Origin of the sequence: Pseudomonas sp. RW3S2 (genome assembly GCF_014268955.1) — a bacterium.
In the GTDB taxonomy this organism is placed as follows: domain Bacteria; phylum Pseudomonadota; class Gammaproteobacteria; order Pseudomonadales; family Pseudomonadaceae; genus Aquipseudomonas; species Aquipseudomonas wayambapalatensis.
Genome location: NZ_JABWRM010000008.1, coordinates 1 through 114872, shown reverse-complemented (window position 1 = coordinate 114872; position 114872 = coordinate 1). Strand labels below are relative to the sequence as shown.

Below are 114872 nucleotides of genomic sequence, written 5' to 3'. Positions count from 1 at the left end.
GCGCCGCCAGCAGCTTGGCGGACCCGGCATCCCACGGGTTGGGAATGACGAAGGCGCCATCACGCTCGTGCAACTTCTTGAAGGCTTCGGCTCGCAGGGTTTGCACATCCATGATCAGGTCTCCGGCAGGGTCTGGGGATCAGAGTAGTCCCAGCTGTTCGACCTCAGGTGCACGCGGCAATTCCGGCAAGGCCGCCAGGCCCGGCAACCGCACCATGAGGCGTTGGTGAAAATGCTGGGCCAGCGCAGCAGCCAGGCGGTTGTCGGAGGTATGCAGGAAAATGTACGGGCAACGCCCCTCTTCGATCCAGCCAGCAATCTTGTCCACCCAGGGTGTGAGAAAACTTTCGTTGGCGGCCAACTCCGGATGACCGATGAAGCGCACCTGCGGGTGCTGGCTGAAGGCGGCCGGACGCGGTGGCACCTTGGGCTTCTTGGCCTGCGCGTGTAGCACCGCTGGGTCGCGCGACGTGCAACTGAACAGCGCCCGCGGATCCAGGCAGATTCGCTCCACACCGCGCTCATGCAACAGCCGGTTGAGCAGACGCTCCTCATCGCCACGGGCGAAGAAGGCATCGTTGCGCACCTCGACGGCCACCGGCACACCGATCTCGTCGAGGAAGTGACTCAGTTCCGCCAATCGCGCCGGGCCGAACAGCGCCGGTAGCTGCAGCCAATAGGGAGATACTCGCTCGCCCAGCGGCGCCAGCAGGCGGGTGAAGTCCAGCGCGGATTCGAGCTGATCACGCAGGTCGCCAGCATGGCTGACGTCACCGGGAAACTTCGCAGTGAAGCGAAACTGCCGGGGCATGACCTGGGCCCAGCGCTCCACCGTGGCAGGCGCAGGACGGGCGTAGAAGGTGGTGTTGCCCTCGACCGCATTGAACACCTGGCTGTACAGGCCAAGGTACTCAGCAGGGCGAGCGTCGGCGGGATAGAGGTAGTCGCGCCAGGCGTTCTCGCTCCAGGACGGACAACCGAGGTGATAAGGCAGAGGCGATGGATTCATCCATCAAATGTACAGGTCCAACCCCAGCACTTCCATCTCCCAGTCGGTGAAACCCGCGGTGCTGAGGTAGCTGGCCAACGCGGTGGCGGTGCGTCTGTCGCGGGCGCGGGGGAACACCATGTCCTGCTGGCGCGCTGGCAGGCCAGCGCTGCGGCGGTTGGCGCGGGCGATCTGCTCGGCTTCGTGGTCTTCGACGTCCTCGATGACCTGCGCATCGTCGATGCTCTCGTCGCGCACCGATGCTTTGCGCGGTGCGCGCTTGACCGGGTAGGACTGTGAGGAGAAACCGTCGATGCGCATGAGGGGTGCACTCGGGAGCAATGATGGCAATCTAGCAGCATCAGGCGTCCATCACCAATGCGCGTGTGATAACTGGACCACAGATCGCGCAAAAGGTTTTATCTCGAACGGCAATAGCCGACGAACTGCACTCAGCGCGCCTTGGGCGTGGCGACATTATCGCGCAGATAGACCGGTTGCGCCTGTTCGGCGACGACCGCCTCGCCCCGCGCCCAGGCATGACCGGCCAGGCTGAGGATATCCAGGGCATGCGGCAGGGCCTGGGCATCGCAGCGCTCGACCTGAACGCCCAGACGCTCGCCATAGCCCCAGCCGGTGCCCGCACCGAACCACTGGCCACCCTCGGGCAGTACGACCCGCTCAGGGGCGATCACCCGCTCCTGGTCGAGCAGGCGCATTTCGCCATCGTGCGCCTGGTAGCAGCCCCAGTACACTTCATCCATGCGTGCATCGATGGCCGCGGCCACCTGCTGCACACCATGCTGGCGCAGCGCCCCCTGGGCCAGGGCGGCGAGGTTCGACACCGGCAGCACCGGCCGTTCGAGGGCGAATGCCAGCCCCTGGACCACACCGATGGCGATGCGCACACCGGTGAAGGCCCCAGGCCCACGGCCAAAGGCGATGGCATCCACTGCGCTCAGGGCGACACCGGAGTCGGCGAGCAACTGCTTGATCATCGGCAGCAGCTTCTGCGCGTGCTGGCGCGGGATCACCTCGTAATGGCTGGTCACCTTGCCGTCATGCAGCAGGGCGACGGAACAGGCTTCGGTGGCGGTATCCAGGGCCAGCAGGGTGGTCATCGAACGTGTATCCAGGCGAAAGGGAAAAGAGCGGCAGTATAAACGACAACGGCCCGCAAGCGGGCCGTTGTAAAACGCAGAGGGCGATCAGCTCAGGGCTGCCAGCACCTTGGCGGTGATCGACTCGACCGAGCCGACGCCTTCGATGTGGGCGTACTTGGGCTTGCCGGCGTTGGCGGCCGACAGCTTCTGGTAGAAGTCCACCAGCGGCTTGGTCTGGCTGTGGTAGACCGACAGGCGGTGACGCACGGTTTCTTCCTTGTCGTCGTCGCGCTGGATCAGGTCTTCGCCGGTGACATCGTCCTTGCCTGCCACTTTCGGCGGGTTGTACTGGATGTGGTAGGTGCGGCCCGAGGCCAGGTGCACGCGGCGACCGGCCATGCGACCGACGATCTCTTCGTCGTCCACGGCGATTTCGACCACGGCATCAATGTCGACACCGGCAGCGACCATGGCTTCGGCCTGCGGGATGGTGCGTGGGAAACCGTCGAACAGGCAGCCCTTGGCGCAGTCTGGCTGAGCGATGCGCTCCTTCACCAGGCTGATGATCAGATCGTCGGAAACCAGCTGGCCGGCGTCCATGACTTTCTTCAGTTCCAGCCCGAGCGGGGTGCCGGCCTTGACAGCGGCACGCAGCATGTCGCCGGTGGAGATCTGTGGAATACCGAACTTCTCGGTGATGAACTTTGCCTGAGTACCTTTACCGGCCCCGGGAGCTCCCAGCAGAATTACGCGCATCTTGTGCTCCTCATATTTTTTATTGCAAATCAATGGATTCGGCGTTCAGGGCCAAGTCCGGAAAATCGGATCAGACCGGAAAATCGGTCAAAAGGCTGCTCAAGATACACAGCGCCCGGCAGCCAGACAAGCGTTCCAAAATTGCACGAACGCCCATCTGGCGCCCTTCTGCCGAGCAGGTTGCACCCATCGCAACCTACCCCGATGCATCCCCCGGCTGCACCACCGCACAACCCGGTGCGGCGCTGCCCGACGGCCTCAGCCGGTGTTGCGTAAACCGGCGGCAATACCGGCCACGGTCACCAGCAGGGCCTGCTCCAGCGGGCTGTCCAGAGCGGCTTCGCGCACCCGCGAACGCGCCAGCAGTTCCGCCTGCAGGCGGTGCAGCGGGTCCAGATAGGTGTTGCGCAGGCTGATGAATTCCAGGGTCTCCGGGCTGTGCGCCAGTAGCACCGGCTGGCCGGTCAGGCCCAACACCACCTGGCACGACTGCGACAATAGGTCGCGCAGATGTGCCCCCAAAGGCAGCAGCGCCGGTTGCACTAGACGTTCGTCGTAGGCCTTGGCAATTTCCGCATCGGCCTTGGCCAGCACCATCTCCAGCATGTCGATGCGAGTGCGGAAGAACGGCCATTGCTCACGCATCTGCCCCAGCAGCTCACCCTGGCCACGCGCCAGGGCATTGCCCAGCGCGGTTTCCCATCCCAGCCAGGCAGGGAGCATCAGGCGCGTCTGGGTCCAGCCGAAGATCCACGGGATGGCCCGCAGGCTTTCGATGCCGCCCGCCCGGCGCTTGGCTGGCCGACTGCCCAACGGCAGGCGCCCAAGTTCCTGCTCCGGGGTGGACTGACGGAAGTACTCGACGAAATCAGGGTTCTCGCGAACCACCGCGCGATAAGCCTTCACCCCATCGGCGGCGAGCTGGTCCATCAGTTCGCGCCAGGCAGGCTCGGGCGGTGGCGGCGGCAGCAAGGTTGCCTCGAGCACCGCCGCCAGATAGAGATTGAGGTTCTGTTCGGCGATCCCCGGCAGGCCGAACTTGAAGCGGATCATCTCGCCCTGTTCGGTCGTGCGGAAACGCCCCGCCACCGACCCTGGCGGCTGGGAAAGGATCGCCGCATGGGCCGGGCCACCGCCACGGCCGACGGTGCCACCGCGGCCGTGGAACAGCAGCAGCTCGACCTGGTGTTCACGGCAGATGCGTACCAGGTTTTCCTGCGCCCGGTACTGCGCCCAGGCTGCCGCCGTGGTACCGGCATCCTTGGCCGAGTCCGAGTAACCGATCATCACTTCCTGCGGCCCGTGCAGCCCGGAGCGATAGCCGGGCAAACCGAGCAGGCGCGCCATCACCGGGCCCGCGTTGTCCAGGTCAGCAAGGGTCTCGAACAGCGGCACCACGCGCATCGGCCGAGTCAGCCCGGCCTCCTTGAGCAGCAATTGCACCGCCAGCACATCGGAGGCGGCGCCCGCCATGGAGATGACATAGGAGCCCAGAGAAGCCGCGGGCGCCGCCGCGATCTCGCGACAGGTGGCGAGCACCTCGGCGGTCTCGGCCTGGGGCTGGAAGTGGGCGGGCAGCAGCGGCCGGCGGTTTTTCAGCTCGGCCTGGAGGAAGGCGATACGTTGTTCTTCATCCCACTCGGCATAACGCCCGAGCCCCAGGTACTCGGTGATCTCCGACAGCGCGTCGCGGTGCCGGGCCGCATCCTGGCGCACGTCCAGGCGCACCAGGAACAGGCCGAAGGTCACCGCCCGGCGCAGGCAGTCGAGCAACGGACCATCGGCGATCACCCCCATGCCACAGGCATGCAGGGACTGATAGCACAGCTGCAAGGGCTCGATCAGTTGGCGATTGTCGACAAGCACTTCGGCACTTGCAGGCTGCGGGCCGGCCAATGCGGCATGGGCCCAGGCCCGGGTGGCACGCAGACGATCACGCAGTTGCTTGAGGAAGGCGCGGTAGGGCTCGGCGCTGTCACCCACCTTGGCGCGCAGGGCGTCGCTGGCCTGTTGCATGGACAGTTCGGCGGCGAGGTAGTCGATATCGCGCAGGAACAGGTCGGCCGCCATCCAGCGTGCCAACAACAGCACCTCGCGGGTGACCGAGGCGGTGACGTTGGGGTTGCCATCGCGGTCGCCGCCCATCCACGAGGCGAAACGCACTGGCGCCGCCTCCAGCGGCAGGTGCAGGCCCGTGGCCTCGAACAACGCCTTGTCGACCTTGCGCAAGTGGCTGGGAATCGCCTGCCACAGCGAATGCTCGATAACCGCAAAGCCCCATTTGGCCTCATCGACCGGCGTTGGACGGGTGCGGCGAATCTCCTCGGTGTGCCAGGCTTCGGCGATCAACCGACGCAGGCGTTCGCGCACCTGCTGGCGTTCGGCCGGCGTGAGGTCGCGATGGTCCTGGGCGGCAAGCTGCGCGGCGATGGCGTCGTACTTCTGGATCAGCGTACGCCGCGCCACCTCGGTGGGGTGGGCGGTGAGTACCAGCTGGATGTCCAGCTTGGCCAGTTGCCGGGCCAAGGCATCGTCGGCGTGCCCGGCCTGCTTGAGCCGCGCCAGCAACTCGGGCAATGCGCGGTCCTCGAATGGTGCCGGCTGGTCGGCGCCACGGCGATGGATCAACTGGTACTGCTCGGCAATGTTGGCCAGGTTGAGGAACTGGTTGAAGGCTCGGGCGACCGGCAACAGGTCATCGTCTGCAAGATCGCCAAGCGTGGAGCTCAACTGCTCGGCCGCGCCACGGCGATCGGCCTTCGCGCTGTGACGAATATCCTCGATCTTCTGCAGGAATGCCTCGCCATGCTGCTGGCGGATGGTCTCGCCCAGCAGTTCACCCAACAGATGGACATCCTCACGCAAGCGCACATCGATATCGGTCATTGGCTCTCCTTATCGCGCGGTCCACCCGCGCTGCCGCCCAGGTCATTGCTCCAAGAGTGCCCACAGGCGCCCCCGCAAGGCAAGCCGGGATCGGCCAATGCAACTAAAGTGAAGAGACGGCCCTCACAGCTCATGTCACGGTTCTACAGAGGTCATCATGAAAATCCGCGAGCTCGCACAACACTGGGAACAGAACGCCGCTGGCACCCTCAGCCCCACCGGGCACCACCTGCACCTTGACCTGGAATCCGAGGCGCGCCTGGCCGCGTTGGTCGAGATGTACCCCAAGCGCACCACCGAAGAACTGCTCGGCGAGCTGGTCGCCGCCGCGCTCGAAGAACTCGAAGCCAGCTTCCCCTACGTGAAGGGCCAGCAGGTGATCGCCACCGATGAAGAAGGTGATCCGCTGTATGAAGATATCGGCCCCACGCCACGCTTCCTAAGCCTGTCGCGGCGGCATCTGCAGGACCTGAGCCAGCCACTCCCCAAGCGCGACGCCTGAGCCGGAAGGCCAACGAATACTGCCCCGCGCGGCAATAGTTCCGTAGGAAAAGTACTGACCGACCAGTCAGAAATAATTACGAAGCCTACGCAACTTTTTCTGAACTATTCTGAAAACGCTCAAGTCGGAGCCAATAGCCATCACGCAAAAACCCTGCACGCATGGTGTTTGGCCTTGGACTCGAGCACATGTGTATGTCAGGGAGCGATGGACTGCTACGGACATCGTTATCAGGAGTGATCCAATGGAGTTGACCACCATGAAGACCCGCACCGAAAAATTCCCGTCCAACTCTCTGCGCGGGCTCAAGCTGGCCGCGCTGGCGCTTGGCAGCAGCCTGGTACTGGCTGGCTGTGCTGGCAACCCGCCGACCGAGCAGTACGCGGTGACCCAGTCTGCCGTGAACTCTGCCGTCAGCGCAGGCGGCACCGAGTTTGCCGCCGTGGAGATGAAAGCGGCGCAAGACAAGTTCAAGCAGGCGGAAATCGCCATGCATGACAAGAAGTACGACGAAGCCAAGCGACTGGCCGAACAGGCCGAATGGGACGCCCGCGTCGCCGAGCGCAAGGCACAGGCAGCCAAGGCCCAGAAAGCCGTGCAGGATGCCCGCCAAGGCGTTCAGGACGTACGTGAGGAAGGCCTGCGCAGCGCCCAGTGAGGCCTGCCCGGTATTCCCCTGCCTTCGTTATCGATCAAAGGATGAACACTATGCGCAATTACGTAATGATCCCTGCCCTGTTGGCCCTGAGCGTCGGTCTGGCTGCGTGCTCGCACGACCCGAACGCCAACCTCGAATCGGCCCGCACCAACTTCTCGGCGCTGCAGAGCGATCCGCAGTCGAGCAAGCTGGCAGCCCTCGAGACCAAGGACGCCCAGGACTGGCTGAACAAGGCCGACAAGGCCTACATGGATCGCGAAGATGAGAAGAAGGTCGATCAACTGGCCTACCTGACCAACCAGCGTGTCGAAGTCGCCAAGCAGACCATCGCCCTGCGCACCGCAGAAGCCGATATCAAAAACGCTGCGGCGCAACGCGCCCAGGCCAAGCTGGAGGCCCGCGACGCGCAGATCAAGAAACTGCAGGACAGCCTCAACGCCAAGCAGACCGACCGCGGTACGCTGGTGACCTTCGGCGATGTGCTGTTCGACTTCAACAAGGCCGACCTCAAGAGCAGCGCCCTGCCGAACATCACCACCCTGGCCAACTTCCTTCAGGAAAACCCTGAGCGCAAGGTGATTGTCGAGGGCTACACCGACAGCGTCGGTTCGGCGAACTACAACCAAGGCCTGTCGGAGCGTCGCGCCGAAAGCGTACGCCGTGCGCTGGTGCGTGCCGGCATCGACCCATCCCGCGTAGTCGCCCAGGGTTATGGCAAGGAGTATCCGGTCGCGGACAACTCCAGCGCCTCGGGCCGTGCGCAGAACCGTCGTGTGGAGGTGACCATCTCCAACGATAACCAACCGGTCCAGCCACGTGCTGCGATTCGCTGATACGCGCTGTGAGCGATATGAAAAACCCGCCTTGATGGCGGGTTTTTCATGTGCGCAAGATCAGATTCACTGTACCTGCTGCGGCGTGTCCTGGCCCATGCAGCGGATCGCCCGCTTGCGGTTATCGACCAGCACGCCCGTCAGGCCCTTCTGCTGAGTGTCGAACAACACCAGCACACCCTCGACGCACTGTGCCACCTGCGGCGATGGATCGAGGGAAACCCGGTAGTCCTCACCCGGAATCGTCTTGAGCATGGTGTAGTCCTGCAGCAGCAGGGCATCCTCGGGCTTGGCGAAATGCAGGTAGCCGTAGTACCACAAGGCACCCACCGTCACGATGATGCTGCCGACACCGGTCAGGATCAGCGGGATGGCGTTGCGTTCTTCACTCATTGCGCATTCTTCTCGTCAGGGTAGTTCGGGACCTCCGCCAATCGGCGCAGGCCGTTGAAGTGGCTGGGGTCGTCGAGGAAGCGCAGCATCACCTGACGCCAGGTCGGGTCGGCGAAGGTCTGCACATGGTCGCCACGGGTCAACTGCAACACGCGCGGCGGCGGGGCATGCTGGTACAGGCGGATACCGTTGGCCATGGGCACCAGGTTGTCATCGATGCTGTGGAAGAACAGCTTGGGCGGGCTGTCCAGGCGTTCGATGGAGTGGATCGCGCTGTCAGCGTCGGGCACCAGCCACGACAGCGGCACCTGAAGCGGCCAGGTCATCCACGACGTACTCAGGGCGAAGCGCCCGACGTCGCGGTAACTCGCCGGCACCCCATCGAAGACCAGCGCACTGAAACGCTGGCGCTGCTCGGGATGGCCGGCCAGGTAATGGATGGCCATCGCACCGCCCAGGCTCTGGCCCAGCAGCACCAGCGGCTTGCCCTGCACTTCGGGCGCCTTGCCCAACCAGCCCAGCGCAGCATCGATATCCTGGTACACCGCCGGCAGCGTCGGCGTGCCCTGGGACAAACCATAGCCACGGTAGTCGATCATCAGCACCTGATAACCCTGCTCGGGCAGCCAGTAACTGCCGCCCAGGTGCCAGGCCAGGTTGCCACCATTACCGTGCAGATGCAGCACCGTGCCCTTGACCTCGACGCCCGCCTTGGCCGGCAGCCACCAACCATGCAGGCGGGTGCCATCCTCGGTGGTCAGCGTGACATCGCGGTACTGCAGGTGCGCGCGCTCGGGGGTGAACGGCTGGCCCGGCTCTGGATAGAACAGCAGGCTGCTGCAACCGGCCAGGCAAGACAACCCGAGCCCGAGCAACAGGGTGCGGCAGCGCTCAGAGAATGTTCGCGTAGTCGGCTTCAATGCGATCCAGGCTCAGGTGATTGAGGAAGTTGGAGAAACACATCCAGGCCGACAGCGCGTTGAGGTCACGGAACTGTTCGGGCAAGTACTTCGGCGGCGCCACCAGGCCCTCCTCGACCAGTTGGCGCAAGGTGCGCATGTCTTCCAGCGTGGTCTTGCCGCAGAACAGCAGCGGAATCTGCTCCAGCTTGCCTTTCCTCACGGCCAACTGAATGTAGTTGTAAACCATGATGAAACCCTTGAGGTAGGACAAGTCCTTGGTGAACGGCAGACCATTGGGCACCGAGCCGCGGAATACTCGGCTGGCATTGCCATAGCTTTCGGCCATTTCGAAACCCTGGCCCCGGAAGAACTCGTATACCTGCAGGAAGTCCGCGCCCTGCTCCACCATGTGAATGGCGCGGGTGCGGTTGGTCAGCTTGCGCAAGCGGCTGGGATAGGAGGCGAAGGCGATCACCTCCATGAGGATGGCCAGGCCCTCCTGGGTCACGGTCGACGAGGGCGGGCCCTTGGCCAGGAAGGTGCAGATCGGCTGGTTGAGGCCATTGAGCGTGGTGCCCACATGCACCAGCCCTTCGTGAACCTCCAGCGCGCGGACGTCGCGGCTGTTGAACATGGCGTCGGCACGCACCTTGATGTAGTCGGCACCGGCCGCCGCATCGGCGACGATGCCATCGGACTCGAACACGCGGATGGTTTCTTCCGCCTCGCCGAAGACCTTGTTCAGGCGGCGCTGGAGGATCTCCACCGCTTCCTTGGCAGTAAGGTTTTTCGGCTCGTCCTTCAGATCGCCACGCCCATCGATGTTGTTCAGGTAGTCCGAGAGCATCAGCCCCAGGTCGGCCAGGGTCGGGTCACCGGCGTGGAAGGCGTCGGAGGCGGCGCCATACAGCTCCTGGGAGATCAGCCCGAAATCCTCGGTGCCGCGCGCCTCGAGCATGCGCACCACCATGCGGTACTCGCGGCACATGCGCTTCATGATCTGCCCGACCGGGTTGAACTGGCCGAGCTGGCGGATGATGTCGCGCTCGATGGCCTGGAACTCGGCCTTCACCGCGCTGGAGTCGAACGACAGAGGGCGGCTGTGGTAATACGCATGGTCTACCGCTGGCGGCTCCTTGCCCTTGGCCTTGAGAAAACCCTGGCGAATGCCGTCGTCCCATTTCACCGCGTCCAGCACCCGGATCGGGGTCTGGGCCGCGACGATACGGTCGGACAATGTGCGGATGGTTTGCTGGTATTCGTCCAACGGAGACTCCTTGCAAGGGCCTATTCGCGGGCAAGCCCGCTCCTACAGGTAAGCGGTATCCGCTATTTGCCGGCCCGCTGGAACCGCGCCACCTCGACGAACAGGTCGGAGTTGGCGGGGTCGTCCAGATAGGCCAGCACCCGCTCGGCGGGGCTGTCGATCAGTACGCCCGGGCCATTGTCTTCGGGCACCTCGGTACTGCGACCGCTCAATTCCTTGTTGTCCACGGCCTGTTGGACTTGCTCGACATCAAGGTTGTAGAGCACCAACTGCTTGCCATCGACGACTTCGAAACCGCCAATCAGGAACTTGCCGCCCAGGCGCTTGGGCACGCCTGCCGACAGGTACCAGCGATTGCCATGGCGCGAAACGCTGAAGGTGTAATCCTCGGGCGCCTTGCCCTGGGCGCGGGCCACGGCCTTGTAGGTGTTGCCGCCGACGCGGCTGATGGTCAGCTTCAGTGGCTGGCCCCAGGCGTCCTTGCTGCTCCATTGGCCCAGCAAGGCCTTGGGGGCTGGTTCGTTACTGGCCAGCGGTTCGTCGAAGGTCACCAGACACCCGCCCAGCAGCAGGAACGACAAGGTCAACAACAGCACACGCCAGGCTTTCATCAGGTTCTCCTTGAAAAGGTCGGCTGCGCCTTAGACCGCGGCCAGCACCAGGTGCAGGTAACGGGTAAGGATAGCGAGCATCTGCCCATCGGCCTGGGCATTCGCTTCTTTGAGCAGCCCTTGATATTCCATCTGCTCGATGATGGCCGTCAACACCAGGGCGTCCTGCTCGGGCTGGCGCGAGCCGACCACCTGAAGCATCTGCCGCGCGCCATGCAACAGGATCTGCTCGTGGGCCCGCACCAGCTCGGCCAGGCGCGGGCACAGCAGCGCCTCCTGGCGGAAGGCCTGTTCGGCCATGAGGAAGTCGCGCCGGTTGCACAGCTGGCGGGTGACGTAGTCGGCGGTCATGCGCGCCACTTCGTCGGCAAGACGTGCACGGGACTGCGGGCTGCCGTCGCCCTGGGCCAGCAGCTGGCGCAGCACAACCTCGGTGTTGGCCCACAGCTTGGCCATGTAGGCGGCGCTGCGCTCGACGTACTGGGCGAAGGTATCGGTGAGCAGGTCTTCGATATCCTTGAAGTAATAGGTGGTGGCCGACAGCGGCACCTCGGCCTCTGCCGCCACTGCACGGTGGCGCACACCGCGCACACCGTCGCGCACGACGATGCGCATGGCGGCGTCGAGAATCTGCTGGCGGCGTTGCTCGCTGCCCTGGCGACTGGTCTTGCGACCTTGGTACTGCACGCTCTCGGCGACGGCGTTGGCTACGCCGGCGGCGCCTTGCTGGGCGTTTGCGGGGGGCACGGTGGGGACCTCGGTGTCTGTCTGGGGGATGTTCATTGTCTGTCCCGCGATAGGGCCGGTACAGACACTACACAGCCAAGCAAGAAAAAGCCGCCCCTGGAGGCGGCTTTTTCAATTCACTCAAGCCTGCGGACGCATGTGCGGGAACAGGATCACATCGCGAATCGACGGCGAGTTGGTCAACAGCATCACCAGGCGGTCGATACCGATGCCTTCACCGGCGGTCGGCGGCATGCCGTATTCCAGGGCACGCACGAAGTCGGCATCGTAGTGCATGGCTTCGTCGTCACCGGCGTCCTTCTCGGCAACCTGCGCCAGGAAGCGCTCGGCCTGGTCTTCGGCATCGTTGAGCTCGGAGTAGGCGTTGGCGATCTCGCGGCCACCGATGAACAGCTCGAAGCGATCGGTCACGGCCGGATTGTCGTCGTTGCGACGGGCCAGCGGCGACACTTCGAACGGATACTCGGTAATGAAGTGCGGCTGCTCCAGCTTGTGCTCGACCAGCTCTTCGAAAATCATCACCTGCAGCTTGCCCAGACCTTCGTGCCCCAGCACCTTGGCACCGGCTTTCTTGGCGATGGCGCGGGCCTTGTCGACGTCCTGCAGGTCGGCGGCAGTCAGCTCGGGGTTGTACTTGAGGATCGAATCGAACACCGACAGGCGCGCGAACGGTTCGCCGAAGTGGAATACCTTGTCGCCGTATGGCACGTCGGTAGTCCCCAGGACCAACTGCGCCAGCTCGCGGAACAGCTCCTCGGTGAGGTCCATGTTGTCGCGGTAGTCGGCGTAGGCCTGGTAGAACTCGAGCATGGTGAACTCGGGGTTGTGCCGGGTCGAAACGCCTTCGTTACGGAAGTTGCGGTTGATCTCGAAGACCTTCTCGAAACCACCGACAACAAGCCGCTTGAGGTACAGCTCCGGCGCGATGCGCAGGAACATGGCCATGTCCAGGGCGTTGTGGTGGGTTTCGAACGGCTTGGCCGCAGCGCCGCCAGGGATGGTCTGCAGCATCGGCGTCTCGACTTCGAGGAAGTCGCGCTCGATCAGGAATTTGCGGATATGCGAGATCACCTGAGAACGCACACGGAAGGTGTGGCGGGTTTCCTCGTTGACCATCAGGTCGACGTAACGCTGGCGATAGCGCTGCTCGGTGTCGGTCAGGCCGTGGTGCTTGTCAGGCAGCGGACGCAGCGACTTGGTCAGCAGGCGCACGTCGGTCATCTCGACGTACAGGTCGCCCTTGCCCGAGCGAGCCAGGGTGCCTTCGGCGCTGATGATGTCGCCCAGGTCCCAGGTCTTGACCGCGGCGAGGGTTTCTTCGGGCAGGGTCTTGCGGTTGACGTAGACCTGGATGCGACCGGTCATGTCCTGGATCACCATGAACGAGCCACGGTTGAGCATGATGCGACCGGCAACCTTGACCGGGATCGCGGCTGCTTCCAGCTCTTCCTTGGTCTTGTCCGCGTACTGTTTCTGCAGGTCGTTGCAGTAGCTGTCGCGACGGAAGTCGTTGGGGAAGGCGTTGCCCTTGGCACGCTCGGCGGCAAGTTTTTCCTTGCGCAGGGCGATCAGGGTGTTTTCTTCCTGTTGCAGGTCTTGCGATTCGGTCTTGAGGTCGCTCATGTCGTCATTGTTTCCATCAGGTATTCGGTGCCCCTGTCGGGCAGGGCACGCGATACGGGCCCATGGCCTCGTATCGCGGCGGTGGTGTGCGGTTTACAGCCCCTGCTTGAGGCTGGCTTCCAGGTACTGGTCGAGGTCGCCGTCGAGGACCTTCTGGCAGTCACTGCGCTCGACACCGGTACGCAGGTCCTTGATACGCGAGTCATCGAGTACATAGGAGCGGATCTGGTGACCCCAGCCGATATCCGACTTGCTGTCTTCCAGCGCCTGCGAGGCGGCGTTGCGCTTCTGCATTTCCAGCTCGTACAACTTGGCCCGCAGCATTTTCATGGCGGTATCCTTGTTGGCGTGCTGGGAGCGTTCGTTCTGGCACGCCACCACGGTATTGGTCGGCACGTGGGTGATACGCACCGCCGAGTCGGTGGTGTTGACGTGCTGACCACCCGCGCCGGAGGAACGGTAGGTGTCGATGCGCAGGTCGGACGGGTTGATCTCGATCTCGACCTTGTCGTCGATCTCGGGCGAGACGAACACCGCCGAGAAAGAAGTGTGGCGACGGGCACCGGAGTCGAACGGGCTCTTGCGCACCAGGCGGTGCACGCCGATTTCGGTACGCAACCAGCCGAAGGCGTACTCGCCCTTGATGTGCACGGTGGCGCCCTTGATACCGGCGACTTCACCTTCGGACAGCTCGATGATGGTGGCGTCGAAACCGCGCTTGTCGGCCCAGCGCAGGTACATGCGCAGCAGGATGTTGGCCCAGTCCTGCGCCTCGGTGCCACCGGAGCCGGCCTGGATGTCCAGGTAGGCGTTGTTCATGTCCATCTCGCCGCTGAACATGCGACGGAACTCGAGCTGGGCAAGGTTTTCTTCCAGGCCTTCCAGTTCGGTCACAACGTCGCCGACGGCAGCTTCGTCACCTTCCTCGACCGCCATGTCGAGCAGGTCCTGGCAGTCGCCCAGGCCGTTGGACAGCTTGTCGAGGGTCTCGACCACTTGCGCCAGCATGGCACGTTCGCGGCCCAGGGCCTGCGCGTACTCCGGCTTGTTCCAGACGTTGGGGTCTTCCAGCTCGCGGTTGACTTCGATCAGACGATCAGCTTTGTGATCGTAGTCAAAGATACCCCCGAATGGACTGGGAACGTTCGGTGAGGTCCTTGATGGTGTTCAGGATCGGTTGGATTTCCATGGCTTCTGGCTACTCGCACGAATTCGGTGAAAAGCCCGCGAGTATAACCCAGTCCGAGCCACGGCGGCAGACCCGTCGGGCGCCGCACTTCGGCAAAAGCGATCAGCACCGAACGCTGGCAGGGGTAACGAGCGAGCGCGGGAACGTCGATTGCAAACCTCTTCGACCTAGTATTTTTGTCAGTAGATAAGTACCACAGCCTATGCACTAATGAGCTTGCAGGCACCACCAACATTTAAGGTCAGGCGCAGTTGCGCAAGGAGACATACAATGAACAGTGTAACTAAACCAGCGAATGAAGAAGATGTATACAACCCCCCTGAGGTTCCGGACTTCAAGGATAACAAGATCTATTTGGATAAGTTGGGAGAAGAACTCAAGGTCACCTTCGAGTATGACGACATTGCGGAAGGCCACACAGTAGGCATGCGCTGGCGTGGGAATGCGACGTACGACCTGCCTCTGCAGAAAGTGAAAGATGAGAAAGTCATGACGTTCGTCATTCCTTATGGTGTGGTCAAAACAGACCTCGGCAACAAATGGACATCAAAACTGACGGCCAGCGTAGGTATTCCTGGGAAGCCGCTCTCGATCAGCAAAACACTCGAAGTCCGGGTTTTTGAATCAGAAGATAAAAAATCTTAATACCCGGAGGGCACAACAAAGTCATTAGCCTGCTCACCCTCAACTTTATTGCGCCCTTCTGATTTCGTGGAGCGCTGGCGTACACGCCAAACTAACGTCAGCGTCACCATGACCGCTTCTATCTCACGAACAAGGAAGTCATGATGATAATGCCAGTAAAGCCATGTACTTACCGCATAGGCCCAAGCGCTCTGTTGTTGGCGCTGCTGGCGATGACCGCTTGCCAGACTCACCAGGCAGAAACACCTGCGGTGGCGGCGATCCAGTCATCGACTCAGGCGGCGACCCAACTGGAACTGTACCGCCCGCGCTTCCCCAACTCCGGTTCCAGCACGGTGGATGTCGATGCCATTGGCGATTCGGTCACCGTCAGCTTTCTCTACAAGCCCATGACGCTGAACGATACGGTGGGCATGCGCTGGAAAGGTCGCAGCGAATGGCTTGCAAAAACTCAGGTCGTCAAGACCCCCAATGTACCGCTGATGTTCCAGATTCCCAGAAGCGAAATCGCCAAGGATATTGGAAGTACCGCCGTGGTCACGGGCAGTGTCGGTGTCGGCGGTAATCCGCTGCTCATCTCGCCGCCGTTCAACGTTCGGGTGACACAAACCGGTACCGACCCCGGTTCAAGAATTGCCGCTAATCTGAATGCTCGTTACAACGCCAGGGAAAATACTTGCCCGGGAAATCTGCCTGCCTACTACTGTAATGGCATCATCATTCGCTCAGTGGACGACGGCCCCTTCAACCCGTGGGACCCGAGCCCATCCGCAATTAAACTGGGTGCCGTGTCCTTCTCTTACTTTCGCGTCGATTCCGTTGTGAGCAATTTCTACCGGGATGCAGGCTTCATCTTCCTTCCGCAAGCCGAGGCTGCCGCAAAAGGCAAGGGGATGGAGTACCTGTGCATCTACGCCTATGATGCAGCGACGGCAGTCGGCGTTCGCTCTGGCAAGGGCTGTGGCCTGAAACCGCGAAGCGTGGCAGCGGCAGACCTCAGCACCTGCGCCAGTGTAAACGTGACAACGGAGGCCACCTGGTATGCGTACTCCAGCAAACTGCCCGACCGAAACTATCAATGCTCACTGAGTACCCAGAATGCCGCACAGTTCGCGATCAGCTACAAGGTACGCAGCAATCCACCGCCGAACATCAAAGCGGCCTGGAATGAGTTGATGGTGAATCTTTGGCCGCAGAACTATGGTGCCCAGCTGCCAATCGAGGCGTTCTTCTACAAGGTCGGCAACAGCGCTTCGCTCAACAATGCTAAGTCATTCCAGACCAAGTTCAAGGCCAACACCGGGATATGGGTACCGGTAGTGGCGCTGAACCTGAAACAGCTCACCCACTCACCGTTCAGCTACAACAAAGCCGATCAGGCCGTTCAGCCTTGAGGGCGGGCAAGTGCAGATTCATTTCATGCAGAACCGCGTCATGCAATGCCAACCTGGTTACGCCCACTATTCTTGGCCAGGTAAAGCCCCTTGTCTGCGGCAGAGATCAACTGCCGACAGTGGCTGCCCACCACCGGTGTCTGGGTGGCCAATCCGATGCTTACCGTCAGGCGCGCATCGGATTGCGGGGCATTGTGCGGAATATTCAGGGCGAGCACAGTCTGACGCAGTTTTTCCGCAATCAGCCGTGCACCACCCGGCGAGGTGTTGGGCAGCACCAGAGCGAACTCCTCGCCGCCATAGCGCGCCGGCAGGTCGCTTGGGCGCGAGCAGGAGCCGCGGATTGCCTCGGCCACCTGGCGCAGCGCTTCGTCACCGGCCAGATGACCGAAGCCATCGTTGTAGGCCTTGAAGTAGTCGACATCGATCATCAGCAGCGACAGCTGCTGCTGCTCGCGCATGGCGCGGCGCCACTCCAGTTCCAGGTATTCGTCGAAATGGCGGCGGTTGGACAGCCCCGTCAGGCCATCGGAGTTCATCAACCGCTGCAGCATCAGGTTGGTGTCGAGCAACTGCTGCTGGCTGACGCGCAGGGCGCGGTAGGCCTCGTCACGCTGTAGCAGGGTGAGGTAGGAGCGCGAGTGATAGCGGATACGCGCCACCAGCTCGATGGTGTCCGGCAGCTTGACCAGGTAGTCGTTGGCCCCGGCGGCGAAGGCCGCACTCTTGACCAGCGGGTCTTCCTTGGTCGACAGGACGATGATCGGGATATCCTGGGTCGCCGGGTTGTTGCGGTACTCGCGCACCAGCGTCAGGCCGTCCAGACCCGGCATGATCAGGTCCTGGAGGATCACCGTCGGCTTGATGCGCATGGCCTGGGCCACTGCCTGGTGTGGATCGGCACAGAAGTGGAAGTCGATGTTCTCCTCGTGGGACAGCCCACGACGCACCGCCTCGCCGATCATCGCCTGGTCGTCGACCAGCAGGACCATCGCGGCGCTTTCGTTGATCGTCGTGAAACCATCGATCGGTAGGTCATTCATCCCTATTCACCAGGTCACTACCGGCCAGGCGGCGTGACTCAATACATATCGTCATTTCGGAAAGATTTCCATAAGTCGGCCGGCAATTCGCTCCAGCGGTCGTATCTCGACCGCCGCCTGGATCGCTGCGGCGGCCTTGGGCATGCCATACACCGCACTGCTTTGCTGGTCCTGGGCGATGGTCAGGAAACCCTGCTCGCGCATCAACTTCAGGCCCTGCGCGCCATCGCGGCCCATACCGGTGAGCAGCACGCCCACCGCATCGCTGCGCCAGAAGCGCGCCACGCTCTCGAAGAACACGTCGATCGAGGGGCGGTAGATTTCGTTGACCGGCTCGGCGGTATACGCCAGTTGGCCATTCTGCAACAGCCGGATGTGGTGGTTGGTGCCTGCCAGCAACACCTGCCCCGGCTGCGGTGGTTCACCCTCACGGGCCAGGCGTACCGGTAGCCCGGACACACCACTCAGCCATTCGGCCATGCCGGCGGCGAACACCTGATCGACATGCTGGACCAGCACGATGGCCGCCGGAAAATCCTGCGGAAGCCCCTTGAGCAGTACCTCAAGCGCGGCTGGCCCGCCTGCGGACGAGCCAATGGCCACCAGGCCACAACGACGCGCTAGATTGCGGACCGGCGCCGCCACGGAGCGGACTGCGCTGGAGCGCTGCTGGCCGATCAACCAAGCGATGTTGAGGATCTTGCGCAGCAAAGGCGCCGCCGCCTCCCGGGCATCGCCCGCACCCAGTGCCGGCGTATCGACCACATCGAGGGCGCCGTGGCCCATGGCCTCGAACACCCGGTGCACATTCTGCTTGCGATCCACCGTGACGATGACGATGGCGCAAGGGGTTTCGGCCATGATCCGGCGAGTCGCCTCTACGCCATCCATCACCGGCATGATCAGGTCCATGAGGATCAGGTCCGGCGTCTGCTCGGCACACTTGTGCACGGCTTCGACGCCATTGTTGGCCACCCAGATCACTTCGTGCGCGGGCTCGAAGGCCAGCGCACGGCGCAGGGCCTCGACAGCCATGGGCATGTCATTGACGATGGCGATCCTCATCCCTGGGCTCCTCCGATCAACTCCACCACCGCATCCAGCAACGCATCGTCATGGAAGCTGGCCTTGGCCAAATAATAGTCGGCGCCAGCATCCAGTCCACGTCGGCGGTCCTCTTCCCGGTCCTTGTACGACACCACCATCACCGGCAGCGATTGCAGGCGACTGTCGCGACGCACCAGGGTGACCAGTTCGATACCGTCCATGCGCGGCATGTCGATGTCGGTGATCAGCAGGTCGAAGTCTTCGCTGCGCAGGGCGTTCCAGCCATCCATGCCATCGACCGCCACCGCTACGTCGTATCCGCGCGTACCCAGCAGCTTGCGCTGGAGCTCGCGTACCGTCAGCGAATCGTCGACCACCAGGATGCGCTTGCGCACCACACCCCGGCCCGCCCGTGCACCGCGATCGATACGCTCCAGGCGCCCGGTGCTCAACAGCTTGTCCACCGAGCGCAAGAGGTCTTCGACATCGATGATCAGCACCACCGAACCATCGTCGAGCAAGGCGCCGGAGGAAATGTCCTGGACCTTGCCCAGACGCGGGTCGAGCGGCATCACCACCAGCACCCGCTCGCCGATCAGGCGCTCCACGGCCACGCCGTACAGTTGCTCGCGCTCACGAATGACCACCACGCGCAGGCTGTCCGCCTCGTCCTGCGCGGCCGGACGGTTGAGCAACTGGCTCGCGGCGACCAGGCCGATGTGGCGGTCCTCGTGCCAGAAGTGCTGGCGGCCTTCGATCTGCACGATGGCCTCGGCCGGTACGTCGAGGGTGCGTTCGATATGCGCCAGCGGGAAGGCATAGGCTTCGCCACCGACCTCGACCACCAGGCTGCGCACCACCGACAGGGTCAGCGGCACCTCCAGGTGGAAGCAGCAGCCCTGCCCTGCCACCTGAGTGAGCTCGATCGACCCGCGCAGTTCGCGCACCATGTGCTGCACCGCGTCCAGGCCGACCCCACGGCCAGACACCTCGGTGACCTGGTCACGCAGGCTGAAACCGGGCAGGAACAGGAAGGTGAGCAACTCGGCCTCGCTCATCTGCGCCACGGTCTCGGCGGGCGACAGTGCCCGCTCGACGATGCTGCGGCGCAGGCGCTCAAGGTCGATACCCGCACCGTCGTCGCTCAGTTCGAGAATCAGCAACCCGGCCTGATGCGACGCGCGCAGGCGCAGCGTGCCGTCACCGGGCTTGCCCGCCAGCAGGCGTCGCTCGGGCTGCTCGATGCCATGATCGACAGCATTGCGCAGCAAGTGCGTGAGCGGCGCCTCGAGTTTTTCCAGCACATCACGGTCGACCTGAGTCTTCTCACCCTCGATCAGCAGCCGCACCTGCTTGCCCAGGGAGCGCCCGAGGTCGCGCACCATGCGGCTCTGCCCGGTCAGCACATCGGCGAAGGGGCGCATCCGGCAGGCCAACGCAGTGTCGTACAGCAACTGCGCGCGCTGGCTCGCCTGCCAGCCGAATTCGTCGAGGTCGGCAGCCTGCTGCTGGAGGATCTGTTGGGTTTCGGCGAGCAGGCGCTGGGTCTGGGCCAGGGCGTCGAGCACTTCGGCGCTCTGGCCGCTGCCTTCGAGCTGGGTCTTGAGCCCGTCGAGGGCGCGCATACCCTGGCCATGCATGCGCTTGAGGCGCTGCAGGCTGGCGAGATAGGGCTTGAGCCGCTGGGTTTCCACCAACGACTTGCTCGACAGGTCGAGCAGACTGTTCAGGCGATCGGCGGTGACCCGCAGCACGCGCTCACCGCCTTCGCCTGTGCGCTTGCCGCTCCTGGGTGCGGGAGCAGGCTCCACTTCCGGCTCAGGCTCCACAGGCATCGCGGGCACTTCGGGCGGCATCGCGAGAGGCAAAGGTTCAGCCGATGCGCCGGCAGCGTCCAGCGCAGGCGCCGAAGGGTCGAGCAACATGGCCATCTGTACCAGGAACGCCGGCACCGCCGCCTCGCCCTGGGTGTCCCCGGGCGTTGCGATGCGCATCAGCAGGTCAGTGCCCTGCAACAAGGCATCGATGTGTTCGGGGCGCAGCAACAGGCGCCGCTCCTGGGCCGCGACCAGGCAATCCTCCATGACATGGGCGACGCTGACACCGGCATCGATGCCGACGATACGCGCCGCGCCCTTGAGGGAGTGCGCCGCACGCATGCAGGCTTCCAGCTGATCGCCCTGGGCCGGATTGCGCTCGAGGGCCAGCAGCCCGGCACTGAGCACTTGGGTCTGGGCCTCGGCCTCGAGACTGAACAGCTCGAGCAACGATGCGTCGCGCATTTGCTCCGGGGTCATGACAGGCTCCGCTTCACGGCAGACAGGAGGTGTTGGTCATCGAGTACGCGCACACTGCGGCCACGCCACTGCATCACCGCCAGTGTGAAATGGGCCGTGTCGTGCTCCTCGTGCAAGCGCGAAAGGTCCAGGCGATGGATGCCGTCGATCTCGTCGACCGGCAATACCACCGGCCCACCTTCGGCAGCCAGGATCAACATCCGCGGCATCACCCGCCCACTGCGCTCCTGTGCTGGCGCCAGCTCCATGCCCAGCAGGTCAGCGAACGACAGGCACGGCACCAGCGCACCCCGCACGTTGGCGACCCCCTGCAGCATCCGCGAGCGCTGGTGCGGCAGCGAGTGAACGGCTTGCAGCGGCGCGATCTCCGCCAGGCAGGCAGTGGCCAGGGCCAGCCATTCCTCGCCCAGCCTGAACAGCAGCATGGAGCGACCGGCAGTGCCCTGCTCCACCTGCTCCATCTCGACATGCTCGTCCTGCAGCAAGGTGTAGCGGTCGAGCAGGCGGGTAGCCGCAGCGGCATACACTTCGCAATTGCGGCAGTGGATATGCCGGTCCAGCAGGGGGCATTGCTTGTCGCCATGGACACCGATGCGATTCCAGCAATCGTCGATATCGTCATGGTCCTGGGCGATCAGGTCCATCGAGTAGGCACCGCTCATCGTTCAGACTCCCTGCCCGCCCGCGCCGCCCTTTCCTGCAGACGCCGTGCCCCTGTGACATCCCCCTGGGATGCCAGCAGCGTGGCCAGGTGCAGCAGTGCCTCGGTGTGCTGGGGCTCCAGGTACAGGGCCTTGCGGTAATGCTTGAGTGCTTCGCCGGCATCGCCCTGGGTATCGCTGAGCAGCCCCAGCCAGTAGTAGACCTGCGCCTTGGGCTCGAACAGACGCAAGTAGCGCTCGCAACTGGCGCGGGCCTGCTCGCTGGCCCCGGCATTGGCCTGACGGGCGATGGCTGCCAGCAGTTCGGTTTCGTTCTCGTTCACGGTCGGCAACGCAACCGGCCTGGCGGGCGGGCGAGCAGCACGGGCCAGGGATGGCGCCAGCACGGGCATGGCGACAGGACGCGGCGCAGCTACCGGCGGGACGCTGGGTCGTGCCGGCGGCACCGGGCTGACCGGCGGCTGCACGCCGACCTGGTCCTGACGCACATAGGCGAACGACTGCGCGATGCCGATCGGCCGCATGCCCAGACGCGCCAGCAAGCTGCCCTCGGCCGGGCCGATGAACAGCACGCCATCGTCGTGGAGCAGTTGCTTGAGCACCTCGAAGACCCGCTGCTGGGTGGGTACGTCGAAATAGATCAGCAGGTTGCGGCAAAAGACAAAATCGTAGACCCCCTTGCGGCTGCGCAGGGCAGGATCGAGCACATTGCCAGGCTGCAGGCTGACCTGCTGACGCACGCGCTCATGCAAGCGGTAACTGTCATCGGCGCAGTCGAAATGCCGCTCACGGAACGCCAGTTCACTGCCGCGGAACGAGTTGCGGCCATACACGGCCTGCTCGGCACGGGCGAGGGAACTGGGGCTGATGTCCATCCCATCGATGCGCACGGCCGATGGCGGCAGACCCGCATCGAGCAGCGCCATGGAAATCGAATAGGGCTCCTCGCCGGTCGAGCACGGCAAGCTGAGGATACGCAGCGGCCGTGATCCGGCCAGCTCGACCAGGCGTTTCCGAGCCAGCCCGACCAATGCCGTGAACGACTCGGGGTAACGGAAGAACCAGGTCTCGGGAACGATCACCGCCTCGATCAACGCCTGTTGCTCACCGGACGATTGCTGCAAGCGCAGCCAGTAATCGTCGAGGTCACGCGCGGCGAGTGCCACACATCGCTGGCGCAAGGCCCGCTCGACCATCGGCGCGCCCACCGACTCCACATCCAGGCCGATGCGCTCCTGCAGAAAGCGGAAGAAGCGTTGTTCGATCATCCTGCCACCTGCGTGGATTGATCAGGGAACAAGAGCAGGCGCACGGCATCGCTCAACAGGTCGTCGACCTGGATGCGCTGCAACAGCCCCTGTGCATCCTGTCGCACAGGCCCCAGGTAACGCGCCTCGCCGTTGTCCACCCCGTAGGGCTGGAACTCGTCGGGTTGGCAACGCAAGGTGTTGGTCGCCTGCTCGAGCACCAGCCCCAGTTGCAGGTCAGCGCCATAACGCACCAGTACCAGGCGCGTACTGGTGCGCTGCGGCGCAGGCTCACCGAAGCTCAGGGACGACAGGTCGATGACCGGCACCAGCGCGCCACGATGCCCCAGAATCCCGGCGACCCAGGCGGGTGCCTGGGCGATGGGCTTGAGCGGACGCAACGGCAGCACCTCTATCACCTCGCGCACATCCAGGGCAAAGCGCTGTCCGCCGATATGGAACAGCAGGTACAACACGCCCTTGGCTTCGGCCTGACGCTGATCACGCGGTTGCAGATCGCTCATCACCGTCAGACTTTGAAGCGCGACACACCGCCACGCAGCCCGGCAGCCACCTGGCTCAGTTCGTCGATGGCGAAACTGGCCTGGCGCAACGACTCGACCGTCTGCGTGCTGGCATCACTGAGCTGAGCCAGCGCCTGGTTGATCTGCTCGGCGCCGGTGGCCTGTGCCTGCATGCCCTCATTGACCATCAGCACCCGTGGCGCCAGCGCTTGCACCTGATGAATGATCTGGCTGAGCTGCTCGCCGACCTGCTGCACCTCGAACATGCCACGGCGCACCTCCTCGGAGAACTTGTCCATGCCCATGACCCCAGCCGACACTGCGGACTGGATCTCGCGCACCATCTGCTCGATGTCGTAGGTGGCCACTGCGGTCTGGTCGGCCAGGCGACGCACTTCGGTGGCCACCACGGCAAAACCACGACCGTACTCGCCGGCTTTTTCCGCCTCGATGGCGGCGTTGAGCGACAGCAGGTTGGTCTGGTCGGCGACCTTGACGATGGTCACCACCACCTGGTTGATGTTGCTGGCCTTCTCGTTGAGGATGCCCAGCTTGGCGTTGACCAGGTCGGCGGCGCCCATCACCTGGTGCATGGTTTCCTCCATGCGCGCCAGGCCTTGCTGGCCGGAGCCGGCAAGGCTCGAAGCCTGGTCGGCGGCACTGGTCACCTCGGTCATGGTGCGCACCAGGTCGCGCGAGGTCGCGGCGATCTCGCGCGAGGTGGCGCCGATTTCCGTGGTGGTTGCCGCGGTTTCGGTGGCGGTGGCCTGCTGCTGCTTGGAGGTGGCGGCGATCTCGGTGACGGAGGTGGTCACCTGCACCGATGAGCGCTGGGCCTGGGCCACCAGGTTGGCAAGTGCCTCGCCCATTTCATTGAAGCCGTTCTCGATGGCGCCGAACTCATCCTTGCGGTCCAGGTTCAGGCGCGCACTGAGGTCACCCGAGCGCAGCTTGTCGAGGGCGTGCACGATGCGCTGCATGGGTGCGCTGATGGCGCGCATCAGCAGCAGGCCGCAGATGCCGGCGGCGACGATCGCCATGATCAGCGAAACGATCATGCTGCCCTTGGCGGTGGCCACGGCGCTGACGATCTCGCGAATGGCGGCATTGGCGGATTCGGTATTGCGGTCGATCACCGTGTTCAGGTGCTTGCGCCCGGCGGTCCAGGCCGGTGTAAGCACTTCGGCGATCAGGCGCTCGGCTTCGGGGTAGTTCTTCTCGCGGTAGGCTGCCAGCACCTGGTCGACCACCTTGACGTAGTCTTCCTCGAGGCGCACGAAGGTGTCGAAGGATGCCTGGTCCTGCGCATCCTGAATCGTGCCCTGGTAGTTGGTCATCTGCGCCCTGAGCCGGTCGTGGAAACCCTTGAACAGTTCGATATCGGCAGAGGTCAGTTCGCGATGGTCGGACAACCCGACCAACTGCTGGCTGGCGACGTAGCTGTCGACCCAGGCGCTGCGGATCATCGAGCTGTAGTAGATCCCCGGAATGCTGTCCGTAGCCACTGCCTGCTCACTGGCTTCGATGGTCACCAGGCGTGAATACGCCGCGACGATCATCAACAGCATGATGGCGATGATCACGGCGAAACTTGCCAGGATCCGTTGGCGCAAGGTCCAGTTCTTCACAATCAGCCCTCAGGAATTCTTCACGAGCGGGAAAATCGTCGAAGTATAGCCTAGCCGCCAGGCGCTTTATCGGTTGAATTGCGGAGTATTCAGGCATCCCTGCCGATTAAATGGCCAATCGCCACTTCACTGCGCTGCAGCGTCCCGCACCTGGCGCTCCAGTTCCTCGCGCAAGTTCGGGTCCAGGCGCAACTGGCGGGCCAGTTCGTCAAGGTAGGCGCGCTCCATGAAGTGTTCCTGATCGACCATCATCACACTGGCCAGGTACATCTCCGCGGCCATTTCAGGCGTCTGCGCGGCACGGGCCACTTCGGCGGGGTCGAGCGGCTTGTTCAGCTCGGCATGCAGCCAGGCCTGTAGCTCGCGATCGTTGTCCAGGCGCACGAATTCGCCTTCGATCAGTTCACGCTCGCGCTCGTCGATATGGCCATCGGACTTGGCCGCCGCCACCAGCGCCTTGAGCACCGCCTGGCTGTGTTGCTCGGCCTGGGCCGGCGGCAGGCGATCGAGGGTCTGTGGCTCCTGCGCCGCAGCCTGGCCCTGGCGTGCCTGCCAGTTGCCATAGGCTTTGTAGGCAAGCACGCCAAGCGCAGCGAGGCCACCATAGGTAAGTGCCTTGCCACCGTACTTGCGCGCCTTCTTGCTGCCCAGCAGCAGGCCCATGGCCCCGGCCGCCAGCGCCCCGCCTCCGGCACCGGAAAGCAGGCCGCCAAGGCCTGCCCCCTTGCCCTGGCCACCCCCGAGCAGGTCGCCAATACCGGGCACCTTGCCCGCCCCGCCCTTGCCCTGCTGGTTCTGCAGCAGCGACTGGCCGGACTTGAGCAATTGATCGAGCAGACCACGGGTGTTCATCTGGATGACTCCTGGACGGATAGGGAAGCTCCAGATTAGGCCCGCAGCCTGAATTCTCGCTTAATGCATTTGCTTCGGGATGTTGCATTAGTCTAGTCGAGCGTTTCCACCGTGCGGATCTGTCAATCCCGCAAGTCCGACTCATGAATCGGGTTGGCCCGGCTGGTCGCACGCTGGTACTGCGCAGGCCAGGTTGCCTTGTTGCCACCCAGGTCATCATCGGCATGCAGCGGCCAGTAGGGGTCGCGCAGCAGTTCGCGGGCGAGGAAGATCACGTCGGCCTGACCGGTACGCAGGATGTGCTCGGCCTGGGCGGGTTCGGTGATCATGCCCACGGTGCCGGTGGCAATTTCCGACTCTTTGCGTACGCGCTCGGCGAAGCGAGTCTGGTAACCCGGGCCGGTGGGGATTTCGGCATTGACCGAGGTACCGCCCGAGGACACGTCGATCAGGTCGACCCCCAGCGCCCTCAGACGACGCGCCAGCTCGACCGTTTCGTCGGGGTTCCAGCCATCTTCGACCCAGTCGGTTGCCGAGACCCGCACGAACAGCGGCAACTCCTGCGGCCACACCTTACGTACGGCCTCGGTCACCTGAAGCGTCAGACGAATACGGTTCTCGAAGCAGCTGCCGTACTCGTCACGCCGCTGGTTGCTCAGAGGTGAGAGGAACTGATGCAGCAGGTAGCCGTGGGCCGCATGGATTTCGACGACCTTGAACCCGGCCGTCTTCGCACGCTCGGCGGCCTGGACGAAGGCCTGGACGACGCCCTGGATTTCATCGTGGCTCAGCTCGCGCGGCGGCGTATGCTCCGGGTCGAAGGCGATCTTCGAAGGCCCGACCGGCTGCCAGCCGCCGTCCTCGATCTTGACGCTACCGTGTTTGCCCAGCCAGGGACGATGGGTGCTGGCCTTGCGCCCGGCATGCGCCAGCTGGATGCCCGGGACGGCGCCCTGGGAGGTGATGAAGCGGGTGATACGTTGCAGCGGGGCGATCTGGTCGTCGTTCCACAACCCGAGATCTTCGGCAGTGATTCTTCCATCGGCAGTGACAGCCACCGCTTCGGTGATCACCAGCCCGGCGCCACCGACGGCGCGACTGCCCAGGTGGACCAGATGCCAGTCGTTGGCCAGGCCATCGACGCTCGAGTACTGGCACATTGGTGATACCGCAATGCGATTGGGCAGGGTCAGCTGACGCAGGGTATACGGCTCAAGCAGCAGGCTCATGAGGGGACCTCCCAAGGACTCCAATGGTCATCCGACCCGGACACTCGTGTGCGGCCGTGGCCCGGTACCGGTCTTTGTTGAGACTAGACCAGATTACCTTGGGGGAAAGTTCCGCCGGATGGACGCCGCGCGCTGACACCTGCCCCGTGTCAGCGCGGCTCCATGTGCGCGATCATCAACTGCACGCTTTCATTGCCGCGAAACTCGTTCACATCGAGCTTGTAGGCCACCTCCACCCAACGCACTGTCGGATTGGGCCAGATTTCGCGGTCGATGCCGAAGGCGATCCCATCAAGTTTCACCGAGCCGCACTCGCTCTTGAGCACCACTTTCAAATGCCGCTCCCCTACCACGCGCTGTTCGACCAACTGGAACACGCCATGGAACAGCGGCTCGGGAAAATGCTGCCCCCAAGGGCCGGCATTGCGCAGGGCACGAGCCAGGTCCAGATGGAATTCCTCGACCGCCAGGGTGCCATCGGACAGCAGGCGCCCGGTCAGGTCGTCCTCGCACAACTGGCGCCGCACCTCTTCGTCGAACGCATCGGCAAAGGCCTGGAAGTTGGCCTCCGGTAGCGACAAGCCTGCGGCCATGGCATGGCCGCCGAACTTGCTGATCAGGTGCGGGTGGCGCGCGGCCACGGCATCCAGCGCATCACGGATATGGAAGCCCGGCACCGAACGCGCAGACCCCTTGAGCATACCCTCGCCCGCATCGGCAAATGCAATGGTCGGCCGGTGGTAGCGCTCCTTCAGGCGCGAGGCGAGGATGCCGATCACACCTTGGTGCCAGTCGGCGTCGAACAGGCACAGGCCATAGGGCATGGACTCGACCGGCAAGTCCTTGAGCTGGGCCAGGGCTTCACGCTGCATGCCCTGCTCGATGGACTTGCGATCCTGGTTGAGCCCGTCCAGTTGCCCGGCCATGTCCAGCGCCACGGCGGCGTCTTCGCACAGCAGGCATTCGATGCCCAGGCTCATGTCGTCCAGCCGACCGGCGGCATTGAGCCGTGGTCCGAGGATGAAACCCAGGTCGGTCGAGGTGATGCGCCGGTGATCGCGGCGCGCCACTTCGAGGATTGCCTTCAGCCCGGGGCGAGCGCGCCCGGCACGAATGCGCTCGAGGCCCTGGTGCACGAGGATACGGTTGTTGGCATCCAGCGGCACCACGTCGGCGACACTGCCCAGCGCCACCAGGTCGAGCAGTTCGCCGATGTTCGGCTGGGCTTGCGTCTCATAGCGGCCAAGGCTGCGCAGGCGGGCACGCAGGGCCATCAGCACGTAGAAGATCACCCCCACGCCAGCCAGCGACTTGCTGGGGAAGGTACAGCCTGGCTGGTTCGGGTTGACGATCGCATCGGCGTCGGGCAACTGCTCGCCAGGCAGGTGGTGGTCGGTGACCAGGACCTTGAGCCCGGCCGCCTTGGCCGCCGCCACGCCATCGACGCTGGAGATACCGTTATCGACAGTGATCAGCAGCTGTGGCTGACGCTGCAATGCCACCTGCACGATCTCGGGGGTCAGGCCATAGCCGTACTCGAAGCGATTGGGCACCAGGTAATCCACATGGGCCGCACCCAGCAGTCGCAGCCCCAGCACACCCACGGTGCTGGCGGTGGCGCCATCGGCGTCGAAGTCGCCAACGATCAGGATGCGCTGACGCAGGTCCAGGGCCTCGACCAACAGGTCGACGGCCGCCTCGATTCCTTTAAGTTGCTGGTACGGCAACAGGCGCGCCAGGCTCTTGTCCAGCTCGGACTCGCTCTGCACGCCGCGCGCGGCATACAGGCGGGTCAACAGGGGCGGCAGGTTACCGAGGAAGGGCAATGCCGATGGCAGGGGGCGGGGTTCGATACGCATGGGGTCTTCGGCGGTCAGATCGGATCAGGTCAGCCGCGCTCGCCGAGCAGCCACTGCAGTTGGACTTCGTGCTGGCCACGGTCGTCGGTGACGAATACCGTGCCTTCACTGATCATCACATCCCATTTGATGGTACGCGGCATGTCGGTGGCCAGAACCTCCAGGACTTCCTGCGGAACAGCAGCGATACTCAGGTTTTTCAGGCCCTTGACCGCGCCGACCACCTTGTTCTCCCACACCCGCAAGCTGCCGTAGGCCAGCAGGCTGGTGCGCTCGGTGCGACGCGAGCACCAGGTCAGGCGCTCGGCGTCGGGCTGGCCGACTTCGATCCAGTGCAGGATGCGATCATCCAGGCTTTTTTCCCACAGGGCAGCTTCATCGACATCCGACAGACCGCGGCCGAACGACAGGTTCTCGTTGTACCAAAGGGCGTAGGCCAGCAGACGGACGGCCATGCGCTCCTCAGTCTCCGACGGGTGACGAGCGATCGTCTGACGGACGTTTTCGTACACGCCGCGGTCGAGGTCGGTCAGATTCAGTTCGAACTTGTAGGTGGTGGAAGGCTGGGCCATGGGAAAGGGGCTTCTTTGGAGAAAGTCGCAGAGTTTAACCGATCCGAGTTTGTTGGGGTGGGTGGTTGCGCATCTGCGTGCACTAGACTCTGCCTTGCAACAGTATCTGCCATTGACCAGCTGTGATAAAACCAAGCCTCTTTTCTGTCGCCACGGACGCACCATGCCCACCCCCGCCAAACCCCTCGCCGGTCTGAAGGTCATCGAGCTCGGCACCTTGATCGCCGGTCCCTTCGCTTCGCGTATCTGCGCCGAATTCGGCGCCGAGGTGATCAAGGTCGAATCACCTGATGGCGGCGATCCGCTGCGCAAGTGGCGCAAACTGTATGAAGGGACTTCGCTGTGGTGGTTCGTCCAGGCACGCAACAAGCAATCGCTTACCCTCAACCTCAAGCACCCCGAAGGGCGCGAGATCCTCAAGCAATTGCTGGCCGGCGCTGACATCCTGATCGAGAACTTCCGCCCTGGCGTGCTGGAGAAACTGGGCCTTGGCTGGGACGTGCTGCATGCCCTCAACCCACGCCTGGTGATGGTGCGCCTGTCAGGCTTCGGCCAGACCGGGCCGATGAAGGACCAGCCGGGCTTCGGTGCAGTCGGCGAGTCCATGGGGGGCCTGCGCTACATCACAGGTTTCGAGGATCGCCCGCCCGTGCGCACGGGCATTTCCATCGGCGACTCGATTGCCTCCCTCTGGGGCGTGATCGGCGCGCTGATGGCCCTGCGACATCGCGAGGTCAATGGCGGTGAAGGGCAGGTGGTGGATGTGGCGTTGTACGAGGCAATCTTTGCGATGATGGAAAGCATGGTGCCGGAGTTCGACGTGTTCGGCTTCATTCGCGAGCGCACCGGCAACATCATGCCGGGCATCACCCCCTCCTCCATCCACACCAGTGCCGACGGCCGGCACGTGCAGATCGGCGCCAACGGCGATGCGATCTTCAAACGCTTCATGCAGGCCATCGGCCGCGACGACCTGGCCGAGGACGCGACCCTGGCCAGCAACGATGGTCGTGACCTGCGTCGCGACGAGCTGTACGGGGTGATCGACCGCTGGGTCAACAGCCTGCCGCTGGAACAGGTGATGCAGTCACTGAACGATGCCGGCGTGCCTGCCAGCCGCATCTATTCGGCCGAGGACATGTTCAGCGACCCGCAATTCCTCGCCCGGGAAATGTTCCTCCAGGCGAAACTCCCGGACGGCAAGCCCTTCAAGATGCCAGGTATCGTGCCCAAGCTGTCGCAGACACCAGGCTCCACGGAGTGGGTCGGGCCTGCGCTGGGGGAGCACACGGCGACGCTGCTCGCCGGGCTGGGCTACAGCGATGCCCAGGTGGCACGCCTGCGCGAGCAGGGGGCGGTCTGATCGGGCGCCGAACCAGCATGATGCGCTTGTGTGTGCTGCTCTGCGCCCTGCTGCTGCCCTGGCAGCAGGGCCAGGCCCGTGAGCGCCTGACCTGGCTGGTGCGCGACCTGCCGCCGTTCACCATTCTCGAAGGCCAGGAAAAGGGCCAGGGCGTGGTCGACCGCATGCTGCCTCTGCTCATCGAGCAGATGCCAGAATACGATCACACAGTCCTTCGGGTGAATCGCGCCCGTGGCATCCAGATGCTCCAAGAGCACAGCTTCACCTGCGACCCGACCCTGCTATGGACGCCGGAACGCGCCCGTTTCGTGCACTTTTCCCAACCCTCGCTGCCCATCCTCAGTGGCGGGCTAGTCATCCGCAAGGCTGACCAGAGGCTGCTGGACGATCCCGGGGAAGGCTCGCCTGTGGACCTGAAGCAGTTGCTGGAGCGTCCAGGGCTGAAACTGGGAATCGTGGCCCAGCGCAGCTACGGGGCAGTGGTCGACGATATCCTGCGGCTGTTGCCAGAAGCCACGTTGAGCCGCCACTACGGCAACGATGCCACCGCCAACCTCTTGCAGATGCAGCAGCTGGGGCGCCTGCAACTGGTGCTTGGCTACTGGCCAGAGGTGCGCTACCTGGTCCAGCAGCAGGGCGGCTCGCTGGACAGCTACCAGTTCCACCCGATCAAAGGGGCGAATCGCTACCAGTTTCTGCATGTGGGCTGCTCCGACACCCCACTAGGACGCGAGGCCATCGCCCATATCGACAAGCTGTTGCCACACCTGCGCCAGGAAGTCCTCCCTGAGTTCTACGCCAACTGGCTTGACCCCGAACTGCGCACAGAGTACCTGGAACAGACCCGACGCCTGGTCGAGGAGGCTCCCGCTCCGACCAGCATCAAGCCATGACGCAGGCAAAAGAAACCCCGGATGCTGGGGAAGACATCCGGGGTCAACGCAAAGCCCTTGAATGGACTCTGTACGGCGATCCAACGCTACCGGAGCAAAGCAGCGTTCGAGCACCCTATAAAATCTGACGAGACACTCAGGCAAAGGTTCCCTGAGGTTGATGCCGGTGTTGCAATGCCGCGATCACACAGGGCTGCAGACGCCCTTCGACGATCTGCAGGTCGCGGTGCAGACCGTCGACCAGATCGACCAGCAAGCGCTGCTCCTGTAGCTGGCGCACGCTCACGGCGCGGCGCAATACCTCGTTGCCCTGCGCATCGAGCACGGTGAGTTGGCGATTGCCGCGCGCATCCGCATCGTCGAGTCGGGTGTGATAAGGGGACAGGGCATCGTTGAGCAGGGAGCAGATTCTTTCCATCCGGCGTACTCGCTTTGTCGGGGACCTATCGGAACTGACCGTCAGGCACTTGGGAAAGTTCGCTCGCGCCTGTATCAGCCAGCATGCGTGGGCAACATGACAGTTTCGATATCCCGCCCGGAGTGCCTGCGCGGCGGTCGACGCAGCCGCTGCAATGCCGCCTGCAACCCCCTCATCGACAACGGCCAGGGCAATTGGGCAACGACCCACTGCCCCTGACGCTGGGCCTCGGAAGCGAGATCAGGGCCGCGCACAGGGGGCTGTCCGACGAACAGCAGCGCACGCGCATGGCCCTGCCGGGTCACGTGCTTCAACAGTGCCTGGGCGCTCAGCGCCGGCATGCCATGGTCGATGATGAGCATGTCCAAGGCTCGCATTTGCGCCATGCTTGCCTTGGCGCTGGCCAGATCGCAGGCGATGCGCACGTTGAAAACTCCCAGGGCATTGCAGGCCTGGTGCAAAGCGATCTGCTGGGCGGGATGAGACTGGACGATAAGAATGTTGAGCCGGTGCATGAGCCGCTCCTGAGGGCTGCGAGCCCTGATGGACAGGGCGCCCACTCTAGAAAAGCAGCATAGGGACTCAAATAGGAAAAGCCTGAAAAGACGAAGGATGATTCTGTAATTAAAGAACCGCTCAAACGCAAACGGGGCAAGCCGATGTTCCGACTTGCCCCGCCAATGCCCTCGAGTACCGCGTTTTACAGTGGCTTGCCGCGGTTGCCGTGCTGGCTGACGAAGGCCTGGACCGTCTTCAGGTCATTGGCCAGGACCGTGCAACGCTCCTCGCGGCTGAACAGGTCGCTCAGGTGCGCAGGCAGCTCGAGGGCCTTGCCGACACCGGCCTTCTCCACTGCCTCGGGGAATTTGACCGGATGCGCGGTGCCCAGCACCACCATTGGCGTATCCAGGCTGCGACGGCACTCACGAGCGGCTTTGACGCCGATGGCGGTGTGCGGATCAAGCACTTCGCCGGTGGCCTTGAACACCTCGGCGATGGTCTCGCAGGTCTGCTCGTCGCTCACTGCCAGGGAGTCGAACAGCTTGCGCGCCTCGGTCCAGCGATCCTGCTCCACGCTGAAGCCACCACCCTGCTTGAAGTTGGCCATCAACTCGGCGATCGCCGCGCCGTTGCGACCGTGCAGGTCGAACAGCAGGCGCTCGAAGTTGGACGAGACCATGATGTCCATCGACGGCGAGAGCGTTGGGTGCAGCGCGTCCTTGACGTACTGGTTGCCGCTCATGAAGCGGTGCAGGATGTCGTTGCGGTTGGTGGCCACCACCAGCTGGCTGATCGGCAGGCCCATGTTGCGCGCCAGGTAACCGGCGAAGATATCGCCGAAGTTGCCGGTCGGGACCGAGAACGCGACCGAGCGCGCCGGGCCGCCCAACTGCAGTGCCGCATGGAAGTAGTAGACGATCTGGGCCATGATCCGCGCCCAGTTGATCGAGTTGACCGCGACCAGGCGAGTGCCCTTGAGGAAGGACTGGTCGGCGAAGCTGGCCTTGACCATCTCCTGGCAGTCGTCGAAGTTGCCTTCGATGGCGATGTTGTGGATGTTGTCACCGAGGATGGTGGTCATCTGCCGACGCTGAACTTCCGACACGCGCTGGTGCGGGTGCAGGATGAAGATGTCGACGTTGTCGCAACGGCGGCAGCCTTCGATGGCGGCGGAACCGGTATCACCGCTGGTGGCACCGACGATCACCACGCGCTCGCCACGCTTGACCAGCACGTGGTCGAGCAGACGGCCGAGCAGTTGCAGGGCGAAGTCCTTGAACGCCAGCGTCGGGCCGTGGAACAGCTCCATCACCCACTCGTTGCCGTTCAGCTGGCGCAGCGGTGCCACCGCGGCGTGGGCGAAGGCACCGTAGGTTTCCTCGAGGATCTTCTTGAAGTCGGCATCGGCGATGCTGCCGGTGACGAAGGGGCGCATCACTCGGAACGCCAGTTCGTGATACGGCAAGCCGGCCCAGGAAGCGATTTCTTCCTGGGTGAAGCGCGGCAGGTTTTCCGGCACGTACAGGCCGCCGTCGCTGGCAAGACCTGCCAGCAGGACGTCTTCGAAATTCAGGGCCGGAGCCTGGCCGCGAGTACTGATATAGCGCATTGTGCAAACCTTCGGTTCTGGGCGCGGGCCGCCGTCGCGGCCCGCCGCTGAATTAATTGAGCTGTTCGACGCGGATACGCACGACGTTGCCAACCACATCCTGCAGGGCTTCAAGGGCGACGATGGCATCGTTGATACGCTGCTCGACCACGCCGTGGGTCAGCAGAATCATCGGCACCAGGCCGTCCTGCTCTTCGGCTTCCTTCTGCATGATCGACTCTATGTTGATGCCACGCTCGGACAGGATGCTGGCGACCTGGGCCAGCACGCCTGGGTGATCCTTGGCCTGGATCCGCAGGTAATAGGCGCTTTCGCACGCCTCGATCGGCAGGATCGGGTGCGCCGACAGCGAATCCGGCTGGAAGGCCAGGTGCGGAACGCGGTTTTCCGGGTCGGAGGTCATGGCACGCACCACATCGACCAGGTCGGCGACCACCGACGAAGCGGTCGGCTCCATGCCGGCACCGGCGCCGTAGTAGAGCGTCGAGCCAGCAGCGTCGCCGTTGACCATCACCGCGTTCATCACGCCGTTGACGTTGGCGATCAGGCGGTCGCTCGGGATCAGCGTCGGGTGCACGCGCAGCTCGATGCCGTCGGCAGTGCGGCGGGCCACACCCAGGTGCTTGATGCGATAGCCCAGGGCTTCGGCGTAGTTGACGTCAGCAGTGGTCAGGCGGGTGATGCCCTCGGTGTAGGCCTTGTCGAACTGCAGCGGAATACCGAAGGCGATGGAGGCCAGGATGGTCAGCTTGTGCGCAGCATCGATGCCCTCGACGTCGAAGGTCGGGTCGGCCTCGGCATAGCCCAGCGCCTGGGCTTCGGCCAGCACGTCAGGGAAAGCACGGCCCTTTTCACGCATTTCGGTGAGGATGAAGTTACCGGTGCCGTTGATGATCCCGGCCAACCAGTTGATGCGGTTGGCCGACAGGCCTTCGCGGATCGCCTTGATCACCGGGATGCCGCCGGCAACCGCCGCCTCGAAGGCCACGATCACGCCCTTTTCACGGGCCTTGGCGAAAATCTCGTTGCCGTGCACGGCAATCAGCGCCTTGTTGGCGGTGACCACGTGCTTGCCGTTCTCGATGGCCTTGAGCACCAGATCGCGGGCAATGGTGTAGCCACCGATCAGCTCGATGACGATGTCGATTTCGGGGTTGGTCGCGACTTCGAACACATCAGCGGTAATGGGGGTACCGGTAATCTGGCAGTTCGGGTTCTGCGAGCGCATGGCAATCTGGGCCACTTCAATACCGCGCCCGGCACGGCGGGCAATCTCCTCGGCGTTGCGCTGAAGTACATTGAAGGTACCGCCACCGACGGTCCCCAACCCACAGATGCCTACTTTGACCGGTTTCACTGTGAACTCCCCATTGAACGGCCGGCACCTGCGCCGACCGTGAAACATGCCGTCACCCCATGACGACGGCGTATTGAATGAATTACTTGGCGGCTTGCGCCTGGCCGGCCAGGGCCAGCTTGGCCACCTGCGGTGCCGGCTGGTAGCCCGGGATCACCTGGCCGCTTTCGAGCACGATCGCCGGCGTGCCGTTGACACCGATCGACTGGCCGAGCTGGAACTGCTTGCTGACCGGGTTGGCGCACTTGGCCGCCTTGATTTCCTTGCCGTCGACCATCTTGTCCATCGCCGCGCGACGGTCACTGGAGCACCAGACAGCCTGCAGTTGCTCGTCACCCGGCGAGCCCAGGCCCTGGCGCGGGAAGGCGACATAGCGCACCTCGATACCGCGCTTGTTCAGCTCGGGCACCTCGGCGTGCAGCTTGTGGCAGTACGGGCAGGTCGTGTCGGTGAACACGGTGATGTGCGATTTGGTTTCGCCCTTGGCCGGGTAAACCACCATTTCAGTCGCAGGAATACCATTGATCAGCTTGGCGATGCCCTGGCGTTCGGTTTTCTCGGTCAGGTTGACCGGCTTGCCATCCTGGATCTGGTACAGGTAGCCCTGCATGACGAACTGGCCATCTGCGCTGGCATAGAGCACGCGACCGCCCTGCAGCTTGACTTCGTAGAGCCCGCCGACCGGGCTGGTGGCGACGCTTTCGATCGGGACTTCCAGTTCCAGTGTCTTGAGTGTGTTGCGAATGGCTTGCTCGGCACCGGCGTTGACATCGGTGGCCGCAGCGACGGCAAAGGTACTGGCCAGCGCCAGGGCGGCGGCGGCAAACATCTGGGTCACGCGCATGGGGTACTCCTGAAGGCGGACGGGGACCGGAGGACGTCGCCTGCGGAAAAAATCGCGGCGACCAGACAGTCCCTGGTGCAAACCGCTCAAGCCTACCACATCAGGCCGCGACGAAATCACTGTCTGATGGCCGCCGGGCGGAACATGAAAATCATTCATCCACGCGGATGGTGCTGGGCATGCAACTGCTGCAAACGTGCCTTGGCGACGTGGGTGTAGATCTGCGTGGTGGAAAGGTCGCTGTGCCCCAGCAGCATCTGCACCACCCTCAGGTCGGCACCATGGTTGAGCAGATGGGTGGCAAAGGCGTGACGCAAGGTATGCGGTGACAGTGGCTTGTCGATACCGGCCACGCGCGCGTGGTGCTTGATGCGGTGCCAGAACGTCTGGCGGGTCATTTCCTCGCCCCGCAGGCTGGGGAACAGCACATCGCTGGGGCGACCGTTGAGCAGCTCGCCGCGACCGTCGCGCACGTAGCGCTCGATCCACAGTACCGCCTCCTCGCCCATCGGCACCAGACGCTCCTTGCTGCCCTTGCCCATCACCCGCAGTACACCCTGGCGCAGGTTGACCTGATCGAGGGTCAGGCTCACCAGCTCGGTGACCCGCAGGCCGCAGGCGTAGAGAACCTCGAGCATGGCTCGGTCGCGCTGGCCGATGGCTTCGGCCAGGTCGGGTGCCTTGAGCAGCGCTTCGACATCCGCTTCCGACAGGGATTTGGGCAAAGGCCTACCCAGCTGCGGCATATCGACCTGCAAGGTCGGATCGACACCAATGAGTTTCTCCCGCAGCAGATAGCGATAAAAGCCACGCACACCAGAGAGAAATCGCGCAGTGGAGCGCGGCTTGTAACCCTGATCGAAGCGCCAGGCAAGGTGGTCGAGGATCGAATCGCGGCCAGCTTCAGGCAACGCGACGCCACGCTCCTGCAACCAGCCATTGAACAGGGCCAGGTCGCTGCGGTAGGAAACGCGGGTGTTGTCGGACAGGCCTTTTTCCAGCCAGAGGGCATCGAGAAACTGATCGATCAGGGGGTGGTCCAGGGCGGGCATTCGGAGGGCTGCTGGGTGTTGAAAGTGGGCTTAGTGTTTCACAGCCGCATAATTGTTGTCTGTACCGGCCTCTTCGCGGCTAAAGCCGCTCCTACAGGGATCGCGCAGCGCCTGTGGGAGCGGCTTTAGCCGCGAAAGGGCCCGCACTGGAGAACTCAGGCCTGAGCCAGTACTGGCACCGGTCGCTTGTCCTCGTCGATGGCAACAAAGCTGAACACCCCATGAATCGCACGCTCGCGGCCGTCGAGGTACATGTTCTCGACGAACACATCGACCTGTACCTGCAAGCTGGTATTGCCCACCTTGATCACGCTGCCAACCAGCTCGACGATCGAGCCCGCCGGGATCGGGTGCTTGAAGTCGATGCGGTCGGTGGACACGGTCACCAGCGGCAGGCGACAGAAACGCGTAGCGGCGATGAACGACACCTCATCCATCCAGGCCAGCGCGGTGCCGCCAAACAAGGTGTTGTGGTGATTGGTGGTATTGGGAAATACGGCCTTGGTCACGCGAGTGATCGACAGCTCGGTACGGCGCTGGATTTCCTGGTCTCTTGGGGTGGTGGTCATGGGGTACTCGAATCGCAAGGGAATGGCAGCGGGGCGACCCGCGAAGCAGGCAACACCAATACCACAAAATGCAAAAAAGCAGCCCGAAGGCTGCTTTTTCTCTCGCAAGGCGACCAAGGCCGCCGGTCAAACTGCACTCAGGACAGTTTTTCCTTGATGCGAGCGGCTTTGCCGGACAGGTCGCGCAGATAGTACAGCTTGGCTTTACGCACGTCACCACGACGTTTCACGGCCAGGCTGTCGATCTGTGGGCTGTAGGTCTGGAAGGTACGCTCTACGCCAACGCCGCTGGAGATCTTGCGCACGGTGAAGGCGCTGTTCAGACCGCGGTTACGCTTGGCGATAACAACGCCTTCGAACGCCTGCAGACGCGAGCGATCGCCTTCCTTCACTTTAACCTGAACGACAATGGTGTCGCCTGGTGCGAAGGTCGGGATTTCCTTGCTCATCTGCTCGGCTTCGAGCTGCTGGATGATCTTGTTGGTCATGCTGTGCTCCTAAGATGGATAACTTGATCCACCATCGATACGTTAACTATCGTCCCGCTCGCGGAGGTATTCCTCGAGCAGCTTCTTCTCTTCTCCAGAAAGCGAGCGACTTTCCAGAAGATCGGCGCGTCGTTCGAAGGTCCTACCAAGGGACTGCTTCATTCTCCAACGCCGGATGTGTGCATGGTTGCCACTTAGCAACACGTCGGGTACACGCTGATCCGCATACACCTCAGGTCGGGTGTAGTGCGGGCAATCCAGCAGACCATCGGTGAAGGAGTCTTCCTCCGCCGAGTCCACATGCCCTAAAGCTCCGGGCAGCAGCCGCGTAACCGCATCGATCAGTACCATGGCCGGCAGCTCGCCACCGGAAAGTACATAGTCACCAATCGACCACTCCTCATCGACATGAGCTTCGATAAAACGCTCGTCGATGCCTTCATAACGACCGGCGATCAGGATCAACGATTCCTGTTCGGCCAGGCCTTTGACCGCCTGCTGAGTCAGCTTGCGGCCTTGTGGCGAGAGGTAGATCACCTTCGCCGATGCTCCGGTCGCCTGCCTGGCACTGGCCAGGGCGTCTTCCAGAGGCTTGATCTTCATCACCATGCCCGGACCACCGCCAAACGGCCGATCATCCACCGTGTGGTGACGATCAGTGGTGTAGTCCCGTGGGTTCCAGCAGGTCACTTGCAGCAACCCCTGTTTCACCGCACGACTGGTAATGCCGTACTCCGTGATGGCCGAGAACATCTCGGGGAACAACGTGATGACTTCTACGCGAAGGTTACCCATCGTTTAGAAATCCGCGTCCCATTCGACTCGCATCACACCTGCTTCCAGGTCGATTGCCAGCACGCATTGCTCCGTATAGGGCAACAGACGCTCGCGATCATCCAGGCTGCCTGCGCAAGGCTTGACCACCATTACATCGTTCGCACCGGTCTCCAACAGGTGATCGACCTTGCCGAACAGTTGTTCGTCCTGGTTGATGACCTTCAGGCCCTGCAACTGGTACCAGTAGTACTCGTCGGCGGCCAGGTTGGGCAAAAGGCTCCGCGCAATGCAGATTTCGTAACCGCTCAGAAGACGGGCTTCATCGCGATCGTCGAGGCCTTTCAGTTTCACGACCAGGCCCTTCTGGGAGCCACGACCGCTGACCAGCTCGACCTGCTTTACCTTGCCTTCGTGCCGAAGCGTCCAGCGCGGATAATCCAACAGGTTTTCAATCGGATCGGTAAAGGAATACACCTTCACCTCGCCGCGAACGCCGTGAACCGAAAAAATCTTGCCAACGACGATGAGGTCGTCAGCCTTTTCTGGCGTCGCGTTCATACTGCTCAGGCAGCAGCCTTGGCAGCGTCCTTCAGCAGCTGAGCAACACGCTCAGACGGCTGCGCGCCCTGGCTCAGCCAGTAGGTGACGCGTTCCTGGTTGACCGACAGCTTGACTTCGGCGCCCGAGGCGATCGGGTTGAAGAAGCCAACGCGCTCAACGAAACGGCCGTCACGGGCGTTACGCGAGTTGGTCACGGTCAGGTGGTAGAAAGGGCGCTTTTTCGAGCCGCCACGGGCCAGACGAATGGTTACCATGTGAACATCGTTCCTATAGTCGGTACTGCAGTCAGTGCTGCAAATCTGAATGCCAAATAGGCACACGGGTGCCCAAAAGGCCGCATATTCTCAGGGAATACACGGACATTTGCAAATGGCTTTTTCGCAAGAGCCATGCAAAGCAATCCAGACCTGCCGCTTAAGCCGCTGTTTTGCGGCGCTTTCCCGCCGAGGCGGGGTCTGCCTGGCCGCCTTGCAATCAAGGCGACCAAGCGGATTCGGTTACAGCTTCGGCATGCCGCCGCCCGGCAGCATCCCGCCCAGGCCACGCATCATCTTGGCCATGCCGCCCTTGGCGGAGAATTTCTTCATCATCTTCTGCATCTGCTTATGCTGCTTGATCAGTCGGCCGATATCCTGCACCTGCGTGCCGGAGCCCAGGGCGATACGGCGCTTGCGCGAACCGCTGATCAGGTCGGGGTCGCGACGTTCGGCAGGGGTCATGGAGTTGATGATCGCCTCCATCTGCTTGAACTGTTTCTCGGCCGCGCCCTGGGCATTGCCCATCTGCGACAGGTTGACGCCACCGATGCTGGGCAGCTTGTCCATCAGGCCACCCAGGCCGCCCATGTTCTTCATCTGCTGCAACTGGTCGCGGAAGTCTTCGAGATCGAAGCCCTTGCCCTTTTTCAGCTTCTTGGCCAGCTTGTCGGCCTTGGCCTTGTCGATGTTCTGCTCGGCCTGCTCGATCAGGCTGAGCACGTCACCCATGCCGAGGATGCGCGAGGCGATGCGGTCAGGGTGGAAAGGCTCGAGGGCTTCGGTCTTCTCGCCCATACCGATGAACTTGATCGGCTTGCCGGTGATGGCGCGCACCGACAGCGCGGCACCGCCACGGGCATCACCATCGACCTTGGTCAGCACCACGCCGGTCAGCGGCAGCGCCTCGCCAAAGGCCTTGGCGGTATTGGCGGCGTCCTGGCCGGTCATGGCATCGACCACGAACAGCGTCTCGACCGGCTTGACCGCCGCGTGCAGGGCCTTGATCTCGTCCATCATGTCGGCGTCGATGTGCAGACGGCCGGCGGTGTCGAGGATGACCACGTCGATGAACTTGATCTTGGCTTCGCGAATCGCCGCCTCGGCGATATCGACCGGCTTCTGGCTGATATCGGACGGGAAGAAGGTCACGCCGATGTCGTTGGCCAGGGTTTCGAGCTGCTTGATCGCCGCCGGGCGGTAGACGTCGGCGGACACCACCATGACGGTCTTTTTCTTGCGCTCTTTAAGGAAGCGCGCCAGCTTGCCGGCGGTGGTGGTCTTACCGGCGCCCTGCAGGCCCGCCATCAACACCACGGCTGGCGGAGCCGCATTGAGCGCGAGGTCTTCGTTGGCCGCGCCCATCAGGCTTTCCAGTTCGGCCTGGACGATCTTCACGAAGGCCTGGCCCGGCGTCAGGCTGCGCGACACCTCTGTGCCGACCGCGCGCTCCTTGATGCTGTTGACGAAGTCCTTGACCACCGGCAGGGCGACGTCGGCCTCGAGCAGGGCCATGCGCACTTCACGCAACGTGTCCTTGATGTTCTCTTCGGTCAGCTTGGCCTTGCCGGTGACATGGCGCAGCGTCTGTGACAGGCGGTCGGTCAGGTTTTCGAACATGGTGATCCTTTCAGGCCCAATAAAGCCGAGGTTGTTCAGGCGCCCTGGCGGATATCCACACGCGCAGGGCACAGCAAGCCGGGCATTATAACGGAGAGCGGCGACGGCGCACACCTTGGCGCTGAGCGGCAGCGGCGGCGGCCTTTTCGCTGGCAAGTCACAGCGCCGAACCGCCGCCTCCATGAAACCTTGAGCCCGCGAAAAGGCCGACACGGCCTGCAGTCTTCCTAGGCAACCGCGTTCTATGCCAAACTCCCCTCCTTTAGGGCTCGCCTACCAGGACCTATGCTCTCCTCACCCAGCCTCATCCCCAACCTGATCGCGGCCATCCTTTATATTGCTGCGACCGCCTATCAAGGCTCGCGCCTGGCACAGGGTGCCAAGGTCGACAAACGCCTGCTCGGCCTGTTGGGCGTGATTGCCGTTGTCGCACAGACCGGCGCCCTGTTCTTCCAGTTGCTCACCCCACTGGGCCTGAGCCTCGACTTCTTCAGCGCCGCCAGCCTGATCGCCACCGCGGTGATCGCCCTGACGCTGCTCGCCTGCCTGAGCATTCCGGTGGAGAACCTGCTGGTGCTGCTGTTCCCGCTGGGTGCAGTGACAGCGCTGCTGGCACAGTTCGCGCCAGCCGGCACCGTGCCGCTGGTCAATGAAGAGCCCGGCATCCTGGCGCATATCCTGCTGTCGATCCTCGCCTATGGCCTGTTCACCATCGCCGTGGTCCAGGCCCTGCTGCTGTTGCTCCAGGACCACCAGCTCAAGCACAAGCACCCCTCGGGACTGATCCGCAACTTCCCCCCACTGCAAACAATGGAAAGCCTGCTGTTCGGCTTCCTCTGGGCGGGCTGGATCCTCCTGTCGCTGTCGCTGATCTCCGGCTGGCTGTTCTTCGAGAACCTGTTCGCCCAGCACCTGGTGCACAAGACCTCGCTGTCGTGCCTGGCCTGGATCGTGTTCAGCGTCCTGCTGTGGGGGCGCAATCGCCTGGGATGGCGCGGGCACAAGGCGATCCGCTGGACCCTGGCGGGTTTCTGCCTGCTGATGCTGGCCTACTTCGGCAGCAAGCTGGTCCGCGAATTCATCCTGCACATCTGACGGGCAATCATGGACACTTTGCCGTACGCCCCGCTGCTCGGCACCCTGGTACTGGCGTTGCTGTGGTCGGCGCTGTTCAGTGCGGTCGAGGCCGCCCGCCAGCAACTCAACGGCCACGCCCGCTCCAGCGAGACAGAAGCCCCCACCCTGCCCGCCCAGGCACTGGTCCTTTGCGCCAGCCTCGGCAAGTTGCTGGTGCTGGGCCTGGCCTGCCTGATCGGTCAGCGCTACAGCGGCGAACATGGCTTCTGGCTGGCCGGGCTCTGTGCCACGCTGACGCTGCTGGTGCTGGCCGAGTACCTGCCGCGGCGCCTGGCACGACGCAACCCGCACGCCTTCGCCAGCCTCGGTGGCAGCCTGCTCAAGCTGCCACTGGCAGCGCTGCAGCCGCTGGCCTGCCTGCTCGACGGCATGGCCAAAGTGATCCTGCGCCCGTTCCGCGTGCAGCCTACCGCCGTCGCCCTGCACCCACAGGACGAAGACGCCCTGGATGACGACGAGCCGCACGAAACCCCACGCCAGGGCCTGATCGAGGGCCTGCAAGCGCTGGACAGGATTACCGTCAACGACATCCTGGTCCCGCGCAACGAAGTCGATGGCATCAACCTCGACGACCCGATCGAACAGATCATCGAACAGCTGATCCTCAGCCGCCACACCCGCCTGCCCGTCTATCACAACGACATCAACCAGGTCGAAGCGATCCTCAACACCAAGCTCATCAGCCACCTGCTGCCACGCGCCGAACTGACCCTGGAGAAACTCCAGGCCGCCTGCTACGAGCCCTACTTCGTCCCGGAAAGCACCCCGCTGCAACTGCAACTGCTGAACTTCCACAAGCAGCAGCGGCGCATGGGCGTGGTCGTGGACGAGTACGGCGAAGTGCTGGGGATCGTGACGCTCGAAGACATCCTTGAAGAAATAGTCGGCGAGTTCGAGGACGAGCAGAGCCTGGACAACCCCCATATCCATCCCCAGCCCGATGGCCGCTTCATCATCGAAGGCACCGCCTCGCTGCGCGAGCTCAACCGCAGCCTGGGCTGGCACCTGCCCTGCGACGGCGGCCCGAAAACCCTCAACGGCCTGGTCACCGAAGCACTGGAAAGCATCCCGGCAAGCGCGGTTTGCCTGAAAGTCGGACGCTACCGCCTGGAAATCCTCGAAACCGAGGACAATTGCGCCAGCAAGGTACTGGTCTGGACCGTAACCCGATAGCTATACTCGGGCCACGCTTACCCAGCCCTGCCGTCCCGCCTGCTACCCGCACCCGGCGCCCCACGGCCAGTCCGCCTCACTGACGTGCCAGCGGCCCTGCGTCCTATCCCGAACAGCGTCCGCGCCCTGCCATCCCGGGGCCCTCGTCAGCCTGGCGAACCACAACAATACGCTGCGGCCCGCCTGATCGGCCGCACGAACGACTGTTCAGGGACCTACGCATGACAACCAGCAACACCTACGCCGAACCTGTCTCGGCGACCCCGGTCAATTCGCCCGCCCGGGTCGCCACCGCCAGCTTCATCGGCACCGCCATCGAGTTCTACGATTTCTACGTGTACGCCACGGCTGCGGCGCTGGTGATCGGTCCGGTGTTCTTCCCGTCCGGCTCAGGCACCGCGCAGATGCTTGCAGCCTTCCTCACCTTCGGTATCGCCTTCCTCGCCCGGCCGCTGGGCTCGGCCCTGTTCGGCCACTTCGGTGATCGCATCGGGCGCAAGTCGACCCTGGTCGCCTCGTTGCTGCTGATGGGGGTGTCCACCACACTGATCGGTGTCCTGCCAGGCTATGACAGCATCGGCGTATGGGCCCCGATCATTCTCTGCGTGCTGCGCTTCGGCCAGGGGCTGGGATTGGGCGGCGAATGGGGCGGTGCAGCCCTGCTCGCCACCGAGAACGCACCGCCCGGCAAGCGCGCCTGGTTCGGCATGTTCCCGCAGTTGGGCCCGTCGATTGGCTTCCTCGCCGCCAACGGCCTGTTCCTGACCCTGGCACTGGTGCTCAGCGACGAGCAGTTCCGTGAATGGGGCTGGCGCATTCCGTTCCTGCTCAGCGCTGCATTGGTGCTGGTGGGCCTTTACGTACGCCTGAAGCTCGAGGAAAGCCCGGTCTTCGCCAAGGCCGTGGCCCGTCAAGAGCGGGTGAAAATGCCGGTGGTCGACCTGTTCGCCAAGTACTGGATGCCCACCTTGCTGGGTGCTGCGGCGATGGTGGTGTGCTACGCACTGTTCTACATCTCCACGGTGTTCTCGCTCAGCTATGGCGTCTCCACACTCGGCTACAGTCGCGAAACCTTCCTCGGCCTGCTGTGCTTCGCCGTGGTGTTCATGGCCCTGGCTACGCCGCTTTCGGCCTGGCTCAGCGACCGCTATGGGCGCAAGCCGGTGCTGATCGTCGGTGGGCTGCTGGCGATTGCCTCAGGCTTCACCATGGAACCCCTGCTGACCTCGGGCTCCACCGCCGGCGTGGCACTGTTCCTGGCGATCGAACTGTTCCTGATGGGCGTGACCTTCGCCCCGATGGGCGCGCTGCTGCCTGAGCTGTTCCCGACCCACGTGCGTTACACCGGGGCCTCGGCGGCCTACAACCTGGGCGGCATCGTCGGCGCCTCGGCGGCACCGTTCTTTGCCCAGCAACTGGTGAGCATGGGAGGTTTGAGCTGGGTGGGGGGATATGTATCGGTGGCGGCGGTGATCAGCCTGATTGCAGTGCTGTGCCTGAAGGAAACTCGCCATACCGAGCTTTGAGCAGTTGGGGCAAGCTCGCTCCCGCAGGAATCCGTAGGAGCGGGCTTGCACGCGAATGGGCTGCGCAGCAGCCCCGTGCGATCTCAGATCAGAACTCGACCTTCACCGCCTGCGAAGCACGGGTCGCCTTGGCGCGCGCCGCTTCGACCGACTCGTCGCGGGCCAGGCACACGCCCATGCGGCGGGTGCCGTTGATTTCCGGCTTGCCGAACAGGCGAATGGCGGTGTCCGGCTCGCTCAGCGCTGCGCCGAGGTTGGCAAAGCTGGTCTGCTGCGACTGGCCTTCGGGCAGGATCACGGCCGAGGCCGACGGACCGAACTGACGCACCACCGGGATCGGCAGGCCAAGAATCGCACGGGCATGCAGGGCGAACTGCGACAGGTCCTGGGAAATCAGGGTGACCAGACCGGTGTCATGCGGACGTGGCGACACTTCGCTGAACCACACCTGGTCGCCCTTGACGAACAGCTCGACGCCGAACAGGCCACGACCACCCAGCGCATCGGTGACCGCCTGAGCCACACGCTGCGACTCAGCCAGCGCCTTCGGGCTCATGGCCTGGGGCTGCCAGGACTCCTGGTAGTCGCCCTTCTCCTGACGGTGACCGACCGGCGCGAGGAAGGTGGTGCCGCCCACATGACGCACGGTCAGCAGGGTGATTTCGTACTCGAAATCAATGAAACCCTCGACGATCACCCGGCCCTTGCCAGCACGCCCGCCTTCCTGGGCGTAGTCCCAGGCTTTCTGCAGGTCGGCATCACTGCGCAGCAGGCTCTGGCCCTTGCCCGACGAGCTCATTACCGGCTTTACCACGCACGGATAGCCAACATCGGCCACGCCCTTGGCGAAGTCTTCATAAGTGTCGGCGAAGTGGTAGGGCGAGGTCGGCAGTTCCAGCTCTTCGGCAGCCAGGCGACGAATTCCTTCGCGGTTCATGGTCAGCTGAGTGGCGCGGGCGGTCGGCACCACGTTGAAACCTTCGTTCTCCAGCTCGACCAGCGTGGCGGTGGCGATGGCCTCGATTTCCGGCACGATGTAGTGCGGTTTTTCAGCCTCGATCACCGCACGCAGGGCGACGCCGTCGAGCATGTTGATCACATGGCTGCGGTGCGCGACCTGCATGGCAGGCGCGTTGGCGTAACGGTCCACGGCGATCACCTCGACGCCCAGGCGCTGCAGCTCGATCACCACTTCCTTGCCCAGCTCGCCGCAGCCACACAGCAGTACGCGGGTCGCGGTCGGCGACAATGGGGTTCCGATACGGGTCATTTCAGGTCCTCGAAGGCGTCCGGGGCGCGCCGGCTGGTGCTGCCCGCTGAAAAAGGACCGGTATTCTACATCAATCGGGCGCGGATCAACCCACCGCCAGCGCGCGTCGCGCCCGCCACGCCATGATCAGCCAGACCGCCGTCACACCAGCAAACTTCGAGGCCATCGCTGTGCCGATCACGGCAGGCGTCAGTGCACCGATCATGCCGAAGAAGATGAAGGTGTCCACCGGGATGCTCAGCGCCGAGCTCAGCCACAGGCGGTCACGCAGGGGTCTGCGAGTGACGCTGAACACCAGCCAGTCAATCAGTTCGGACACGAAGAACGCCGTAGCGCTGGCCAGGGCGATGGCCGGCTCCGAAGTCGCGTAGGACAGCACCAGCGCCGCCAGCATCGCGATCAGTGCGCCATGCCCGTAACGGGTCTGCACCATGTCACGCAGGATGAACACCAGCCCGCCCCAGGCGGACCAGATCACGTCCAGGTGCGGAGCGCTGGAGAAGGCGTAGTTGATGAGCACCACGCTGCTGATGTAGGCGATGAGGTAGAACATGATCCGGAGATTCGAGGGGCAAGCCCGACAGATTAGCGCCAGCCCCATCGTGGGACAAGTCGCAGCGGCAAACCGCCGCTAGCTCAACCGATCACCAACCCCGCCGCCACGGCCCGCTCATGGCACAGCTTGATCACCGCCCGGCGCTCGTCATTGTCCATCCGTGCCCACCGGGTGATCTCCTGCACCGTACGCTGGCAACCGATGCAGATGTCCTGCTCATCCAGCGCACAGACGTTCACGCACGGCGAGGCGACCGGCCGCTCGTCAGTCTTCATCGACCACCAGCTCCCGCGCATAGCGCTCGGCGTTGTGCACATAGTGCGCGGCGCTGGCTTCGAGCATGCGCTTCTGCTGCTCGGTCAGCTCGCGCACCACCTTGCCCGGCGAGCCCATCACCAGCGAACCGTCGGGAATCTCCTTGCCTTCCGGGATCAGCGCATTGGCGCCGATGATGCAGTGCTTGCCGATCCGCGCACCGTTGAGGATGACCGCATTGATGCCGACCAGGCTGTAGTCGCCGACGCTGCAGCCATGCAGCATGGCGTTGTGGCCAATGGTCACGCCCTTGCCCAGGGTCAGCGGCGACCCCATGTCGGTGTGCATGACGGTACCGTCCTGGACATTGCTGTCCTCGCCGATGTCGATCAGCTCGATGTCGCCGCGCAGCACGGCGCCGAACCAAACACTGGCCCGGGCCTGCAGGCGCACCTTGCCGATCAAGGTGGCAGTGGGGGCAGCCCAACTGCTGGGATGGGCTTCGACCCGCAGGTCGCCCAAGCGGTATTTCATGTCGTGTTCCTCACGGTTGAACGCAGTCGGCGGGTGAACCCCGCTCAGTTCTGGATAAAGCGCTCTGGCGGCTGGTGCAGGCTGATACCGGCGTCGAACAGCACGTTGACCAGCTCGACGATCATGATCGCCGACAGCCCCCAGATCTTGTAGTCGCCATAACGGTAGCTGGGCACGTACCAACTGCGCCCCTGGTAGTCGATGCGATGGGTGTGGTCGCGTGGGTCCTGGCGAAAAAACGACAGAGGGACGTTGAAGACCGCGGCGATTTCGGCATCGTTGGGCTGGTACTCGACGTAATCCGGAATCAGCCCGACGAACGGCGTTACCTTCAGCCCGTGCAACGAAATCAGCGGGCTCAGGGGGCCGATCACCTCGACCAACCCCGGCGGCAGGCCGATTTCCTCCTCGGCTTCGCGCAGGGCGGTGAACACCAGGTCCGGGTCCTCCGGATCGCGGCGCCCTCCGGGAAAGGCCACCTCGCCACCATGGGTGGAAAGCCCCTTGGCACGCAGAGTGAGCACCAGCTCGGGCTCTTCGCTACGGGTAATGGGCAGCAGCACCGCCGCCTCGGGAAAACGGCGATCCGCCTCCAGTGACGCAGGGGTATGGTTGCTCATTCGGCGAAGAAGCTCGTCCAGCATTACGCACTCTCGATTCCAAGGCCTGCCTTGCATGATGCACCAAAGCCGCGAGGCACCCAAGCCCCGACGGCTTGCGACAACCCCGTCGGCCGCGCCAAGATAGCCGCTCACACAGGAATAAAAGCATGAAATTCTGCAGCGCGTGCGGCCAACCGGTCATTCAGCAGATTCCCGAGGGCGACAGCCGCCTGCGGTACGTCTGCCCCTCCTGCCAGACCATCCACTACCAGAACCCCAACATCGTCGCAGGCGTCTTGCCGATCTGGGGCAGCCAGGTGTTGCTGTGTCGCCGCGCCATCGAGCCCCGCCGCGGCTTCTGGACCCTGCCCGCCGGCTTTATGGAGAACGGCGAAACCCTTGACCAGGCCGCTCGTCGCGAGACCGTCGAGGAAGCCTGCGCACGCGTGGGCCCAACCACCCTCTACCAGTTGTTCGACCTGCCGCACATCAACCAGGTGCACGTGTTCTTCCGCGCAGAGCTCGCCGACCTGGACTTCGACGTCGGTGTCGAGAGCTTGGAAGTGCGGTTGTTCGAAGAGCATGAAATACCCTGGAACGAACTGGCTTTCCGCACCGTCACGCGGACACTAGAATGCTATTATCGCGACCGCATCGGGCAGCAGTACCCCATAGGCCATGAATACCTGCCGCCGATGAACGTTTCGTCGTCCACCTAGCTATTTCAGGATACGTTTCATGCGCTGGTTGCTTGCCCTCTTCTGCTTGTGCGTTGCATCGGTGTCCCAGGCGGCGTTCACCGAGACCATCATTCGCAAGCCCCTGCCCGCGACCACGTCACAGGGCACGCAGCCCCAGGCCAGGCCTGTGCAAAGCAGCAGCCAGCCGCAGATCGACAAGGTGCTGGTGCTCAAGTCAGAGCGGCGCCTGCAATTGATCAGCCGCGGCGAGCCACTCAAGACCTACCGCATCTCCCTGGGCAAACAACCCAAGGGCGCCAAGGAGCGCGAAGGCGACAAGCGCACCCCTGAAGGCTTCTACTGGCTCGACTGGCGCAAGGTCAGCGACCGCTACAACCTGGCCATGCACATCTCCTACCCAAACATCAGCGACGCCGCCAAGGCGCGCCGCGAAGGGGTCAATGCCGGCAGCATGATCATGATCCACGGCACACCGATCAACGAAGAATACCCGGAGTGGTACTTCCACACCCTCGACTGGACCGAAGGCTGCATCGCCATGCGCAACGACGACATGCGTGAAGTGTGGAGCATGGTCAAGGACGGGACCATGATCGAGATTCGCCCCTGAGCCCTCGGGCTCACCCTTGCAGTTCCCACTTCCCCAGCGTGGAGCCCGCCCGCGCCTGAGAAAGACGGCGCAGGCTGACGGCGCGTCCTACATTTTCAGCAAGTCCTCAGAATATCCCGACTCAAAAAGGTTATTTGCCTGATACCCATACAGGCAATGTATCGCATCCAAACGACTGTTCGAATTTTTAGAATCCACGCAAACGAGTACTTGAACCGTACGACCTCTGCGGAATTCTTCGATGGCGAACACCCCGTTTCCGGCTATCTGCCTTTCAATCATCAGTGCATTGCTCGCGCTGCTGACCAGCTCGGTTGCCCTTGCAGCCGATACCGCCAGCGAGCAGCTACGCGACCAGCAACGCGAGCTTCAGCAATTGCAGCAACAGCAGCGGCTGGAGCACTGGCAGCGCCGCCCTGCCCCGCAAGGATCAGGGCAGCCGACACCATCGGCAACCCCTTCAGCCCAATGCTGGCCGGTCAGCGGCCTGCGCCTGAGCGGCAACGTGCGCATCACCAACGCCACGCTCGAACAGAGCCTGCGCCCGCTGCTGCACTCGTGCATGACTGCGCACGCCATCAACCGACTGCTCCTGGCAATCACCGAAGGCTACGTAAGGGCGGGGTATCCGGCAAGCCGCCCATATCTGAGACATCCCCCCAAGGCTGGCGCCCCCCTCGACATCGTCATCGTCGAAGGCTTCGTCGAGAGTATCGAGTTGGATACCGCGCTGCCGCTGTCGCTGGCCGGTGCCTTTCCCGACATGCTCGGCCATCCACTGTACCTGCCCGACCTGGAGCAAGGGCTCGATCAACTGAACCGCCTGCGCGCCTATGACCTGGGCGCCAACCTGTTGCCCGGCGACGTACCCGGCGGTACGCGGATACAACTCGAACCACGCCGGATCGGTTCGCGCTGGCATCTGGACAGCCGCCTCGACAACCGCGGCAGCGCACTCACCGGCCGCCATCGCCTGAACCTGAGCCTCGGCCTGGACAGCCCGCTGGGGCTGAACGACGACCTGCGCCTGTCATTGAACTCCAGTGTCTTCCAGGCACCGGGGCGCAGCCAGGGTGCCAGCCTCTACTACAGCGTTCCCTACGGCCCCTGGACCTTCGCCCTGAACGCCAGCCAGCTCAGCTACCGCGCACCACTACCCGGCAACCGCCTCAGCAGCCGGGGCAGCAGCAGCCTGCAAGGGCTGAGTGCCGACCGCATGCTGTGGCGCAACCAGCAGGGCATGCTCAACGCCAGCCTGCGCCTTGACCACAAACGCATGGGCAACTGGCTCGGCCCGCTGAAGATCGCCCAGCAGAGCCCGACACTCACCACCCTCGAGGCGGGCCTCAACCTGCTCTGGCTCGAAGGCGGCCTGTGGAACGCCTATGTCGGCGTCGCCCAAGGCGTGGATCTGTTCGGTGCCGACCGCGCACCGCTTGGCCGCAAGAGCGCCGAGCCTGGTTTTCGCAAGTACCGCGCCAACCTCCTGTACCTGCACCCGGGGCCCTGGCGCTGGCAGAGCGAACTGAACCTGCAATACAGCCCCGACCGCCTGCCGGCCATCGAACAGCTTGCCCTCTCCGACGACCTCGCCGTGCGCGGCTTTCGCCAGCACAGCGTCTCCGGCGCCAGCGGTGCGGTGTGGCGCAACACCTTGAGCCACACCCTTCCCCTCAGCCTGCCCCTGGAAATCCGCCCGCACCTCGGGCTGGACCTGGGCTGGACGCGCTTCGATCACGGCAGCAGCTCGCAACGCCTGAGCGGGGCCGTGCTCGGCGTGGTACTGGGCACGCCGGGCAATCGCCTGCGCCTGGACTACCAGCGCGCGCTGAGTGCCAGCGACCGATCACGCAGCACCCTGGAGCCGGGCTTCTGGGTGTTCGAATGGACCTTGACGATCTGATTCACCCACAACAAGAGAGACAACCCCGTGAACGATAAAAAGCCCCGCAAAGCGACCACTCCCGACGCCCTGCGCTGGAGCATATTTCTCACACTGGCAGCCGCCTCACCGGGCCTGCTCGCCCAGGGCAGCCTGCAACCGGCTCCTGGACCGGGCGGCACCCCGCTGATCAACGACGCCCATGGCGTGCCGGTCATCGAGATCGTCGCACCCAACGCCAGCGGCCTGTCGCACAACCAGTTCCTCCACTACAACATCGGCCAGGCGGGTGCGGTGCTCAACAACGCCCTGCAGGCCGGCCAGTCGCAACTGGCAGGCGCCCTGGCCGCCAACCCGCAGTTCCAGGGGCAGGCTGCCTCGACCATCCTCAACGAAGTGATCAGCCGCAACGCCTCGCTGATCGAAGGCCCACAGGAAATCTTCGGCCGCCCCGCCGACTACATCCTCGCCAACAGCAATGGCATCACCCTCAATGGTGGCAGCTTCATCAACACGACCCGCGCCGGTTTCCTGGTCGGTGATGTGCAGCTCGAGGACGGCCGCGTGCGCCTGCTCGACTCACGCAACGCCCATGGCATCCTCAGCGTGCTCGACGGTGGCCAGAGCAACGATGGCGGCGCCCTCGAACTGATCGCCCCGCGCATCGACAGCAAGGGTACGCTCAAGACCCGCGACGACCTGCAGTTGATTGCCGGACGCAACCGCATCGACGCCAGCAACGGACAGGTCCTCGAACACCTGCCAGGCACCCCGGCGAGCATCGATGCCAGCCTGTTCGGCGCCATGTACGCCGGCCGCATCCGCGTGGTCAGCACGGCCGAGGGCGCGGGCGTGCGAATCGGCGCCATCGACATGCACGGGTACGATGGCATCCAGGTCCAGTCGGCCGGCGGGCTGCACATCGGTGACGACGGCACGCGCAACGCCGCGCTGCGCAGCCGCAAGGGCGACCTCGACCTCAGCGCCAGCGGCGACCTCAGGCTGCAGGCCGTCACGGGCGAGGGCAAATCGATCAACGTCAATGCGGGCCAGAAACTCACGCTGGATACCACAGCCCGGGAAAACATCGAACGTGACCGTAAGTCATGGGACAAGAAGTGGCTGTTCGTCACCACCGAGACCTACGAACGCAACACCACCGAGACCGAGCGCACGCTCACCGGCACGCACTTGCAAGCCGATGACCGCCTGGCGCTGAAGTCCGGCGACGACATGCAACTGGTAGCGGCCACCCTCAAGGCCGGCGGCGAACTCAACCTCGACAGCGCGACCAACCTGAGCATCGAAGCCGGCAAGCAGAGCCGACGTGTCGAAGAGCAGGTACGCCATCGCAAGCACCTGTGGCGGGGTGACAGCGACAGCGACCAGTACCAGGAGACCGCCAAACCCAGCGATCTGCAGGGGGGCACGCTGATCGCCAAGGCTGGTGAGGCACTCAAGGTCCAGGGCAGCCGGATGCACAGCGAGGGCGACATGGCGCTGTCGGCAAGCCAGGTCGACATCGCCACCACGGCCCTGGAGGCACGCGGCACACAACGCGACTACCGGGGCGACCTGGTTTCCGGCAGCTTCTTCGGCGACCGCGAAGGCAAGGACAATACCGCCCAGCAGGTCGCCGGCAGTGTGATCACCTCGGGCGCCAACCTGAACGTCACCGCCGGACAGGTCAGGGTCAAGGGCAGCACCATCGCCAGCGAAGGCGAATCGGTGCTCTACGGTGACAAGGGCAAGCTGGTGATCGAAGCCGACCACAGCCGCTCCAGCACCACCGACAAACAGAGCGACAGCAAGCTGTTCGGCCTGATCGGCCACGACCGCAGCCACAGCGCCAACCAGGAGAAGGTGCTGGCAAGCGACGTCAGTTCGAAAAGCGACCTGCGCCTGGCCAGCGCCGAAGAGTTGCGCATCCAGGGCGCCAAGGTCGAGGCCGGTCGGCAGCTCAAGATCGAAGCCAAGGGCGACCTCATCGTCGAGAGTGCGCAGGCGCGCAGCGACAGCAAGACCGACACGCAACAGCGCTCACTCACCGCCAGCGCCCGCCAGACCGCCAACGCCAAGGACGACAAGCCCGGATCTCGCCAGTACGAGGCTGGAGTCGGCTATGCGGTCGTCAGCACACACAGCCAGCAACGCGTGACCGAACAGGTGGCCAGCGAGCTCAAGGGCGGCTCGGTCGAACTGCAAAGCGGTGCACACCTGCAGGTCAATGGCTCGAAAGTCACCGCCACTACTGGCGACCTCGCGTTGCAAGGGCAACGGATCACACTCGGCGCCACCCACAACGACCACCAGACAGACACCCAGAGCACCGACAGCGGTGGCAGCCTGGTCGTGACCGGCGGCATCGACCGAATCGGCAGCCTCTTCGAGGGGCATCATCAGAAGGAGACCGTGCGTGAGCGCGACAGCAAGGTACAACGCAGCGAATTGCAGGCAGGTGGCGATGTGAAGATCGACACAGGGACGTTGGTGACCGAGGCCGCACGCGTCGACGCTGGCAAGGCGTTGCTGGTCAAGGCCAAGGAGATCGAGAACCGAGCGGTACAGGATGTGCACGAACGCGAGCAGCGCAATGACAACTGGCGTGGCACCCTCGGTGCCAGCCTCGAATACCGCGACCTGACCCGGCCCATCGAGCGCCTGATACTCGGCGAGGAAGCCGCGCGCTTCCAGCAGGCCTCGCCCGAGGACGCGATGGCCACACCCAGCGTCGGCGGCGACATGACCGTGGACCATCTGAAGCGCCTGGAAAACCAGCGCCGCGGTATCGCCCAGGTCAGCGAGCTGTCCGGTGCCAGCGTCAAGGTCGAAGCCGAGCGCATCGACGATCAAGGCACGGCCTGGCGCGCCAATGAGGGCCTGCTGGCGATCACCGCCAACCAGCATCATCAACGTGCGGCGGTCGACGAGCAGTCGCGCCTCGTCGAGCAATTGGCCGTTGGCGGTGACATGCGGGTCGACACCAGTACCGGCAACGACCTCAATGTGCGCGCCAGCGCTAAAAGTGGCTCGTCGAACAGCGAAGACAGCACCCGCAACGCCCGGGTCGGCAGCCTCTATGGGCAAACGGGTATCCAGGTCCAACTGGGCGCCGACGGCCTGTACGAAGGTACGCGCATCAACGCCGGCAACGGCGACCTCAGCATCACCAGCAACGGCAAGCTCTTGCTGAGCGCAGCTCACGACCAGCGCTCCGAACACCAGCGCCAGACCGACGGCAATGCCTGGGCCAAGGTGGGCAACCGCCCCGGCAGTACCGGTGTCGAGGGTCGCGGCTACCTTGACCTGACCGAGCTCCAGCGCCAGGAAAGCAAGGCCCAGGTCGGCCAGATCGACGCCAAGGGCAAGGTGCTGCTCAGCAGCGGCGCCGACCTTATCCTCGAAGGCACTCGCATCGGCAGCCGCGAAGCACCGACTGGCGGCATCGAACTGGACAGCGCCGGGCTGTTGCAGGTCAAGGCGGCCCACGACAGCCAGCAGGCCAGCGGCCACAACCTCGGCGGCGGGCTCGAGCTGGCAGCCAAGTTCGGCACGGGCAAAGGCGGCGCACTGGGTGGTCACTTCGCCAATGGCAAGCTCAACGAGAAGGCCAGCCAGGCAGTCGATGCCCGCTTCGACACCCAAGGCACCCTGCAGATCAGTAGCCGTGCACGCGACGATATCGCCCTGCATCTCCAGGGCCTGCAAGCCTCGGCCGCGCAGATCAAGCTGGAGGCCAGCAAGGGTGGCATGCTGGTCGAAGCCTCGTCCGACAAGGAGCAGCGCGACAACCTGGAGATCACTGCCGGTGCCGGTTTCAGGCTCAACCGCGGCGAAACCCCGGACAAGGATATCCGCGGCCTGCACGGGCGGGTGCAGGTCAATCTCGACAAGCGCGACAACCAGACCTGGAATGCCAGCACCTTGCGCGCTGACCGCATCGAGCTGGCAAGCCAAGGTGACACCCGCATCGAAGGCGCAAGCCTGGACGCCGACCGGATCCGCGGCGACATCGGTGGCGACCTGCTGCTGGCCAGCCGCAAGGATCGCGTCGACACACTGGTCGTCAAGGCCGACGCCCGTCTGAGCCACGAGAAGAATCCCCAGGGTTATCTCGATGCTGCCGGAGCCCTCTCCGGCCCAGCGGCAGGCAAGGTCACCGAGAAGGTTGGCCCGACGCTGAGCAAGGTGGACCCGAAGCTGTCGCCGACCGTGAAAGTCGAGGTGTCCCACACCCAGCGCGACACCGTCGCCCACCAGGCCACGCTCAAGGGCAATGAAGGCGTCGAATTGAAGGTCGGTGGCCAGGCGCGTCTGGTCGGGGCACGGATCCAGTCGAGCGCTGGTGACGTCGATCTGCAGGCCCAGTCGGTCAGCCGCGAAACGCTCACGGGTCGTGACTACCAGCGCAATGTCTCGGTGGACTTCTCCAACTCGCCGGTCGACATGGGTACGGCCATTGCGGAACTGTCCAAGAGCAAGGGCGCGGCGGATGGTGAGAATGCGCTGGACCTGGGGCTGCTGCGCACCAGCGGGCATAGCCGCAGTGAGGAGTGGGTGTCGAATGTCGGGAGCAAAGGTGCGCGCTGATCGTTGAGTGCAGGAGCAGGGAGATCCTGTAGGAGCGGGCTGGTCCCGCGATGGCAACACCGCGGTGGATGGCACCGGCTATGCCGGTGTTCGCGGGCAAGCCCGCTCCTACAAGGGGGTGGCGTAGGTGCCTGGTATTCCTGGCGTCGCCTATGCGTATCGCATCCTTCGAAAATCAGAAAATACGCCTTTCCTGTAGTCCATTTCCCAAAGATACTCCCGGCGCCTTTTTTCCGTTGCGGCTCCTGGAGCAGCGCTCTAGTCTCGGCGCGTCGTTGCACATCAACGACACAGCTTTGACAGGCTGTGACGGTATTAAGCATATGGCTGCTTTCCATGGCAGCTGTACGTGCGGGCACGCTTGCGTGCGCCGGAACTTTGCTTATTCCGCCGGTCTGTCAACCCACGTACAGCTGCCACCCTTTGTTTGACAGCAGTTGGAGGTAGCCCCACAAGGAATAACGCGATGTTAAAGATCGTCCCCGACCCACCTCACAACAACCACTCTCTCGAAGACACCATCATCCAAGCCACCGAGTACGCACTCTGCGCACAAACCGTGGCCCATCAAGCGGTCCTCCTCCAACCCAAGTCCCCCGTCTCGCTCCTGGTAATGGCTGCCATTCATGAAATGGAAGCGCTAAGGATTTTGCTGGAGTCGGCTTTGATACAGATTCAGATGCCGGCAGAGCCGCAGACTGCTCACTAAGCGGTGTTCAGGGAGATGAAGGGATGGATACAAGCGACACCACACCGAACACCACCGTTGGCAAGACTCGGTTCTACCAAGGCAAGGGTCTGACCCAGCCGCTGTTCTGCATCGAGCCGGGCATCCCGTGCGAGCGTGCACGCGAGCAGGCTTCGGAGTTGATGGGGTACGTGCGCGACATGACCTTGAGCGCAGTGATGGATGAGAACCCGCAACTGGTCTGGGCTTCGTACTACCTGAGCGCATTGGCCAAGGCATTGATGGACGATGCGGAACTGGGGATGGGCCGGTAAAAGCGGGGTTATCGGACCTGGAGTTGAGTGGGTGGTGGGGGCATGGCACCGGCTATGCCGGTGTTCGCGGGCAAGCCCGCTCCTACAAGGATTGAGCTGGCAAGGAACAGACTCATGCACTGTAGCTACCACCTGAGCTGCCGCTCGCCCCTGGCAGCCTCCGGCCCCAACCACTGGGCGCCACGCAGCAAGGGCGTCAGCGCAGCATCAGGCTGGACCTCGAAACGGACCTGGGCGCGCCTAGCCAGCAGGTCGGCGTCAAGATCGAGCTGGTGCTGCCCTTGCAGGGCCAGCGCGCCCTGCAAGTGCCAGTCACCTGCACAGCGCATTTGGAGCCAGCCCTGCCCCAACCCCAGCGACCATGGCGATACCAGCGCCAGGTCGTTCACCTGCAAACGCCCCTCGGCACCGACGCACTGTCGCCACGCACCCTTCACATTGACACGCCCCTGCCAATGCCCCGCCAGGCGATAAGCCACCGGCACACTCGCCGCAGCCTCGAGCGCCTCGACATCCGCCCGCCAGCGCCAGGGCCAACCGCTCAAGCGCATCAGCCAATCCTGGCCCTGATAACCCAGGCGGATTTCGCCCTGTGCCTGCCACGGTCGCCACTGCCAGCTCAGCGGCCCGACATCGCCCACCTGCTCGGCCTGTCCGTGCCAGAGGCTGCCGCTGACGGCCCTGCCTGGCACCAGCCAGTGTGCAGGCAACTCGACGAGCAGCGTGACAGCACACACCAGCGCCGGCCACAGCAGCACGCGCGCCCTCATGGCCGGACCCGCAGGTCGAAGCGCAGGCGCTTGCCCTCCTGTTCCATACCCCATTGCAGCGGCTGTGCGCCCTCGATCTGCAACGCCTGCAACCACCTCAGCAGCGCCTGCTCGTCCGCGACCGAGCCACGCACCTGCCAGCCCTGCTCCTGCGGCTCGACCTCCGTCAGCTCGATGTGCCGGGCCTGGGCAGACTGACGCAGACGCTCCAGGCTCAAGACCGGGCCGCCCTCAAGGCTGATCGCCACTTCTGCCAGCCCGCGCCACTGGCTCATCTCGGCCCAGCGCGCGCTCGCCTCACGCACCAGGATGACGATCAGCAACAGCGCGATCAGCCCCCATGCCAGACGCATACGCTGGCGTTGTAAAAAGACGCGGATCATGAACCGCTCCCCAGGTCGAACACCACGCCCTGTGCCTGCACCTGCACCGCCGCCCCGACCGTTGCGGCCATTTCATCCCACGGCGGCACCGTGCCGTCGCCGTCCAATTGCAGATGCCAGCGCTGCCCATCGAAGCGCACGGCGCGCAGGCGCCACTGCGGGTGCTCGTGCAGCCAGCCCTGCAACTGCCCTTGCAAACCGTCGAGCCGACGCAGACGCAAAACCCGCTCGCCGTCGGCGTCACGCAGCCGCCTGAGCGCCTGCGCTGCCTGGCGTGGCGTGGCCTGCGGGCCGGTAACCGCCAGCACCTGCTGCCGATACAGCTGGGCCTGACGCCATTGCTGGCTGATCCACAGACCGCCCCAGACGGCGGCGAGCACCAGGCAGGCGGCTACCAAGCGCTTTTGCAGCCCCGTGACCTTCAATGATTGGCGCGGACGACGCGTTTCCCGCAGCACTGGCAAGGTATCGAGATCGGCAATCCGCTGTGGCCAGCGTCCATCGACCGGCTCAAGCGCCTGCGTATCCCACGGCGCAGGTGCAGAGCCCAACACCTGTGGCCAGGCCAGCCAGTGCTCGCTGCCCTCTTCGTCAACCCGCGCGTACAGGGTCGACTGTGCCTGTCGCCATTGCCATCCACAGCCCGGGTCGAGTGTCGGCAAGAGCTGGAACTGCGACCAGCAACGCTCTACCTCCAGCCCCCACTCCACGCACTGGGCCAACCAGCCATCGAGCCGATCCCGCGCCACGACCACCAACCGCAGTTGCCCTGCCGTGCGACCGATGCATGCACAGTGCACCTCATCGCTCCCCTGCAACAGACGGTCCTCCAGCAGCAGCGGCCATTCCTCACGCTTGAGCCCGGGCGGCGCCGGCAACTGGAAATGGCTGCACGCCTCGCCCGGCACCACCAGGGCAACCCGGGCGATCAGATCCTGCGGCGGGCGCCCCTGCCCTTCGTCACGCAGCATGCCGCTTTCCAGCAGGCACCAGTGCCAACCGCCGTCAGCCTCCGGACGCAACAGCAACCAGGGTCGCGCAGGCGAGCGCCGCCGCCATTCAAGCTTCATGAGCGCCCCCAGGGCAGGACGAATGTGCAGACATAAGGTGCTCCGTCACGCTGCAGATGCAGGCGCACGCCACGGCCGGGGTGCGTCGGTTGATCGGAAGGCCAGGCCAGCCAACTGCCGCCCTGGAAATACAGAATGCTCATCTCGCTGACCCGCTCCAGGCGCTCGCGTACCACCCAACGCGGCTTGTCGGCGGCGTAGAGATCGGCGGAAGTTTCCAGCAGCACGCGCTGCTCCCTCGGCTCGAAACGCAGGCGCTGACGCTGCAAGCGGGAACCGCCTTCGGCCTGGGGCCAGGCCGCAGCAGCGACCCACAGCAACTGCTGGTTCTGCGCCTGCCAATCGAGCCAGCGCGTGGCCAGTGGCAGGCGCTGCTCGTACACCTGGCGCAGCACCGGGCTGTCGAACCGCCGCTCCAGCGCCAGGCAGAACTCCAGCACACCGGGCTCGTTCTGCTGCTCGGCGAGACGCTCGCGCACCGTGAGCCAGCCATGCACCAAGGCCGCCAGCAGGATGCCCAGCACCGCGGTCAGCGCCAGCGCCACCATCAGTTCGATCAGGGTCAACCCCGTCTGGCGACGCTTCATGGGCGCTCCAGAAACAGGGTGTACAAACCCAGCGGCACACGCTGATCGCGGTCGGCGAACAGGCGCAGCTCGCCACGGCGCAGATCGCGCACGCCGGTGCTGCGCAGTTGCAGGTCCCAGTGACACACCTGCGCGCCCTGTTGCAGCGCCCCGGCGGTGCGATTGCTGCCCGGCCAATACTGCTCGACCGCAAACCGTGCCTGCAGCTCACGGGCGCACAGGGCGCCAAGGCGGTGCTGCTGCACGCCTTCCTGCACCGCCAGGCGCTGGCGCAACACCTGGCTGGTGATCACCGCCAGTACGGCGGCAATACCCAGCGCCACGCTGACTTCAAGCAAGGTGAAACCGCGCTGTCGCCGCCTCATGGAAGCGCCACGACCTGCAACTGCCCCTCGCGCCCCCAGCTCCAGCGCTGCCCGCCTTCGGCGCCACGCCAGTTCACCTTGCCGGGCCTTGCCCAACCTTCGGGGGTGAACACCAGTTGCGGCGCTGCTGCCGCCTGCCAGTCCGGGCGCAGGTCTTGCGGCCAATCCCCCAACGCGACCGTCTCCAGCACCCAGCCGGTGCCGTCATGGCGAACGAACTCAGGGCGCTTGCCGCTCCAGCGCAGGCCACGCAACTGGCCGGTATGCCGGGCCACGGCGGACTGCTCGCGGGTCGCGGCGACCAGCCGCTGCATGGCCTGGTCGACCCGCGTACGACCGCTGTCGAGCCAGGCCACGCTCAAGCCGGTCATCAGCCCGGCGATGGCCAGCACCACCAGCAATTCGAGCAGGCTGAAGCCGCGCTGGGAAGGCAAGTCAGAGGTCCCAGTTGCCCAGGTCGGCATCCAGCCCTTCGCCACCGACCACGCCATCGGCCCCGAGCGAATAGACATCGACACGGCCATGCTCGCCCGGCATGCGGTACTGGTACGGCGTGCCCCACGGGTCTTCCGGCAGGCGACGAATGTAGCCATCGCTGCGCCAGGCACGCGGTAGCGGCTCCTGGCCCGGCTTCTTCACCAATGCGGCGAGGCCTTGCTCGCTGCTGGGAAAGCGCAGGTTGTCGAGCCGGTACATGTCCAGCGCCTGCTCGAGGGTGGCAAGGTCAGCCATCACCTTCTGGCGCATGGCCTTGTCCTGGTTGCCCAGCACGCTGGGCGCGACCACCGCGATCAGCAGGCCGATGATGAAAATCACCACCATGATTTCCATGAGGGTGAAGCCGCGCTGACGCTTGGCGCGATACTGCATGCAAAGACTCCTTTTCACAGTTGCAGACCCTGGTTGAGCTGCATGATCGGCAACAGCACCGCCAGCACGATGAACAGCACCACGCCGCCCATCACCAGGATCATCAGAGGTTCGAAAAGCGCCATGGCGGTGTCGACCTGACGGGCAAAGCCGCGCTCCTGGTCGTCGGCCACGCGCTCGAGCATGTCGGCCAGGGTGCCGCTGGCCTCGCCGCTGCCGACCATGTTCACCAGCAGTGGTGGAAACTGGCCGCTGGCATCCAGCGCCCGATGCAGGCTGGTGCCGCCCTGGACCTGCAGGCGCACCTGCTCCAGGGCCAGGCGGATACGCTGGTTGGCGACCGTTTCGCTGGCCACCTGCAATGCTTCGAGCAGGGCCACGCCACTGCCGCAGAGAATCGCCAGGCTGCGCGCCAGACGTGCGCTCTCCAGCACCTGCAGCAGGCTGCCGACACGCGGCAGGCGCAGCAGCAGGTCGTCGCGGCGCAGGCGCCAGTGCGGCTTGCGCAACAGCCAACCGCACAGCAGCGTCAGCGGGATCGCCGCACCCAGCAGCCAGGGCCCAGCGTTGGCCAGGCCCTGGCTGATGGCGATCAGCAACGAGGTGATCAGCGGCAGCGCCTGTCCGGAATGGGCAAACTGCTCGGTCAGCTTGGGCACCACGAACGTCATCAGACCGACCACCACCGCCAGCGACACGCCCATCAGCACACAGGGATAGATCAGCGCAGTGCGCGCCTTGTGCTGTTGGCGCTGGACCTGCTCCAGGTGATCCGCCAGGCGCGTCAGCACCTGCGCCAGGCGCCCGGAGCGCTCGCCCGCCTCGACCAGTGCGCAATACAACCCGGTGAACGGCGCGCCTTGCCGCGCAAGACTGCGGGCCAGCCCCAGGCCTTCGGCCAGCGCGCCGCGCACCGATACCAGCACGGCCTGCAAGGCGGGCGCGCGCAATTGCCGTTCGAGCGTGGCCAGGGCATCGACCAGGGGAATGCCGGCACCGGTGAGCGTGGCCAACTGGCGGGTCAGCTCGCACAGCTGAGCACGGCTCAGGCGCTGGCGACGCGGTTGCCGCAAGCTGCCTTCATGGCGTTGCAACTTGCGTGCGAACAGGCCCTGCTCACGCAACAACTGGCGCGCATGGCGCTCGCTGTCGGCCTGCACACTGGCCTTGTGCGGTTTGCCTGCCAGGTCCAGGGCCTGGTAGCGATAGGTCGGCATGCTCAGCCCTGCACCACGCGCAACACTTCGGCCAGGCTGGTCTCGCCACGGGCCAGGCAGTCACTGGCCATGGCCACCAGGCTCTGCCGGCGTGTGGCCAGGTGGGCCTGCATCGTCACTTCGCTGGCGCCCTCATAAAGCAGGGCGACCAAGCCTGCATCCAGCTCGATGAATTCATAAAGGCCCAAGCGCCCGACATACCCGCTGCCCTGGCAACTGTCGCAACCCACCGGATGGTGGGTGGCCTGCAAGGCGGCCAACTCCGGCCACAGGCGCCGCTCGGCGGCAAGCAACGGGCGTGGCTCGGCACAACTGCACAGGCGCCGGACCAGGCGCTGGGCCAGCACCCCGCGCAGGCTGGAGGCGATCAGGAAGGGTTCGATGCCCATGTCACGCAGGCGTGTCACCGCGCCGATCGCACTGTTGGTGTGCAAGGTCGAGAGCACCAGATGGCCGGTCAGGCTGGCCTGCACGGCGATCTGCGCCGTCTCCTGGTCGCGGATCTCACCGAGCATGATCACGTCCGGGTCCTGGCGCAGGATCGCGCGCAAGCCGGTGGCGAAGGTCAGCCCGGCACGCGGGTTGATCGCGGTCTGGCCGATACCGGCAATGGCGTACTCCACCGGGTCTTCGACGGTGAGGATATTGCGACTGCCGTCGTTGAGGCTGTTGAGGCTGGCGTACAGCGTGGTGGTCTTGCCCGAGCCAGTGGGGCCGGTGGACAGCACGATGCCATTGGGCCGCGCCAGGCACGCGCGCAGGCCCTGCAACGCTGCGGCCGGCATGCCGAGGTTGTCCAGCGCCAGCAGGCTGGCCTGCTTGTCGAGCACGCGCATCACCACGCGCTCGCCATGGATGCCGGGCAGTGTCGAGACCCGTACGTCCACTTCGCGTCCGGCGGCGCGCAGGGTGATGCGTCCGTCCTGGGGCTGGCGTTTCTCGGCGATGTCCAGGCGCGCCATGACCTTGATTCGCGACACCAGCATGGCCGAAAGCGCTCGCGGCGGGCGCAGAACCTCGCGCAGATGACCATCGACGCGCAGGCGCACCACCAGGCTCTGCTCGAAGGTCTCGATGTGGATGTCCGAGGCACGCAGGCGCAGGGCCTGGCCGAACAGGCCGTTGATCAGGCGGATCACCGGGGCTTCGTCGTCGCTTTCGAGCAGGTCTTCGATGCGTGGCATTTCGCTCATCAGGCTGTCGAGGTCAACCTGCTCGCCGATGCCTTCGATCAATGCGGCGGTGGCCGAGTCGGCAGCCTGGTAGAGCTGGCCAAGACGCTCGTCGAAAGCGGCGCGATCGAGGCGCTCCAGGCGCAGTGGCTGGCCATGCACGCGCAGCAGCTCTTGCACTTGGTCGCTGTCGGCATCCTCGCGCAACCATAGCTGCCAGCCCTGGTCGTCCGGGGCCATGGCCACGCCAGCCTGACGCGCCAGGCGGTAGCCGAGCATCACCAGTTACCGCCTTCAAGCCGCGCGCGGCTGGCCGGGAACGCCTTGAGCAAGGCGCCACCCTCGGCGAGTTCCGGCATCTGCAAGGCCGTGTCCTGCTGCAGGCTGCGGTACTTTTCCTGGCTCAGCCCGGCAAGGCTCGGCCCGTCACGCATGATCCGCGGGCGGATGAACACCATCAGGTTCTGCTTCACGTTGCGGTTGCTGTCGGAGCGGAACAAACGGCCGAGCACGGGAATGTCGCCGAGCAACGGCACGCGCTGATTGCTGGTGGTGGACTCGTCGCTGATCAGGCCACCGAGAATCACCAGGCCATTGTCGTCGACCATCACTTTGGTCTTGATCTCGCGCTTGTTGGTGATCACGTCGCTGGCGGCGCGCGAATCGGCGATCGAGGACACTTCCTGGACGATGTCCAGGCGCACGCTGTTGTCGCTGTTGACCTGCGGCTTGATGCGCAACTTCACCCCCACCTCCTTGCGTTCGATGGTCTGGTAGGGGTTGGCGTTGTTCTGGGTCACGGAGCCGGTGACGAAAGGGACTTCCTGGCCGACCAGGATCGACGCCTCGGCGTTGTCCAGGGTCAGCAGGGTCGGGGTCGACAGCAGGTTGAAACCGCTCTTGCCCTTGAGCGCGTTGATCAGCATGGCGAAGTTGAAACCGCCGCCGAAATGGCCGATGCCGGCGGTGGCGCCCGAGGTGGCCGAGAGCAGCTTGCCCAGTTCCCTGTTGTCGCCGCTGGCGGCAGCGCCGGCGATGTTGGCGATGTTCACCCCGTTGCTGCCGAAGTTGACGATGCCGGCGCCGAACTTCTCGTCGGCGAACAGCCACTGCACGCCCAGCTCCTGGGCGCTGCTGTCGGACACTTCGGCGATGATCGCCTCGACCACCACCTGGGCGCGGCGGATATCGAGTTGCTCGACGATGTTGCGATAGGCCGCCAGCTCACTGTCGGGGCCGACCATGACCACCGCATTGGCGCCCTCTTCATACTCCAGGCGCACGCCCGAATCGCTGGCGGTGCGTACTGGCGCCTCCTTGCCTTCGCCTGCGGGCGCATCGGGCACCCCGCCGTCCTGGCCGAGACCGCGCAGCACCTTGACCACTTCCGCAGCATTGGCGTGGCGCAGGTAGATCACCTGGGTGTTGCTGCTGTGCAGGTTGTCGCTGGGTCGGTCGAGCTGGCCAAGCAGCGTACGGACGCGCTCGCGGCTGTCGGCGCTACCACGCACCAGCAGCGCATTGCTGCGCGGGTCGGCCACCACCTGAGCACTGTCGGCGCCCTGCTCGCGGGCCAGCAGGCGGGTGACCAGGGGCGCGGTGTCAGCGGCGCTGGCATGCTTGAGTGGCATCACCTGCAAGGGCTCGTCGCTGACCTGGTCGAGCTGGCGTAGCAGCTTGTCGATGCGCTCCAGGTTGCTGCGCCAGTCGGTGACCACCAGCAGGTTGGCGGCAGGGTATGGGGTGATCACCCCGACGCGCGGGTCGATCAGCGGCTTGAGAATGCCGAGCATCTGTTCGCTGGCGGCGTTGCGCACATTGAATACCCGGGTCGCCACGCCGTCGCTGCCCTTGCTCTGCTTGCCGGCGTTCTCCACCGGCACCGGCTCCAGGCGCGCGGCCTGGTCGGGGACGATCTTCACGCTGCCGTTGGGCAGGTCCACGGCGGCAAAGCCCTGGGCACGCAACTGGGCGAGGAAGATGTCGTAGATGGCTTCGGCGTCGTGGCGATCGACGGTGCGTACCGTGACCTTGCCGGTGACCCGTGGATCGACGATGAAGGTGGTGCCCGTGATGCGCGAGACGCTGTCGATGAACTCGCCCATGTCGGTGTCGACGAAGTTCACCTCGTATTGCGGCACCCCGTCTTCGTCGACCTCAGGGTCTTCGGCCCAGGCCTGCGCAGAGCACAGGCCGAGGCTCAGCACGCAGGCCACAGCGTATCTTGCGATCATTGCTCATCCTTGCCGCTTGAAGCCGGTCACGGCGGGCCGTGGCGGCCAGGGCAGGCGCTCGCGCCGCCCCTGGTTGTCGAAAATCAGGCCATCGGCATCGATGTCCTGCAGCACGATCCCTGGCGCCAGTCGCTGGCCACGGCCCAGGGTGCGGACCTGCTGGCCGAAGCGCAGCACCACCACCGTGGCGGACAGCGGCTCGGCCTTGAGCCCGCCGAGGTAGTGCAGCGGCAGGCGTGTCAGGGGGATGCCACCCTCATCGGATGGCGCCTGCCAGTGGCCAGCCATCAGGCCTGGCAAGGTCGATGCCTGTTCACGCGGGACACCGAGCGGTTGCGGCTGGCGACTCAGTTGCAGGATGCACTGGGCGGCGAGCCAGCCGGCCAAGGTCAGCAGCAGCAGGTTGGGCAGGCGCGACAGCCCGATCACGACGCCACCTGGCGCGGATGCCACCCCGGATGCCCTTGTACATAGCGCACCTCGGGCCATTGCAACGGCGACAGTTGCCAGTTCGGCGCCTGGCGCGCCAGCCAGGCCTCGACCTTCTGCCACAGCGGCTCGCCGGCCTGGGCATCGAAGTGCAGGCCGAAGGTGCGACACGAGCCCTGCACCGTCGGGAGCCCGGCGACGCGCTTGCCCATCGGGCTGTAGCTGACCTGCCAGGCGTGGCCTTGCCAACGCGGCAGGTCCTGGCTGTTGTCGAGCAGCAGCGGATCGCCGAACAACTGCTCGGCGGCATTCTCCAGCACCTGTTCCACCTGGCGCGCAGGGGCCTCGACCACAGGCGCCGAGTAGCCGCCGGTGAGGCTGATCAGATGCTCGCGGGTGATCGCCTGGCCAGCAGGCAGTGGATGGTCGTAACGCAGCCCCGGCAGCAGCACCGGCATGCTCGAGTCGTCGGCCAGGGCCTGATGCAAGAGACGATCCCAACTGCCGCCACGGGTATCACGGCGCCACAAGGCCTGCGGCGCGCGCGCCAGCGGCTGGTCAAGCCAGGCCGCATGACCGGCGCGCTGCTGGCGCAGCGTGGTGCGTAACTGGCTGGCGCGCGCTTGGGCAGTTGGCGAAAGTCGATCCTCGAAAGCAGGCACGAAACGCGCCTCGAACTGCCACTGCCCCGCGGTTTGCTGGCAACGCAGGCGATAGACGCCACTGGCGCGGCACCCGGCGAACAGCACCGGCACTTGGCGCCCCGACGCTTGCGTGACAGGCACTGGTGTCGGCCACAGATCCTGGCCACGGGCACACAGCAGGACATCGATTTCGTCGATCCGCTCGGCCAGCCAAAGGCCGGGGCCAGTACCGACATCCGCCAGGGCGACCACCAGGTCGGCCTCGCGCCGGGCTTGCTGGAAGCTTGGCAACAATGATTGGTACCACTGCTTGAGCGAGGCTTTCTGATCCTGGGCGTAAGGGTCGGTCACACCGACCACCGCAATGCGCACGCCGCCGCGCTCGAACACACGCAGGGGCTCGACACCCAGGCCCTTGGCCTGTTCAACGCCAAGCCCGGCGCCGAGGGTAATCGCAGGGGACTGACGATAAAGAGCGGCGCAGCGTTGCGGCCACAGCACGCGCTCATCGCTGCTCACACGCACCTCGCTGGCCAGCATCCGACTGCCCTGCACGCCGCTATCGCCTTGGGTCAGGTAGGCCAGGCCGCTGCCGTTCCAGTTCTGGCCGTTTTCCAGGGTCAGGCAGCGCTCGGCGCCGGCCTCGTTGCGCATCTGCTCCATCAGTGCGGCCAATACGGCATAACCGCCAAGGCGCGCCTGGCTGGCCTGGCCGGCATCGAGCAATGGCGCGAGCTCGGCATGGCCGCTACTGGCATGGCTGCCGGTCATCCACGGAGCACGTCCCAGATGGCTGACCGGCCCCAGGCGCGTGGCCGGCACCACTGGCAGGCCAGGCTCGCGGGCATCGAGGGTGTCGGCGACATAGAGCAGTTCGAGCGAGGCGTCGCCGCCGCGCTGACCGGGGATCGCGGAGCAGGCGCCCAACAAAGGCGCCAAGGCCCCGACGCCCATCCAGCCAATCACTTCGCGTCTGCGCACACTGCTCGCCATCGCCCCCGCCATCCCTAACCTGAGTTCACGTTCGGCCCCGGATATTGGGGTGGCTGCGTGACAGTTTGATGGCAGAAATCCGACAGCCGATGCGGTAAAGCTCTGACAAATCTTGTTACTAATGGCGCTAGGCTTTAAAACCCCGTTAATATTTTTGCCAATCAATCATCACACTTGCCCCCTAAAGTCGCGGTTCCTCTTACTCAGCCATTACAAGGACACCCTGATGAGTCGAGAAACCGGCGATAACCTGGACCGGAACCAGAGCGGCAACCTGCCGATGGCCAGCGTGATGGATACCTACCTGAGCCGTCGTACCGTGATGCGCGGCAGCCTCGGCGCGGCCATCGCGATGATCGCAGGCACCGGCCTGACCGCCTGTTTCGACGGGGGTGGCGGCAGCTCACATCACGATGATCCGGCCACCGAGCCGCCTGTGACCGAACCACCAGCCAAGCTCAAGCTGGGCTTCCAGTCCATCGCCGGCTCGCGCACCGACGCCTGCGTCATTGCCCCCGGTTACAGCGCCTATGTGATCGCGCCGTGGGGCACGCCGCTGAACAGCAACGGCAATCCGTGGAAGTCCGACGGCAGCAACACCTCGACCGACCAGGCCAACGCGATGGGCATGAACCATGACGGCATGCACTTCTTCCCCATCAACGGCAGCTCCGACGATGGGTTGCTGGCGATCAACTTCGAATACATCGAAGCCGACGCGCTGCACCCGAACGGCCCGACCACCGATGGCACCGGCAAGCGCCCGGTCGAAGAAGTGCGCAAGGAGATCAACGCCCACGGCGCTGGCGTGGTGCGCCTGAGCAAGGTCAACGGCCGCTGGCATGTAATGCAGAACGACCCGCTCAACCGCCGCTTCACCACTGCCTCGTTGATGGACATCGCCGGCCCTATGCGCGGCACCGATCACGTCAAGACCAAGTTCTCGCCGACCGGCACCCAGGCGCGCGGCACCAACAACAACTGCGGCAACGGCTACACGCCGTGGGGCACCTACCTGACCTGCGAGGAGAACTGGCCTGGCATCTTCGTCAACAAGGGTGTGCGCCCGGCTGATCAGGTGCGCATCGGCGTCAGTGCCAGCAGCGGCCAGTACAAGTGGGAAACCGTTGCTGGCGACGCCAGCGAGGTCAACGGCGAGTTCGCCCGCTTCAACGTGACCCCGACCGGCGCCAGCGCCACCGACGACTACCGCAACGAAGCCAGCACCTATGGCTACATCGTCGAGATCGACCCGTACAACAGTGCCACCCTGGCAGTGAAGCGCACCGCCCTTGGCCGCTTCCGCCACGAGGGCTGCTGCCCGGGCCTGCCAGTCGCGGGCAAGCCGCTGGTGTGGTACACCGGCGACGACTCGAACAACGAGTACCTGTACAAGTTCGTCTCCGACGCCGTATGGGATCCAGCCGACGCCACCCCGGCCGACCGCCTGGCCACCGGTGCCAAGTACATGGACAAGGGCAAGCTCTACGTCGCCCGCTTCAATGCCGACGGCAAGGGCGTATGGCTGCTGCTGGACGTGGCCACCCCCACCACCGCCGGGAGCACGCTGGGGGCGCTGTACGGTGATCTGCCGGGCATCATCCTCAACACCCGCGGCGCGGCTGACGCAGTCGGCGCGACGCCGATGGACCGCCCTGAGTGGACCGCCGTCAACCCGCTCAATGGCAACGTCTACCTAACCCTGACCAACAACAGCGCGCGTACTGCCGCCAAGGTGGATGCGGCCAACCCGCGCGGCCCGAACCGCCATGGCCACATCATCCGCTGGCACGACAGCGACGATCACAAGAGCTTCACCTGGGACATCTTCGTGTTCGGCGCCAACGCTGCCGGTACACCGGACATCAACCGCTCGGGCCTGACCGAACTGAACCAGTTCGCCAGCCCAGACGGGATGAGCTTCGATAGCCGTGGGGTGCTGTGGATCGAGACCGACAACGGCGAGACCACCTTGACCAGCTACACCAATGACCAGTTGCTGGCGGTGATCCCCACCGACCTGGTCGATGCCACCGGCAAGCAGATCCCGGTCAACGCCCAGAACCAGGTGGACCTGCGGCGCTTCTTCGTCGGCCCTAACGGCTGCGAGGTGACGGGGATCAGCTTCACGCCGGACAACAAGACGCTGTTCATCAACATCCAGCACCCGGGGAACTGGCCGTATACCGACAAGGCGACAGATGTGACCCCGGCAGGGAGCCGGGTGCGACCACGGGCATCTACCGTGGTGATTCAACGGAATGATGGCGGGGAAATCGGGACCGCCTGAGCCTGGGCCGGGCAGTCAGCCTTGTGCTGGCTGCACCGGCCTCTTCGCGGGCAGGTCAGGCTTACCAGGCCATCGGTTCCCGCCCCAGCACCCGCACCTGCTGCGCCGGCACCCGCGCATGCCACTGCACCACCCCCAGCGCCTCGATCTGAAACTGACTGCGCACCGACCGCCCCTCTTCCTCGAACGAAAGCTGCAACAGGAAGAGCCCGCTGTTGAGCAACAACCCCTCGCTCAACCGGGCAAAGCTCTCGTCATCCAAAGCGCCCAGCGCCTGGCGTAACGCTCCTGCATCGACATAACCCGAAGCCGGCCGATTACTGATGATCCGGCTGAGCAGCGATCGGGAAAAGTGCCCCTCGTAGAGCGCCTCCAGCAACGGCAGGTGCTCCAGGTTCAAGGCATTGGCATTGAGCCGCCAGCCGCTGGTCTGCGGCAATGCGCACAGCATCGGATAACGCCCCTGGCGCCCGGCATCGGGCTCGAGCAGCAGGTTCAGTTCGCTCGGGTCGAGCATCGCCTGGTTGGCCGCCAGACGCGGTGGCTGCTGACGCAGGTACTGGCCGCTCTCGGCACCTTGCAGGCGCGTGTCGCTGTCAGCGTCCAGCCAATCGGCCAGGGCGTCGACCAATCGCTCGGCCGCCATGTCGTCGCCGAGCAACCGGCGCAGCTGACGCTCGGCACGCTCGGCGTCTTCGCCCAGCAAGGCATTGACGTTGAAGCAGGTGTGCTGGTCGCGCACCCGCAGGCGTGCCTTGCCTGCCCCAAAGTCATACTCCAGCGCCTGGCCGCGCAGGGCCTGCCAGAACAGGGGGCTGACGCGCCAGGCCGGATCGCGCAGGGCCTGGCTGGCATAGGCAAGGCCAGCCTGCTCCATCGCCCGCACCTGCACGCGCTGACGCAGCAAGCGCGTTTCATCGACCTGGCGACGCCCCTCCTCCACCAGCCAGGCCAGGCCCGCCGCAAGCATCGCCAGCGCCACCATCACCATCAGCAACGCTGCACCCTGTTGTCGCCCGCCACCCATTGCACCGCGCCTCTTCATCCGTGGAGGCGCCAGTCAACACGGTGCGTGTTGCAAGCACATGGCAACGTTTCCCGACAGTCACGTTGGCGTCATCTGAAGCAGGCAGGATTGGCCTTCCTTTTCATGACCTTACAGGGGTTCTCACAAATGGGCGGTATAGGCATCTGGCAACTGGTGATCGTGCTGCTGATCGTTTTCCTGCTGTTCGGCACCAAGCGCCTCAAAGGCCTGGGCAGCGATGTCGGCGAAGCGATCCAGGGTTTTCGCAAGTCGATGGGCGGTGACGACAACAGCAGCGCATCACCCAACGCACAGGTTCAACAGCAGCCAACGGATCGCCAAGGCTGATGTTCGAGATCGGTTTCAGCGAACTGCTGCTGGTTGGCGTCGTCGCTCTGCTGGTCCTGGGGCCCGAACGCCTGCCGGTGGCGATGCGCACCGTCGGGCGCGGCCTTGGGCGGGCGCGGCAGGCCATGAACATGCTGCGCGCCCAGGTCGAGCGGGAAATCGACATGCCAGCCCTGGACGATGCGGCGCTGCGCAAACTGGAGCAGGATATCCGCCAGGGTGTCAGCCTCGATGAAGCCCCCGCCAGGGAAGGTAGATCATGAGCTTCGCTATCCACGGAAGGTCGGCAATGCCGCTGACCGAACACCTGCGTGACGTACGCAAGCGCCTGGTGCGTTGCCTGCTGGCCATCGCCCTGGCGTTCGCCGGGTTGTTCCCCTTCGCCCAGACCCTCTACACCCTGGTCTCCGAACCGCTGCGCCGCTTCCTGCCCGAAGGCGCGAGCATGATCGCGACCAGCGTCACCTCGCCGTTTCTCACGCCCTTCAAGCTGACGGCCATGTGCGCGCTGTTTATCAGCATGCCAGTGCTGCTGCATCAGGCTTGGGGCTTCATCGCGCCGGGGCTGTATCGGCGGGAGAAACGCATCGCCCTGCCGCTGCTGGTGTCGAGCATCCTGCTGTTCTACGGCGGCATGGCATTCGCGTTCTTCCTGGTGTTTCCGATGATGTTCGGTTTCTTCGCCAGCGTGACGCCCGAAGGCGTGGCAATGATGACCGACATCAGCCAGTATCTGGACTTCATCCTCGCGCTTTTCCTGGCGTTCGGCCTGGCATTCGAGATACCGGTGGCGACCTTCATCGTGGTCTGGGCAGGCATGACCGATGTTGCCAGCTTGCGCCGTAGCCGGCCCTACGTGATCGTCGGCTGTTTCGTGGCCGGTATGATCCTCACGCCTCCTGACGTGTTCTCCCAGACCATGCTCGCCATCCCGATGTGGTTGCTGTTCGAGATCGGCCTGCTGGCCTGCGGGGCCCTTCAAAACCGCACCCGCCTTTCGTAGCGCCTACAGCGGGAGGCGTTGCCTGCTCCCTCTTGCACCATGCGGCTCACATGCTGGGGCTCCGTCAGTTGATGAGTCCCCAGCATGATCCCACTATGCCTGCAAACCCGCTTCGCTCTTGATCGACTCACCGAAATCAGCCGGCCGCTCTCAGCACAGGCCTTTCGCGAAATGCTCATCCCTGTGTTCGGTGACGACCTGCCAGACAGTTGCTACCAGCAGCTGCAGGACGCACTGCGCGACGGCACGTTGAGCAACCCTGTACACCAGGTGAACCCACAGGTGGCGGGCAAAGCCTGCTACGACAATGCCACGCGTATCATCCACCTGCACCCCGAGGTGATCGCTGGCGCGCTGCTGCAGCCACAGGCAGCCTGTGAACTGGCGACCATCCTGCTGCACGAGTTCGGTCATCACCTGGACAACCTTCTGCGCCAAGACTTCGCGAAAGGCCTGGACGATGGCTTAGCCTCGGTGGCCGAGGATGCAGAACTCGAGGAAGGTGCGCGCTTCGCCTACCTGATCGGCTGCATGGAGTCCGGCCCAAGCGGTGATCTGCCGATCGCCCAGCTGACTGAAGCAGGCCGAACCATCACCCTGCGAGCCGATGACCAGGCCATGCGCATGTTCATCCGCCAGAGCCAGGATGAACATGCGCAACGCGCCAACACCAATGAAGGCAGCACCGAGGGCTTTTCTGCGGGCAAGGGCGACAAGAAAAACCCTGAAATGTCCTGGGGGCATGAGTCGATCGAGGAAGACCTCAAGTACGCCGGGTTCAATGAGCAACAACGCAAGGCGATCTATTTCGGCAACTGGTTGCGCGACTACTCGCAGTTGCTCGATCCCAAGCTGGTCCGCGCCGAGGACGCGCCCAAAGAGTTCCCGCGCAAGCTTTCCCGGAAAGTCCTGACCCAACTCGTAGACCTGCTGGCGCTCAAGGCATTCCCCAGCCTGCAATCCACGCCGCAAGAGCGCGCGCACTACGTGATCACACCGCAGATGCTCGGGGTGTATCGTCCTACCGAGCACATCGACAATCCCTACAACCCCAGCCCGTCAGTGACTGATCCGCGCACCATCGATGCAGACTTCGAGCCGCCTGTGGCACAGGACGATCCGCGGTTGCAGGTCGATCCGGATACGTCCATGAAGCGCCACATCTTCAGTTCGGTCGATTACATGTGCCAACGACTACGCGAGGCAATGGCGGCCGGCCCGACCCCTGAGGGCATGCGCAAATTCGGTGCAGCACTGCACGTGCTGGAAGATTACTTCGCCCACTCCAACTACGCCGAATTGAGCCTGCACAAGCAGGGTCACGACACTGTACTGACCTGGACCGCACAAGCCGACTGCAAGCACGGCTGGCCCATTGTCACTGGCATGTTCGCCGGTAGCGATGTGATAGCCAGCCTGGCCGAGCCGATGGCCAAAGTACTCTTCGCGCCCTCCGGCGACTTCGAGAACATCACGCCAGGGCAACGCTCGGACACTGAACTGGCGCTGCTGATCCTGCTTCAGGATCACCCCGATCCGCAGTGGCAGGAACACCTGAACAGTGCACTGGAAATTCGCGATACATTGGCGGACCTTCCCGGGTTCAATGTGGCGAGGCGCGTTTCCTGGATCACGGGCTCACCGCTGCGCCTTGCAACCGACCTGCCCAAGATCGGCTATCGCGCCATCCTCAACCTGATCGGCAACTCGGTCGACGATATCCAGACGTACAGGATGGGCAATCCCATGCTCACCGGTTCGACCAATCCGACCCACTCCCAGCTTGCCAAGGACCATGACGTGCATCCGCTGCATACCTTGGCCACTCTGATGGCTCGGGTTGCGGTGCGCGATGTCGGCTTCGCCATGTACAAATACTGGCAGGGCGGCCGGTTGCGCGATCCGGTCAAGGTAGCGCGCAGCTACTTTACCCACCCCAATGACAGCGAATGGCAGGACGAACTGGTCAGCAAATGGGCTAGCGAGCATCCCAAGGAAATCCAGAAATCCAGCAACCCAGCCGTCTTCGAAGAGCTCCATCACCATCATGAGGCGCCAGCGGTGGATGAAAGCGCCTGGGAACGTCTGAAAGGGCTGTTCAGTTAAAACCTGTAGAAACGACAAGCCCCGGCAGGAGACTGCCGGGGCTTGTCGGTTTGCAGCAGCGAAACTTCAGCGCATTCAGACGTCGAGCAAAGGCCAGACCTCATACGCCGGCGTTTCATAAGGATGGCTCTGCTTCAATGCAGCAACCACCTGACGAACCCGCTCATCGGCCACCACCAGCTCCACCTTCCACTCCTCCACCACCTCGACCTGGCCCACCTCCCCGAGGAATGGCTGGCTGCCATCCAACGGGCGGAACTGACCCTGGCCAAGTGTCTGCCAGGCACAGTGATCGTAGTCACCGATACGTCCGCCTCCAGCAGCGAACACGGCGGCCTTGACCACTTCGACATGGCTGGCGGGGACGAAGAAGGCGAGCTTGTGCACCGCTTAGTTCACCCACACCCGCGCGTTGCGGAACATGCGCATCAGCGCGGCGTCTTCCTGCCAGTCATCCGGACGCCAGGAGTTCTGCACGGCGCGGAACACACGCTCAGGGTGCGGCATCATGATGGTGACGCGACCGTCGCGGCTGGTGAGGCCGGTGATGCCCCGTGGCGAACCGTTCGGGTTGGCCGGGTACTGCTCGGTGACCTTGCCGTGGTTGTCGACGAAACGCAGGGCCACGCAACCGGACAGGTCGGCTTCCAGCAGCGCCTCTTCGCTGGCGAACTCGGCATGGCCTTCACCGTGGGCGATGGCGATCGGCATGCGCGAACCGGCCATGCCCTGCAGGAAGATCGAGTTGGACTTCTGCACCTCGACCATGGCTACACGCGCTTCGAACTGCTCCGAGCGGTTGCGCACGAAGTGCGGCCAGTACTCGGTGCCCGGGATCAGTTCGTGCAGGTTGGACATCATCTGGCAACCGTTGCACACGCCCAGGGCGAAGCTGTCGGTACGCTCGAAGAAGGCCTGGAAGGCATCGCGGGCACGGCTGTTGAACAGCGCCGACTTGGCCCAGCCTTCACCGGCACCCAGTACGTCGCCGTAGGAGAAGCCACCGCAGGCGACCAGGCCCTTGAAGGCTTCGAAGTCGACACGACCGGCGAGGATGTCGCTCATGTGCACGTCGATGGCGGCAAAGCCTGCACGGTCGAAGGCCGCAGCCATCTCGACCTGGCCGTTGACGCCCTGCTCACGCAGGATCGCCACTTGCGGCCGCACACCCTTCTTGATGTAAGGCGCGGCAACGTCGTCGTTGACGTCGTAGCCGAGCTTGACCGACAGGCCTGGATTGTCCTCTTCGAGCAGGACATCGAACTCCTGGTCGGCGCAGTCGGCGTTGTCGCGCAGGCGCTGGATCTGGTAGCTGGTCTCGGCCCACTGGCGCTGCAGCATGCGGCGGTCATCGTCGAACAGCACTTCGCCGTTCAGGCTGATGGACACCTCACCGTTGTTGACCGGCTTGCCGATCACCGCGACGCACTCCTCGCCCAGGCCGGCGGCGCTGAACTGGGCCAATACGTCCGGAGTGGCGTCCTGGCGAACCTGGATGACCGCGCCCAGCTCTTCGTTGAAGAGGATGGCCGGCACGTCGCCCTTGCTGTCGGTCAGCGGATCGAGTTGCAGGTCGAGGCCGCAATGACCGGCGAAGGCCATTTCCAGCACGGTGGTGACCAGGCCGCCGTCGGAACGGTCGTGGTAGGCCAGCAGGTGACCGTCGGCGTTCAGGCCCTGGATCACGGCGAAGAACGCCTTGAGGTCTTCGGCGTCGTCGACGTCCGGTGCCTGGGCGGCGATCTTGCCGTAGGTCTGGGCCAGGATCGAGGCGCCCATGCGGTTCTTGCCGCGGCCCAGGTCGATCAGGATCAGGTCGGTTTCACCCTTGTCCATGCGCAGTTGCGGGGTGAGAGTCTTGCGGATGTCGGTGACCGGGGCGAAGCCTGTGATGATCAGCGACATCGGCGAGGTGACGCTCTTCTCGACGCCCTCGTCGCTCCACTTGGTCTTCATCGACATCGAGTCTTTGCCGACCGGAATGGTAATGCCCAGCTCGGGGCACAGCTCCATGCCGACAGCCTTGACGGTGTCGTACAGGCGCGCGTCTTCACCCGGGTGGCCGGCAGCGGACATCCAGTTGGCCGACAGCTTGATGTCGGACAGCTTGTCGATGCGCGAGGCGGCCAGGTTGGTGATGGTTTCGCCGATGGCCATGCGCCCGGACGCCGGGGCATCCAGCAGTGCCAGCGGTGTACGCTCGCCCATGGCCATGGCTTCGCCGGTGTAGACGTCGAAGCTGGTGGCGGTGACGGCGCAGTCGGCCACCGGCACCTGCCACGGGCCGACCATCTGGTCGCGGGCGACCAGGCCGGTGATGGTGCGGTCGCCGATGGTGATCAGGAAGCTCTTGCTGGCCACGGCCGGGTGGCTCAGCACGCGCTGCACAGCCTGGTCGAGGTCCAGCTCGCTCGGGTCGAAATCATCGCCCAGCTCGGCTTCGCGAGTGACCGAACGGTGCATGCGTGGCGGCTTGCCCAGCAGCACGTCGAGCGGCATGTCGACCGGCGTGTTGTCGAAGTGGCTGTCGGTGACAGTCAAGTGCTGTTCTTCGGTGGCCTCGCCGACCACCGCGAACGGGCAGCGCTCACGCTCGCAGATGGCCTTGAAGCGCTCGAAATCGACGGCGCTGACGGCCAGCACGTAACGCTCCTGCGATTCGTTGCTCCAGATTTCGTGCGGGGCCATGCCCGGCTCGTCGTTGGGCACGTTGCGCAGCTCGAAGCGGCCACCGCGGCCACCGTCGTTGACCAGCTCCGGGAAGGCGTTGGAGATGCCGCCGGCACCGACGTCGTGGATAAAGGCGATCGGGTTGGCGTCGCCCAACTGCCAGCAGCGGTCGATGACCTCCTGGCAGCGGCGCTCCATTTCCGGGTTTTCGCGCTGTACCGAGGCGAAGTCCAGGTCAGCCGAGCTGGCACCGGTGGCCACCGACGAGGCAGCGCCGCCGCCCAGGCCGATCAGCATGGCCGGGCCACCGAGCACGATCAGCTTGGCGCCAACGGTGATCTCGCCCTTCTGCACGTGGTCTTCGCGGATGTTGCCCATGCCGCCAGCGAGCATGATCGGCTTGTGGTAGCCGCGTACTTCTTCACCGTGCGGGGTGTTGATGGACTGCTCGAAGGTGCGGAAGTAACCGGTCAGGGCCGGACGACCGAATTCGTTGTTGAACGCAGCGCCGCCCAGCGGGCCTTCGATCATGATGTCGAGGGCGTCGACGATACGCTCCGGCTTGCCGTAGGCCTGCTCCCATGGCTGCTCGAAGCCCGGGATGCGCAGGTTGGAGACGGTAAAGCCGGTGAGGCCGGCCTTGGGCTTGGCGCCCCGGCCGGTGGCGCCTTCGTCGCGAATCTCGCCGCCGGAGCCGGTGGAGGCGCCGGAGAACGGGGCGATGGCGGTCGGGTGGTTGTGCGTCTCGACCTTCATCAGGATGTGCACCGGCTCCTGCACCGCACCGTACTGGCGGGTTTCAGGGTTCGGGAAGAAGCGGCCGGCGACGTTGCCGACGATCACCGAGGCATTGTCCTTGTACGCAGACAGCACACCTTCGTTGTGCATCTGGTAGGTGTTCTTGATCATGCCGAACAGGCTCTTTTCCTGAGCCTGGCCGTCGATGTCCCAACTGGCGTTGAAGATCTTGTGGCGGCAGTGCTCGGAGTTGGCCTGGGCGAACATCATCAGCTCGATGTCGTTCGGGTTGCGCTTGAGCCCCTGGAAAGCGTTGACCAGGTAGTCGATCTCGTCTTCGGCCAGGGCCAGGCCCAGGTCGACGTTGGCCTGGGCCAGGGCGGCGCGGCCACCTGCGAGAATGTCGACCGAGGTCATCGGCTTGGGCTGGGCGTGGCTGAACAGGTCAGCGGCCTGTTCCAGTTGCGTCAGCACGCGCTGGGTCATGCGATCGTGCAGTTCGGCCGCGACCTGCGCGGCGTCGGCGTCGCTGAGCGAGCCGGCAACGTAGTAGGCGATGCCGCGCTCCAGGCGCTGGATCGACTGCAGGCCGCAGTTGTGGGCGATGTCGCTGGCCTTGGAAGCCCAGGGCGAAATGGTGCCCAGACGCGGCACGACCAGGAACAGGCGGCCGCTCGGCTCCTGTACCGGCACGCTCGGGCCGTACTTGAGCAGACGCCCCAGCACCTGCTGCTGGTCGGCGGTCAGCTCGCCGTCGACGTCGGCGAAGTGGGCAAATTCGGCATACAAACCAGTAACAGCGGGGACTTTCTGGCTCAGTTGCTCGAGTAATTTACCGTGGCGAAAGGCAGAAAGGGCAGGAGCGCCGCGCAGGATCAACATCGTCGGGACAGCCTCAGGAAGGGGTGTGCTTAGAGGCCGTGCATTCTAGCCTAATTCGACGGCTTTCGGCACCCGCCAGAGGGCAATGCTGCCGGGCGGCGGAACCGGACCTGGGGGTCAGAATTCTACGGCCTGGCCGGAGGGGTTTTCGCCTGAGCGATCCCCTGAAGGCAAGCACCCGCAAACACATGACCCGCTACCAGACAAGCTAACGGTTGTCGAGATATGGCGCGGGCGGTCCTTTGCGTATACTGCAACCTATGTTCGCCCACACTGCTTTGCGCCAGCGCTGCGCCAGATGGCTCTTCGCAACCGGACTCTTCCTGATGCTCGGTGCCTGTGTTGAAAAACCCAGCACCCTCGAGCGCGTGAAGGAGGACGGCGTGCTGCGCGTCATAACCCGCAACAGCCCGGCCACCTACTTCCAGGACCGCAACGGCGAAACCGGTTTCGAATACGAGCTGGTCAAGCGTTTCGCCGACGATCTCGGCGTCAAGCTGGAGATCGAGACCGCCGACAACCTCGACGATCTCTTCGACCAGTTGGGCAAGCCTTCCGGCCCGGTGCTGGCCGCCGCCGGCCTGGTCAGCAGTGAGCAACGCACCACCCAGGCGAAATTTTCCCACCCGTATCTCGAAGTCACCCCCCAGGTCATCTACCGCAACGGCCGCTCCCGCCCCACCGAACCCAAGGACTTGATCGGCAAGAAGATCATGGTGCTCAAGGGCAGCAGCCACGCCGAACAGCTGGCCGAACTGAAGAAACAGTATCCGACGCTTGAATACGAAGAGTCCGACGCCGTGGAGGTGGTCGACCTGCTGCGCATGGTCGACGAAGGCCAGATCGACCTGACACTGGTCGACTCCAACGAGCTGGCGATGAACCAGGTGTACTTCTCCAACGTGCGCGTGGCCTTCGACCTGGGTGATGCCCGCGACCAGCGCTGGGCCGTGGCGGCCGGCGAAGACAACAGCCTGCTCAACGAGATCAACGAGTTTCTCGACAAGGCGCAGAAGAACGGCACGCTTCAGCGTCTGAAAGACCGTTATTACGGCCATGTGGACGTGCTTGGCTACGTCGGTGCCTACACCTTCGCCCAGCACCTGCAGCAGCGCCTGCCCAAGTATGAAAAGCACTTCAAGAGCTACGCCAAGGTCGAGCAGGTCGACTGGCGGCTGCTGGCGGCGATCGGTTACCAGGAATCGATGTGGCAGCCCGAGGTGACCTCCAAGACCGGCGTACGCGGCCTGATGATGCTGACCCAGCGCACCGCCCAGGCCATGGGCGTGTCCAACCGGCTGGACCCGAAGCAGAGCATCATGGGTGGGGCGAAATACTTCATGCTCATCAAGGAGCAACTGGACGACAGCATTCAGGAGCCGGACCGCACCTGGTTCGCCCTGGCCGCCTACAACGTCGGCAGCGGCCACCTCGAGGACGCCCGCACACTCGCCAAGCGTGAAGGCCTGAACCCGAACAAGTGGCTGGACGTGAAGAAGATGCTGCCGCGCCTGTCGCAAAAGCAGTGGTACAGCAAGACCAAGTATGGCTACGCCCGCGGCGGCGAGCCGGTGCACTTCGTGGCCAACATCCGTCGCTACTACGACATCCTCACCTGGGTGACCCAGCCGCAGCTCGAAGGCCAGGTGGCCGAGGGCAACCTGCATGTGCCGGGGGTCAACAAGGACAAGCCGGCGGAACAATCACCGCCGATGTAAGCCCGCGAAAAGGCCGGTCAAGGTTTAACCTTGGCCCGTCGGGCCTTGAAGAACTCGGTCAGTATTGCCCCGCACTCCTCAGCCAGTACCCCGCCTTCAACCATCACCCGGTGGTTGAGAAAGCCCTGCCCGAAGAACTGCCCCTGGCTCTGCACCACCCCGGCCTTGGGTTCCAGCGCCCCATACACCACCCGCTCGATTCGTGAATGGACGATCAGCCCCGCACACATGCTGCAGGGTTCAAGGGTCACATACAGGGTGCTGCCCGGCAGCCGGTAGTTGCTGACAGCCTTGGCCGCATCGCGGATGGCGACCATTTCGGCGTGGGCGCTGGGGTCACTGTCGGTGATGGGCCGGTTGAAACCTCGGCCAATCACCTGCCCCTGCTGCACCAGCACCGCACCTACCGGCACCTCGCCCAGCAAGGCGCCTTCAGCCGCCAGTTCCAGGGCCAACTGCATGAATGCCTGATCGCCGCTGCGATCGATGATCCGCGGACGCATCAGACCACCGCGATCGCGGCCATCAGGCCGGTTTCCATGTGGTCGATCACATGGCAGTGGAACATCCAGGTGCCCGGGTTATCCGCCACCAGCGCCACCTGGGCACGTTCGTTCTTGCCCAGCAGGTAGGTGTCGGTGAACCAGGGCTCGGTGATCTTGCGGCGATTGGAGGCGATCACCTTGAAACTCATACCGTGAAGATGGATAGGGTGCTGGTACTGGGTCATGTTCTTCAGCTCGAAGATATAGCTGTTGCCCTTTTTCAACGTGGCGATCGGCCGGTCGGCGCAGGTCTTGTCGGTGATGTCCCAGGCCTGGCCGTTGATCTGCCACAGACTCGGTGGCTTGCCATTGTCGGTGTTCACCGAAACCTTGCCCGCCCACTCGAAATTGAAGTTCAGCTTCTCGGCGTTCTCCAGGTCCGGCTCGGCGATCGGGTTCGGCGGCAACGCCTTGGGCCAGTCGCCCGGCGCCTCGCTGCTGGCGACCGAACGCAATGTGCCCAGGCGCACGAAACCGTCGCGCAGGGAAATCTCCTCGCCGGCCTCGGGAATTCGGATGGCCAGGCAGATGCGCATGCCGGGGCCCAGCCAGTAATCGTCCTCGAGCGGCCTCGGGGTCACTGGGTTGCCATCGAGCGCATAGACCATCGCCTCGTAGTTGCCCTTGAGGTTGATGCGGTAGGTCCAGGTGTTGTCCAGGTTGAGCAGCCGCACGCGCACCACTTGGCCCGCAGGCAACTCGGTGACTGCCTCGGCCTTGCCGTTGATGGTGATCAAGCGGCCAGCCGTGCCATTGCGCGCCGCTTCGCGAGGCACACTGAATGGCATGAATTCGCCCTGTTCGTCCACGTGCCAGGTCTTCAGGCTCAGGGTGCGTTCATACCGGAAACCCGTCGGCTCGCGCTCCTCGACGATCAGCGGCCCGACCAGGCCGCGCCCCAGCTCTTCGGAGCTGCTGACATGCGGGTGATACCAGTAGCTGCCGGCATCCGGCACACGGAACTTGTAGTCGAAGAACTCGCCCGGCTTGACCGGCAGTTGCGACACATAAGGTACGCCGTCCATTTCCAGCGGCAGGCGGATGCCGTGCCAATGGATGGTGGTTTCCACCGGCAGGTGATTGATGAAGCGTACCCGCAACCAGGTGCCCTGACGCACCCGCAACTCGGTGCCCGGTGCCGACGGCCCGAAAGCCCAGGCTTCGGTCTTGAATCCGGGGACCAGCTCGACATCCAGGGGCGCCGCGATCAGCTCGTAGTCGTGCCCGGCATTGTCGTCCTCGACCTTGCCCAGCCAGTAGCGAGCCGCGCCTCCGGCGCCCAGGCCAACCACGACGAGGCCGGTGAGGCCCTTGAGCATTTGTCGACGGGTAAAGGACATACGTGCAGGCACCTCGTTTTGCGCAATCAAGCTGCCAGCACCGCTGGCAATGAAGGGCGAATACGATACACCTGCAATTGAGAAAGATTAAGTGAACTGTTGTCGCGCTGCTGCACCAGGCCGGCTTCAGCGGTATCGAGATGGTCTATTGCGCGCTGTCCTTCAAGGGCTGGGTGGCCTATGGTGGCTGACACGCGGGAACGCGAGGGTGAAACAGGTCGAACCCTCGCTGCTTTCGGCCCAGCAGTGCCCCTGGTGCAATTGCATGATCGACCGCACGATCGACAGGCCCAGCCCACTGGACTGTGACGAATGCTGGCGCGAGGCATCGACCCTGTAGAAACGTTCGAACACGCTTTCAAGGTGCTCAGGCGCAATTGCCTGCCCACGGTTACGCACCTGGATCAACACCTCATCGCCCTGCTCACCGGCGGTCACCTCGATGACACTGCCCTGCTCGGCAAAGCGCACCGCATTGGCCAGCAGGTTGGCCAGTGCCCGGCGCAGCAACGCGGCGTCGGCCCAGACCGTGCCTTCGCCATGCCATACCAGCCGCACGTCGCGCTCGCAGGCGAGGTCTTCGAAGTAATCGCACAGACGCCCCAACTCCTGGGCCAATTCAAGCCCGGTGCGATCGATGGGGTGGTCGGCATGTTCGGCGCGGGCCAGGAACAGCATGTTGTCGATCATCCGCGACAGCCGTTGCAACTCTTCGAAGTGCGAGCCCAGCAGGTGCTGGTAGTAATGCGGTTCACGCACCTGACCGAGGCCGACCTCAGTCTGGCCCAGCAGGTTGTTGATGGGTGTACGCAGGTCGTGGGCCATGTCGGCACTGACCTGCTTGAGCTGCTCGAAACCGCGTTCGAGCCGCGCCAGCATGGCATTGAACTGCTCGATCAGGGCATCCAGCTCGGCGGGTGCATCGTCGCGCTGCAGCCGCTGCGACAAGGTGCCGACGCCAATGGTTGCCGTCTGGCGCGCCAACCGGCGCAGTGGCGACATGCCGCGGCGGGCAGAGGCGTGACCTGCGGCACTTCGCGGCGCCCTGGGTTGACCTCCAGCAGTGGCGCCCCGGCGACCGGCCGGATAACCAGCAAGGATTCGGTATTGCCCAGCATGTTGGCAAACAGCTGCGGCTTGTCACGCACCAGTTCTCGGGCATCCATGTCACGCAGCAAGGTACGGATCTGCTCGACGCGGGTCAGCAGCGCTCCGTCGTCACGCAGCGCCAGTTGTTGCCCGAGTGCGACATACAGTGCGCCGCCCAGCAGAGCCAGGGCGACGACGGAAAAGGTTGCCAGCAATACCGCCAGGCGCACGGTCAGCGACAGGCGCCTCGAGCTCGCAGCGATAGCCAACGCCGTGCACGGTATGGATCAGGCGCACCGCAAAGGGTTCGTCGACTTTTTGAACTCCTTGCTGGTCAGGTCGATGCGAATGCCTGCGCGTTCGCAGCGGTGCTTGCCGAGATCCAGGCGCAGGTCGCCGGCGAAGTCGTTGACGAAGGCATTTTCGCTGAGCATGCCGTAACCGTCCGCCGACCACTGCAGGCCAGCCCCAGCCGGCGCTGCCGGGAAGCGCTTGGTCAATGCAGGGTAGTCTTCGCCCGCTTCCGGGGCACGGGCGGCGATGTAGACCAGGCCTTTGACCTTTTCGGCATCACCGGCCTGGCTGATGACCATGCCGCCGTAGGAGTGACCGACCAGGATCACCGGGCCGTCCTGCTGGGCGAGCGCCCGATTGACGGCCGCGACGTCGTCGTCGAGCGAGGTGGTCGGGTTCTGGACTGCGGTCACGTGCAGGCCTTTGGCTTGCAGCAACGGAATCACCTTGGACCAGCTGGACGCATCGGCGAACAGGCCGTGAACCAGCGCGATGTTCTTCACTTCCTGCGGCGCGGTATCGGCGGCCCAGGTAGAGGTGGCGCCGAAAGCAGCGCCGGCGAGTGACGGGGCAAGGACGAGCGAGCGGAGTTTCATGGGTGTTCCTCTGGGTGCGTACGGGAGTGAGCTCACTGTACGAAGCCAGGGGAAACCGGGGCATGACCCGGTCATTACAAAAGAATGACGGAGCTGGGCGTGCCTGTTCGGGCGTCATCGCGGGACCAGCCCGCTCCCACAGAATGGACTGCCCCAAAGGTTGGACACCAATCCAACCTTTGGGGGCAGTTCAGAGGCACCATGATCTTGCGCCTGTGGGAGCGGGCTGGTCCCGCGATAGGGCCGGATCAGGCTACACAACCCCCACCAGCAGGTGCACAACCCCACCCGCCAGCACCATGACCCCGGGCACCCCGGCCGCCTTCAGCGCGCCCTCATCCAGCTTCGCCGGGTCCAGCAACTGCACGCGCACGCGGGTCAACGCGACGCGCTGCTGCGACTTGAGATTCCCCGCCCCGCCCAATGCCGCCAGCACGTCTGGCAACAGCTCACCGACCGCCGCCGGCGCGGGCTCCTCGGCAATCAGGTCCGGCGTCAGCGCCTTCCAGAATGCCCGCTGCAATTTCTCGAACATGCTCAGCCCTCCACGGCCAATGAGGTTTCGACGTCACGTGCCTGATAGCCGAGCAGGGCTTCGCGCACCTGATCGGCCTCCTCCAGCCCCAGCACCTGACGCGCCAGTTGCTGGCAATCCTGCAGGTCCATCTCGCGTACCCGGGCCTTGATGGTCGGAATCAGCGGCACGCTGACCGACAGTTCGTCCACCCCCAACCCCAGCAGCACCGGCACCGCCAGCGACTCCGACGCCAGCGCGCCGCACACCCCGACCCACTTGCCATGGGCATGGGCCGCCTTGACCGTGGTGCCGATCAGGCGCAGCACCGCCGGGTGGAAACTGTCGGCCTGGCCGGCCAGGCGCGGATGGTCGCGGTCCATGGCCAGGGTGTACTGGGTCAGGTCATTGGTGCCGATGGAGAAGAAATCCACCTCCGGCGCAAACACATCGGCCATCAGCGCCGCTGACGGCACCTCGATCATGATTCCCAGCTTGGGCAGGTTCGCCAGGCCGAGGGCATGCGCTTCCTCCTGCAGGATCTTGCGGGCCTGGCGCAGTTCCGAGAGCAGGCTGACCATCGGCAGCATGATGTGCAGGCGAGCCTGGCCTGCACTGGCGAGGATGGCGCGAAACTGCTCGCGCAACAGTTGCGGGCGCTCCAGGCACAGGCGGATACCGCGCAGACCGAGGAAGGGGTTCTGCTCGACCGCCATCGGCACATAGGCCAGCGGCTTGTCGCCGCCGACATCCAGGGTGCGCACCACCAGGTTGCGCTCCGGGCCCAATGCCTGGGCGATCGCGCTGTAGGTATCGGCCTGCTCCTGCGGACTGGGCGCACGGTTGCGGTCCAGGTAGAGAAACTCCGAACGCAGCAGGCCGACGCCTTCGCCGCCCAGCTCCACCGATTGTTGTGTCTCCTGCTGCGAGGCGACGTTGGCCGTCACCTCGATCCGATGCCCATCACGGGTGATCGCAGGCGCCTGTGCCTGCTGCAGGTCCTGGGCGCGCCGCAGGCCCTGTTGCTGGCGATCGATACGCTGACGCTCGATGGCCGCGGGGTCCGGGCTCAATTGCAGCTCGCCCTTGTCGGCGTCGAGCAGCACCTGGGTACCATCGGCCAGCGCCAGCACGCTCGCTGGCACGCCACAGATCGCCGGCAGCCCCAGGGCCCGGGCGAGGATCGCCACATGGCTGGTCGCACCACCACCCACGGTGACGAAGCCCAGCACCTTGTCGGGGTCGAGGCTCGCGGTCTGCGACGGGGTCAACTGCTCGGCCACCAGGATCGCCTGCTCGGGCAGGGTCCAGGCGCTGTCCGCAACGCCAAGGATCAACTTCAGCACCCGCTGCCCGACATCCGTGAGGTCGGCGGCTCGCTCGGCGAGCAAGGCACTGCCCAGCCCCTGGAACAGCGCACCGGTTGCCTGCGTGGCGCGGTTCCAGGCGAACGCGGCGCTCTTGCCCTCGGCCAGTAACTGATGGGCCTGCTCAAGCAGGGTCGGGTCTTCCAGCAGCTCCTGGTGGGCCCGGAAGATCTCGGCCTGGGCCGCGCTACCCGCCTTGGCTTGCATCGCCTGCAGTGCAAGATCGGCCTCTTGCAGGGCGCGGTCGAGCGCGGCGCGTTCCAGCGCCTGCCCGACACCCGATTCGCTGATCGACAGCTCAGGCTCGACAACCTGGACCACCTGTCCAAACGCCGAGCCGGGCGAGGCGCAGACGCCACGCAACAGGGTTTCCTGCTCGGGGTCCGCCACCACCTGCTGATCCTCGCCAACAAGGTTCACCACCTCGCCACAACCTTCCAGCAACAGTGCGCTCAATGCGGCGAGCGCTGCTTCGGCGTCCTCGCCCGCCGCACTGACCTGCACGGCATCCCCCTGCGAGGTCTGCAGCGCCATGATCGCCACCAGCGACTTGGCATTGGCGCTCTCGGCGCCCTTGTGCAGGCAGATGCTCGCCTTGAAACCCTTGGCCGCCTGGGCCAGCACCGCCGCCGGACGCGCATGCAGGCCGTTGGCATTGGGCAGCATGAGTGGCCGGGTGAACAGTGCCTCACCCTCCTCCTCTTGCGCCTGCTGTTCACCCGCCTGCAGGGCCACACGCAACACCGGCTGCGCCTGTTGCACCAGGCTGCCGTCGTCGGCCAGCACGGTGAACGGCTCGCCACTGACCACCAGCATCAGCGTCAGCAAGCTGCGCGCATGCAGGGCGATATAGTCGGCATCGAACTCGATCAGTGGTTGCCCTGCCTCGACCCGCTGGCCTTCCACGACCAGGCGGGTGAAGCCCTTACCCGCCAGGTTCACGGTGTCCAGGCCGACATGCAACAGCACCTGCACGCCCTGGTCATCGGTGATGCTGACGGCATGGCCGCTGTCCTGGATATTGCTGACCGTGCCTGCGAGCGGCGCACAGAGCACCGAGGAAGTCGGATCGAGGCACAGGCCATCGCCGACCAGGCGGCTGGAGAAGACAGGATCGGGCACCTTGTCCAGGGCAAGCAGCACCCCGGACAGGGGAGCCAGCAGTTCCAGCGGTTGGGATGAGGTCATGACGTCACCTGCTGTCGTGTTCTTGAAAGTCATCGGAGCGGTCTACTTCCACCAGTACTCGATCTGCACACCGACGTTGGCGCCATGGCGCGCGGTGCCGTACGAGCCGGTATCGGACAAGGCGGAACCCGCCGCCAGTTCATTGGCTGCACGCTTGGCCGCCTCGTTCCAGGTGGCGTAGGTGTAGTACAGGCGGATTTCCGGGCGCGCCCAGAACTCGGGGCCCTTGGGCGACCAGGTCGGGGCGAAGGTGAACTTGCTGAGCTTGCGGGTACCACCGCTGGCATCGATCTGATCATGCCCCAGCTCGGCCACCAGCTTGAACTGTTCGCTGATGGCATAGGCCGGGCGCACGCCCAGCGACATCCAGGTCTGATCCTGGCTGCCAGGGCGGATATCCTTCTGGTAGACGGCCTCGACCTGGCCACCGAAGCGCGGCGTCACCTGCCAGTCGAAGAACTCCACCACCCGGTAGCTCTTGCTGCTGTCGTCCAGTGCGGTATTGCCGGTGTAGCCAAGGCCGGTGCCCGGCCCTTCGCCGTACTGCAGGGCGAACTTGTTGCGGCCACCGAGGAAGGGTTTCTGCACGTGCTGCGCGGTCACCGCCCAGCCAGTATGGGTGTCGCGACCTCCGGCCTTGTCGATGTAGCTCAGGCCCAGTTCCAGCTCGCCATCAGGGTTGGTCTTGAAGCCGGCGACGTTGAAGTCGTGGCGGGTGGCGTATTCCTTCTGGTACAGGTTGTCCTTGCGCGAGATCGCGTAGCTGTACCTGAGGTCGCCGATCTTCACATCCTCGATCCCGCCGCCCGTGGCGCTCTGGTTCCAGTAGTAGAAGTCGGAAATGTGGATGTCGTTGCGCTTGTAGTAGCGCCGCCCGGCCCAGATCGAACCCCCATTGAGGCTGGGCAGGTTCGACCACTGCGCATACATCTGCGGCATGCGCGCGCTGCCGTGGTCGTCGCCCTGGAACTGCAACGAGCGGTCGTACTTGTTGTACAGCGAGGCCATGGCATCGACGCTCAGCACCGAACCGTCGTCGAAAGTCAGCAGGTCCTGGCGCAATTCCAGCTCGGCGTACTGCTCGCACTCGTTGCCCAGGCGGTACTTCGAAGGTGCACCCGGCAACTGGAAGCACTGCTGCGGACCACTGCCGGTGGAGGTGCCGGCGCCGCTGCGCAGGTAGCCGGCAAACTCCAGGGCCTGGGCGGCAACGGGAACACAGAAACAGGACGCGACGAGGCCGAGCTTTATTGTTGTTCTCATGAAGCACTCCGGTATTTTTATTATGGTGTTCCAGCCCCCCGCACTCCCGGACGGGGGTATTGCAAAGGCTCAGTCCTTCAGGTGCAGCACGAACGATTCGTAGGGCCGCAAAGCAATGCTGGCGGTACGCTGAGGGCAGTCGGGGTAATTGCTGATCAACACGCGCTGCTCGGTGCCATCGACAATCAGGCCGTCCGGTAGACGGATCTGGCAGGGGTTGGCGTAGAAGTTGTTGAGCACCAGCAGGCGCTCGCCCTGGCCCTCGCGCAGGTAGGCCCAGACGTGCGGGTGGTCGTCCAGCAACAGGCGGTACACCCCGTCCTGGATCAGCGGCTCACGACGGCGCAGGGCGATCAGCGCGCGGTAGTGGTGCAGCACCGAGTCGGGATCGTCCAACTGCTGCTCGACGTTGATCTGCGCGGCATTGGCTGCAACACCGATCCATGGCTCGGCGCTGCTGAAACCGGCGTGCGCCCCGGCAGTCCACTGCATCGGCGTACGGCCGTTGTCGCGCGACTTCTGCATGATCGCCGCCATGCTGTCGGCTTGTGAAATCCCGGCATCGCGCTTGAGGCGGAAGATATTCAGCGTCTCGACATCGCGGTACTGGTCGATGTGCTCGAAGCCCGGATTGGTCATGCCCAGCTCTTCGCCCTGGTAGATGAAGGGCGTGCCCTGAAGGAAATGCAGCGCGTTGGCGAGCATCTTCGCCGACACCACGCGGTATTCGCCGTCGTGGCCGAAACGCGAGACCACCCGCGGCTGGTCGTGGTTGCACCAGAACAAGGCGTTCCAGCCGCCGCCGGCCTGCATGCCCACCTGCCAGTCGGAGAGGATCCGCTTGAGCTGCAGAAAGTCGAAGTCGGCCTTCACCCACTTCTGCAGGTTGGGATAGTCCACCTTCAGGTGATGGAAGTTGAAGGTCATCGACAACTCCTTCGACGCCGGGCTGGAATAACGCACGCAGTGCTCCAGGGTGGTCGAGGACATCTCGCCGACGTTGATCAGGTCGTGGCCTTCGAAGACTTCGCGGTGCATTTCCTGGAGGTAGTCGTGCACGTTCGGGCCGTCGGTGTAGAAACGTCGGCCATCGCTGTGGTCTTCGGGGAAGTCGGCGGGCTTGGAAATCAGGTTGATCACATCCAGGCGGAAGCCGCCCACGCCCTTGTCGCGCCAGAAGCGCATCAGCTTGTACACCTCGGCGCGGACCTTGGGGTTGTCCCAGTTGAGGTCGGCCTGGGTGTGGTCGAACAGGTGCAGGTAGTACTGGCCGGTCTGCGCTTCGTATTCCCAGGCCGAACCGCCGAACTTGGATTCCCAGTTGTTCGGCTGGTCGCGCCAGATGTAGAAATCGCGGTAAGGGTTGTCGAGGCTGCTGCGTGCCTGCTGGAACCAGGCGTGCTCGATCGAGGTGTGGTTGACCACGATGTCGAGCATCAGCTTGATGCCGCGCTTGCCGGCCTCGCGGATCAGCAGGTCGCAATCGTCCATGCTGCCGTAGCTGGGATCGATGGCGTAGTAGTCGCTGATGTCATAGCCGTTGTCGCGCTGGGGCGAGCGCAGGAAGGGTGTCAGCCACAGGCACTCGACCCCCAGCCACTGCAGGTAGTCGAGCTTGTCGACCACGCCGAGCAGGTCACCGGTGGCATTACCCCCGTGGCTGTGGAAGCTTTTCGGGTAGATCTGGTAGATCACCTGGTGTTGCCAGTCTTGCATGGTGGATTCCTCGACGACGATTGCAGGGTCAGGCGACGCGATAGCCTGGGCGGACGATCTTCACGCTCAGGGCGCAGGTCAGGACGAACGGCACGACAATGGCCACGAACATGCCGAGGATGAAGGTCGGGATGTACTGCGGAATGATCGAGATGAAGCCCGGCAACCCGCCCACACCGATTGCCGAGGCCTGCACCTTATTCAGCGACAGCACGATGCTGCCCAGGGCCGAGCCCAGCAGGGCGGCGTAGAAGGGAAACTTGAAGCGCAGGTTGACGCCGAACATGGCAGGCTCGGTGATGCCGAAATAGGCCGAGATCGCCGAGGTCGAGGCCATGCTCTTGTCCCGTGCGTTGCGGCTCATGTAGAACACCCCGAGCGCAGCGCTGCCCTGGGCCAGGTTGGACATGACGATCATCGGCCAGATGAAGGTGCCACCCTGGGTCGAGATCAGTTGCAGGTCCACGGCCAGGAACATGTGGTGCATGCCGGTGATCACCAGTGGCGCATAGAGCATGCCGAAGATCGCCCCGCCGACCATGGGCGCCAGGTCGAACAAGGTCACCACGCCCTCGGTGATGAGGATGCCCAGGTGGCGGGTGACCGGGCCGATGACCGCCAGCGCCAGCACGCCGGTGAAGACGATGGTAGTGATCGGCACCACCAGCAGCTGGATGGCATTCGGCACCCGGGCGCGCAGCCATTTCTCGATCACGCTCATTACGTAGGCGGCCATCAGAATCGGCAGGATCTGCCCTTGGTAGCCGACCTTCTCGATCTGGAACCAACCGAAGATGTCGAAGTACGGCAGGCTCTGGCCGTCGAGACCTGCGACGGCCTTGCCGTAGTTCCAGGCGTTGAGCAAATCGGGGTGCACCAGCATCAGGCCCAGCACGATACCGAGGATCTCGCTGCCGCCAAAGCGCTTGGCCGCCGACCAGCCGACCAGCGCTGGCAGGAACACGAACGAGGTGTTGGCCATCAGGTTGATCAGGCTCCACAGCCCGTCGAGATTGGGGTACGCCTCCAGCAGCGTCTTGCCCTCGATGAACATGCCCTTGGCGCCCATCAGGTTGTTCACGCCCATCAGCAGGCCGGCAATGATCAGCGCCGGCAGGATCGGCATGAACACATCGGAGAACACCCGAACCAGGCGTTGCATGGCGTTGGCCTTATCGCCACCGGTTTTCTTCACGTCGGCGATGGTCGAGGCCGCCATCCCGGTTTCCTGGCGCAGCGCGGCATAGACCCGCTCCACTTCGCCAGGGCCGATGACGATCTGGAACAGCCCGCCGGTGAAGAACGAGCCCTTGACCAGGTCGATGCGGGCGAGCGCGGCGCGGTCGACCTGGGCCGTGTCCTTCACCGCCAGACGCAGGCGGGTTACGCAATGGGCAGCTTGTTCGAGGTTGTCGCGGCCCCCGAGGCTCTCGAGAAGGTCGCGGGCAATCTGCGGGTAATCGTGGCTCATGCTTGTTCTTCCATTTTTGGAATTCTTGTTATGCAGAGTTCTGTGGCAGCACGCCGAGAGCAAAAGTACTCGTACAGACGAGTTAAAGCAACAACTCGTCTGTACGAGTTGTAAAATGTCATTTTCAACCGGGCACAACGACACCTCGGCCATGGACAAAACGGCCCCGGCCCCCTTAAGGTTCCTGGCTTGAACGCGGACGCGGCACAGAGCCATCTCATGAGCAAATACAACCAGATCTACAGCGATCTGCTTGCCAGCATCACCACCGAACGCCTTGAGCGCGGCACCCGCCTGCCCTCGGAAACCGAGTTGATGGACGCCTACCAGGCCAGCCGCGGCACCGTCCGCCGGGCCATCGAGCAACTGCAGGAGCGCGGCTTCGCGCAGAAGATCCACGGCAAGGGCACGTTCGTGCTCTCACCCAACCCGATCGAGTTCCAGCTCGGCGGCATCGTCAGTTTTCACGAGACGCACCTGGACCTGGGCGACGATGTCGGCACCGAGGTGGTCGAGTTCAGCCAGTTCCCGCTCGAGGGCGCCCTGCTGCAGCACATCGAAGCCGAACCCGGCAGCCTCATCACTCGTATCAAGCGGGTGCGGCGCATTGATGGCAAACGTGTGATCCTGGACATCAACCATTTCGTCGCCGACCTGATCCCGGGGCTGGACCAGGCGATTGCCGGGCATTCGATCTACGCCTACATCGAGCAGACCCTGCAACTGCAGATCAGCTACGCCCGCCGCACCATCGAGGCGCAGCCGCGCAGCAAGGACGACAAGGCCCTGCTCGACCTGGACGGGCAGAGTCACGTGATCGTGGTGAGCAACCAGACGTTCCTGCAGGATGGGCGGCAATTCGAGTACACCGAGTCGCGGCATACGCTGGACAAGTTCTACTTTTCGGATATTGCGCGGCGGTAACAAAAAGGGCGCCTTTGCGGCGCCCTCTTCACATCATTCCCACTCGATCGTCGCCGGCGGCTTGCTCGACACGTCGTAGGTCACCCGCGAGATACCGTCGATCTCGTTGATGATACGGCCGCTGACAGTCTCCAGCAGCTCGTACGGCAGGTGCGCCCAGCGTGCGGTCATGAAGTCCACGGTCTCGACGGCGCGCAGCGCGACGACCCAGGCGTAGCGACGGCCATCGCCGACCACACCGACCGATTTCACCGGCTGGAACACCACGAATGCCTGGCTGGTCTTGTGGTACCAGTCGGCCTTGCGCAGTTCTTCGATGAAGATGTGGTCGGCGCGACGCAGAAGGTCGGCGTACTCTTTCTTCACTTCGCCGAGGATGCGCACGCCCAGGCCTGGGCCCGGGAATGGGTGGCGGTAGACCATGTCGTACGGCAGGCCCAGTTCCAGGCCGATCTTGCGCACTTCGTCCTTGAACAGTTCACGCAGCGGCTCGACCAGCTTGAGGTTCATTTCCTCCGGCAGGCCACCGACGTTGTGGTGCGACTTGATCACGTGGGCCTTGCCGCTCTTGGCGCCAGCCGACTCGATCACGTCGGGATAGATGGTGCCCTGGGCGAGGAACTGGATGTTTTCCAGTTTGCTGGCTTCGGCATCGAACACGTCGATGAAGGTACGGCCGATGATCTTGCGCTTCTTCTCCGGGTCGGCCTCACCGGCCAGGTTGTCGAGGAACTGCTGCTCCGCATCGGCACGGATCACCTTGACGCCCATGTTCTCCTTGAACATGGCCATCACCTGGTCGCCTTCGTGCAGGCGCAGCAGGCCGTTGTCGACGAATACGCAGGTCAGCTGGTCGCCGATGGCGCGGTGCAGCAGCGCGGCAACCACCGAGCTGTCGACGCCGCCAGACAGGCCCAGCAGGACGTTGGCCGAACCGACTTGCTCACGCACCTGGGCGATGGCGTCTTCGACGATGTTGGATGGGGTCCACAGGGCTTCGCAGCCGCAGATGTCCTGGATGAAGCGCGAGAGGATGCGACCGCCCTGCTTGGTGTGGGTCACTTCCGGGTGGAACTGCACGCCGTAGTAGCCGCGGGCATCGTCGAACATGCCGGCGATCGGGCAGCTCGGGGTGCTGGCCAGCACGTGGAAGTCGCCCGGCATCTGGGTGACCTTGTCGCCGTGGCTCATCCACACGTCCAGGCCCAGTACGCCGTCAGCGTCGACATGATCTTCGATGCCGTCGAGCAGGCGGCTCTTGCCGACCACGTCGACGCGGGCGTAACCGAACTCGCGCAGCTCGGAACCTTCGACCTTGCCGCCCAGTTGCTCGGCCATGGTCTGCATGCCGTAGCAGATGCCCAGCAGCGGTACGTTCAGGTCGAACACCGCCTGCGGTGCACGCGGGCTGTTGGCTTCGTGGACCGACTCGGGGCCACCGGCCAGGATGATGCCGCGCGGGTTGAAGGCGCGGATCGCTTCATCGTCCATGTCGAACGGGTGCAGTTCGCAGTAGACACCGATCTCGCGCACGCGGCGGGCGATCAGCTGGGTGTACTGGGAACCGAAATCGAGGATCAGGATTCGGTGAGCGTGAATGTCGAGGGCCATGACTCAATCTCGTCAGTGGAAATCGGAAACGACGCGGGGCTGTTCGTGACAGCCCCGCTCTCGGTTGTTGCTGAAGCCTCAGCCTACGCGGTAGTTAGGGGCTTCCTTGGTGATCTGCACGTCGTGCACGTGGGACTCGGCCATGCCGGCACCGGTGATGCGCACGAACTCCGGCTTGGTGCGCATCTCTTCGATGGTCGCGCTGCCGGTGTAGCCCATGGAGGAACGCAGCCCGCCCATCAGCTGGTGGATGATCGCAGCCAGGGCACCCTTGTAAGGGACGCGGCCTTCGATACCTTCCGGAACCAGCTTCTCGGCACCGGCCGAGGAGTCCTGGAAGTAACGGTCCGAAGAACCCTGCGCCTGTGCCATGGCACCCAGCGAGCCCATGCCACGGTATGCCTTGTACGAACGGCCCTGGAACAGCTCGACTTCACCCGGGGCTTCTTCGGTACCGGCGAACATCGAGCCCATCATCACGCACGAGGCGCCAGCGACGATGGCTTTGGACAGGTCACCGGAGAAACGGATACCGCCGTCGGCGATCAGTGGCACGCCAGTGCCTTCCAGTGCTGCGGCGACGTTGGCGATGGCGCTGATCTGCGGCACGCCGACACCGGCGACGATACGGGTGGTGCAGATCGAGCCCGGGCCGATGCCGACCTTGACCGCATCGGCGCCGGCTTCGGCCAGGGCCTTGGCGGCGGCACCGGTGGCGATATTGCCGCCGATCACCTGCACCTGCGGGTAGTTCTCCTTGACCCAGCGAACGCGGTCGATCACGCCTTTGGAGTGGCCGTGTGCGGTGTCGACCACCACCACGTCGACGCCAGCGGCAACCAGTGCCGCGACACGCTCTCCTGTGTCCTTGCCGGTGCCGACTGCAGCGCCGACGCGCAGGCGACCCTGGTCGTCCTTGCTGGCCAGTGGGTAGGCCTTGGCTTTTTCGATGTCCTTGACGGTCATCATGCCCTTGAGGGCGAACTTGTCGTCGACGATCAGGACTTTTTCCAGGCGGTGCTTGTGCAGCAGCTCGCGGACTTCGTTCTTGTCGGCGCCTTCGCGGACGGTGACCAGACGCTCCTTGGGGGTCATCACGTCGCGTACCTTGGCTTCCAGACGCGTCTCGAAACGCACGTCGCGGGAGGTGACGATACCGACCAGGTCACCGTTCTCCAGCACCGGAACACCAGAGATGTTGTTCAGGCGAGTCAGGTCGAACAGGTCGCGTACGGTGGCGTCGGCATCGATGGTGATCGGATCCTTGACCACGCCAGCCTCGAACTTCTTGACCTTGCGCACTTCGCCGGCCTGCTGTTCGATGGTCATGTTCTTGTGGATGATGCCGATGCCGCCTTCCTGAGCCATGGCGATGGCCAGGCGCGCTTCGGTCACGGTATCCATGGCGGCGGAAACCAGTGGAATGTTCAGCTCGATGCCACGGGTCAAACGGGTCTTGAGACTGACTTCATTGGGCAGTACCTCGGAGTAACCAGGTACAAGGAGGATATCGTCGAAGGTCAGGGCTTCTTGGCTGATACGCAGCATCGCGGGGGCTCCCGTGCGGGAAAAATGGAAGCGCGCCATTATACTCATCCATGGCGCGCCGCTCAATGCAAAAAAGGGGCCTTCGGTCCAGTTCCTGCCGCTCAGGCCACCTTCACCTGCACCACGGCGACCGGCTGATCCAGCCAGTCGGCGAAACTGTCGAGGAACGCCTGGGTAAACCCGGCCTCGCCCCAGTTGTTGAAGATGAACCCCAGGTTGGAAAAGGCACAGGGTTGCAGATACAGAAAGCCGTTGATGTCATCCTCGAAGCCGCACAGCGGGCAGGTGAAGTTGTCACTGACTCCGGGCATCCACTCTTCCAGACTTTCGAACAGCGGCTCGCCCACCTCACGCCGACACTCAGGGCATCCCGCTTCCTCGCGAAAACCGTCGGTGGGGGTATAGATGCAGCGCTTGAGCATCACCTCCAGGCCGTTGACTGGCTCGCCGAAGGGCAGTTTCTCGGGATGCAGCGCCACCTTGCGCGCGCCTTGGGCCAGGGCGTGGCCCATGCGATTGCCGGTGCGCCCGCAGGTGCTCAGTTGCTCCTCGACGATCTTCTCGCGCACCAGCCAGCGCAGGATCGCCCGTGCGCGGGCCTCGTGAACCGGAACGGTGGACTGCTTGGGGACGATGATGCTCTGGGTGTTCATGAACGGGACGGGCCTGAGACTGCGGTAATCGCGTAAGTCTACGCCCTGCTCAGCCGCTCAGGTAGCGACCGATCAGCGCCACCCCGCTGGCCAGCACCAGCCAGGTGACCAGCCGCACGAAGGCTTCGCGGGACAGTTTCAGGCTCAGGCGCCTGCCGACCCAGAGCCCTGCGAACATCACAGGCAGCAAGCAGGCTGCCAGCATCAACAGGCTGGCGTCGGCATAGACCCCGGCAATCAGGAACAGCGACAGGCGCACCAGGGTGCTGCAACTGATCAGCGCGCTCTGGGTGGCGCGTACCTGCTCCTTCACCTCCAGCCGGGCGCTCAGGTAGATCGCATAGAGGAAGCCGCCGCTGCCGAACAGCGCACCGAACAGCCCGCCCACCGTGCCCATCGGCACCGCCCACAGGCCCGACAGCCTGGCCGGCCGGACCTTCACCGCCAGGCTGTAGATGGCATAGGCGGTGACGAACAGGCCCATCAGCAACAGCAGCAGGTCGGATTTCAGGTGCAACAGGAACACCACGCCCAGTGTACAGCCCACTGCCATGCACGGCAGCAAACGCAGCAGTTCGCCGCGAACCACATCGCGGCGCGAGGGCAGCAGGTTGCCGAAGGCGGCGACGAAGTCCAGCAGCACCAGCAGGGGGATGATCCGCGACAACGGCATGAAGTGGATCAGCACCGGGCCGGCTACCAGCGCGGTGCCGAAGCCGGCGATGCCGAAGACGACGTAGGCGGCGGCGATGGCCAGCAGGATCGGGAGCCATTCCAGTGGGGTGGCGGGGAGAAGTTCGAGCATCGTGCCGGGTCCTGAGGCAGTCCTTTGGGGGTGGGCTGGAGCTTACAGGAATTGGCGGGGGCTCGAGAGGCGTGAGGGGGTTCAAGGGGCCTGGCTTGGATTCTGCGGCGCTCGATCTCAAGATCCCCGAAAATCCCAAGCCAGGCCACAGACCGCCCAGATGCTATCTGCGCCCAACCTCCTCTGCCCCTTGATACCCCCCCCACCCTCCCCCTTATCATGCCCGCCATGATCAGAGACCCTTTCGAACGACTCGGCCTGGACCGCGAGGTCCTCACCGTCAGCCAGCTCAACGGCCGCGCCCGTGTGCTGCTCGAAGACGTGTTCCGCAGTGTCTGGGTGGAAGGCGAGATATCCAACCTCGCCCGCCCGGCCTCCGGCCACCTGTACTTCACCCTCAAGGACAGCGGTGCCCAGATCCGCTGTGCATTGTTCCGGCAGAACGCTGCCAGGGTCCGCCAGGCCCTGCGTGACGGCCTGGCGGTCAAGGTACGCGGTAAGGTCTCGCTGTTCGAGGGGCGCGGCGATTACCAGTTGATCGTCGATACCGTCGAGCCCGCCGGTGACGGCGCCTTGCGCCTGGCCTTCGAGGCGCTGAAGGAAAAGCTCGGCAACGAAGGGCTGTTCAGTGCCGAACGCAAGCAGCCGCTGCCGGCTCACCCGCGCCGCATCGGCATCGTCACCTCGCCAAGCGGCGCGGTGATCCGCGACATCATCAGCGTCTTTGCCCGCCGTGCACCGCAAGTCGAGCTGAACCTGGTCCCCACGGCAGTACAAGGACGCGAAGCCATCGGCCAGATCGTCCGCGCCTTGCAACTGGCCGACAGCCTTGGTTTCGATGCACTGATCCTGGCCCGTGGCGGCGGCTCGCTGGAAGACCTCTGGTGCTTCAACGAAGAAGCCGTCGCACGTGCCATCGCCGCCTGCGTGACCCCCATCGTCAGTGCGGTGGGCCATGAGACCGACGTGTCGATCAGCGACTTCGTCGCCGACGTGCGCGCCCCGACCCCTTCGGCGGCCGCCGAATTGCTCGCACCTGACAACAGCGGCCTGCAGCAACGCCTCGACAGCCTGCAACGGCGCCTGTTACTGCGCATGCAGCACCGCCTGAGCCACGATCGCCTGCGCCTGGAAGGCCTGGCCCGTCGCCTGCGTCACCCCGGCGAACGCCTGCGCCAGCAGGCCCAGCGCCTGGATGACCTGGACATGCGCTTGCGCCGCGCCTTCATGCTCGACATGAACCAGCGCCAGCAACGCCTGGGCCGCCTCGACACGCGCCTGGCCGCGCAGCATCCCGGGCGCACCCTCAAGCTGCTCGGACAGCGCCTGGACAGCCTCGCCGAGCGTCTGCCGCGGGCCATGCGCGAAACGCTCAAGGACCGCCGCCAGCGCTTCCAGGCGCAATTGCAGACGCTGCAGGTGGTCAGCCCGCTGGCCACCCTGGCCCGCGGCTACAGCATCCTGCTCGACGAACGCGGCCAGGCCATCCGCAGCGCTGCCCAGACCCGCAACGGCCAGCGCCTGACCGCGCGCCTGAACGAAGGCGATCTGCAGGTTCGGGTCGAAGACAACCACCAGACTCCGGTCACCCTCTCTCTACTGGACTGACACATGCCCCGTCTGCTTGCCCCCCTGCTCGCACTCTGCGCCCTGCTGCTGGCCAGCACGGCCCAGGCCAGCTACATCACCCGCACCCTCAACAAGCCAGTCCCCGGTGGCGTGGCGGTGGTCGACCTCGGCCCCGCCGCCAGTGCACCGAGCGCGCGCTTCGACGGCAAGCCGGTGCTGGTGGTCAAGGAACAGGACACCTGGCTGGCCATCGTTGGTATCCCGCTGACGCAGAAACCCGGCACAGCCACCCTCACCCAGGGCGCACGCTCCCTGCCCTTCAGCGTGGGCAGCAAGAAATACCCCGAGCAGCACATCACGCTGAAGAACAAGCGCCAGGTCAATCCCGAGCCGGATGACCTCAAGCGCATCGACCGCGAGCTGGCCGAGCAGGTCAAGGCATACCGCAGCTTCAGCCCGGGCATGCCGAGCAACCTGATCCTCGACAAACCGGTCAACGGCCCCCTGTCGAGCAAGTTCGGCGTGCGCCGCTTCTTCAATGGCGAGGAGCGCAACCCCCACGCCGGGCTGGACTTCGCCGTGCCCGCCGGCACCCCGATCAAGACCCCGGCCAACGGCAAGGTGATCCTGGTTGGCGACTATTTCTTCAATGGCCGCACGGTGTTCGTCGACCATGGCCAGGGCTTCATCAGCATGTTCTGCCACATGTCCAAGGTCGATGTGCAACCGGGGCAGGTGCTGCGCCGCGGCGACGTGGTCGGCAAGGTCGGCTCCACGGGCCGGGCAACCGGGCCGCACATGCACTGGAACGTCAGCCTGAACGATGCTCGAGTGGACCCGGCGATCTTCATCGGAGCGTTCCAGCCCTGAGATCGGTGACAAGCCCGCTCACACCGGGGATTTCCTGTGGGAGCGGGCTTGTCCCGCGATGGCCGCGCCGCAGTCGCATCACCTTGCGCAGCAACAAACCTCGGCACAATAAAAAATCAATAACAATCAAACGACAGCCATAAAATCTCACCCATAAGCTTTTTTTAAGCATTCCTCTCAATTTTTTTCGAACACTTGCCATCTCCCACTCCCACTGGTTAGGGTTGAGGGCATGAAAACCTCGATCACCCTCATTCTGCTCCGCCAACACCGCAGCCTTTGCCTGGTCAGTGCACGACTACCTGGGTGAACCGCGTCGCCTCGCCTCTTCATCTCGTTATCGCTTGGCAGGCCCGATCAGGCCGCACATTAAAGGATTGCTCCAAATGACCATGCTCAAAGACCCGTCGAAGAAATACCGCGCCTTCCCGACCATCGACCTGCCAGACCGTACCTGGCCGTCGAAGGCCATCACCCAGGCGCCAATCTGGTGCAGCTCCGACCTGCGTGACGGGAACCAGTCGCTGATCGAGCCGATGGACGCCGAGAAGAAGCTGCGTTTCTGGAAAACCCTGGTGCAGGTTGGCGTGAAAGAGATCGAGGCGTCGTTCCCGTCTGCCTCGCAGACTGACTTCGACTTCGTACGCACCCTGATCGAAGACGGCCACATCCCGGACGACACCACCATCCAGGTACTGACCCAGGCCCGTGAAGACTTGATCGCCCGCACCTTCGAGTCCCTGCGTGGCGCGAAGAAGGCCATCGTCCACCTGTACAACGCCACATGCCCGGCGTTCCGCCGCATCGTCTTCAACCAGGACAAGCAAGGCGTGAAGGACATCGCGGTGAACGCAGCCAAGCTGTTCGTCAAGTACGCCGCCCAGCAGCCGGAAACGCACTGGACCTTCCAGTACTCGCCGGAAACCTTCAGCGCCACGGAGCTGGAGTTCGCCAAGGAAGTGTGCGACGCGGTGATCGAGGTGTGGAATCCGACCCCCGAGCACAAGATCATTCTCAACCTGCCGGCCACCGTGGAAGTCGCCACGCCAAACGTCTACGCCGACCAAATCGAATGGTTCTGCCGCAACGTCAGCCGCCGTGACAGCGTGATCATCAGCCTGCACACCCACAACGACCGCGGCACCGGCATCGCCGCCACCGAGCTGGGCCTGATGGCGGGCGCCGACCGCGCCGAAGGCTGCCTGTTCGGCAACGGCGAGCGTACCGGCAACGTCGACCTGGTCACGCTCGCGCTGAACCTCTACACCCAGGGTATCGACCCACAACTGGACTTCTCCGACATCGACGGCGTGCGCAAGGTCGTCGAAGAGTGCAACCAGTTGCCGGTGCACCCACGTCATCCGTATGTCGGTGATCTGGTGCATACCGCCTTCTCCGGCTCGCACCAGGACGCCATCCGCAAGGGCTTCGCCAAGCAGCAGGATGGCGAGCTGTGGGAAGTGCCGTACCTGCCGATCGACCCGGCCGACATCGGCCGTAGCTACGAAGCGGTCATCCGCGTCAACAGCCAGTCCGGCAAGGGCGGTATCACCTACCTGCTCGAACAGGAATACGGCATCAGCCTGCCGCGCCGCATGCAGATCGAATTCAGCCAGGTGGTTCAGGGCGAAACCGACCGTCTCGGCCTGGAAATGACCGCCCAGCAGATTTACAGCCTGTTGCACAAAGAGTACCTGCAGGCCAACGCCCCTTATGCACTGGTCAGCCATCGCCTGCAGGAAGAGAACGGCAACAGTGCCGTGGAAGTGGAAGTCGCCGGTGAAGGCGAGACCACCCTGCACTGGCGCGGCAAGGGCAACGGCGCCCTCGAAGCCCTGGTAGCCGGGCTGCCGATTGCAGTCGAGATCATGGACTACAACGAGCACGCCATCGGTGCAGGCACCAATGCCAAGGCCGCGGCCTACATCGAATTGCGCGTGGCCGGCGGTCGTCCGGTGCATGGCGTGGGTATCGATGAGAACATCACCACCGCAAGCTTCAAGGCGCTGTTCAGTGCATTGAACCGCTCGCTGAGCCAGCAGGCCGCCAAGGCGGCGTAACGGCACGCGCAGCACACAGAGCCCGCATCGGTCGATGCGGGCTTTTTCATTTCATGGCGGGCCATGACGGAGGCAAAACCTGCACATAAAAAAAAGGGGCGCCGACCAAGCGCCCCACAAGCCGTACAGCACACAACGAAATTCGTATCAGTCCAGCAGCGCCATCGCCTCGGCGCTGCAGGCTTCGATCCGCGCCCAGTCACCGTTCTTGATCCAGCTGCTATCCAGCATCCAGGTCCCGCCTACGCACATCACATTCGGCAATGCCATGTAGTTGCGCGCGTTGGCCGGGTTCACCCCGCCGGTCGGGCAGAAGCGGATATCGCCGAACGGGCCGCCGTAGGCCTTGATCGCCGCCACGCCGCCAACGATCTCGGCGGGGAACAGCTTGAAGCGACGATAGCCCAGCGCGTAGCCCGCCATGATTTCCGACGGCGTGCTGATGCCCGGCAGCAGCGGAATATCACTCTGCACACCAGCCTCGAGCACTTCGCGGGTAATCCCCGGCGTCACCACGAACTGCGCCCCCGCCGCTTCCACGGCCGCGAACATCGCAGGATCGAGCACGGTGCCGGCACCGATGCACAGTTCAGGACGCTGCTCACGCAGCACCTGGATGGCCTTGAGACCGTGCTGCGAACGCAGGGTCACCTCCAGGGTACGGATGCCACCGGCTGCCAGGGCATCGGCCAACGGTAGGATGTCTTCCTCGCGGGCGATGGTGATCACCGGCAGGATGCGCGCCTTGCCGCAGATCTCATCGATCCGGGCGGCTTTCTCGGCCATCGAGAGCAGAGGTTGTGGGCGTTCAAGCGTGGTCATGACAGTGGATCCTTGGCTCATGGGCACCAGTAGATGTCCAGGGGGTCGTGAAGAAAGGCGCGAATGGGCATTTGCGTGAGGTCGTCGCCAGCCAGAGCGGCGCGCAGGGTAGCGAGTTTGCCTGACCCCTGCACGGACAGTGCGACGAAAGCAGCGCTCGACAGCAGCGCGCGGGTCATCGACAGGCGTTGGTGCGGCACGCTCGGTGCCAGCAATGGCAGGCAGCGGCGCGCGCTCTCTGGATCGAGGCCCTCGACCAGGTTCGGGCTGTCCGGGAACAACGATGCGGTATGGCCATCGTCGCCCATGCCCAACACCAGCACGTCGATCGGCGGCAGGTCGGCAAGCACCTGGTCGGCCTGTTGCGCCGCGGCGTCGAGGTTGTCGGCGCGCTGGTACAGGCCCATGAACCGCGCCTTGGCCGCCTCGCCCTTGAGCAGGTGCCGGGCCAGCAGCCCGGCATTGCTGTCGGCATGCTCGACCGGCACCCAGCGCTCGTCGGCCAGCGACACGGTCACCTTCGACCAGTCGAGTTTTTCCTGGGCCAGTTGCTCGAGAAACGGGACCGGGCTACGCCCGCCAGACAGCACCACACAGGCCTGACCCTTGCTGGCGATGGCGGCGCGCAGGCGCTCGGCCACATCGCCGGCCAGCGTCGCGGCCAGGCGCTTGGCGTCTGTCAGCGCGTGAACCTTCGCGGTCGCCGGCAGTTGCAGTTCAGATATCGCCATACCAGGCTCTCCCATCGCGTGTAATCAGTGCAATCGAGCTCATGGGCCCCCAGGACCCGGCCGCATAAGGCTTGGGCGCGTCACCGGCGTTCTTCCAGCCGGCGATCAACTGGTCGCACCAGGTCCAGGCGTACTCGATCTCGTCCTTGCGCACGAACAGGTTCTGGTTGCCGCGCATCACTTCGAGCAGCAAACGCTCGTAGGCATCCGGAATCCGCGCGCTGCGCCAGGTGTCGGAAAAATTCAGTTGCAGTGGGCCGCTGCGCAGTTGCATGCCCTTGTCCAGCCCCTGCTCCTTGGTCATCACCCGCAGCGAGATACCTTCGTCGGGCTGCAGACGGATGATCAGCTTGTTGCCGATCTGCAAACGCTGCTCCGGGGCGAAGATATAGTGCGGCGTTTCCTTGAAGTGGATGACGATCTGCGACAGCTTCTGCGGCATGCGCTTGCCGGTACGCAGATAGAACGGCACGCCCGACCAACGCCAGTTGCGGATGTCGGCGCGCAGGGCGACGAAGGTTTCGGTGTCGCTCTGGGCGTTGGCGTTCTCTTCTTCCAGGTAGCCCGGCACCGGCGTGCCGTCGCTGTAGCCGGCGATGTACTGGCCGCGCACCACACGGGTGCTCAGCCCCTCGCCGGTGATCGGCGCCAGCGCCTTGAGCACCTTGACCTTCTCGTCGCGGATGCTGTCGGCCGACAGATCGCTGGGCGGGTCCATGGCGATCAGGCACAGCAGCTGCAGCAGGTGGTTCTGGATCATGTCGCGCAGTTGGCCGGCCTTGTCGAAGTAGCCCCAGCGCCCTTCGATGCCGACTTTCTCGGCAACGGTGATCTCCACGTGGGAGATGGAGTTCTGGTTCCACTGGGTTTCGAACAGGCTGTTGGCAAAGCGCAAGGCGATCAGGTTCTGTACCGTTTCCTTGCCCAGGTAGTGGTCGATGCGATAGACCCGGCTTTCGGGGAAGAAGCGCGCCACGGCGTCATTGACCCGACGTGACGACTCCAGGTCGTGCCCGATGGGTTTTTCCAGCACGACGCGGGTGCGCGATGCCAGGCCGGCCTTGTCGAGGTTTTCGCATATGGCCCCGTAGACCGCCGCCGCAGTGGCGAAATAGGCGATCAGTGGCTGCCCTTCACCGGCCTGCTCGGCCAGGGCCTGGTAGCCTTCGGGCTGGACAAAGTCCAGGTGCAGGTAGCTCAGGCGGTCGAGAAACCGTTGCAGGGCCTGGGGTTCGATGTCGGCAGCCGGCACGAAGCGGCGCAACTGGGCTTCGATGTTCGCCAGGTGCTGCTCGGGGGTACCGGCTTCGCGGGCCAGGGCCAGCAGCCGAGTGTCGGAATGCAGCAGGCCGGCGCGGTCCAGCTCGTAGAGGGCAGGAAACAGCTTGCGCAACGCCAGGTCGCCAAGGGCGCCAAAGAGGGCGAATGTGCAAGGTTCTACACTGATAGCAACCATGATGTTGGTTCTTTTATTAAAGTTGGCCTAGAAATACCGTTTTCGATGACAATTTTCAAGCGCGATGTAGTAAAAATAACAACATCTCGTACAGCGATTACAGACAAGTGGTATGACAATCCCACCATCAGTACGATAGACAACCGTGCAAAAAGCCGACTGTTCCCTCAGCCGGCCGTCTTTCCGACCCAAGGACATCCCATGGACCGTGTGCGAAACCTCCTGGAACAGATCCAGGGACGCCTCGACGAGCTGAACAAGGCCGAACGCAAAGTCGCCGAAGTCATCCTCCTCAACCCGCAGCAGGCCACCCGTTTCAGCATTGCCGCCCTGGCCCAGGCGGCCAAGGTCAGCGAACCGACCGTCAACCGCTTCTGCCGCTCGTTCGGCGTCAGCGGCTACCCCGAGCTCAAGCTGCAACTGGCGCAGAGCCTGGCCAGCGGCGCGGCCTACGTAAGCCGCGCGGTGGAAGCCGACGACGATCCTGCCGCCTACACCCAGAAGATCTTCGCCAGCGCCATCGCATCGCTCGACAGCGCCTGCCAGCAGATCGACCCGCAGCAGGTCAGCCGCGCCGTGGACATGATGATCCAGGCCCGGCAGATCCATTTCTTCGGCCTGGGCGCCTCGGCGCCGGTGGCCATGGACGCCCAGCACAAGTTCTTCCGCTTCAACCTGGCGGTGTCGGCACACCCCGACGTGCTGATGCAGCGCATGCTGGCATCGGTCGCGCACACCGGCGATCTGTTCGTGATCATTTCCTACACCGGGCGCACCCGCGAACTGGTCGAAGTGGCGAAACAGGCCAGGGAAAACGGCGCCTCGGTGCTGGGTATCACTGCCGCCGGTTCGCCCCTGGCCAAGGCCTGCAGCATGAGCCTGCACCTGCCGCTGCCGGAGGACACCGACATCTACATGCCGATGACCTCGCGGATCATCCAGTTGACGGTGCTCGATGTGCTGGCCACCGGCATGACCCTGCGCCGCGGCTCGGATTTCCAGCCACACCTGCGCAAGATCAAGGAAAGCCTCAACGCCAGCCGCTACCCCGCCGAAGACAGCTGACTCAACTGAGCCGATGCGCCTGCAGCCGCAACTGCGCGCGCTGCCCGGGCGCCAGGCTCAATCCTTCGCCGCTGCCACTGGCAGCCTCGACGCAGACGAACCCCTGGCTCTCGCGCCCGCTCACCCCCATCAATGGGCGATTGCCAGGGTGCCAGACCACCGTGTCGTCGCTGTCGCTGGTGTCGATGCACAGTTCGCGCGCCCAGGCCGAGTCATGCAACTGCACCTTCGGCGTGCCCGGGTAGACCTTCTGGCAACCCCCTTTGAGCGTGAGCACGCCATCTTCACGGCATGCCTGTCGGTTGAGGCGGTCGTAGCCGTCGATATCCTCCAGGCCCGACAAAGCGATCTGCGACACATCGCTGATGCGCCAGAACGCCAGCAATGCGTGGCTCAGCTGGCAGGGTTGGCTGTCCTGGTGCTCGGTGCACAGGCGCAGTTCCATGCTCGAGCCCAGCCGGGCGTGCAAGTCGACCTGCCAGTCGCACAGGTCCAGACGCCACTTGAGCGTGACGCCCTCCTCGTCTTCGCGGCTGTCGAGCAGCTTCCAGTCCAGCAAGCGCCCCCAGCCATGAGCCGGCCACAGGTCCTCGCTGGGATGACGGCCATACCAGGGCCAGCACACCGGCACGCCGCCACGGATCGCACCGACCTGTGGCCATTGTTCGGCGCACCACAGCCAGGGTTTCTCGCCGGTCGGCTGAAAGTGCAGCAATTGTGCGCCCTGGCGGCTGAACACCGCCTGGCAGCATGGGTGATCGATGATCAGGACATCGCGCTGCTGGTGACGCTCCCACTCGAAAACCGGCCGTGGCCGTTGCGAAGTGAAAAAGCGATGGAGCGGATGTTCAGACATGTTCAGAAAGCTCTTGTTGTTTGAGATAGCGCTGTCTTTACCCAAGCCCGAGATCCACTGCAGAACAGTGGATCTCGGGGTGTGGGGGTGGATGGCGTAAATTTACAACAATTTTTCTTAGAATGACGACTGAATCTTCAAGCCTGCGACCAACGCGTTGTCGACATCGTCCACACCGCCCGGGCTCTTGATGTACTGCAGGTTCGGGCGCACGGTCAGCCAGTTGGTGACGTGGAAGCCGTAGTACAGCTCGGCGTTGTACTCGGTGCGCTGCAGTGGCACGAAGCCCGGATTGTCGTAGTCGTCGATACCGCTCTGGGCGTTGAGCAGTTCGGCGCGCTTCTTCACGTCGTCGTTGACGTGGATGCGTGCGATGCCGAAGCCGATATCATCCTTGGGCCGTGCATCGAACGCGCCCTTGTAGACCATCCCCACCTGCTGGTAGTTGTCCACCACGTTGGTGGCCTTGTCGTGCACGGTGAAGTTGGCGAACAGGCTCAGGCCGCGGTTGGCATCGCCGTTGTGCGCAGTGACCTGCTGCTGGGCCACGACCCACCAGCCATGCTTGCTCGAGTGCGACTTGAAGGCTTGGCCAGTCAACGCCTGCGGGTTGCCGTTGATGTCGTCGTAGACGTCGTCGGCCTTGGCGGTGCTGTAGTAGTAGCCCAGGCGGTATTCGCCCGGCAGGCCGTTGACCTTCGGCGACCAGACCATTTCCACCGGCAGGATCGCGCCCTTGGTCCCGCTGCCACTGAGCTTGAAGCCGTTGCCGGTCTCGAGGTTGGACGGGTTCTGCTCATAGGCACCGACCTGGACGAAGAACTCCGGCGTGATGTTGTACTTCACCCGCAGCGCCCACTGGCTGACCGGCCAGTTGTACCAGATGCCGCCCACCCAGTTGCCCACCTGCGAACCGCAGAACGCCAGGTTCTGGAAGTCGCAAGGGAAGCTGTTGAAGTCCTCGCCTTCACCGAAGCGGCCGACCTTCACGTCCAGCGCGCCGTCGAAGTACTTCTGTTTGACCCACATCTGCGTCAGGCGCCAGGTCTGGCCACGGCCCCAGACTTCCTGCACCGAGCTGAACTGCCCGGCGCGCGGGTCGCTGATGCGGTCATTGGACAGGTTGCGTCCGCTACGCTCGGTGATCGCCAGCTTGAACTCCGCATCGTGCCAGCCAAGGATCTTCTGCAGGTCCAGGTGCGCGCCGAGGGCGAACTGATCGCTGTAGCGCGCGGTCTTGTCGTTGTTGTAGCCACCGTGCAGGTTACCGGCCACTTCACCCACGTAGTCGAGAGTGAAGTCGTAGCCTTTTTCCAACAGCTCGGTGCGAGCCCCACCCCAGTCGCCAGTCATCCATTTCGACTCGCTGGAGAAAGCCTCGGCAGCATGCGCGCCATTGCTGCCCACGAGGGCGAGCAGGGTCAGCGAGCCTAGTGCCTTGATACGCTTGCGATGGTCCATCCCTTGTTTCCTCTTTTCTTGTTATCGATGGTTTGCTGCTTCAACGTCCCTTGATACGTGTCACGTTGTCCTTGACTGGCGCGTCCGCTGCCGGCAGGTCCAGGCGCTCGCCGCTGCTCGCGTCGAACAGCAGGACCCGCGCCGGATCGAACTGCAGGTTCAGGCTGTCACCGACATTGCAGGCGACATCCGGCGCCAACCGGCAGCAGACCTTGGTCTGGTTGAGGGTGACGAACACCAGCAGGTCGGGCCCGGTGGGCTCCAGGACCTGCACTTCTGCACGCACCGCCGGCAAGCCGTTGCCTTCGGCGCTACCGAGTGCGATCTGCTCGGGGCGTACGCCGAGGATCACCTCACGGCCGTCCAGCGCTTCGCTGGCCGCGCCCAGGGGCAGTTCGCAGCGGGCCTGGCCGCTGTCGAGCAGGGCGAACAGGCGCCCGTCCTGCTTGCTGATGCGCACGGGGATGAAGTTCATCGGTGGCGAGCCGATGAAGCTGGCGACGAACAGGTTGGCCGGATCGTTGTAGATCTGCTGGGGCGTACCGAACTGCTGGATGATGCCGTCCTTCATCACCGCGACCTTGTCCCCCAGGGTCATGGCCTCGATCTGGTCGTGGGTCACGTACACCGTGGTGGTTTTCAGGCGCTGGTGCATCAGTTTCATTTCGGTGCGCATCTCGACCCGCAGCTTGGCGTCGAGGTTCGACAACGGCTCGTCGAACAGGTAGATCTTCGGCCTGCGCGCCAGCGCCCGGCCCATGGCCACGCGCTGCTGCTGGCCACCGGAGAGCTGGCCCGGCTTGCGATTGAGCAGGTGCTCGATCTGCAGCAGCTTGGCCACCCGCGCGACTTCCTCGTCGATCGCCGACTGCGGCATCTTGCGGATCTTCAGGCCGAACTCGATGTTCTCGCGCACGCTCATGGTCGGGTACAGCGCATAGGACTGGAACACCATGGCGATGTCACGATCCTTCGGGCTCATGCCGGAGACGTCCTGGTCATCGATCAGGATCGCCCCGCCGGTGATGTTCTCGAGGCCGGCGATGCAGTTCATCAAGGTGGACTTGCCGCAGCCGGAAGGGCCGACCAGGATCAGGAACTCGCCGTCCTTGATCGCCAGCTGGATATCCTTGAGGGTGTCCGGCAAGCCGGTGCCGTAGGTCTTGTTTACATTGCGAAGTTCGAGCGTTGCCATGACTTACCCCTTGACTGCGCCGGCGGTCAGCCCACGCACGAAATACTTGCCTGCGACCACATAGACCAGCAGGGTTGGCAGTGCGGCGATCATTGCCGCGGCCATGTCGACGTTGTATTCCTTGGCACCGGTGCTGGTGTTGACCAGGTTGTTCAGGGCCACGGTGATCGGTTGCGAATCGCCGCTGGAGAACACCACGCCGAACAGGAAGTCGTTCCAGATCTGGGTGAACTGCCAGATCAGGCAGACCATGATGATCGGCGTCGACATCGGCAGGATGATGCGGCGGAAGATGGTGAAGAACCCGGCACCATCCAGGCGTGCAGCCTTGACCAGCGCCTCGGGAATGCTCACGTAGTAGTTGCGGAAGAACAGCGTGGTGAAGGCCAGGCCATAGACCACGTGCACCAGCACCAGCCCCGAGGTGGTGCTGGCCAGGCCCAGCTTGCCGAGGGTGAACGAAGCTGGCAGCAGCACGGTCTGGAATGGCAGGAAGCAGCCGAACAGCAGCAGGCCGAAGAACAGTTGCGAGCCACGGAAGCGCCACATCGACAGCACGTAGCCGTTCAGGGCGCCGATGGCCGTGGAGATCAGCACCGCCGGAACGGTGATCAGGATCGAGTTCCAGAAATACCCACTGACCGTGCCCCAGGCCTTGACCCAGCCAATCGCGGTGAACAGCTCCGGCCAGCTCAAGAGGTTGCCGGTGCTGATGTCTTCCGGGGTCTTGAAGCTGGTCAGCAGCATCACCACCAGCGGCACCAGGTAGAGCAGCACCGCCAGCAGCAGCACGGCGTGGATGGCGATGCGACCCAGGCTGAGGGCCGGCTTGTCGAGATTAGTGGTCATTGCGCTTGGTCCTCAGCTCGGAATACAGGTAGGGCACGAGGATCGCGAGGATCGCGCCGAGCATCAGGATCGCGCTGGCCGAGCCCATGCCCATCTGCCCGCGGCTGAAGGTGAACGAGTACATGAACATCGCGGGCAGGTCCGAGGAATAGCCAGGGCCACCGGCGGTCATCGCGGCCACCAGGTCGAAGCTCTTGATGGCGATGTGCGAGAGGATCATCAGCGAGCTGAAGAACACCGGGCGCAGGCTCGGCAGCACCACGGTCCAGTAGATGCGCGGCATGCTTGCACCGTCGATCTGCGCAGCACGGATGATCGACTGGTCGACGCCGCGCAGCCCGGCAAGGAACATCGCCATGATGAAACCCGAGGCCTGCCATACCGCGGCGATCACCAGGCAATAGACGACCCGGTCAGGGTCGATCAGCCAGTCCAGGCGAAAGCCCTCCCAGCCCCAGTCGCGCAGCAGCTTGTCCAGGCCCATGCCCGGGTTGAGCAGCCACTTCCAGGCGGTGCCGGTCACGATCATCGACAGTGCCATGGGGTACAGGTAGATGGTGCGGATCACCCCTTCGCGGCGGATACGCTGGTCGAGGAACACCGCCAGCAGCACGCCGATCACCAGGGTGATGCCGATGAACATTCCGCCGAAGACCAGCAGGTTCTTGCTCGCCACCCACCAGCGGTCGTTGTCGAACAGCCGCGCGTACTGGGCCAGGCCCGCCCACTTGTAGGTAGGCAGGAAGGTCGAGGTGGTGAACGACAGGACGAAGGTCCACAGGATGTAGCCGTAGAAGCCCACCAGCACGATGAACATGCTCGGCGCCAGTACCAGTTTCGGTAACCAGCGCTGGAGCGCGTCCAGGGGTGAGGCCCGCAGTTGGGCGGTGGTCGTAGTCATGATTTCAGATACCGGAACGAGGGCGGTGCTGCGCACCGCATCGCGGGACAAGCCCGCTCCCACAAAGATCTGGCCCACCCACAGGTTCAGCGCATGGCGCCAAACCTGTGGGAGCGGGCTTGTCCCGCGATTGGGCCGTTATTGGGCGGCCTTGACCGCTGCGTTGAGCTTCTTCGCCGCGTCGGCCGGATCGGCCTTCGGGTCGTTGATGTAGTTGGTCACCACATCGAAGAACGCCCCCTGCACGGCAAGCGTGGTCGCCATGTTGTGCGCCATGCTCGGCTGCAGGCCACCCGACTTGGCGTCCGCCAGGAAGTCCTTGGCAGCGGTCTGGGCGCAACTGTCGAAGCCATACTTGCTCATGTCAGCCAGCATGTCGTTGCGCACCGGGATCGAGCCCTTGTTAATGCTGAAGGTCTTCTGGAAGTCTTCACCCAGCACACGCTTGGCAATGTCCTGCTGGCCTGCAGTGGTGCCTTCGTTCTTCTGCTTGAACACCGCCAGCGAGTCGATGTTGTACAGGAAGCCTTTGTCAGTGCCGGGGAAGGGTACGCACTGGTAGTCCTTGCCGGCGGTCTTCTTGGCCAGGGTCCACTCGCTCTTGGCCCAGTCGCCCATGATCTGCATGCCGGCCTTGCCGTTGATGACCTTCGCGGCCTCGAGGTTCCAGTCCTGGCCCTTGCCGTCAGAGTCCATGTAGGTGGCGACCTTCTTCAGCTCGGTCAGGGCCTTGACCATCTCCGGGCCGGTCAGGGCTTTTTCGTCGAGGTCGACCAGGGCCTTCTTGTAGCCCTCCACCCCCATCACCGCCAGCACCACGTTCTCGAACACGGTGCTGTCCTGCCATGGCTGGCCACCGTGGGCCAGGGGAATGAAGCCTGCGGCCTTGAGCTTGTCGGCTGCGGCATAGAATTCGTCGAGGGTGGTCGGCGCCTTGTCGATGCCGGCCTTCTTGAACACCTCAGGGTTGATCCACAGCCAGTTGATGCGGTGGATGTTCACCGGCACGGCGACGTAGTCACCTTCGTACTTGACGGTGTCGGCGACCTTCTTGTCGAGCAGGCTGTCCCACTTCTCCTGCTTGGCGACGTCCTTGAGCACATCGCTGTCGAGCAGGCCGGTGGCCGCCCAGTCCTGGATGTCCGGGCCCTTGATCTGGGCAACGCCGGGCGGGTTGCCGGCGACGGCGCGGCTCTTGAGCACGGTCATCGCGGTGGAACCACCGCCACCGGCAACAGCGCCGTCCTTCCAGGTGAAGCCGTCTTTCTCGACCTGGGCCTTGAGGACATCAACGGCAGCTTTCTCGCCACCGGAGGTCCACCAGTGCACCACCTCGACGCTGCCTTTGGATTCGGCGGCGAAGGCGCTGAGGGGCATGAGCGAGGCGAGGGAAATAGCGGCGGCGAGGCGCAGAGTGGAATTCATCGGTATACCTTTCTTGTTGTTATGCGGTGCAAGTCGTTCGCTTGCGTTGCATGAAGTCTAATGAGCGCGCAGACCAGGGCAGGTAACGAAGCGATGCGCGAATGTCATCACTTGGTTACATTGCCCAGGGCCAGCGCAGTGGCCAGGCTTGGTGCCAACGGCAGGCGCGGCAGGAGCACCGCCTGGTAGGCGTGGTAGAGATCGGGCTTGCCGCCCCAGATGCTTGCGCCAGGGCGGTTCTGCGGGTCCAGCTCATGGTGCCAGCTGCCGTGGACGCGATCGATGAAATGGCTGTCGATGAAGTCCCAGAAGCGCCGGTACCACTGCTCGTATTCACCTTCCCCGGTACGATGCAACAACGCTGCAGCCGTCGCACAGGCTTCGGCGTGGGTCCAGTGCAGGCGCGCCCGGACCACTGGCCGGTTCTGCCAGTCGAGGGTGTAGACGATGCCCGGCGCGCCATCAGCGTGCCAGGCGTGACGACAGGCATTGGCGAACAGCCCGCGCGCGTCGCTCAGCAACCACTGCGGGGCGGGCAGGCCGGCACGCTGGCGCGCGGCCTCCAGGTGCAGGACCAAGCGTGCCCACTCGAAGGCATGACCGGGCGTGGTGCCGTAGGGGCGAAAGCCGTCGGTGGGGTTGTCGTGGTTGTACTCGGGCAGCGCCTGCCAGTTGACGTCGAAATGCTCAATGACAGCGAAGTCATTGCCAGCGGCATAGGTGTGGATGATCCGTTCGACGATACGCAGGGCACGGTCCAGCCAGTGCGTGTGGCCAGTGACATCGGCCAGGGCGAGGAAAGCCTCGGTGGCGTGCATGTTGCTGTTGGCGCCACGGTAGGCTTCCGGCTGCGTCCAGTCACGGGCGAAGGACTCGCGCAGGGCGCCCTCCTCCTCGCTCCAGAAACGCGTCTCGATGATCGCGATGGCCGCGCCGAGCAACTGCTCGGCGCCTGGTGCACCGGCGACTGTCGCAGAACTGGCGGCCAAGGCGACGAAGGCATGCAGGTAGGCGGTCTTGCCGGTATCGCCCTCACCGTCGGCGCGGGCGAACCAGCCATCATCCCGCGCATCGCGCAACGGCCCTGCGAGCAGTGCTGCGACGCCGTGCTCCACCAGCGGCAGGCAACCAGGAATGCCCTGCACATGCGCCATGGCGAAGCAGTGGGTCATGCGCGCAGTGTGCAGGGTTTCGGCGATCGCCCTGTCGGGCAGCAGGCCATGGGCATCGAGGCTGCCGAAGCCGTCTGGCAGGCGCGAGGCCTTGGCGAAGGTCACCAGGCGCTGGCCCTCGGCGACCAGCCAGGCATTGTGAACCGGGGAGTCGAGCCAACTGCAGAAAGGGAAATCAACGCTGTCCATCACCTGCTCAATCCTTGCCAGGGACAGGCCGGGTGCCTGTCGTCAGCGAATTCTAGCCAGCCGCCCCGGCGGGCATGTCACGAAGGCCTGCCTTAATGTCACTATCCTGTGACACTTTCAGTGCCCTCATCGCGGGACAAGTCGCAGCGGCGAACCGCCACTCCCACAGGTACCCCGCTGATTTCGAAACCAGTGGAGTACCTGTGGGAG

105 protein-coding genes and 1 pseudogene (1 of these 106 running past the window's edge) are annotated in these 114872 nt (G+C 64.1%); 27 read left to right on the top strand and 79 right to left on the bottom strand.

Features of this window, described 5'->3' with window-relative positions:
* The 6 genes from HU748_RS13400 to ppc form a co-directional block, all read right to left on the bottom strand.
* Positions 1-112, bottom strand: the 5' portion of a protein-coding gene (locus tag HU748_RS13400; RefSeq protein ID WP_186668640.1) for an isocitrate lyase/phosphoenolpyruvate mutase family protein. It extends 719 nt beyond the left edge of the window; 112 of the gene's 831 nt are visible here — the first part of the coding sequence; its start codon is at positions 110-112; its stop codon lies beyond the left edge, outside the window.
* A 27-nt stretch (positions 113-139) separates the two neighbouring features.
* Positions 140-1009, bottom strand: a complete 870-nt coding sequence (locus HU748_RS13395; RefSeq protein ID WP_186668642.1) for a DUF72 domain-containing protein — start codon at positions 1007-1009, stop codon at positions 140-142.
* A 3-nt stretch (positions 1010-1012) separates the two neighbouring features.
* Entirely contained in the window at positions 1013-1309 is a 297-nt protein-coding gene (locus tag HU748_RS13390) for a hypothetical protein (RefSeq protein WP_186668644.1), read from the bottom strand.
* A 131-nt stretch (positions 1310-1440) separates the two neighbouring features.
* Positions 1441-2109, bottom strand: a complete 669-nt coding sequence (gene tsaB, locus HU748_RS13385) for a tRNA (adenosine(37)-N6)-threonylcarbamoyltransferase complex dimerization subunit type 1 TsaB (protein WP_186710648.1) — start codon at positions 2107-2109, stop codon at positions 1441-1443.
* A gap of 87 nt (positions 2110-2196) precedes the next feature.
* Entirely contained in the window at positions 2197-2847 is a 651-nt protein-coding gene (gene adk / locus HU748_RS13380; RefSeq protein WP_153773975.1) for an adenylate kinase, read from the bottom strand.
* Positions 2848-3105: 258 nt separating this feature from the next.
* A complete protein-coding gene (ppc, locus tag HU748_RS13375; protein ID WP_186720682.1) occupies positions 3106-5733 on the bottom strand; it encodes a phosphoenolpyruvate carboxylase in 2628 nt (875 codons plus the stop codon).
* A gap of 157 nt (positions 5734-5890) precedes the next feature.
* On the opposite strand from ppc, the gene HU748_RS13370 reads away from it, so the two are divergent.
* The 3 genes from HU748_RS13370 (at position 5891) to HU748_RS13360 (ending at position 7726) form a co-directional block, all read left to right on the top strand.
* Positions 5891-6235, top strand: coding sequence for a pilin assembly protein (locus HU748_RS13370; RefSeq protein ID WP_186710644.1), 345 nt, complete (start codon positions 5891-5893; stop codon positions 6233-6235).
* Between the two features lie 244 nt (positions 6236-6479).
* Positions 6480-6893: a DUF4398 domain-containing protein gene (locus HU748_RS13365; RefSeq protein WP_054895063.1), complete on the top strand. Its 414-nt coding sequence runs from the start codon at positions 6480-6482 to the stop codon at positions 6891-6893.
* 50 nt (positions 6894-6943) lie between these two features.
* Positions 6944-7726 carry an OmpA family protein gene (locus HU748_RS13360; protein WP_186668660.1) on the top strand — a complete coding sequence of 261 codons (783 nt, stop codon included), beginning with the start codon at positions 6944-6946 and terminating at the stop codon, positions 7724-7726.
* Positions 7727-7792: 66 nt separating this feature from the next.
* Here the strand turns inward: HU748_RS13360 and HU748_RS13355 are convergent, their stop codons facing one another.
* The 7 genes from HU748_RS13355 to prfB form a co-directional block, all read right to left on the bottom strand.
* Positions 7793-8119: a hypothetical protein gene (locus HU748_RS13355; RefSeq protein WP_063543336.1), complete on the bottom strand. Its 327-nt coding sequence runs from the start codon at positions 8117-8119 to the stop codon at positions 7793-7795.
* Positions 8116-9039, bottom strand: a complete 924-nt coding sequence (locus HU748_RS13350; RefSeq protein ID WP_186720681.1) for an alpha/beta hydrolase — start codon at positions 9037-9039, stop codon at positions 8116-8118. Before HU748_RS13350 ends, HU748_RS13355 begins: the two co-directional genes overlap by 4 nt.
* Positions 9011-10288 (bottom strand): flavohemoglobin expression-modulating QEGLA motif protein, encoded by a 1278-nt coding sequence (locus tag HU748_RS13345; RefSeq protein ID WP_186668664.1) that lies wholly within the window; start codon positions 10286-10288, stop codon positions 9011-9013. The genes HU748_RS13350 and HU748_RS13345 overlap by 29 nt, the downstream gene beginning before the upstream one ends.
* Before the next feature lie 62 nt (positions 10289-10350).
* Complete coding sequence (locus HU748_RS13340; RefSeq protein ID WP_186668666.1) at positions 10351-10899, bottom strand: hypothetical protein; 549 nt, start codon at positions 10897-10899, stop codon at positions 10351-10353.
* Between the two features lie 30 nt (positions 10900-10929).
* Entirely contained in the window at positions 10930-11682 is a 753-nt protein-coding gene (locus tag HU748_RS13335) for a TetR family transcriptional regulator (protein ID WP_186710640.1), read from the bottom strand.
* A gap of 84 nt (positions 11683-11766) precedes the next feature.
* The gene (lysS, locus tag HU748_RS13330; RefSeq protein WP_054895070.1) at positions 11767-13269 is read right to left on the bottom strand and encodes a lysine--tRNA ligase; all 1503 of its coding nucleotides are present in this window, start codon (positions 13267-13269) and stop codon (positions 11767-11769) included.
* 93 nt (positions 13270-13362) lie between these two features.
* Positions 13363-14458 (bottom strand): peptide chain release factor 2 gene (gene prfB / locus HU748_RS13325; protein ID WP_186711318.1). Its coding sequence is split into 2 segments (ribosomal slippage): positions 13363-14385 and positions 14387-14458, totalling 1095 coding nucleotides; the frame shifts between segments, so codons are not numbered across the junction.
* Positions 14459-14728: 270 nt separating this feature from the next.
* On the opposite strand from prfB, the gene HU748_RS13320 reads away from it, so the two are divergent.
* Entirely contained in the window at positions 14729-15103 is a 375-nt protein-coding gene (locus HU748_RS13320) for a hypothetical protein (RefSeq protein ID WP_186711317.1), read from the top strand.
* 194 nt (positions 15104-15297) lie between these two features.
* On the top strand, positions 15298-16497 hold the full coding sequence (locus HU748_RS13315; protein ID WP_186720680.1) for a hypothetical protein: 1200 nt from the start codon (positions 15298-15300) through the stop codon (positions 16495-16497).
* Between the two features lie 38 nt (positions 16498-16535).
* On the opposite strand, the gene HU748_RS13310 is transcribed toward HU748_RS13315, so the two are convergent.
* From HU748_RS13310 to HU748_RS13260, 11 genes are all read right to left on the bottom strand, one after another.
* The gene (locus tag HU748_RS13310; RefSeq protein WP_186668676.1) at positions 16536-17540 is read right to left on the bottom strand and encodes a PleD family two-component system response regulator; all 1005 of its coding nucleotides are present in this window, start codon (positions 17538-17540) and stop codon (positions 16536-16538) included.
* A 51-nt stretch (positions 17541-17591) separates the two neighbouring features.
* A complete protein-coding gene (locus HU748_RS13305) occupies positions 17592-18605 on the bottom strand; it encodes a chemotaxis response regulator protein-glutamate methylesterase (protein WP_186668678.1) in 1014 nt (337 codons plus the stop codon).
* The gene (locus HU748_RS13300) at positions 18602-20884 is read right to left on the bottom strand and encodes a hybrid sensor histidine kinase/response regulator (RefSeq protein ID WP_186668680.1); all 2283 of its coding nucleotides are present in this window, start codon (positions 20882-20884) and stop codon (positions 18602-18604) included. Before HU748_RS13300 ends, HU748_RS13305 begins: the two co-directional genes overlap by 4 nt.
* Entirely contained in the window at positions 20881-21546 is a 666-nt protein-coding gene (locus tag HU748_RS13295; RefSeq protein ID WP_186720678.1) for a chemotaxis protein CheW, read from the bottom strand. The genes HU748_RS13300 and HU748_RS13295 overlap by 4 nt, the downstream gene beginning before the upstream one ends.
* Positions 21543-22814: a CheR family methyltransferase gene (locus HU748_RS13290; RefSeq protein WP_186720676.1), complete on the bottom strand. Its 1272-nt coding sequence runs from the start codon at positions 22812-22814 to the stop codon at positions 21543-21545. The genes HU748_RS13295 and HU748_RS13290 overlap by 4 nt, the downstream gene beginning before the upstream one ends.
* The gene (locus HU748_RS13285) at positions 22811-23317 is read right to left on the bottom strand and encodes a chemotaxis protein CheW (RefSeq protein WP_186720675.1); all 507 of its coding nucleotides are present in this window, start codon (positions 23315-23317) and stop codon (positions 22811-22813) included. The genes HU748_RS13290 and HU748_RS13285 overlap by 4 nt, the downstream gene beginning before the upstream one ends.
* A 5-nt stretch (positions 23318-23322) precedes the next feature.
* Positions 23323-24945, bottom strand: a complete 1623-nt coding sequence (locus HU748_RS13280) for a methyl-accepting chemotaxis protein (RefSeq protein ID WP_186720674.1) — start codon at positions 24943-24945, stop codon at positions 23323-23325.
* 126 nt (positions 24946-25071) lie between these two features.
* Positions 25072-25797: a tellurite resistance TerB family protein gene (locus tag HU748_RS13275; protein WP_186668690.1), complete on the bottom strand. Its 726-nt coding sequence runs from the start codon at positions 25795-25797 to the stop codon at positions 25072-25074.
* Between the two features lie 122 nt (positions 25798-25919).
* Positions 25920-27026 (bottom strand): NADH:flavin oxidoreductase/NADH oxidase, encoded by a 1107-nt coding sequence (locus HU748_RS13270; protein ID WP_186668692.1) that lies wholly within the window; start codon positions 27024-27026, stop codon positions 25920-25922.
* A 149-nt stretch (positions 27027-27175) separates the two neighbouring features.
* Positions 27176-28885, bottom strand: a complete 1710-nt coding sequence (gene recJ / locus HU748_RS13265; RefSeq protein WP_186668694.1) for a single-stranded-DNA-specific exonuclease RecJ — start codon at positions 28883-28885, stop codon at positions 27176-27178.
* A gap of 29 nt (positions 28886-28914) precedes the next feature.
* On the bottom strand, positions 28915-29457 hold the full coding sequence (locus HU748_RS13260; protein ID WP_186668695.1) for a YaeQ family protein: 543 nt from the start codon (positions 29455-29457) through the stop codon (positions 28915-28917).
* 163 nt (positions 29458-29620) lie between these two features.
* Here HU748_RS13260 and HU748_RS13255 point away from each other — a divergent pair, with 163 nt between their 5' ends.
* Complete coding sequence (locus HU748_RS13255; RefSeq protein ID WP_186720673.1) at positions 29621-30820, top strand: CaiB/BaiF CoA-transferase family protein; 1200 nt, start codon at positions 29621-29623, stop codon at positions 30818-30820.
* Positions 30821-30840: 20 nt separating this feature from the next.
* The gene (locus HU748_RS13250) at positions 30841-31713 is read left to right on the top strand and encodes a TIGR02285 family protein (protein WP_186668802.1); all 873 of its coding nucleotides are present in this window, start codon (positions 30841-30843) and stop codon (positions 31711-31713) included.
* A 136-nt stretch (positions 31714-31849) separates the two neighbouring features.
* On the opposite strand, the gene HU748_RS13245 is transcribed toward HU748_RS13250, so the two are convergent.
* The 12 genes from HU748_RS13245 to ffh all read right to left on the bottom strand — a co-directional run bounded on the left by HU748_RS13245 (position 31850) and on the right by ffh (position 41763).
* Positions 31850-32131 carry a DUF3509 domain-containing protein gene (locus HU748_RS13245; RefSeq protein ID WP_186711312.1) on the bottom strand — a complete coding sequence of 94 codons (282 nt, stop codon included), beginning with the start codon at positions 32129-32131 and terminating at the stop codon, positions 31850-31852.
* 74 nt (positions 32132-32205) lie between these two features.
* Positions 32206-32646: a histidine kinase gene (locus HU748_RS13240; protein WP_186668701.1), complete on the bottom strand. Its 441-nt coding sequence runs from the start codon at positions 32644-32646 to the stop codon at positions 32206-32208.
* A 185-nt stretch (positions 32647-32831) separates the two neighbouring features.
* Entirely contained in the window at positions 32832-34241 is a 1410-nt protein-coding gene (gene thrC, locus HU748_RS13235; RefSeq protein ID WP_186668703.1) for a threonine synthase, read from the bottom strand.
* 52 nt (positions 34242-34293) lie between these two features.
* Entirely contained in the window at positions 34294-35598 is a 1305-nt protein-coding gene (locus HU748_RS13230) for a homoserine dehydrogenase (RefSeq protein WP_054895086.1), read from the bottom strand.
* Between the two features lie 82 nt (positions 35599-35680).
* Positions 35681-36442: a DsbC family protein gene (locus tag HU748_RS13225; protein WP_186668705.1), complete on the bottom strand. Its 762-nt coding sequence runs from the start codon at positions 36440-36442 to the stop codon at positions 35681-35683.
* A 155-nt stretch (positions 36443-36597) separates the two neighbouring features.
* The gene (gene xerD, locus HU748_RS13220) at positions 36598-37494 is read right to left on the bottom strand and encodes a site-specific tyrosine recombinase XerD (RefSeq protein ID WP_186720672.1); all 897 of its coding nucleotides are present in this window, start codon (positions 37492-37494) and stop codon (positions 36598-36600) included.
* 155 nt (positions 37495-37649) lie between these two features.
* On the bottom strand, positions 37650-38063 hold the full coding sequence (locus HU748_RS13215) for an acyl-CoA thioesterase (RefSeq protein ID WP_063543306.1): 414 nt from the start codon (positions 38061-38063) through the stop codon (positions 37650-37652).
* 137 nt (positions 38064-38200) lie between these two features.
* Positions 38201-38551, bottom strand: coding sequence for a 50S ribosomal protein L19 (rplS, locus tag HU748_RS13210; RefSeq protein WP_023629812.1), 351 nt, complete (start codon positions 38549-38551; stop codon positions 38201-38203).
* A gap of 42 nt (positions 38552-38593) precedes the next feature.
* Positions 38594-39346, bottom strand: a complete 753-nt coding sequence (gene trmD / locus HU748_RS13205) for a tRNA (guanosine(37)-N1)-methyltransferase TrmD (protein WP_186711270.1) — start codon at positions 39344-39346, stop codon at positions 38594-38596.
* Positions 39347-39349: 3 nt separating this feature from the next.
* A complete protein-coding gene (gene rimM / locus HU748_RS13200) occupies positions 39350-39886 on the bottom strand; it encodes a ribosome maturation factor RimM (RefSeq protein ID WP_054895624.1) in 537 nt (178 codons plus the stop codon).
* A 5-nt stretch (positions 39887-39891) separates the two neighbouring features.
* Positions 39892-40143, bottom strand: a complete 252-nt coding sequence (gene rpsP, locus HU748_RS13195; RefSeq protein ID WP_008094480.1) for a 30S ribosomal protein S16 — start codon at positions 40141-40143, stop codon at positions 39892-39894.
* A 243-nt stretch (positions 40144-40386) separates the two neighbouring features.
* On the bottom strand, positions 40387-41763 hold the full coding sequence (gene ffh, locus HU748_RS13190; protein WP_063543302.1) for a signal recognition particle protein: 1377 nt from the start codon (positions 41761-41763) through the stop codon (positions 40387-40389).
* 285 nt (positions 41764-42048) lie between these two features.
* Here ffh and ccsA point away from each other — a divergent pair, with 285 nt between their 5' ends.
* From ccsA to HU748_RS13175, 3 genes are all read left to right on the top strand, one after another.
* Complete coding sequence (ccsA, locus tag HU748_RS13185) at positions 42049-42858, top strand: cytochrome c biogenesis protein CcsA (protein WP_186668713.1); 810 nt, start codon at positions 42049-42051, stop codon at positions 42856-42858.
* Between the two features lie 9 nt (positions 42859-42867).
* Positions 42868-44073, top strand: a complete 1206-nt coding sequence (locus HU748_RS13180; protein ID WP_186720670.1) for a transporter associated domain-containing protein — start codon at positions 42868-42870, stop codon at positions 44071-44073.
* Between the two features lie 221 nt (positions 44074-44294).
* Positions 44295-45599, top strand: coding sequence for an MFS transporter (locus HU748_RS13175; protein ID WP_186711272.1), 1305 nt, complete (start codon positions 44295-44297; stop codon positions 45597-45599).
* Between the two features lie 88 nt (positions 45600-45687).
* Here the strand turns inward: HU748_RS13175 and purT are convergent, their stop codons facing one another.
* The 5 genes from purT to HU748_RS13150 form a co-directional block, all read right to left on the bottom strand.
* Positions 45688-46869, bottom strand: a complete 1182-nt coding sequence (purT, locus tag HU748_RS13170) for a formate-dependent phosphoribosylglycinamide formyltransferase (RefSeq protein WP_112897568.1) — start codon at positions 46867-46869, stop codon at positions 45688-45690.
* Between the two features lie 85 nt (positions 46870-46954).
* On the bottom strand, positions 46955-47422 hold the full coding sequence (locus tag HU748_RS13165) for a VUT family protein (protein WP_065863171.1): 468 nt from the start codon (positions 47420-47422) through the stop codon (positions 46955-46957).
* Between the two features lie 83 nt (positions 47423-47505).
* A complete protein-coding gene (locus tag HU748_RS13160; RefSeq protein WP_065863172.1) occupies positions 47506-47700 on the bottom strand; it encodes a DUF1289 domain-containing protein in 195 nt (64 codons plus the stop codon).
* The gene (locus HU748_RS13155; protein WP_186668719.1) at positions 47690-48214 is read right to left on the bottom strand and encodes a gamma carbonic anhydrase family protein; all 525 of its coding nucleotides are present in this window, start codon (positions 48212-48214) and stop codon (positions 47690-47692) included. The genes HU748_RS13160 and HU748_RS13155 overlap by 11 nt, the downstream gene beginning before the upstream one ends.
* A 44-nt stretch (positions 48215-48258) precedes the next feature.
* Positions 48259-48858 carry a CoA pyrophosphatase gene (locus HU748_RS13150; RefSeq protein ID WP_054894676.1) on the bottom strand — a complete coding sequence of 200 codons (600 nt, stop codon included), beginning with the start codon at positions 48856-48858 and terminating at the stop codon, positions 48259-48261.
* A 125-nt stretch (positions 48859-48983) separates the two neighbouring features.
* Here HU748_RS13150 and HU748_RS13145 point away from each other — a divergent pair, with 125 nt between their 5' ends.
* The 6 genes from HU748_RS13145 (at position 48984) to HU748_RS13120 (ending at position 57601) form a co-directional block, all read left to right on the top strand.
* Positions 48984-49535, top strand: a complete 552-nt coding sequence (locus tag HU748_RS13145) for an NUDIX hydrolase (RefSeq protein ID WP_186711273.1) — start codon at positions 48984-48986, stop codon at positions 49533-49535.
* 19 nt (positions 49536-49554) lie between these two features.
* Positions 49555-50127 carry a L,D-transpeptidase family protein gene (locus tag HU748_RS13140; protein ID WP_186711274.1) on the top strand — a complete coding sequence of 191 codons (573 nt, stop codon included), beginning with the start codon at positions 49555-49557 and terminating at the stop codon, positions 50125-50127.
* Between the two features lie 241 nt (positions 50128-50368).
* On the top strand, positions 50369-52030 hold the full coding sequence (locus HU748_RS13135) for a ShlB/FhaC/HecB family hemolysin secretion/activation protein (protein WP_186720668.1): 1662 nt from the start codon (positions 50369-50371) through the stop codon (positions 52028-52030).
* 27 nt (positions 52031-52057) lie between these two features.
* Positions 52058-56599 carry a hemagglutinin repeat-containing protein gene (locus HU748_RS13130; RefSeq protein WP_186720667.1) on the top strand — a complete coding sequence of 1514 codons (4542 nt, stop codon included), beginning with the start codon at positions 52058-52060 and terminating at the stop codon, positions 56597-56599.
* 466 nt (positions 56600-57065) lie between these two features.
* On the top strand, positions 57066-57308 hold the full coding sequence (locus HU748_RS13125) for a hypothetical protein (protein ID WP_186720666.1): 243 nt from the start codon (positions 57066-57068) through the stop codon (positions 57306-57308).
* A 23-nt stretch (positions 57309-57331) separates the two neighbouring features.
* Positions 57332-57601, top strand: a complete 270-nt coding sequence (locus tag HU748_RS13120) for a DUF3077 domain-containing protein (RefSeq protein ID WP_186668729.1) — start codon at positions 57332-57334, stop codon at positions 57599-57601.
* 125 nt (positions 57602-57726) lie between these two features.
* Here the strand turns inward: HU748_RS13120 and HU748_RS13115 are convergent, their stop codons facing one another.
* Genes HU748_RS13115 through HU748_RS13060 form a run of 12 tightly spaced genes read right to left on the bottom strand, consistent with a single transcriptional unit; the run spans position 57727 to position 68335 of the window.
* Positions 57727-58371, bottom strand: coding sequence for a general secretion pathway protein GspN (locus HU748_RS13115; RefSeq protein WP_186720665.1), 645 nt, complete (start codon positions 58369-58371; stop codon positions 57727-57729).
* Positions 58368-58754, bottom strand: coding sequence for a type II secretion system protein GspM (gspM, locus tag HU748_RS13110; protein ID WP_186711449.1), 387 nt, complete (start codon positions 58752-58754; stop codon positions 58368-58370). The genes HU748_RS13115 and gspM overlap by 4 nt, the downstream gene beginning before the upstream one ends.
* Entirely contained in the window at positions 58751-59824 is a 1074-nt protein-coding gene (gene gspL, locus HU748_RS13105) for a type II secretion system protein GspL (protein WP_186720664.1), read from the bottom strand. The genes gspM and gspL overlap by 4 nt, the downstream gene beginning before the upstream one ends.
* Positions 59821-60411 (bottom strand): prepilin-type N-terminal cleavage/methylation domain-containing protein, encoded by a 591-nt coding sequence (locus HU748_RS13100; protein WP_186720663.1) that lies wholly within the window; start codon positions 60409-60411, stop codon positions 59821-59823. Before HU748_RS13100 ends, gspL begins: the two co-directional genes overlap by 4 nt.
* A complete protein-coding gene (locus HU748_RS13095; RefSeq protein ID WP_186720661.1) occupies positions 60408-60776 on the bottom strand; it encodes a type II secretion system protein in 369 nt (122 codons plus the stop codon). The genes HU748_RS13100 and HU748_RS13095 overlap by 4 nt, the downstream gene beginning before the upstream one ends.
* The gene (gspH, locus tag HU748_RS13090; RefSeq protein WP_186668741.1) at positions 60773-61210 is read right to left on the bottom strand and encodes a type II secretion system minor pseudopilin GspH; all 438 of its coding nucleotides are present in this window, start codon (positions 61208-61210) and stop codon (positions 60773-60775) included. The genes HU748_RS13095 and gspH overlap by 4 nt, the downstream gene beginning before the upstream one ends.
* A gap of 1 nt (position 61211) precedes the next feature.
* A complete protein-coding gene (gene gspG / locus HU748_RS13085; protein WP_186711446.1) occupies positions 61212-61646 on the bottom strand; it encodes a type II secretion system major pseudopilin GspG in 435 nt (144 codons plus the stop codon).
* A gap of 14 nt (positions 61647-61660) precedes the next feature.
* The gene (gspF, locus tag HU748_RS13080) at positions 61661-62863 is read right to left on the bottom strand and encodes a type II secretion system inner membrane protein GspF (protein ID WP_186720660.1); all 1203 of its coding nucleotides are present in this window, start codon (positions 62861-62863) and stop codon (positions 61661-61663) included.
* Positions 62864-62865: 2 nt separating this feature from the next.
* Entirely contained in the window at positions 62866-64314 is a 1449-nt protein-coding gene (locus HU748_RS13075; protein ID WP_186668747.1) for an ATPase, T2SS/T4P/T4SS family, read from the bottom strand.
* Positions 64314-66269: a type II secretion system secretin GspD gene (gspD, locus tag HU748_RS13070; RefSeq protein ID WP_186720659.1), complete on the bottom strand. Its 1956-nt coding sequence runs from the start codon at positions 66267-66269 to the stop codon at positions 64314-64316. The genes HU748_RS13075 and gspD overlap by 1 nt, the downstream gene beginning before the upstream one ends.
* 3 nt (positions 66270-66272) lie before the next feature.
* Positions 66273-66698 (bottom strand): pilus assembly protein PilZ, encoded by a 426-nt coding sequence (locus HU748_RS13065; protein WP_186720658.1) that lies wholly within the window; start codon positions 66696-66698, stop codon positions 66273-66275.
* Complete coding sequence (locus tag HU748_RS13060) at positions 66695-68335, bottom strand: lipoprotein UxpA (protein ID WP_186720657.1); 1641 nt, start codon at positions 68333-68335, stop codon at positions 66695-66697. The genes HU748_RS13065 and HU748_RS13060 overlap by 4 nt, the downstream gene beginning before the upstream one ends.
* 226 nt (positions 68336-68561) lie before the next feature.
* On the opposite strand from HU748_RS13060, the gene HU748_RS13055 reads away from it, so the two are divergent.
* Positions 68562-70625, top strand: coding sequence for a PhoX family phosphatase (locus HU748_RS13055; RefSeq protein ID WP_186720656.1), 2064 nt, complete (start codon positions 68562-68564; stop codon positions 70623-70625).
* A gap of 61 nt (positions 70626-70686) precedes the next feature.
* Here HU748_RS13055 and gspK read toward each other — a convergent pair whose 3' ends face one another.
* Entirely contained in the window at positions 70687-71652 is a 966-nt protein-coding gene (gene gspK / locus HU748_RS13050; RefSeq protein WP_186711439.1) for a type II secretion system minor pseudopilin GspK, read from the bottom strand.
* Between the two features lie 147 nt (positions 71653-71799).
* On the opposite strand from gspK, the gene tatA reads away from it, so the two are divergent.
* The 4 genes from tatA to HU748_RS13030 all read left to right on the top strand — a co-directional run bounded on the left by tatA (position 71800) and on the right by HU748_RS13030 (position 75109).
* A complete protein-coding gene (gene tatA / locus HU748_RS13045) occupies positions 71800-72000 on the top strand; it encodes a twin-arginine translocase TatA/TatE family subunit (protein ID WP_186668758.1) in 201 nt (66 codons plus the stop codon).
* Complete coding sequence (gene tatB / locus HU748_RS13040; RefSeq protein ID WP_186668760.1) at positions 72000-72263, top strand: Sec-independent protein translocase protein TatB; 264 nt, start codon at positions 72000-72002, stop codon at positions 72261-72263. The genes tatA and tatB overlap by 1 nt, the downstream gene beginning before the upstream one ends.
* On the top strand, positions 72260-73003 hold the full coding sequence (gene tatC, locus HU748_RS13035; protein ID WP_186668762.1) for a twin-arginine translocase subunit TatC: 744 nt from the start codon (positions 72260-72262) through the stop codon (positions 73001-73003). Before tatB ends, tatC begins: the two co-directional genes overlap by 4 nt.
* Before the next feature lie 171 nt (positions 73004-73174).
* Complete coding sequence (locus HU748_RS13030; protein WP_238343351.1) at positions 73175-75109, top strand: Het-C domain-containing protein; 1935 nt, start codon at positions 73175-73177, stop codon at positions 75107-75109.
* A 75-nt stretch (positions 75110-75184) separates the two neighbouring features.
* On the opposite strand, the gene HU748_RS13025 is transcribed toward HU748_RS13030, so the two are convergent.
* Both HU748_RS13025 and purL read right to left on the bottom strand, forming a co-directional pair.
* The gene (locus tag HU748_RS13025; RefSeq protein ID WP_186720654.1) at positions 75185-75496 is read right to left on the bottom strand and encodes an NGG1p interacting factor NIF3; all 312 of its coding nucleotides are present in this window, start codon (positions 75494-75496) and stop codon (positions 75185-75187) included.
* Positions 75497-75499: 3 nt separating this feature from the next.
* On the bottom strand, positions 75500-79399 hold the full coding sequence (purL, locus tag HU748_RS13020; RefSeq protein WP_186720653.1) for a phosphoribosylformylglycinamidine synthase: 3900 nt from the start codon (positions 79397-79399) through the stop codon (positions 75500-75502).
* A 260-nt stretch (positions 79400-79659) separates the two neighbouring features.
* Between purL and mltF the strand changes: the two genes are divergently transcribed.
* Complete coding sequence (gene mltF / locus HU748_RS13015; RefSeq protein WP_186668769.1) at positions 79660-81117, top strand: membrane-bound lytic murein transglycosylase MltF; 1458 nt, start codon at positions 79660-79662, stop codon at positions 81115-81117.
* Between the two features lie 17 nt (positions 81118-81134).
* On the opposite strand, the gene tadA is transcribed toward mltF, so the two are convergent.
* The 9 genes and pseudogenes from tadA to treP all read right to left on the bottom strand — a co-directional run bounded on the left by tadA (position 81135) and on the right by treP (position 92500).
* Positions 81135-81620, bottom strand: coding sequence for a tRNA adenosine(34) deaminase TadA (gene tadA / locus HU748_RS13010; RefSeq protein ID WP_186668771.1), 486 nt, complete (start codon positions 81618-81620; stop codon positions 81135-81137).
* Positions 81620-83002: a multicopper oxidase family protein gene (locus HU748_RS13005; protein ID WP_186720652.1), complete on the bottom strand. Its 1383-nt coding sequence runs from the start codon at positions 83000-83002 to the stop codon at positions 81620-81622. The genes tadA and HU748_RS13005 overlap by 1 nt, the downstream gene beginning before the upstream one ends.
* A 162-nt stretch (positions 83003-83164) precedes the next feature.
* Positions 83165-84354: pseudogene (locus tag HU748_RS13000) on the bottom strand (heavy metal sensor histidine kinase).
* A gap of 24 nt (positions 84355-84378) precedes the next feature.
* Entirely contained in the window at positions 84379-84981 is a 603-nt protein-coding gene (locus tag HU748_RS26610) for an alpha/beta fold hydrolase (RefSeq protein ID WP_186720651.1), read from the bottom strand.
* Positions 84982-85234: 253 nt separating this feature from the next.
* Positions 85235-85516 (bottom strand): PTS transporter subunit EIIB, encoded by a 282-nt coding sequence (locus tag HU748_RS12990; RefSeq protein ID WP_186720650.1) that lies wholly within the window; start codon positions 85514-85516, stop codon positions 85235-85237.
* A gap of 2 nt (positions 85517-85518) precedes the next feature.
* On the bottom strand, positions 85519-88050 hold the full coding sequence (ptsP, locus tag HU748_RS12985) for a phosphoenolpyruvate--protein phosphotransferase (protein WP_186720648.1): 2532 nt from the start codon (positions 88048-88050) through the stop codon (positions 85519-85521).
* A gap of 42 nt (positions 88051-88092) precedes the next feature.
* Positions 88093-89313 (bottom strand): carbohydrate porin, encoded by a 1221-nt coding sequence (locus HU748_RS12980; RefSeq protein ID WP_186668781.1) that lies wholly within the window; start codon positions 89311-89313, stop codon positions 88093-88095.
* A 69-nt stretch (positions 89314-89382) separates the two neighbouring features.
* Positions 89383-91029, bottom strand: a complete 1647-nt coding sequence (gene treC / locus HU748_RS12975; protein ID WP_186720646.1) for an alpha,alpha-phosphotrehalase — start codon at positions 91027-91029, stop codon at positions 89383-89385.
* A 28-nt stretch (positions 91030-91057) separates the two neighbouring features.
* Positions 91058-92500: a PTS system trehalose-specific EIIBC component gene (gene treP / locus HU748_RS12970; protein WP_186720644.1), complete on the bottom strand. Its 1443-nt coding sequence runs from the start codon at positions 92498-92500 to the stop codon at positions 91058-91060.
* 219 nt (positions 92501-92719) lie between these two features.
* Between treP and treR the strand changes: the two genes are divergently transcribed.
* Positions 92720-93424, top strand: coding sequence for a trehalose operon repressor (treR, locus tag HU748_RS12965; RefSeq protein WP_186720642.1), 705 nt, complete (start codon positions 92720-92722; stop codon positions 93422-93424).
* Positions 93425-93457: 33 nt separating this feature from the next.
* Here the strand turns inward: treR and guaA are convergent, their stop codons facing one another.
* From guaA to HU748_RS12945, 4 genes are all read right to left on the bottom strand, one after another.
* Positions 93458-95035, bottom strand: coding sequence for a glutamine-hydrolyzing GMP synthase (gene guaA / locus HU748_RS12960; RefSeq protein ID WP_186720640.1), 1578 nt, complete (start codon positions 95033-95035; stop codon positions 93458-93460).
* A gap of 78 nt (positions 95036-95113) precedes the next feature.
* Complete coding sequence (guaB, locus tag HU748_RS12955; RefSeq protein WP_054895167.1) at positions 95114-96583, bottom strand: IMP dehydrogenase; 1470 nt, start codon at positions 96581-96583, stop codon at positions 95114-95116.
* Positions 96584-96684: 101 nt separating this feature from the next.
* Positions 96685-97236: a hypothetical protein gene (locus tag HU748_RS12950; RefSeq protein WP_054895166.1), complete on the bottom strand. Its 552-nt coding sequence runs from the start codon at positions 97234-97236 to the stop codon at positions 96685-96687.
* A 49-nt stretch (positions 97237-97285) separates the two neighbouring features.
* The gene (locus tag HU748_RS12945) at positions 97286-98041 is read right to left on the bottom strand and encodes a sulfite exporter TauE/SafE family protein (protein WP_186720638.1); all 756 of its coding nucleotides are present in this window, start codon (positions 98039-98041) and stop codon (positions 97286-97288) included.
* 228 nt (positions 98042-98269) lie between these two features.
* Between HU748_RS12945 and xseA the strand changes: the two genes are divergently transcribed.
* The 3 genes from xseA (at position 98270) to leuA (ending at position 102540) form a co-directional block, all read left to right on the top strand.
* The gene (gene xseA, locus HU748_RS12940; protein ID WP_186720636.1) at positions 98270-99649 is read left to right on the top strand and encodes an exodeoxyribonuclease VII large subunit; all 1380 of its coding nucleotides are present in this window, start codon (positions 98270-98272) and stop codon (positions 99647-99649) included.
* 3 nt (positions 99650-99652) lie between these two features.
* Positions 99653-100480, top strand: coding sequence for a M23 family metallopeptidase (locus tag HU748_RS12935; protein WP_186711603.1), 828 nt, complete (start codon positions 99653-99655; stop codon positions 100478-100480).
* 386 nt (positions 100481-100866) lie between these two features.
* Positions 100867-102540: a 2-isopropylmalate synthase gene (leuA, locus tag HU748_RS12930; protein ID WP_186667975.1), complete on the top strand. Its 1674-nt coding sequence runs from the start codon at positions 100867-100869 to the stop codon at positions 102538-102540.
* A 147-nt stretch (positions 102541-102687) separates the two neighbouring features.
* Here leuA and HU748_RS12925 read toward each other — a convergent pair whose 3' ends face one another.
* The 3 genes from HU748_RS12925 to zwf are packed head-to-tail and all read right to left on the bottom strand — an operon-like array spanning position 102688 to position 105549.
* On the bottom strand, positions 102688-103362 hold the full coding sequence (locus tag HU748_RS12925) for a bifunctional 4-hydroxy-2-oxoglutarate aldolase/2-dehydro-3-deoxy-phosphogluconate aldolase (RefSeq protein ID WP_054895162.1): 675 nt from the start codon (positions 103360-103362) through the stop codon (positions 102688-102690).
* 17 nt (positions 103363-103379) lie between these two features.
* Positions 103380-104093 (bottom strand): 6-phosphogluconolactonase, encoded by a 714-nt coding sequence (pgl, locus tag HU748_RS12920; protein ID WP_186711604.1) that lies wholly within the window; start codon positions 104091-104093, stop codon positions 103380-103382.
* Positions 104080-105549, bottom strand: a complete 1470-nt coding sequence (gene zwf / locus HU748_RS12915; protein ID WP_186667971.1) for a glucose-6-phosphate dehydrogenase — start codon at positions 105547-105549, stop codon at positions 104080-104082. The genes pgl and zwf overlap by 14 nt, the downstream gene beginning before the upstream one ends.
* A 210-nt stretch (positions 105550-105759) precedes the next feature.
* Between zwf and hexR the strand changes: the two genes are divergently transcribed.
* Positions 105760-106614 (top strand): DNA-binding transcriptional regulator HexR, encoded by an 855-nt coding sequence (gene hexR / locus HU748_RS12910; RefSeq protein ID WP_200604055.1) that lies wholly within the window; start codon positions 105760-105762, stop codon positions 106612-106614.
* A 1-nt stretch (position 106615) separates the two neighbouring features.
* Here the strand turns inward: hexR and HU748_RS12905 are convergent, their stop codons facing one another.
* The 7 genes from HU748_RS12905 to HU748_RS12875 form a co-directional block, all read right to left on the bottom strand.
* Positions 106616-107470, bottom strand: a complete 855-nt coding sequence (locus HU748_RS12905; RefSeq protein ID WP_186720634.1) for a D-hexose-6-phosphate mutarotase — start codon at positions 107468-107470, stop codon at positions 106616-106618.
* A 117-nt stretch (positions 107471-107587) separates the two neighbouring features.
* Positions 107588-108931 carry a carbohydrate porin gene (locus tag HU748_RS12900; protein ID WP_186667967.1) on the bottom strand — a complete coding sequence of 448 codons (1344 nt, stop codon included), beginning with the start codon at positions 108929-108931 and terminating at the stop codon, positions 107588-107590.
* A gap of 40 nt (positions 108932-108971) precedes the next feature.
* The gene (gene ugpC, locus HU748_RS12895; protein ID WP_186667965.1) at positions 108972-110126 is read right to left on the bottom strand and encodes a sn-glycerol-3-phosphate ABC transporter ATP-binding protein UgpC; all 1155 of its coding nucleotides are present in this window, start codon (positions 110124-110126) and stop codon (positions 108972-108974) included.
* Positions 110127-110129: 3 nt separating this feature from the next.
* Positions 110130-110975, bottom strand: coding sequence for a carbohydrate ABC transporter permease (locus tag HU748_RS12890; protein ID WP_186667963.1), 846 nt, complete (start codon positions 110973-110975; stop codon positions 110130-110132).
* Entirely contained in the window at positions 110965-111876 is a 912-nt protein-coding gene (locus tag HU748_RS12885) for a sugar ABC transporter permease (RefSeq protein WP_054895154.1), read from the bottom strand. The genes HU748_RS12890 and HU748_RS12885 overlap by 11 nt, the downstream gene beginning before the upstream one ends.
* Before the next feature lie 138 nt (positions 111877-112014).
* On the bottom strand, positions 112015-113301 hold the full coding sequence (locus HU748_RS12880) for an ABC transporter substrate-binding protein (RefSeq protein WP_186720632.1): 1287 nt from the start codon (positions 113299-113301) through the stop codon (positions 112015-112017).
* 107 nt (positions 113302-113408) lie between these two features.
* Positions 113409-114662, bottom strand: coding sequence for an AGE family epimerase/isomerase (locus HU748_RS12875; protein ID WP_186720630.1), 1254 nt, complete (start codon positions 114660-114662; stop codon positions 113409-113411).
* Positions 114663-114872: the final 210 nt, after the last annotated feature.

Bases quoted from the DNA above. Each gene is read 5' to 3' on its own strand.
- HU748_RS26610 (WP_186720651.1), bottom strand. From the start codon at position 84,981: ATGAAACTCCGCTCGCTCGTCCTTGCCCCGTCACTCGCCGGCGCTGCT.
- HU748_RS13120 (WP_186668729.1), top strand. From the start codon at position 57,332: ATGGATACAAGCGACACCACACCGAACACCACCGTTGGCAAGACTCGG.
- HU748_RS13095 (WP_186720661.1), bottom strand. From the start codon at position 60,776: ATGAGGCGGCGACAGCGCGGTTTCACCTTGCTTGAAGTCAGCGTGGCG.
- HU748_RS13250 (WP_186668802.1), top strand. From the start codon at position 30,841: ATGCGCTTGTGTGTGCTGCTCTGCGCCCTGCTGCTGCCCTGGCAGCAG.
- HU748_RS13290 (WP_186720676.1), bottom strand. From the start codon at position 22,814: ATGATCGAACAACGCTTCTTCCGCTTTCTGCAGGAGCGCATCGGCCTG.
- HU748_RS13180 (WP_186720670.1), top strand. From the start codon at position 42,868: ATGGACACTTTGCCGTACGCCCCGCTGCTCGGCACCCTGGTACTGGCG.
- HU748_RS13360 (WP_186668660.1), top strand. From the start codon at position 6,944: ATGCGCAATTACGTAATGATCCCTGCCCTGTTGGCCCTGAGCGTCGGT.
- leuA (WP_186667975.1), top strand. From the start codon at position 100,867: ATGACCATGCTCAAAGACCCGTCGAAGAAATACCGCGCCTTCCCGACC.
- HU748_RS13335 (WP_186710640.1), bottom strand. From the start codon at position 11,682: ATGAACATCCCCCAGACAGACACCGAGGTCCCCACCGTGCCCCCCGCA.
- HU748_RS12875 (WP_186720630.1), bottom strand. From the start codon at position 114,662: ATGGACAGCGTTGATTTCCCTTTCTGCAGTTGGCTCGACTCCCCGGTT.
- HU748_RS13175 (WP_186711272.1), top strand. From the start codon at position 44,295: ATGACAACCAGCAACACCTACGCCGAACCTGTCTCGGCGACCCCGGTC.
- treP (WP_186720644.1), bottom strand. From the start codon at position 92,500: ATGAGCCACGATTACCCGCAGATTGCCCGCGACCTTCTCGAGAGCCTC.
- ptsP (WP_186720648.1), bottom strand. From the start codon at position 88,050: ATGACCTCATCCCAACCGCTGGAACTGCTGGCTCCCCTGTCCGGGGTG.
- HU748_RS13145 (WP_186711273.1), top strand. From the start codon at position 48,984: ATGAAATTCTGCAGCGCGTGCGGCCAACCGGTCATTCAGCAGATTCCC.
- HU748_RS13135 (WP_186720668.1), top strand. From the start codon at position 50,369: ATGGCGAACACCCCGTTTCCGGCTATCTGCCTTTCAATCATCAGTGCA.
- xseA (WP_186720636.1), top strand. From the start codon at position 98,270: ATGATCAGAGACCCTTTCGAACGACTCGGCCTGGACCGCGAGGTCCTC.
- gspM (WP_186711449.1), bottom strand. From the start codon at position 58,754: ATGATCCGCGTCTTTTTACAACGCCAGCGTATGCGTCTGGCATGGGGG.
- HU748_RS12950 (WP_054895166.1), bottom strand. From the start codon at position 97,236: ATGAACACCCAGAGCATCATCGTCCCCAAGCAGTCCACCGTTCCGGTT.
- purL (WP_186720653.1), bottom strand. From the start codon at position 79,399: ATGTTGATCCTGCGCGGCGCTCCTGCCCTTTCTGCCTTTCGCCACGGT.
- HU748_RS13155 (WP_186668719.1), bottom strand. From the start codon at position 48,214: ATGAAATACCGCTTGGGCGACCTGCGGGTCGAAGCCCATCCCAGCAGT.
- guaA (WP_186720640.1), bottom strand. From the start codon at position 95,035: ATGGCCCTCGACATTCACGCTCACCGAATCCTGATCCTCGATTTCGGT.
- mltF (WP_186668769.1), top strand. From the start codon at position 79,660: ATGTTCGCCCACACTGCTTTGCGCCAGCGCTGCGCCAGATGGCTCTTC.
- HU748_RS13355 (WP_063543336.1), bottom strand. From the start codon at position 8,119: ATGAGTGAAGAACGCAACGCCATCCCGCTGATCCTGACCGGTGTCGGC.
- HU748_RS13305 (WP_186668678.1), bottom strand. From the start codon at position 18,605: ATGAGGATCGCCATCGTCAATGACATGCCCATGGCTGTCGAGGCCCTG.
- tatC (WP_186668762.1), top strand. From the start codon at position 72,260: ATGAGCTTCGCTATCCACGGAAGGTCGGCAATGCCGCTGACCGAACAC.
- HU748_RS13075 (WP_186668747.1), bottom strand. From the start codon at position 64,314: ATGCTCGGCTACCGCCTGGCGCGTCAGGCTGGCGTGGCCATGGCCCCG.
- tadA (WP_186668771.1), bottom strand. From the start codon at position 81,620: ATGCGTCCGCGGATCATCGATCGCAGCGGCGATCAGGCATTCATGCAG.
- ffh (WP_063543302.1), bottom strand. From the start codon at position 41,763: ATGTTCGAAAACCTGACCGACCGCCTGTCACAGACGCTGCGCCATGTC.
- gspD (WP_186720659.1), bottom strand. From the start codon at position 66,269: ATGATCGCAAGATACGCTGTGGCCTGCGTGCTGAGCCTCGGCCTGTGC.
- HU748_RS13310 (WP_186668676.1), bottom strand. From the start codon at position 17,540: ATGAATGACCTACCGATCGATGGTTTCACGACGATCAACGAAAGCGCC.
- gspL (WP_186720664.1), bottom strand. From the start codon at position 59,824: ATGAAGCTTGAATGGCGGCGGCGCTCGCCTGCGCGACCCTGGTTGCTG.
- HU748_RS13390 (WP_186668644.1), bottom strand. From the start codon at position 1,309: ATGCGCATCGACGGTTTCTCCTCACAGTCCTACCCGGTCAAGCGCGCA.
- HU748_RS13370 (WP_186710644.1), top strand. From the start codon at position 5,891: ATGAAAATCCGCGAGCTCGCACAACACTGGGAACAGAACGCCGCTGGC.
- HU748_RS12990 (WP_186720650.1), bottom strand. From the start codon at position 85,516: ATGTTCGAGAAATTGCAGCGGGCATTCTGGAAGGCGCTGACGCCGGAC.
- treR (WP_186720642.1), top strand. From the start codon at position 92,720: ATGAGCAAATACAACCAGATCTACAGCGATCTGCTTGCCAGCATCACC.
- gspK (WP_186711439.1), bottom strand. From the start codon at position 71,652: ATGGGTGGCGGGCGACAACAGGGTGCAGCGTTGCTGATGGTGATGGTG.
- rplS (WP_023629812.1), bottom strand. From the start codon at position 38,551: ATGACCAACAAGATCATCCAGCAGCTCGAAGCCGAGCAGATGAGCAAG.
- tsaB (WP_186710648.1), bottom strand. From the start codon at position 2,109: ATGACCACCCTGCTGGCCCTGGATACCGCCACCGAAGCCTGTTCCGTC.
- HU748_RS12935 (WP_186711603.1), top strand. From the start codon at position 99,653: ATGCCCCGTCTGCTTGCCCCCCTGCTCGCACTCTGCGCCCTGCTGCTG.
- HU748_RS13320 (WP_186711317.1), top strand. From the start codon at position 14,729: ATGAACAGTGTAACTAAACCAGCGAATGAAGAAGATGTATACAACCCC.
- HU748_RS13240 (WP_186668701.1), bottom strand. From the start codon at position 32,646: ATGCACCGGCTCAACATTCTTATCGTCCAGTCTCATCCCGCCCAGCAG.
- HU748_RS13395 (WP_186668642.1), bottom strand. From the start codon at position 1,009: ATGAATCCATCGCCTCTGCCTTATCACCTCGGTTGTCCGTCCTGGAGC.
- adk (WP_153773975.1), bottom strand. From the start codon at position 2,847: ATGCGCGTAATTCTGCTGGGAGCTCCCGGGGCCGGTAAAGGTACTCAG.
- trmD (WP_186711270.1), bottom strand. From the start codon at position 39,346: ATGGGTAACCTTCGCGTAGAAGTCATCACGTTGTTCCCCGAGATGTTC.
- HU748_RS13055 (WP_186720656.1), top strand. From the start codon at position 68,562: ATGAGTCGAGAAACCGGCGATAACCTGGACCGGAACCAGAGCGGCAAC.
- purT (WP_112897568.1), bottom strand. From the start codon at position 46,869: ATGACCCGTATCGGAACCCCATTGTCGCCGACCGCGACCCGCGTACTG.
- HU748_RS12925 (WP_054895162.1), bottom strand. From the start codon at position 103,362: ATGACCACGCTTGAACGCCCACAACCTCTGCTCTCGATGGCCGAGAAA.
- guaB (WP_054895167.1), bottom strand. From the start codon at position 96,583: ATGCTGCGTATCAGCCAAGAAGCCCTGACCTTCGACGATATCCTCCTT.
- HU748_RS13275 (WP_186668690.1), bottom strand. From the start codon at position 25,797: ATGAACACCCGTGGTCTGCTCGATCAATTGCTCAAGTCCGGCCAGTCG.
- lysS (WP_054895070.1), bottom strand. From the start codon at position 13,269: ATGAGCGACCTCAAGACCGAATCGCAAGACCTGCAACAGGAAGAAAAC.
- HU748_RS13140 (WP_186711274.1), top strand. From the start codon at position 49,555: ATGCGCTGGTTGCTTGCCCTCTTCTGCTTGTGCGTTGCATCGGTGTCC.
- rimM (WP_054895624.1), bottom strand. From the start codon at position 39,886: ATGAACGCGACGCCAGAAAAGGCTGACGACCTCATCGTCGTTGGCAAG.
- HU748_RS13060 (WP_186720657.1), bottom strand. From the start codon at position 68,335: ATGGCGAGCAGTGTGCGCAGACGCGAAGTGATTGGCTGGATGGGCGTC.
- HU748_RS13270 (WP_186668692.1), bottom strand. From the start codon at position 27,026: ATGAGCCTGCTGCTTGAGCCGTATACCCTGCGTCAGCTGACCCTGCCC.
- gspF (WP_186720660.1), bottom strand. From the start codon at position 62,863: ATGCCGACCTATCGCTACCAGGCCCTGGACCTGGCAGGCAAACCGCAC.
- HU748_RS13225 (WP_186668705.1), bottom strand. From the start codon at position 36,442: ATGCGCGTGACCCAGATGTTTGCCGCCGCCGCCCTGGCGCTGGCCAGT.
- HU748_RS13215 (WP_063543306.1), bottom strand. From the start codon at position 38,063: ATGACCACCACCCCAAGAGACCAGGAAATCCAGCGCCGTACCGAGCTG.
- ppc (WP_186720682.1), bottom strand. From the start codon at position 5,733: ATGACCGATATCGATGTGCGCTTGCGTGAGGATGTCCATCTGTTGGGT.
- HU748_RS13365 (WP_054895063.1), top strand. From the start codon at position 6,480: ATGGAGTTGACCACCATGAAGACCCGCACCGAAAAATTCCCGTCCAAC.
- HU748_RS12885 (WP_054895154.1), bottom strand. From the start codon at position 111,876: ATGACTACGACCACCGCCCAACTGCGGGCCTCACCCCTGGACGCGCTC.
- recJ (WP_186668694.1), bottom strand. From the start codon at position 28,885: ATGCGTATCGAACCCCGCCCCCTGCCATCGGCATTGCCCTTCCTCGGT.
- HU748_RS13030 (WP_238343351.1), top strand. From the start codon at position 73,175: ATGCTCATCCCTGTGTTCGGTGACGACCTGCCAGACAGTTGCTACCAG.
- HU748_RS13285 (WP_186720675.1), bottom strand. From the start codon at position 23,317: ATGAGCGATCTGCAACCGCGTGATCAGCGTCAGGCCGAAGCCAAGGGC.
- HU748_RS13340 (WP_186668666.1), bottom strand. From the start codon at position 10,899: ATGAAAGCCTGGCGTGTGCTGTTGTTGACCTTGTCGTTCCTGCTGCTG.
- rpsP (WP_008094480.1), bottom strand. From the start codon at position 40,143: ATGGTAACCATTCGTCTGGCCCGTGGCGGCTCGAAAAAGCGCCCTTTC.
- zwf (WP_186667971.1), bottom strand. From the start codon at position 105,549: ATGGTTGCTATCAGTGTAGAACCTTGCACATTCGCCCTCTTTGGCGCC.
- HU748_RS12880 (WP_186720632.1), bottom strand. From the start codon at position 113,301: ATGAATTCCACTCTGCGCCTCGCCGCCGCTATTTCCCTCGCCTCGCTC.
- ugpC (WP_186667965.1), bottom strand. From the start codon at position 110,126: ATGGCAACGCTCGAACTTCGCAATGTAAACAAGACCTACGGCACCGGC.
- HU748_RS13125 (WP_186720666.1), top strand. From the start codon at position 57,066: ATGTTAAAGATCGTCCCCGACCCACCTCACAACAACCACTCTCTCGAA.
- tatA (WP_186668758.1), top strand. From the start codon at position 71,800: ATGGGCGGTATAGGCATCTGGCAACTGGTGATCGTGCTGCTGATCGTT.
- ccsA (WP_186668713.1), top strand. From the start codon at position 42,049: ATGCTCTCCTCACCCAGCCTCATCCCCAACCTGATCGCGGCCATCCTT.
- HU748_RS13160 (WP_065863172.1), bottom strand. From the start codon at position 47,700: ATGAAGACTGACGAGCGGCCGGTCGCCTCGCCGTGCGTGAACGTCTGT.
- HU748_RS12905 (WP_186720634.1), bottom strand. From the start codon at position 107,470: ATGTCTGAACATCCGCTCCATCGCTTTTTCACTTCGCAACGGCCACGG.
- HU748_RS12890 (WP_186667963.1), bottom strand. From the start codon at position 110,975: ATGACCACTAATCTCGACAAGCCGGCCCTCAGCCTGGGTCGCATCGCC.
- HU748_RS13295 (WP_186720678.1), bottom strand. From the start codon at position 21,546: ATGAGCGGTGCCTACTCGATGGACCTGATCGCCCAGGACCATGACGAT.
- HU748_RS13005 (WP_186720652.1), bottom strand. From the start codon at position 83,002: ATGTCCTTTACCCGTCGACAAATGCTCAAGGGCCTCACCGGCCTCGTC.
- pgl (WP_186711604.1), bottom strand. From the start codon at position 104,093: ATGGCGATATCTGAACTGCAACTGCCGGCGACCGCGAAGGTTCACGCG.
- HU748_RS13100 (WP_186720663.1), bottom strand. From the start codon at position 60,411: ATGAAGCGTCGCCAGACGGGGTTGACCCTGATCGAACTGATGGTGGCG.
- HU748_RS13245 (WP_186711312.1), bottom strand. From the start codon at position 32,131: ATGGAAAGAATCTGCTCCCTGCTCAACGATGCCCTGTCCCCTTATCAC.
- HU748_RS13300 (WP_186668680.1), bottom strand. From the start codon at position 20,884: ATGACCCCGGAGCAAATGCGCGACGCATCGTTGCTCGAGCTGTTCAGT.
- HU748_RS13260 (WP_186668695.1), bottom strand. From the start codon at position 29,457: ATGGCCCAGCCTTCCACCACCTACAAGTTCGAACTGAATCTGACCGAC.
- HU748_RS12900 (WP_186667967.1), bottom strand. From the start codon at position 108,931: ATGGACCATCGCAAGCGTATCAAGGCACTAGGCTCGCTGACCCTGCTC.
- HU748_RS13255 (WP_186720673.1), top strand. From the start codon at position 29,621: ATGCCCACCCCCGCCAAACCCCTCGCCGGTCTGAAGGTCATCGAGCTC.
- tatB (WP_186668760.1), top strand. From the start codon at position 72,000: ATGTTCGAGATCGGTTTCAGCGAACTGCTGCTGGTTGGCGTCGTCGCT.
- HU748_RS13165 (WP_065863171.1), bottom strand. From the start codon at position 47,422: ATGTTCTACCTCATCGCCTACATCAGCAGCGTGGTGCTCATCAACTAC.
- xerD (WP_186720672.1), bottom strand. From the start codon at position 37,494: ATGCCCGCCCTGGACCACCCCCTGATCGATCAGTTTCTCGATGCCCTC.
- HU748_RS12945 (WP_186720638.1), bottom strand. From the start codon at position 98,041: ATGCTCGAACTTCTCCCCGCCACCCCACTGGAATGGCTCCCGATCCTG.
- treC (WP_186720646.1), bottom strand. From the start codon at position 91,029: ATGCAAGACTGGCAACACCAGGTGATCTACCAGATCTACCCGAAAAGC.
- thrC (WP_186668703.1), bottom strand. From the start codon at position 34,241: ATGCGCTATATCAGTACTCGCGGCCAGGCTCCGGCCCTGAATTTCGAA.
- HU748_RS13150 (WP_054894676.1), bottom strand. From the start codon at position 48,858: ATGCTGGACGAGCTTCTTCGCCGAATGAGCAACCATACCCCTGCGTCA.
- HU748_RS12980 (WP_186668781.1), bottom strand. From the start codon at position 89,313: ATGAGAACAACAATAAAGCTCGGCCTCGTCGCGTCCTGTTTCTGTGTT.
- HU748_RS13115 (WP_186720665.1), bottom strand. From the start codon at position 58,371: ATGAGGGCGCGCGTGCTGCTGTGGCCGGCGCTGGTGTGTGCTGTCACG.
- gspG (WP_186711446.1), bottom strand. From the start codon at position 61,646: ATGCAGTATCGCGCCAAGCGTCAGCGCGGCTTCACCCTCATGGAAATC.